Annotated in this window: 108 protein-coding genes, 6 tRNA genes, 2 other RNA genes, 1 pseudogene and 1 riboswitch (2 of these 118 running past the window's edge); of the genes and pseudogenes, 49 read left to right on the forward strand and 68 right to left on the reverse strand. The window is 38.7% G+C overall.

Going from position 1 to position 115,343, the window contains the following annotated elements; translation table 11 throughout:
* The 4 genes from ACB088_RS11730 to ACB088_RS11745 form a co-directional block, all read right to left on the reverse strand.
* Positions 1 to 360, reverse strand: the 5' portion of a protein-coding gene (locus tag ACB088_RS11730) for a sigma-70 family RNA polymerase sigma factor (protein ID WP_092707765.1). It extends 162 nt beyond the left edge of the window; the window shows 360 of its 522 coding nt (coding positions 1-360); its start codon is at positions 358 to 360; its stop codon lies off the left edge, out of view.
* Positions 361 to 585: 225 nt separating this feature from the next.
* Positions 586 to 3,618, reverse strand: coding sequence for an efflux RND transporter permease subunit (locus ACB088_RS11735; RefSeq protein ID WP_375037048.1), 3,033 nt, complete (start codon positions 3,616 to 3,618; stop codon positions 586 to 588).
* Positions 3,618 to 4,772 carry an efflux RND transporter periplasmic adaptor subunit gene (locus ACB088_RS11740; protein WP_375037049.1) on the reverse strand — a complete coding sequence of 385 codons (1,155 nt, stop codon included), beginning with the start codon at positions 4,770 to 4,772 and terminating at the stop codon, positions 3,618 to 3,620. Before ACB088_RS11740 ends, ACB088_RS11735 begins: the two co-directional genes overlap by 1 nt.
* A gap of 11 nt (positions 4,773 to 4,783) precedes the next feature.
* On the reverse strand, positions 4,784 to 6,202 hold the full coding sequence (locus ACB088_RS11745; protein WP_375037050.1) for an efflux transporter outer membrane subunit: 1,419 nt from the start codon (positions 6,200 to 6,202) through the stop codon (positions 4,784 to 4,786).
* Positions 6,203 to 6,299: 97 nt separating this feature from the next.
* Here ACB088_RS11745 and ACB088_RS11750 point away from each other — a divergent pair, with 97 nt between their 5' ends.
* Positions 6,300 to 6,902: a TetR/AcrR family transcriptional regulator gene (locus tag ACB088_RS11750; RefSeq protein ID WP_056478401.1), complete on the forward strand. Its 603-nt coding sequence runs from the start codon at positions 6,300 to 6,302 to the stop codon at positions 6,900 to 6,902.
* A gap of 132 nt (positions 6,903 to 7,034) precedes the next feature.
* Here ACB088_RS11750 and ACB088_RS11755 read toward each other — a convergent pair whose 3' ends face one another.
* A complete protein-coding gene (locus ACB088_RS11755) occupies positions 7,035 to 7,925 on the reverse strand; it encodes a LysR family transcriptional regulator (RefSeq protein ID WP_375037051.1) in 891 nt (296 codons plus the stop codon).
* A 185-nt stretch (positions 7,926 to 8,110) separates the two neighbouring features.
* Between ACB088_RS11755 and ACB088_RS11760 the strand changes: the two genes are divergently transcribed.
* The 4 genes from ACB088_RS11760 to ACB088_RS11775 all read left to right on the forward strand — a co-directional run bounded on the left by ACB088_RS11760 (position 8,111) and on the right by ACB088_RS11775 (position 12,971).
* Positions 8,111 to 9,055, forward strand: coding sequence for a dihydrodipicolinate synthase family protein (locus ACB088_RS11760; RefSeq protein WP_375037052.1), 945 nt, complete (start codon positions 8,111 to 8,113; stop codon positions 9,053 to 9,055).
* 171 nt (positions 9,056 to 9,226) lie between these two features.
* Positions 9,227 to 10,612: an MFS transporter gene (locus ACB088_RS11765; protein WP_375037053.1), complete on the forward strand. Its 1,386-nt coding sequence runs from the start codon at positions 9,227 to 9,229 to the stop codon at positions 10,610 to 10,612.
* 78 nt (positions 10,613 to 10,690) lie between these two features.
* Positions 10,691 to 12,037, forward strand: coding sequence for an OprD family outer membrane porin (locus ACB088_RS11770; RefSeq protein WP_375037054.1), 1,347 nt, complete (start codon positions 10,691 to 10,693; stop codon positions 12,035 to 12,037).
* A gap of 649 nt (positions 12,038 to 12,686) precedes the next feature.
* Positions 12,687 to 12,971: a hypothetical protein gene (locus tag ACB088_RS11775; RefSeq protein ID WP_375037055.1), complete on the forward strand. Its 285-nt coding sequence runs from the start codon at positions 12,687 to 12,689 to the stop codon at positions 12,969 to 12,971.
* A gap of 117 nt (positions 12,972 to 13,088) precedes the next feature.
* On the opposite strand, the gene ACB088_RS11780 is transcribed toward ACB088_RS11775, so the two are convergent.
* The 12 genes from ACB088_RS11780 to ACB088_RS11835 form a co-directional block, all read right to left on the reverse strand.
* Complete coding sequence (locus tag ACB088_RS11780) at positions 13,089 to 13,724, reverse strand: hypothetical protein (protein WP_375037056.1); 636 nt, start codon at positions 13,722 to 13,724, stop codon at positions 13,089 to 13,091.
* Positions 13,725 to 13,735: 11 nt separating this feature from the next.
* Positions 13,736 to 14,968, reverse strand: coding sequence for a hypothetical protein (locus ACB088_RS11785; protein WP_375037057.1), 1,233 nt, complete (start codon positions 14,966 to 14,968; stop codon positions 13,736 to 13,738).
* 35 nt (positions 14,969 to 15,003) lie between these two features.
* Positions 15,004 to 16,044: a nucleoid-associated protein gene (locus ACB088_RS11790; protein ID WP_375037058.1), complete on the reverse strand. Its 1,041-nt coding sequence runs from the start codon at positions 16,042 to 16,044 to the stop codon at positions 15,004 to 15,006.
* Positions 16,045 to 16,195: 151 nt separating this feature from the next.
* Positions 16,196 to 17,647: a hypothetical protein gene (locus ACB088_RS11795; protein WP_375037059.1), complete on the reverse strand. Its 1,452-nt coding sequence runs from the start codon at positions 17,645 to 17,647 to the stop codon at positions 16,196 to 16,198.
* Between the two features lie 473 nt (positions 17,648 to 18,120).
* Positions 18,121 to 19,476 carry a hypothetical protein gene (locus tag ACB088_RS11800; protein ID WP_375037060.1) on the reverse strand — a complete coding sequence of 452 codons (1,356 nt, stop codon included), beginning with the start codon at positions 19,474 to 19,476 and terminating at the stop codon, positions 18,121 to 18,123.
* A gap of 9 nt (positions 19,477 to 19,485) precedes the next feature.
* Positions 19,486 to 21,483, reverse strand: a complete 1,998-nt coding sequence (locus ACB088_RS11805; protein WP_375037061.1) for an ATP-binding protein — start codon at positions 21,481 to 21,483, stop codon at positions 19,486 to 19,488.
* 7 nt (positions 21,484 to 21,490) lie between these two features.
* Positions 21,491 to 22,291 (reverse strand): DNA adenine methylase, encoded by an 801-nt coding sequence (locus ACB088_RS11810; RefSeq protein WP_375037062.1) that lies wholly within the window; start codon positions 22,289 to 22,291, stop codon positions 21,491 to 21,493.
* Between the two features lie 323 nt (positions 22,292 to 22,614).
* Positions 22,615 to 22,973, reverse strand: a transfer-messenger RNA (tmRNA) gene (ssrA, locus tag ACB088_RS11815).
* 160 nt (positions 22,974 to 23,133) lie between these two features.
* Positions 23,134 to 25,119 carry a gamma-glutamyltransferase gene (gene ggt, locus ACB088_RS11820; protein ID WP_375037063.1) on the reverse strand — a complete coding sequence of 662 codons (1,986 nt, stop codon included), beginning with the start codon at positions 25,117 to 25,119 and terminating at the stop codon, positions 23,134 to 23,136.
* Positions 25,120 to 25,423: 304 nt separating this feature from the next.
* Positions 25,424 to 26,950 (reverse strand): DHA2 family efflux MFS transporter permease subunit, encoded by a 1,527-nt coding sequence (locus ACB088_RS11825; RefSeq protein WP_375037064.1) that lies wholly within the window; start codon positions 26,948 to 26,950, stop codon positions 25,424 to 25,426.
* 6 nt (positions 26,951 to 26,956) lie between these two features.
* Positions 26,957 to 28,108 (reverse strand): EmrA/EmrK family multidrug efflux transporter periplasmic adaptor subunit, encoded by a 1,152-nt coding sequence (locus ACB088_RS11830; RefSeq protein WP_375037065.1) that lies wholly within the window; start codon positions 28,106 to 28,108, stop codon positions 26,957 to 26,959.
* Between the two features lie 268 nt (positions 28,109 to 28,376).
* Entirely contained in the window at positions 28,377 to 28,874 is a 498-nt protein-coding gene (locus tag ACB088_RS11835; RefSeq protein ID WP_004641674.1) for a thioesterase family protein, read from the reverse strand.
* Positions 28,875 to 29,016: 142 nt separating this feature from the next.
* On the opposite strand from ACB088_RS11835, the gene hemB reads away from it, so the two are divergent.
* A complete protein-coding gene (gene hemB, locus ACB088_RS11840) occupies positions 29,017 to 30,030 on the forward strand; it encodes a porphobilinogen synthase (RefSeq protein ID WP_009390517.1) in 1,014 nt (337 codons plus the stop codon).
* Between the two features lie 25 nt (positions 30,031 to 30,055).
* The gene (locus ACB088_RS11845) at positions 30,056 to 31,171 is read left to right on the forward strand and encodes an NAD(P)/FAD-dependent oxidoreductase (protein WP_375037066.1); all 1,116 of its coding nucleotides are present in this window, start codon (positions 30,056 to 30,058) and stop codon (positions 31,169 to 31,171) included.
* Here the strand turns inward: ACB088_RS11845 and ACB088_RS11850 are convergent.
* Both ACB088_RS11850 and ACB088_RS11855 read right to left on the reverse strand, forming a co-directional pair.
* Positions 31,163 to 32,068 (reverse strand): TIGR01777 family oxidoreductase, encoded by a 906-nt coding sequence (locus ACB088_RS11850; RefSeq protein ID WP_375037067.1) that lies wholly within the window; start codon positions 32,066 to 32,068, stop codon positions 31,163 to 31,165. The genes ACB088_RS11845 and ACB088_RS11850 overlap by 9 nt on opposite strands.
* 87 nt (positions 32,069 to 32,155) lie before the next feature.
* Complete coding sequence (locus ACB088_RS11855; RefSeq protein WP_003653232.1) at positions 32,156 to 32,608, reverse strand: ABZJ_00895 family protein; 453 nt, start codon at positions 32,606 to 32,608, stop codon at positions 32,156 to 32,158.
* A 380-nt stretch (positions 32,609 to 32,988) separates the two neighbouring features.
* Here ACB088_RS11855 and ACB088_RS11860 point away from each other — a divergent pair, with 380 nt between their 5' ends.
* Positions 32,989 to 33,366, forward strand: coding sequence for a VOC family protein (locus tag ACB088_RS11860; RefSeq protein ID WP_375037068.1), 378 nt, complete (start codon positions 32,989 to 32,991; stop codon positions 33,364 to 33,366).
* Positions 33,367 to 33,437: 71 nt separating this feature from the next.
* Here ACB088_RS11860 and ACB088_RS11865 read toward each other — a convergent pair whose 3' ends face one another.
* Positions 33,438 to 33,914 carry an OsmC family protein gene (locus tag ACB088_RS11865; protein WP_375037069.1) on the reverse strand — a complete coding sequence of 159 codons (477 nt, stop codon included), beginning with the start codon at positions 33,912 to 33,914 and terminating at the stop codon, positions 33,438 to 33,440.
* Between the two features lie 164 nt (positions 33,915 to 34,078).
* Here ACB088_RS11865 and ACB088_RS11870 point away from each other — a divergent pair, with 164 nt between their 5' ends.
* Positions 34,079 to 35,347, forward strand: a complete 1,269-nt coding sequence (locus tag ACB088_RS11870) for an exonuclease SbcCD subunit D (RefSeq protein ID WP_375037070.1) — start codon at positions 34,079 to 34,081, stop codon at positions 35,345 to 35,347.
* Between the two features lie 9 nt (positions 35,348 to 35,356).
* Positions 35,357 to 38,953 carry an SbcC/MukB-like Walker B domain-containing protein gene (locus tag ACB088_RS11875; RefSeq protein ID WP_375037071.1) on the forward strand — a complete coding sequence of 1,199 codons (3,597 nt, stop codon included), beginning with the start codon at positions 35,357 to 35,359 and terminating at the stop codon, positions 38,951 to 38,953.
* A gap of 200 nt (positions 38,954 to 39,153) precedes the next feature.
* On the opposite strand, the gene ACB088_RS11880 is transcribed toward ACB088_RS11875, so the two are convergent.
* Entirely contained in the window at positions 39,154 to 39,846 is a 693-nt protein-coding gene (locus tag ACB088_RS11880; RefSeq protein ID WP_375037072.1) for a YggS family pyridoxal phosphate-dependent enzyme, read from the reverse strand.
* Positions 39,847 to 39,972: 126 nt separating this feature from the next.
* On the opposite strand from ACB088_RS11880, the gene ACB088_RS11885 reads away from it, so the two are divergent.
* Together ACB088_RS11885 and ACB088_RS11890 are read left to right on the forward strand one after the other, a co-directional pair.
* Complete coding sequence (locus ACB088_RS11885) at positions 39,973 to 41,010, forward strand: type IV pilus twitching motility protein PilT (RefSeq protein WP_003653239.1); 1,038 nt, start codon at positions 39,973 to 39,975, stop codon at positions 41,008 to 41,010.
* A 19-nt stretch (positions 41,011 to 41,029) separates the two neighbouring features.
* On the forward strand, positions 41,030 to 42,148 hold the full coding sequence (locus ACB088_RS11890) for a PilT/PilU family type 4a pilus ATPase (RefSeq protein ID WP_375037073.1): 1,119 nt from the start codon (positions 41,030 to 41,032) through the stop codon (positions 42,146 to 42,148).
* A 69-nt stretch (positions 42,149 to 42,217) separates the two neighbouring features.
* Here the strand turns inward: ACB088_RS11890 and fur are convergent, their stop codons facing one another.
* A complete protein-coding gene (gene fur / locus ACB088_RS11895; protein WP_003653242.1) occupies positions 42,218 to 42,655 on the reverse strand; it encodes a ferric iron uptake transcriptional regulator in 438 nt (145 codons plus the stop codon).
* A gap of 111 nt (positions 42,656 to 42,766) precedes the next feature.
* Here fur and ACB088_RS11900 point away from each other — a divergent pair, with 111 nt between their 5' ends.
* Positions 42,767 to 43,165, forward strand: a complete 399-nt coding sequence (locus ACB088_RS11900) for an outer membrane protein assembly factor BamE (RefSeq protein WP_003653245.1) — start codon at positions 42,767 to 42,769, stop codon at positions 43,163 to 43,165.
* 67 nt (positions 43,166 to 43,232) lie between these two features.
* Here ACB088_RS11900 and ACB088_RS11905 read toward each other — a convergent pair whose 3' ends face one another.
* From ACB088_RS11905 to ACB088_RS11950, 10 genes are all read right to left on the reverse strand, one after another.
* The gene (locus ACB088_RS11905; RefSeq protein ID WP_375037074.1) at positions 43,233 to 43,544 is read right to left on the reverse strand and encodes an RnfH family protein; all 312 of its coding nucleotides are present in this window, start codon (positions 43,542 to 43,544) and stop codon (positions 43,233 to 43,235) included.
* On the reverse strand, positions 43,544 to 44,611 hold the full coding sequence (locus tag ACB088_RS11910) for a hypothetical protein (protein ID WP_375037075.1): 1,068 nt from the start codon (positions 44,609 to 44,611) through the stop codon (positions 43,544 to 43,546). Before ACB088_RS11910 ends, ACB088_RS11905 begins: the two co-directional genes overlap by 1 nt.
* A gap of 152 nt (positions 44,612 to 44,763) precedes the next feature.
* Entirely contained in the window at positions 44,764 to 45,219 is a 456-nt protein-coding gene (locus ACB088_RS11915) for a bacteriohemerythrin (RefSeq protein WP_375037076.1), read from the reverse strand.
* A gap of 251 nt (positions 45,220 to 45,470) precedes the next feature.
* Entirely contained in the window at positions 45,471 to 46,319 is an 849-nt protein-coding gene (locus ACB088_RS11920; protein WP_199990298.1) for a class II glutamine amidotransferase, read from the reverse strand.
* Between the two features lie 108 nt (positions 46,320 to 46,427).
* Positions 46,428 to 47,210, reverse strand: coding sequence for a GNAT family N-acetyltransferase (locus ACB088_RS11925; RefSeq protein ID WP_202743887.1), 783 nt, complete (start codon positions 47,208 to 47,210; stop codon positions 46,428 to 46,430).
* A gap of 122 nt (positions 47,211 to 47,332) precedes the next feature.
* Positions 47,333 to 48,238, reverse strand: a complete 906-nt coding sequence (gene argB / locus ACB088_RS11930; protein WP_003653251.1) for an acetylglutamate kinase — start codon at positions 48,236 to 48,238, stop codon at positions 47,333 to 47,335.
* Positions 48,239 to 48,253: 15 nt separating this feature from the next.
* On the reverse strand, positions 48,254 to 49,672 hold the full coding sequence (locus ACB088_RS11935) for a phosphomannomutase/phosphoglucomutase (protein WP_375037077.1): 1,419 nt from the start codon (positions 49,670 to 49,672) through the stop codon (positions 48,254 to 48,256).
* Between the two features lie 199 nt (positions 49,673 to 49,871).
* Positions 49,872 to 50,324: a dUTP diphosphatase gene (gene dut, locus ACB088_RS11940; RefSeq protein WP_003653255.1), complete on the reverse strand. Its 453-nt coding sequence runs from the start codon at positions 50,322 to 50,324 to the stop codon at positions 49,872 to 49,874.
* 23 nt (positions 50,325 to 50,347) lie between these two features.
* On the reverse strand, positions 50,348 to 52,387 hold the full coding sequence (locus ACB088_RS11945; RefSeq protein WP_005042641.1) for a UvrD-helicase domain-containing protein: 2,040 nt from the start codon (positions 52,385 to 52,387) through the stop codon (positions 50,348 to 50,350).
* Positions 52,388 to 52,579: 192 nt separating this feature from the next.
* Positions 52,580 to 53,233 carry an OmpA family protein gene (locus tag ACB088_RS11950; protein WP_045434762.1) on the reverse strand — a complete coding sequence of 218 codons (654 nt, stop codon included), beginning with the start codon at positions 53,231 to 53,233 and terminating at the stop codon, positions 52,580 to 52,582.
* A 246-nt stretch (positions 53,234 to 53,479) separates the two neighbouring features.
* Between ACB088_RS11950 and ACB088_RS11955 the strand changes: the two genes are divergently transcribed.
* The 6 genes from ACB088_RS11955 (at position 53,480) to ACB088_RS11980 (ending at position 57,843) form a co-directional block, all read left to right on the forward strand.
* Positions 53,480 to 54,406 carry an acyltransferase gene (locus tag ACB088_RS11955; protein WP_375037078.1) on the forward strand — a complete coding sequence of 309 codons (927 nt, stop codon included), beginning with the start codon at positions 53,480 to 53,482 and terminating at the stop codon, positions 54,404 to 54,406.
* Positions 54,407 to 54,421: 15 nt separating this feature from the next.
* The gene (locus ACB088_RS11960) at positions 54,422 to 55,468 is read left to right on the forward strand and encodes a preprotein translocase subunit SecA (protein ID WP_375037079.1); all 1,047 of its coding nucleotides are present in this window, start codon (positions 54,422 to 54,424) and stop codon (positions 55,466 to 55,468) included.
* A 120-nt stretch (positions 55,469 to 55,588) separates the two neighbouring features.
* Positions 55,589 to 56,317 (forward strand): septum site-determining protein MinC, encoded by a 729-nt coding sequence (gene minC, locus ACB088_RS11965; protein WP_375037080.1) that lies wholly within the window; start codon positions 55,589 to 55,591, stop codon positions 56,315 to 56,317.
* Between the two features lie 66 nt (positions 56,318 to 56,383).
* Positions 56,384 to 57,196, forward strand: a complete 813-nt coding sequence (minD, locus tag ACB088_RS11970; protein ID WP_004641647.1) for a septum site-determining protein MinD — start codon at positions 56,384 to 56,386, stop codon at positions 57,194 to 57,196.
* Positions 57,197 to 57,198: 2 nt separating this feature from the next.
* Positions 57,199 to 57,471, forward strand: coding sequence for a cell division topological specificity factor MinE (gene minE, locus ACB088_RS11975; protein ID WP_003653273.1), 273 nt, complete (start codon positions 57,199 to 57,201; stop codon positions 57,469 to 57,471).
* An 84-nt stretch (positions 57,472 to 57,555) separates the two neighbouring features.
* The gene (locus tag ACB088_RS11980; protein ID WP_375037081.1) at positions 57,556 to 57,843 is read left to right on the forward strand and encodes a PA4642 family protein; all 288 of its coding nucleotides are present in this window, start codon (positions 57,556 to 57,558) and stop codon (positions 57,841 to 57,843) included.
* A 40-nt stretch (positions 57,844 to 57,883) separates the two neighbouring features.
* Here the strand turns inward: ACB088_RS11980 and rhtC are convergent, their stop codons facing one another.
* The gene (rhtC, locus tag ACB088_RS11985; RefSeq protein ID WP_004794146.1) at positions 57,884 to 58,504 is read right to left on the reverse strand and encodes a threonine export protein RhtC; all 621 of its coding nucleotides are present in this window, start codon (positions 58,502 to 58,504) and stop codon (positions 57,884 to 57,886) included.
* Positions 58,505 to 58,659: 155 nt separating this feature from the next.
* Positions 58,660 to 61,701 carry a DNA translocase FtsK gene (locus ACB088_RS11990; RefSeq protein ID WP_375037082.1) on the reverse strand — a complete coding sequence of 1,014 codons (3,042 nt, stop codon included), beginning with the start codon at positions 61,699 to 61,701 and terminating at the stop codon, positions 58,660 to 58,662.
* 268 nt (positions 61,702 to 61,969) lie between these two features.
* On the opposite strand from ACB088_RS11990, the gene trxB reads away from it, so the two are divergent.
* Entirely contained in the window at positions 61,970 to 62,920 is a 951-nt protein-coding gene (trxB, locus tag ACB088_RS11995; protein ID WP_056478355.1) for a thioredoxin-disulfide reductase, read from the forward strand.
* Positions 62,921 to 62,976: 56 nt separating this feature from the next.
* Here trxB and ACB088_RS12000 read toward each other — a convergent pair whose 3' ends face one another.
* Complete coding sequence (locus ACB088_RS12000) at positions 62,977 to 63,276, reverse strand: putative quinol monooxygenase (RefSeq protein ID WP_375037083.1); 300 nt, start codon at positions 63,274 to 63,276, stop codon at positions 62,977 to 62,979.
* Between the two features lie 108 nt (positions 63,277 to 63,384).
* Between ACB088_RS12000 and aat the strand changes: the two genes are divergently transcribed.
* Both aat and ACB088_RS12010 read left to right on the forward strand, forming a co-directional pair.
* On the forward strand, positions 63,385 to 64,116 hold the full coding sequence (gene aat / locus ACB088_RS12005) for a leucyl/phenylalanyl-tRNA--protein transferase (RefSeq protein WP_375037084.1): 732 nt from the start codon (positions 63,385 to 63,387) through the stop codon (positions 64,114 to 64,116).
* A gap of 18 nt (positions 64,117 to 64,134) precedes the next feature.
* Positions 64,135 to 64,950 carry an arginyltransferase gene (locus ACB088_RS12010; RefSeq protein WP_003653280.1) on the forward strand — a complete coding sequence of 272 codons (816 nt, stop codon included), beginning with the start codon at positions 64,135 to 64,137 and terminating at the stop codon, positions 64,948 to 64,950.
* A 44-nt stretch (positions 64,951 to 64,994) separates the two neighbouring features.
* Here ACB088_RS12010 and rimI read toward each other — a convergent pair whose 3' ends face one another.
* The 8 genes from rimI to ACB088_RS12050 all read right to left on the reverse strand — a co-directional run bounded on the left by rimI (position 64,995) and on the right by ACB088_RS12050 (position 73,879).
* Positions 64,995 to 65,450 (reverse strand): ribosomal protein S18-alanine N-acetyltransferase, encoded by a 456-nt coding sequence (gene rimI / locus ACB088_RS12015; RefSeq protein WP_199990304.1) that lies wholly within the window; start codon positions 65,448 to 65,450, stop codon positions 64,995 to 64,997.
* 108 nt (positions 65,451 to 65,558) lie between these two features.
* Positions 65,559 to 66,434, reverse strand: a complete 876-nt coding sequence (locus ACB088_RS12020; RefSeq protein ID WP_092707728.1) for a metal-dependent hydrolase — start codon at positions 66,432 to 66,434, stop codon at positions 65,559 to 65,561.
* 234 nt (positions 66,435 to 66,668) lie between these two features.
* Entirely contained in the window at positions 66,669 to 67,550 is an 882-nt protein-coding gene (locus ACB088_RS12025) for a metal-dependent hydrolase (protein ID WP_375037085.1), read from the reverse strand.
* A gap of 204 nt (positions 67,551 to 67,754) precedes the next feature.
* Positions 67,755 to 68,945 carry an elongation factor Tu gene (tuf, locus tag ACB088_RS12030; protein ID WP_004640736.1) on the reverse strand — a complete coding sequence of 397 codons (1,191 nt, stop codon included), beginning with the start codon at positions 68,943 to 68,945 and terminating at the stop codon, positions 67,755 to 67,757.
* 93 nt (positions 68,946 to 69,038) lie between these two features.
* Positions 69,039 to 71,177: an elongation factor G gene (gene fusA / locus ACB088_RS12035; RefSeq protein WP_004641624.1), complete on the reverse strand. Its 2,139-nt coding sequence runs from the start codon at positions 71,175 to 71,177 to the stop codon at positions 69,039 to 69,041.
* 177 nt (positions 71,178 to 71,354) lie between these two features.
* Positions 71,355 to 71,825, reverse strand: a complete 471-nt coding sequence (gene rpsG / locus ACB088_RS12040) for a 30S ribosomal protein S7 (protein ID WP_004638185.1) — start codon at positions 71,823 to 71,825, stop codon at positions 71,355 to 71,357.
* Positions 71,826 to 71,985: 160 nt separating this feature from the next.
* The gene (rpsL, locus tag ACB088_RS12045; protein ID WP_002050319.1) at positions 71,986 to 72,360 is read right to left on the reverse strand and encodes a 30S ribosomal protein S12; all 375 of its coding nucleotides are present in this window, start codon (positions 72,358 to 72,360) and stop codon (positions 71,986 to 71,988) included.
* A gap of 199 nt (positions 72,361 to 72,559) precedes the next feature.
* Positions 72,560 to 73,879, reverse strand: coding sequence for an EcsC family protein (locus ACB088_RS12050; protein WP_213074659.1), 1,320 nt, complete (start codon positions 73,877 to 73,879; stop codon positions 72,560 to 72,562).
* A gap of 299 nt (positions 73,880 to 74,178) precedes the next feature.
* Between ACB088_RS12050 and ACB088_RS12055 the strand changes: the two genes are divergently transcribed.
* From ACB088_RS12055 to ACB088_RS12075, 5 genes are all read left to right on the forward strand, one after another.
* Positions 74,179 to 75,408, forward strand: a complete 1,230-nt coding sequence (locus ACB088_RS12055) for a beta-ketoacyl synthase N-terminal-like domain-containing protein (RefSeq protein ID WP_003653298.1) — start codon at positions 74,179 to 74,181, stop codon at positions 75,406 to 75,408.
* A gap of 18 nt (positions 75,409 to 75,426) precedes the next feature.
* Positions 75,427 to 75,879 (forward strand): protoporphyrinogen oxidase HemJ, encoded by a 453-nt coding sequence (gene hemJ, locus ACB088_RS12060; protein ID WP_003653300.1) that lies wholly within the window; start codon positions 75,427 to 75,429, stop codon positions 75,877 to 75,879.
* Positions 75,880 to 76,062: 183 nt separating this feature from the next.
* Complete coding sequence (locus ACB088_RS12065; protein WP_375037086.1) at positions 76,063 to 76,623, forward strand: hypothetical protein; 561 nt, start codon at positions 76,063 to 76,065, stop codon at positions 76,621 to 76,623.
* Between the two features lie 385 nt (positions 76,624 to 77,008).
* Entirely contained in the window at positions 77,009 to 78,634 is a 1,626-nt protein-coding gene (locus ACB088_RS12070) for an NAD+ synthase (RefSeq protein WP_375037087.1), read from the forward strand.
* Positions 78,627 to 79,655 carry a hypothetical protein gene (locus ACB088_RS12075; RefSeq protein ID WP_045436695.1) on the forward strand — a complete coding sequence of 343 codons (1,029 nt, stop codon included), beginning with the start codon at positions 78,627 to 78,629 and terminating at the stop codon, positions 79,653 to 79,655. The genes ACB088_RS12070 and ACB088_RS12075 overlap by 8 nt, the downstream gene beginning before the upstream one ends.
* A 43-nt stretch (positions 79,656 to 79,698) precedes the next feature.
* On the opposite strand, the gene ACB088_RS12080 is transcribed toward ACB088_RS12075, so the two are convergent.
* From ACB088_RS12080 to coaD, 6 genes and pseudogenes are all read right to left on the reverse strand, one after another.
* A tRNA-Met gene (locus tag ACB088_RS12080) sits at positions 79,699 to 79,775 on the reverse strand.
* Between the two features lie 121 nt (positions 79,776 to 79,896).
* Positions 79,897 to 80,554, reverse strand: a pseudogene (locus tag ACB088_RS12085) (oxidoreductase); the annotation flags it as partial.
* A gap of 158 nt (positions 80,555 to 80,712) precedes the next feature.
* Positions 80,713 to 80,789, reverse strand: a tRNA-Met gene (locus ACB088_RS12090).
* Between the two features lie 63 nt (positions 80,790 to 80,852).
* Positions 80,853 to 81,208: RNase P RNA component class A (gene rnpB / locus ACB088_RS12095), an RNA gene on the reverse strand.
* 27 nt (positions 81,209 to 81,235) lie between these two features.
* A complete protein-coding gene (locus tag ACB088_RS12100) occupies positions 81,236 to 81,499 on the reverse strand; it encodes a YfhL family 4Fe-4S dicluster ferredoxin (protein ID WP_003653306.1) in 264 nt (87 codons plus the stop codon).
* Position 81,500: 1 nt separating this feature from the next.
* Positions 81,501 to 81,992: a pantetheine-phosphate adenylyltransferase gene (gene coaD, locus ACB088_RS12105; protein WP_004641605.1), complete on the reverse strand. Its 492-nt coding sequence runs from the start codon at positions 81,990 to 81,992 to the stop codon at positions 81,501 to 81,503.
* 134 nt (positions 81,993 to 82,126) lie between these two features.
* Between coaD and smpB the strand changes: the two genes are divergently transcribed.
* On the forward strand, positions 82,127 to 82,603 hold the full coding sequence (gene smpB, locus ACB088_RS12110) for an SsrA-binding protein SmpB (RefSeq protein WP_004641603.1): 477 nt from the start codon (positions 82,127 to 82,129) through the stop codon (positions 82,601 to 82,603).
* Between the two features lie 51 nt (positions 82,604 to 82,654).
* Here smpB and ACB088_RS12115 read toward each other — a convergent pair whose 3' ends face one another.
* The 4 genes from ACB088_RS12115 to rluD all read right to left on the reverse strand — a co-directional run bounded on the left by ACB088_RS12115 (position 82,655) and on the right by rluD (position 86,624).
* Positions 82,655 to 83,926: a hypothetical protein gene (locus ACB088_RS12115; protein ID WP_198497036.1), complete on the reverse strand. Its 1,272-nt coding sequence runs from the start codon at positions 83,924 to 83,926 to the stop codon at positions 82,655 to 82,657.
* 153 nt (positions 83,927 to 84,079) lie between these two features.
* A complete protein-coding gene (locus tag ACB088_RS12120; RefSeq protein WP_017392275.1) occupies positions 84,080 to 84,631 on the reverse strand; it encodes a flavodoxin family protein in 552 nt (183 codons plus the stop codon).
* Between the two features lie 192 nt (positions 84,632 to 84,823).
* Positions 84,824 to 85,561 (reverse strand): peptidoglycan editing factor PgeF, encoded by a 738-nt coding sequence (gene pgeF, locus ACB088_RS12125; RefSeq protein ID WP_375037088.1) that lies wholly within the window; start codon positions 85,559 to 85,561, stop codon positions 84,824 to 84,826.
* A 10-nt stretch (positions 85,562 to 85,571) separates the two neighbouring features.
* On the reverse strand, positions 85,572 to 86,624 hold the full coding sequence (gene rluD / locus ACB088_RS12130; protein WP_005042691.1) for a 23S rRNA pseudouridine(1911/1915/1917) synthase RluD: 1,053 nt from the start codon (positions 86,622 to 86,624) through the stop codon (positions 85,572 to 85,574).
* Between the two features lie 71 nt (positions 86,625 to 86,695).
* Here rluD and ACB088_RS12135 point away from each other — a divergent pair, with 71 nt between their 5' ends.
* Positions 86,696 to 87,859 (forward strand): outer membrane protein assembly factor BamD, encoded by a 1,164-nt coding sequence (locus ACB088_RS12135; protein ID WP_375037089.1) that lies wholly within the window; start codon positions 86,696 to 86,698, stop codon positions 87,857 to 87,859.
* A 157-nt stretch (positions 87,860 to 88,016) separates the two neighbouring features.
* The gene (locus tag ACB088_RS12140) at positions 88,017 to 89,885 is read left to right on the forward strand and encodes a DNA primase (RefSeq protein ID WP_375037090.1); all 1,869 of its coding nucleotides are present in this window, start codon (positions 88,017 to 88,019) and stop codon (positions 89,883 to 89,885) included.
* On the opposite strand, the gene hemA is transcribed toward ACB088_RS12140, so the two are convergent.
* On the reverse strand, positions 89,882 to 91,165 hold the full coding sequence (gene hemA, locus ACB088_RS12145) for a glutamyl-tRNA reductase (RefSeq protein WP_375037091.1): 1,284 nt from the start codon (positions 91,163 to 91,165) through the stop codon (positions 89,882 to 89,884). The genes ACB088_RS12140 and hemA overlap by 4 nt on opposite strands.
* Positions 91,166 to 91,253: 88 nt before the next feature.
* On the opposite strand from hemA, the gene ACB088_RS12150 reads away from it, so the two are divergent.
* The 11 genes from ACB088_RS12150 (at position 91,254) to panD (ending at position 97,326) form a co-directional block, all read left to right on the forward strand.
* A complete protein-coding gene (locus tag ACB088_RS12150; protein ID WP_375038803.1) occupies positions 91,254 to 92,963 on the forward strand; it encodes a tetratricopeptide repeat protein in 1,710 nt (569 codons plus the stop codon).
* Positions 92,964 to 92,967: 4 nt separating this feature from the next.
* On the forward strand, positions 92,968 to 93,546 hold the full coding sequence (lolB, locus tag ACB088_RS12155; RefSeq protein ID WP_003653326.1) for a lipoprotein insertase outer membrane protein LolB: 579 nt from the start codon (positions 92,968 to 92,970) through the stop codon (positions 93,544 to 93,546).
* Between the two features lie 18 nt (positions 93,547 to 93,564).
* Positions 93,565 to 94,398, forward strand: a complete 834-nt coding sequence (gene ispE, locus ACB088_RS12160; RefSeq protein ID WP_375037092.1) for a 4-(cytidine 5'-diphospho)-2-C-methyl-D-erythritol kinase — start codon at positions 93,565 to 93,567, stop codon at positions 94,396 to 94,398.
* Positions 94,397 to 94,471, forward strand: a tRNA-Gln gene (locus ACB088_RS12165). The genes ispE and ACB088_RS12165 overlap by 2 nt, the downstream gene beginning before the upstream one ends.
* A gap of 26 nt (positions 94,472 to 94,497) precedes the next feature.
* Positions 94,498 to 94,572: transfer RNA gene (locus tag ACB088_RS12170), tRNA-Gln, on the forward strand.
* Between the two features lie 20 nt (positions 94,573 to 94,592).
* Positions 94,593 to 94,667 (forward strand) — tRNA-Gln (locus tag ACB088_RS12175).
* A 91-nt stretch (positions 94,668 to 94,758) separates the two neighbouring features.
* Positions 94,759 to 94,833 (forward strand) — tRNA-Gln (locus tag ACB088_RS12180).
* A gap of 36 nt (positions 94,834 to 94,869) precedes the next feature.
* Positions 94,870 to 95,820 carry a ribose-phosphate pyrophosphokinase gene (locus ACB088_RS12185; protein ID WP_003653329.1) on the forward strand — a complete coding sequence of 317 codons (951 nt, stop codon included), beginning with the start codon at positions 94,870 to 94,872 and terminating at the stop codon, positions 95,818 to 95,820.
* 95 nt (positions 95,821 to 95,915) lie between these two features.
* The gene (rplY, locus tag ACB088_RS12190; RefSeq protein ID WP_004641581.1) at positions 95,916 to 96,212 is read left to right on the forward strand and encodes a 50S ribosomal protein L25; all 297 of its coding nucleotides are present in this window, start codon (positions 95,916 to 95,918) and stop codon (positions 96,210 to 96,212) included.
* Between the two features lie 20 nt (positions 96,213 to 96,232).
* Positions 96,233 to 96,814, forward strand: coding sequence for an aminoacyl-tRNA hydrolase (pth, locus tag ACB088_RS12195; protein WP_003653332.1), 582 nt, complete (start codon positions 96,233 to 96,235; stop codon positions 96,812 to 96,814).
* A gap of 131 nt (positions 96,815 to 96,945) precedes the next feature.
* On the forward strand, positions 96,946 to 97,326 hold the full coding sequence (gene panD, locus ACB088_RS12200; RefSeq protein WP_002120296.1) for an aspartate 1-decarboxylase: 381 nt from the start codon (positions 96,946 to 96,948) through the stop codon (positions 97,324 to 97,326).
* A gap of 46 nt (positions 97,327 to 97,372) precedes the next feature.
* On the opposite strand, the gene ACB088_RS12205 is transcribed toward panD, so the two are convergent.
* Positions 97,373 to 97,933 carry a GDYXXLXY domain-containing protein gene (locus ACB088_RS12205; protein WP_375037093.1) on the reverse strand — a complete coding sequence of 187 codons (561 nt, stop codon included), beginning with the start codon at positions 97,931 to 97,933 and terminating at the stop codon, positions 97,373 to 97,375.
* Positions 97,933 to 99,714: a DUF2157 domain-containing protein gene (locus tag ACB088_RS12210; RefSeq protein ID WP_375037094.1), complete on the reverse strand. Its 1,782-nt coding sequence runs from the start codon at positions 99,712 to 99,714 to the stop codon at positions 97,933 to 97,935. Before ACB088_RS12210 ends, ACB088_RS12205 begins: the two co-directional genes overlap by 1 nt.
* A 176-nt stretch (positions 99,715 to 99,890) precedes the next feature.
* Positions 99,891 to 100,041, forward strand: a riboswitch (FMN riboswitch).
* A gap of 90 nt (positions 100,042 to 100,131) precedes the next feature.
* On the opposite strand from ACB088_RS12210, the gene ribB reads away from it, so the two are divergent.
* Entirely contained in the window at positions 100,132 to 100,791 is a 660-nt protein-coding gene (gene ribB, locus ACB088_RS12215; protein WP_092709235.1) for a 3,4-dihydroxy-2-butanone-4-phosphate synthase, read from the forward strand.
* 58 nt (positions 100,792 to 100,849) lie between these two features.
* Here the strand turns inward: ribB and ACB088_RS12220 are convergent, their stop codons facing one another.
* Complete coding sequence (locus tag ACB088_RS12220; RefSeq protein ID WP_375037095.1) at positions 100,850 to 101,524, reverse strand: HAD-IA family hydrolase; 675 nt, start codon at positions 101,522 to 101,524, stop codon at positions 100,850 to 100,852.
* A 97-nt stretch (positions 101,525 to 101,621) separates the two neighbouring features.
* On the opposite strand from ACB088_RS12220, the gene ACB088_RS12225 reads away from it, so the two are divergent.
* Positions 101,622 to 102,389, forward strand: coding sequence for a hydroxymethylpyrimidine/phosphomethylpyrimidine kinase (locus ACB088_RS12225; RefSeq protein WP_375037096.1), 768 nt, complete (start codon positions 101,622 to 101,624; stop codon positions 102,387 to 102,389).
* A 43-nt stretch (positions 102,390 to 102,432) separates the two neighbouring features.
* Here ACB088_RS12225 and lysM read toward each other — a convergent pair whose 3' ends face one another.
* The 6 genes from lysM to ACB088_RS12255 form a co-directional block, all read right to left on the reverse strand.
* Positions 102,433 to 102,906 carry a peptidoglycan-binding protein LysM gene (lysM, locus tag ACB088_RS12230; RefSeq protein WP_004641572.1) on the reverse strand — a complete coding sequence of 158 codons (474 nt, stop codon included), beginning with the start codon at positions 102,904 to 102,906 and terminating at the stop codon, positions 102,433 to 102,435.
* Between the two features lie 185 nt (positions 102,907 to 103,091).
* Positions 103,092 to 103,328, reverse strand: a complete 237-nt coding sequence (acpP, locus tag ACB088_RS12235) for an acyl carrier protein (protein WP_004641570.1) — start codon at positions 103,326 to 103,328, stop codon at positions 103,092 to 103,094.
* Positions 103,329 to 103,411: 83 nt separating this feature from the next.
* The gene (gene fabG / locus ACB088_RS12240; protein WP_003653349.1) at positions 103,412 to 104,146 is read right to left on the reverse strand and encodes a 3-oxoacyl-ACP reductase FabG; all 735 of its coding nucleotides are present in this window, start codon (positions 104,144 to 104,146) and stop codon (positions 103,412 to 103,414) included.
* Positions 104,143 to 105,129, reverse strand: coding sequence for an ACP S-malonyltransferase (gene fabD / locus ACB088_RS12245; protein WP_005042715.1), 987 nt, complete (start codon positions 105,127 to 105,129; stop codon positions 104,143 to 104,145). The genes fabG and fabD overlap by 4 nt, the downstream gene beginning before the upstream one ends.
* A 151-nt stretch (positions 105,130 to 105,280) precedes the next feature.
* The gene (gene rpmF / locus ACB088_RS12250; protein WP_000290730.1) at positions 105,281 to 105,466 is read right to left on the reverse strand and encodes a 50S ribosomal protein L32; all 186 of its coding nucleotides are present in this window, start codon (positions 105,464 to 105,466) and stop codon (positions 105,281 to 105,283) included.
* A gap of 74 nt (positions 105,467 to 105,540) precedes the next feature.
* Entirely contained in the window at positions 105,541 to 106,101 is a 561-nt protein-coding gene (locus ACB088_RS12255; protein ID WP_004641565.1) for a DUF177 domain-containing protein, read from the reverse strand.
* Between the two features lie 96 nt (positions 106,102 to 106,197).
* Here ACB088_RS12255 and ACB088_RS12260 point away from each other — a divergent pair, with 96 nt between their 5' ends.
* The 5 genes from ACB088_RS12260 to rluB all read left to right on the forward strand — a co-directional run bounded on the left by ACB088_RS12260 (position 106,198) and on the right by rluB (position 110,139).
* Positions 106,198 to 106,860, forward strand: coding sequence for an elongation factor P hydroxylase (locus ACB088_RS12260; protein WP_375037097.1), 663 nt, complete (start codon positions 106,198 to 106,200; stop codon positions 106,858 to 106,860).
* A 90-nt stretch (positions 106,861 to 106,950) separates the two neighbouring features.
* Positions 106,951 to 107,568 carry an L-threonylcarbamoyladenylate synthase gene (locus tag ACB088_RS12265; protein WP_003653356.1) on the forward strand — a complete coding sequence of 206 codons (618 nt, stop codon included), beginning with the start codon at positions 106,951 to 106,953 and terminating at the stop codon, positions 107,566 to 107,568.
* 224 nt (positions 107,569 to 107,792) lie between these two features.
* The gene (locus ACB088_RS12270) at positions 107,793 to 108,584 is read left to right on the forward strand and encodes a ScpA family protein (RefSeq protein WP_016802315.1); all 792 of its coding nucleotides are present in this window, start codon (positions 107,793 to 107,795) and stop codon (positions 108,582 to 108,584) included.
* Entirely contained in the window at positions 108,581 to 109,174 is a 594-nt protein-coding gene (scpB, locus tag ACB088_RS12275; RefSeq protein ID WP_004641560.1) for an SMC-Scp complex subunit ScpB, read from the forward strand. The genes ACB088_RS12270 and scpB overlap by 4 nt, the downstream gene beginning before the upstream one ends.
* 41 nt (positions 109,175 to 109,215) lie before the next feature.
* Positions 109,216 to 110,139: a 23S rRNA pseudouridine(2605) synthase RluB gene (gene rluB / locus ACB088_RS12280; protein WP_003653361.1), complete on the forward strand. Its 924-nt coding sequence runs from the start codon at positions 109,216 to 109,218 to the stop codon at positions 110,137 to 110,139.
* A gap of 63 nt (positions 110,140 to 110,202) precedes the next feature.
* Here rluB and bioD read toward each other — a convergent pair whose 3' ends face one another.
* The 5 genes from bioD to ACB088_RS12305 form a co-directional block, all read right to left on the reverse strand.
* The gene (gene bioD / locus ACB088_RS12285; RefSeq protein WP_375037098.1) at positions 110,203 to 110,847 is read right to left on the reverse strand and encodes a dethiobiotin synthase; all 645 of its coding nucleotides are present in this window, start codon (positions 110,845 to 110,847) and stop codon (positions 110,203 to 110,205) included.
* A complete protein-coding gene (bioC, locus tag ACB088_RS12290; RefSeq protein ID WP_375037099.1) occupies positions 110,848 to 111,597 on the reverse strand; it encodes a malonyl-ACP O-methyltransferase BioC in 750 nt (249 codons plus the stop codon).
* Complete coding sequence (locus ACB088_RS12295) at positions 111,594 to 112,751, reverse strand: 8-amino-7-oxononanoate synthase (RefSeq protein ID WP_375037100.1); 1,158 nt, start codon at positions 112,749 to 112,751, stop codon at positions 111,594 to 111,596. Before ACB088_RS12295 ends, bioC begins: the two co-directional genes overlap by 4 nt.
* A gap of 1 nt (position 112,752) precedes the next feature.
* Entirely contained in the window at positions 112,753 to 114,033 is a 1,281-nt protein-coding gene (bioA, locus tag ACB088_RS12300) for an adenosylmethionine--8-amino-7-oxononanoate transaminase (RefSeq protein ID WP_375037101.1), read from the reverse strand.
* 93 nt (positions 114,034 to 114,126) lie between these two features.
* Positions 114,127 to 114,858 (reverse strand): hydrolase, encoded by a 732-nt coding sequence (locus ACB088_RS12305; RefSeq protein WP_375037102.1) that lies wholly within the window; start codon positions 114,856 to 114,858, stop codon positions 114,127 to 114,129.
* Between the two features lie 355 nt (positions 114,859 to 115,213).
* Between ACB088_RS12305 and otsB the strand changes: the two genes are divergently transcribed.
* Positions 115,214 to 115,343 carry the beginning of a trehalose-phosphatase gene (otsB, locus tag ACB088_RS12310; protein WP_375037103.1) on the forward strand. Its footprint extends 722 nt past the window's final position, so 130 of the gene's 852 nt are visible here — the first part of the coding sequence; it begins with the start codon at positions 115,214 to 115,216; its stop codon lies beyond the right edge, outside the window.

Here is a 115,343-nt window from a genome sequence, read left to right on the forward strand (position 1 = left end):
GGAAACCCCTTCGAGTGCTTTGCAAAGCTGGTTAATCGCTTGAATAATTTGCATTTGGTCTTCGGGTGAAGCCACCGCTTCAAGCATATATTCCATTTGACTCAAGCCATCTAAATAGGCCTGTTCAATGCGTTTACGGCGCACTTGGTCAATCAGTAGATTTTTAGCAATCGAGGTTAAATAAGCACGCGGTTCCTTAATGCCAAATAGCTCGTCTCGGGTTTGTAGCAGTTTAATAAATGTGTCCTGAACCAGATCTGCGGCCTGATCAGTATTACCTAATTTTTGTCTCAACCATTGGTGAAGCCAGCTTTGGTGACTTCTATATAACTGATCTACAAGCAAAGAAGTTTTGTTCACAGCAATTGGACTCAAAACAAGGAACCCACAAATGATAATAATTATCATTTAAACAAGTCAAGCAATAATTCAAGTAAAACTTAAATCACTGTTTAATAAATTGAATTAATTGCCCATATAGTCCTAAAGTAACCTCTTTTTCATATATAGCTTGTAATGATTCATTCTCTACTAAACCGTTAACAAAAGTTTGAAAAAGATTTAATAGAGATTAAGCATTAATAGTTAATTTTTTAAGGCTGCAATTTTTCTTCTAAACCACATCAATAAATCATCAATGTAGGTAAAGACCACAGGCACAACCAATAGACTTAATACAGTCGATGTTAACAAGCCACCAATCACCACAATAGCCGTTGGTTGTCTAAAACTTGGTTCAGCACCTAACCCTAAAGCATTAGGCATCATTCCCATCCCCATGGCTAAAGTTGTCATAATGATTGGACGAGCACGTTTAGAACAAGCATCCATGACTGCTTCAAAACGAGAACAATTCTTTTCCCGTCGGGCAATAATCGCGTAATCCACTAACAAAATTGAGTTTTTGGTCACAATCCCCATTAGCATTAAAATACCAATGACAACAGGCATAGAATAAGGCAAACCAAAAATGTAGAGTGAAACAAATGCACCACCTAACGCTAAAGGCAATGCTGAAAGAATCGTAACGGGTTGCATGAAGTCATGAAATAACAACACCAAAACAGCATAAACACAAACAATTCCGATAAAGAAAGCAAGACCAAAACCTTGCAGCATTTCACTCATACGTTGCGTTTCACCTTGCTCAACCAATTTTACCCCTTGCGGTAAAGTCTTAAGTGAAGACAGTTTCATTGCCTCATTTTGCACTTCACCTGTCGCTAGACCATTAAGCTCTACAGATAAAGTAATATTACGCAAGCGATCAATACGGTTAATCTGTGAAGGACCACTGGCAATATCAATTTTTGCAACGCTACCTAATGCCACAGTTCCATTTGTTCCTTTGACTCGTAAGTTCGCAATGCTATCAAGATCATGACGTAGCTCCGGATTCATACGTACTCGCATGGCGACCTGACGCTGGGACAAATTCAGTTTAGGTAAACCTGATGAATATCCTCCATAGGTTGCATAGCGTATGGTATCTGCCAAGGCTTCTGAGGTTACGCCAAATGAAGCGGCTAAGGCTTTATCAGGATGGATCTGAATTTCAGGCTGCTCAATTGCAGCATCCGAACTGACGTTGCCAATTCCCTTTAATGTTCTTAACTGATTTTCTACATTGTGAGCAGTCTGTGTTAATAAATCAGGGTTATCACTGGCTAATGTTAATTCGAGTTTTTCACCACTATTACCGCCCCCTACAGTCACTCGTACACCTGAAAGTGCTTTTAACTTTTCTCGAATTTTCTGTTCTACAGCCACCTGCTTAAGCTCTCGCTCATCACGTGCGACCAAATCTACTGTTAAAGTTGCACTGGTGACATCATCACCGCCGACTGACATAAATACATCTTGGACTTCCGGCAACTTTCGAATAATCACATCGGCCTGTTGTGCGGCAGCATTGGTTTCATTCAAGGTTGAACCAGGCTGTAATTCCAATTTGACACTAGATTGCGATTTGTCTTGGGCAGGCAGAAAAGAAACAGAATTTTGTAAACCCACAACTACAGTCAATAGAAAGAAGCCTGTCGCCAGTAACATGGTTGTCTTACGGTGCCCTAAGGTCCAATGAACGAGTGATTTATAGGTGGACATCATTCGCCCATCTTTTTCTTCGTCTTGATTCTGTTCACGAGGAGGCTTTAAAAGATAAGCTGCCATCATTGGGGTAAGTAAACGAGCAACTAATAGCGAAGCTAAAATGGCGACCGATGCAGTAATACCAAATTGTTTAAAAAACAAACCTGATATCCCGCCCATAAATGCTGTAGGTAAGAAAATTGCCACTAAGGTCAAAGTTGTAGCAATAACCGCTAACCCAATTTCATCTGTTGCTTCCATTGCTGCGTCATAGGGAGTTTTACCTTGCCGCAAATGCCTTTCAACATTTTCAACCTCAACAATCGCATCATCTACTAAAATGCCGACCACAAGAGATAATGCCAATAAGGTAATCATGTTTAAGGAATAATCTAGTAAATACATGGCTCCAAAGGCAGGAATAATCGATAAAGGTAAAGCAACCGCAGAAATTAACGTTGTTCGCCAGTTTTTTAAAAATAGCCAAACCACCACAATTGCAAGAAATGCGCCTTCATAAAGCATGTCCATTGAACCCTGATAATTATCTTTAATCGGGTCAACTGTATTACTTGCTTCTTTAATCTTTACTTCAGGGTGTTCTTTTTGAAATTTGCTAATAGCAGCTCTTGCCCCATCAACAACACTCACATCAGAAAAACCTTTAGATCGTTTAATCTGGAAGCCAACCGTAGCTTTACCATTTTGATAAGCTCTTGAGGTCAGATCTGAATAACTGTCTTTAATCGTCGCAATTTCATCGAGTCTGACATAACTTCCATTGGACAATGGGATGCTAATTGCCCCCACATCTGCAACATGGTTAACCGTTGCCAAAGTTCTAACCGACTGGCGCTCTCCACCAATACGTCCCTGACCACCAGATGCATCTTGTTGCATTGCTTTGAGTTGAGTCGATACATCAGAAGGCATGACTCCCATTCCTGCCATCAGGCTAGGGTCAAGTTCAATCTGCACTTCACGGTCAAGTCCCCCAACACGGCTAATGGTATTTACACCTTTAACAGCCATGAGTGCTTTGGTCACATCATTATCAACAAACCAAGATAAATCTTTAGCATCGTAACTATCAGATTCAATGGTATAGGTGAGTAAGGCTGAATTTGAGATATTTACTTTGGAAATTGTGGGATCATTCATGCTGCTAGGTAATTCTGCGCGTACACTATCTACAGCATTACGAACTTCCGAAAGCGCCTCTTCACCATCTTTTTCCAGCTCAAAACTCACCGAAATCGTTGCCTGACCATCCGAAATCATGGTCGTGATGTGATCCAGTTTGGTTAAAGATGTTAATTTATCTTCAATTTTTCTGGCCACTTCAGTTTCCAGTTGTTCTGGCGCCGCGCCCTCTAAGCTGGCTGAAATCTGAATAGTGGGTAAATCCATATCTGGCGTATCTTGTACCCCCAGATGATAGAAGCCGAATAGACCCAATACCGTTAAAAAGAAAAAGAGTAAAATAGCGGGAACTGGATTTTTAATTGACCAAGCAGAAACGTTCATTATGGCGCTCCTACTTGTGGTTGTGACCCATGTTCAACAGACTTTTCAGAAGACAAAATCTTAACTTTGACTCCTTCTGATAAAAATGCGCCGCCCTTCTCTACGATGTGTGCATTGCTTGCCAGCGCTGATAAAATTTCAACATCCTGCCCCACACGTCGTCCTGTTTCTACGACTACACTTTTAACCCGTTGGTCCTGACCAACCAGATAAATATATGAACGTCCATCTCGCATTACGAGTGCAGATTGAGGAATAGTATTTGCCTCACTTTTTCCTACACTAATTTTGCCATTGGCAAACATACCAACATGCGCATTTCCAGAATTTAGACTGACATAGAGACTAGAACGTCCAGTGCTGTTCGATAAAGCAGGACCTATGCTTCGAACCACACCATTTAATTGCTGACCATTGGATAAAGAAAGATTCACTTTCTGACCAATTTGAATTGAATCAATTTGCTTGGCATCCACTTCAGGGTGCCACTCCAAACGTCCCTGACGAATCATACGGTACAGCTCAGTTCCCGAACTGACGACATTCCCCAATACGGCGGACTTTGAAGAAACCACACCATTATCTATGGCGTAAATCTGGGTTTGCGATCGTTTTAATTGAGTACTGTCTACGTCTGCTTGTGCAGAAGCGACACTCGCTTGAGCTGACTCTACATTAATACGATATTCTTCTAATTGTTGATCAGATAACGCACCTCCCGCTCCAATAATTTTAGCGCGCTTCAAATTCGATACTGCTTGTTGCAGGCTGACCTGATTTTGACGAAGATTGGCTTGTTGCTTACGCAAATCGGCATTCAAACTGTCATCTGCCAGTTTAAGCAAAAGCTGACCCTTCTTTACATGATCACCCACATCAACATAGAGCTGTGCAATTTTATATCCACTAATCTCGGGGCTAACGATCATTTCCTGCCAAGCCGCAATGGGGCCAGTCGCATTAATGGTGTTTTCCCAAATTTGAGTTTTTGGAGAAACTACCTGTACGGATAAAACACTTTGCTCACTCTGGACAGAATCATTATTTTTATTTTGTGTTGGTTTTTTAATGAATAGCAAAAATATTGCGACTGCAATCAACATAATCACAATGACGATTATCGTCCATTTTTTCAGTCGTATCGCTTTGTTCATGATGCTAATCCTTAAAAATTAATGTCTTTCAAACTTGTCTCGGGTTGAGTGACGACGGCATTTTTTTGCCAGCCGCCACCCATTGCCTTGTACAAAGCAATCCATTGCTGTACGCGGCTGGTTTGCAATTCAATTTGACTCATTTGTGCTGAAAGTGAGGAACGTCTTGCCGACTCCAAATCCAGTAAATTGGTATTGCCCGCTTTCCAACTTAATTGCAGCGCATTAAAGTAATTTTCATACTCTCGAACAGAGTTTTCTGATGCCTGTTCTTGGGCCGCAATCGAATTTAGCTGTACTAAGGCTTGCTCAACTTCACTCACTGCCGATCTCACCCCAGATTGATAATCTGCAATTGCAGACACATAGGTGGCTTTGGCACTTTCTACCGCAGCTTTTTTCTGACCTGCATCAAAAATGGGTAAAGATAGAGCTGGTCCAAATGACCATGAAGCTGCCGATGTTCCGCCCGTTAAAACTGTGCTGATTACACCTGTTAATGAAAGGCTCGGATAACGATCAGCTTGAGCAGAGCCAATCTCTGCATAAGTGGCATAAACCTCACGTTCTAATGCGGCAATATCAGGGCGATGTTGCAACATCTGTGCAGGAACATCTGAAACATTAAATAAAGCTGGCTTTGGTAAGCTTTTCGACTTTCCACTATTGAGTAACGGACGTAATGCGGTTTCTTGCATGCCCGTGACCTGTACCAGAGTTTTTACCAATAAATCACATTGCTTCTGTTGGTTAAGAAGATTCATCTGGGTACTCGCAAGATTGGCACGCGATAAAGCGCCATCCATGGGTGCAGTAAACCCTGCTTTGACCATTTGAGAATTTGCTTGTTCAGTTTTTTGCATCGATTGCAGTTCATTCTGATAAACCGCAACCAATAATTCACAGGACCGATATTGCACGTAGTCATCTGCCACTTCTGCTGCAAGCGAAATGCGGGCATCATGCCAATCATCTTGTCGGGCTTCGATACGAGACTGAGCGGCTTCATTCTGTTTTCGGATCTTGCCAAATAAATCAATTTCCCATGAAGCATCTAAACTGCCCGTTCCCTGATTAGAGACTTGGCCATCTTTCGCTCTTTTGGCGGAGGCACTGCCAGTCAAAGAAGGAAATAAACTGGCCTTTGATGTGGTTAATGTTGCCCTTGCCTGTTCAATTTTGGCCCATGCTTTAAGCAAGTTAGGACTATTGTCTTGTGCTGTTTCAATCAATTGCCCTAAAACCGGATCATTAAACTGCGACCACCACTGTGTCAGGTCATCAACTTTATGATTTGAGTTAGGGGTATTTTGTGACCAGACACTTGTAATCTGAGATTTGGGAGACTGATAAGACGAATAGTGCATACAGCCAGCAAATATGAAAGGAATGGATGAATACAACAGCAATGAATAAATTTGGCGGTTCATGCGAAAAGATAACTAAACTAGACGGTTTAGTTTAGTTTGACGAAATTTGATTGTCAAACTTACAATAGCCCCCTTGGCTTTATAGGAAAAAAACTTAATGGCAAAAGTAAAGAGTGAAGCAACCCGTAACATCATCCTTGATGCCGCTAGTCAAGTTTTCCAATTAAATGGGTATGAAAGCTCCACCATGGATGCCATACGAGATGTAGCTCAGGTTTCTAAAGCAACGCTATATAGTCACTTTGCGTCAAAAGCAGAATTATTTATTGAAACACTTCTACGTGAAGCAGAAGCCAATTTTAATGATGAAATGCTAAAACTTGAGCAAAATCCCGATAATTTAAAAAATCATCTCACTATTTTGGCTTCTAACATGATTCGTTCAGCCTATTCTACAAATGGCTTAGCCATTAGAAGGTTACTGATCGCAGACGGTAGACAGAATAACTTAGGAAAAAAATTCTATGAACGAGGACCTCAAGGAGCCAAGGCTTTTATGGCCTCTATTTTGCAAAAAGCGATGGATGATGGCTATTTAAAACAAGCAGATGCAGAAATAGCAGAATGTCACTTTAGAGCTTTAGTAGAAGCTGAATTTGTCGATATTTTATATTTTGGTTTAGACATTCCTTTAACAGAAGAATGGATTAAGGCAGCAAGTGAACGGGCAATAGAAACTTTCTTCAAAATTTATAAATAACACATTACTTTAGAAATGATTTAGTAGAACTTCTTACACTCCAAGAAGTTCGCTATAACACTTTTTCAATGACTTAAAAAATTGTAGATTTATCAATATACTTTAATTTTTCAAACCTAAATCATCACCCGCTTAAAGCAAATGAGCCAAATTTTTAATTTCTTCCATTACCGCCTTACAAGCAGGCGTTAAATAACCATGTTTAGAAATAGACAAAGAAATATAACGCTTCAGTTCGGGCTTAATAATTTTTGCTGCTTGAATTGAAGTGTATTGGCTGGCCTTTTTTAAAGCTTGCGGCCCAAGCATAGTATAAATGCCAGATTCGGCAACCAAATGAGTCTGTAAACTAATCGAGTCAGCTTCAAACACAATATTCAGCTCTACCCCATTTTCATAAGCCATGTGGTCTAAAAAGTTTCGCCAGTTACTTGGCCTGCAAAACGTGACCAGCGGTAACTGATTTATTGCTTTAAAGTCGACTTCATTTGCCTGAGTGAGCGCATCTCCTTCACAACCGATCAAGTAAGTATCGGCTTCGGTAAGATAGACATCACCCTGTTTAGGTGTCGGGTTAAACCGATAGAGTATGGCTAAGTCGACGCTGCCATCTTCAAGCCATTTTTCTAAATGCACCCCTTGCCCTTCACGCACCGACAGTTTAATTAAGGGATATTTTTGTTGAAGCACTTTGTACAAAGTCGATAACAACGGATGTGCAGTAGACGGCAAACTGGCAATACGAACCGTACCAATGGGTGTATCGGTCGAGTGCAAAATTTCATTATTGAGTTGGTCGGTCACGTTCAGCCATGAACGAATTTTAGGAAGTAAATGCTGACCTAAATCGGTAAGCTCAACACCGCGTCCAGTTCGGTTAAACAAACGGCCACCACATTGGGCTTCAAGCTCATTCATTTGCCGACTTATTTGCGGCTGGTTGGTGTTATGCAGCATCGCGACTTTGCTTAAGCTACCGAGTTCCACCGCGTCTAAAAATATTTTCCATAAATCATAATTCATCGATTCTTCCTAAATCGTAAACTAGCACTTTTGAGCTATACATTTTCAGTATAACTGAAATTCAAGAATTGGTAATTCCTACATAGCTCGCCTATTTCTATACTCCAATCATGTTCTCTACAACACGATTTAAATCAGATTAAGAACCAGAGAATATTTAATTACACTGTATAGGAAGTACGATTATGAGTTTAGATTTACGTGGATTAACCCCAGCACCTGTGACTCCTTTTACCCGTGACGGACAAGTAGACCATGATGCAATTCAACGTTTAGGTTCATGGTTAGGCAGTATTGATGGTGTGAAAGGCTTGGTTGTTCTTGGGCATGCAGGTGAAGGAACATTCTTGTCGCAAAAAGAACAAATGCAAGTCATCGAAAGCTTTGTTAAATCGGTAGATGACAAAATTCCGGTAATTGCAGGGATTACACTCGAAGGTACTTCGGTTGCAGCAGAAGAAGCAAAACGTGCAGTCAGTGCTGGTGCTTCGGCAGGTTTAATTTACCCTTCACATGGCTGGTTGCGTTTTGGCTATCAAAAAGGCGCACCACAAGACCGCTATAAAGCAATTTATGAAGAAAGTGGTTTGCCATCTATTTTATTCCAATATCCCGATGCAACGAAGGCCACTTACGACCTAGAAACTCTACTCGACATTTCTGCACAGCCAGGCGTGTTTGCCATGAAAAACGGTGTGCGTAACATGCGCCGCTGGGATGTAGAAATTCCTATTATTCGCCGTGAACGTCCAGACTTACAGATTTTAACGTGCCACGATGAATATTTGCTTCACACCATGTTTGATGTAGACGGCGCTTTGGTTGGCTATGGCAACATTGCCCCTGAACTTTTAATTGAAATGATTAAAGCAGGTAAAGCCAAAGATTACGCCAAAGCGCGTGCACTTCACGACCAACTTTTACCAGTGACTCGCAATGTCTATCACCGCGGTTCACACATGGAAGGTACGGTCGCGCTTAAACATGCACTGGTTGCTCGCGGAATTTTGGACCATGCCACTGTGCGTTCGCCATTGCTTCCACTAGCAGAAGGTGCTGAGCAAGAAATTCATGATGCGATGCGTCAAGCCGGAATTGGCAAGGTCGATTTAACCCAAGCCGTTGCTTAAATTCTATTCGGGCTAGCATGTACGCTAGCCTTTTTTTCCTGTACGCTGCCTGAGGCCAAACATCGGGCATGTCATTTAAAAATAATAATAAAAAGCATGCAAACTGTGGTGAACAGGTAGTGCGAAATAGAACAACAAAACTACGAGGAATGTAGTGATAAGGAGATAGAGATGACAAATCTAGCGGATGTAGAACCAATTAGTCATCATCAAAAAAATGCGGAAATTATTGCAAGACTCGAACGGCTTCCTGTAACCGGACGTTTGCAATTTATGCGAATTACCATTGGTATAGCGACCTTTTTTGACGCTTATACTGTTCTTGCGATTGCCTTTGCTTTACCCCAACTCATTACCGAATGGCATCTTACCCCTGCCTACGTCGGTGCGATTATTGCCGCGGGCTATGTCGGTCAACTGGTCGGTGCCATCTTTTTTGGTTCACTTGCCGAAAAAGTCGGTCGTTTAAAAGTACTGTCTTTTACCATTTTACTGTTTGTGGCAATGGACATTTCTTGCCTGTTTGCGTGGAGCGGAATGTCACTATTAATTTTCCGTTTCTTACAAGGCATAGGAACAGGTGGCGAAGTACCTGTTGCGAGTGCCTATATTAATGAGTTTATTGGTGCAGAAAAGCGCGGGAAGTTTTTCTTGCTCTATGAAGTTTTGTTCCCACTCGGTCTTATGTTTGCAGGCATGGCAGCATTTTTCCTGATGCCAATTTATGGCTGGAAAGTCATGTTTATTGTGGGTCTAGTTCCATCTTTACTGGTGATTCCTTTACGGTTTTTCTTGCCTGAGTCACCACGTTGGCTTGCTTCAAAAGGCCGTTTTAAAGAAGCTGATAAAGTTGTCAAAAGCTTTGAAGACGGTGCCATTAAAAGCGGTAAAACTTTGCCTGAACCAGTGGTTAAAGACATTAACCCACAAGGCATGGCAAAAACTGACTGGCGTGAGCTGTTCCAAGGCATTTACCGCAAACGCACCTTTACCCTGTGGGGCATGTGGTTCTGCGTCTATATGGTGAACAATGCCATGGTGACTTGGCTGCCATCTCTCTACAAACAACATTTTGGTCTATCGCTTCAAACCAGTTTAGGTTATGGCTGGATTACCTCGGGCGTGGGTGTGATTGCCTCTATTATCTGTGCGTTAATGATTGATAAAGTCGGCCGCCGGCCTTGGTACAGTGCAGCATTTTTCTTGGCAATCATTCCACTCATGAGCCTCTCAATTTTAGGTGCAAAATCGGCGATGGAAGTTGTGATTTTAGCAACGCTGAGCTATGCCATTTTGCAGACCATTTCATTCTCTTTATACCTTTACGCTGCCGAACTTTACCCAACTCGCCTACGTGCGATGGGCATTGGTTTTAGTACAGCTTGGCTACGTGCTGGCTCTGCAATTGGACCTGTGATGGTCGGTCTGGTGGTTGGTGGTTACGGCATTCAATATGTGTTTAGTGTACTGGCAGTTGTAGCGCTCATTGGTGGCCTTGTGACCTTCTTCTTTGCCATTGAAACCAAAGGCCAAGTGCTCGAAAAACTCTCTCCTTAATTCATCCATTTCATAAAAAGCTTGCCTAACTTCAACGTTAGGCAAAGGGCTTATTCATGCTTAAAAAAGGAATTTAAAATGAATAAATATTTGCTATGGGGCTGTATTGGTTTAGGCAGTGTGAGCAACGCTTATGCAGAGCTTCCTCAAGAATTTGGCAAGTTAGAATTAAAACTTAACACCCGTTACTGGAACGATGAAGGTACTGCCCACCCTACGCTTGCCAACCCTTCGCCTTCGTCGAGTGAATACGAACAAAGTGCATTAGGGCTTGAGTTAAATTATCAGTCACCTTACATGTGGGACTGGCTTGGAGTGGATGGCTCACTCTATGCAGTCACCAAGTTATTTGACTCTGGCAAACCTAGCGCTCAGCTTTTAGAGGTCGAAAATAATGGCAAGCTTGATCAAAACTTTGCAACTTTAGGGCAGCTCTACATTAAGGCAAAACTCGGCGATAAAGGTGAAATTAAATTAGGCCGCCAGTTGCAAGACTCGCTGTTACTTAAAAGCACCAATAACCGCGCGGTGCCCGACACTTTTTCGGGTGCGAGTGGTCAGTTTCAACTGAATGATCAGCTACAGACTTACATTGCTTACTATGATCGCTGGAAACCGCGCAGCATGGATTCGTTTGAAAAACTGGTGACTGAAAATGACGAGCGCATTGATTATATCGGTTTGCTCGGTGCCAAATATCAGTACAAAAACTGGAGCGTGAATGCCGAATATTTAAATAGCAAAGATTATTTAAAAAAGTACGGAGCGATTGCTCAATATAAATTGCCCTTGCATGGTCTTGTGTGGACATTTAACACAAGCGCTTTTTTCTCGCGTGACGATGGCAAGCTGTTTAAATGTGGTGCCGAAAGCGAGCTGGACTGTGTCAAAGGTCAAGACATTAACAACCGTGGGAATGGTTATTTTGTCGATGTAAATGTAGCCAAAAATAACCTCGAAGGTGGCATTGCCATTTCAAAGTTTGATGGTTTTTGGATTGAAGATAACTTTGCCGTACACTCCGCCCGCAACTCAGTTTTGACGCAAGACCACGGCACCAATCCGTTTCCAACCTCTGCAACCATTGGCCCCGACTTTACCAATAACGATGAAACCGCCGTTGCCCTTCGGCTGAAATATAACTGGAAAGACTATGTGAAAGGTTTAAAAACCGAGGCGAAGTATATTTATGGCTTTGGCGCTCACCAAAGTAACATCAGCAGTGATATTGAAGGTAAAGAGCGTTACTTTGATTTTACGGTGAGTTATGCCTTGCCGTGGGTGAAAAACTTAGATGTGCGTTATTCATTTTTGCATTATGAGTCAAAGTTTGAAAATGCAAACCTAGGTGAAAAAATAAATGGTATGACGCGTAAAGATTGGGACCAGCATCGTGTATTTATTAATTATCGTTATACATTTTAAGAACAGTCTAAACGTTTAGTTTAACTTTATTATATTTATTAATTCACCGATTTAAATAGATTAACTTTTGAGTTTAATTAAAATATAAATTTATATTTAAATTTTTTATAATATTTTATTTAAATTGAATTGACCTGTTAAAAACTTATGATTATTATGGTCTCGCTGGCCTACATTGCCAGTCGGTTTTGACAGACCGAGTATACAGCGTATCAGGTATAAATACTCCCTGAGTATGAGACTTGTGCGCAACTTGCACCTCCCCCTTACCGTTGCGGTAGGACGGGAGGGGGACGCGCTTGCGCGTGCTGGTTTGTATACCCAGTCTGTCAACCCTCTTCCGTTCTACCACCATAATCAATTGACGGTGAGCTTTGGTGGTAGAGCTCCATAAATTCTAGGAGTTGACCATGACATTTTTTATATTAATCCCCTATCCTCTCTTGTAATTTTATTTATTTAAAATTTAGGCTTTCTCTCACCTAAAATATTTTAAATTTATAAATACTTTTAATTTAAAAAGTTTAATCATTTTATTTTCCTGTTTTTATGGATGGGTTAACTATTACCTAAAAAATGATTTTAAGACTTTTAATATAAGCGGCTTATTTTTTATTAATAACTTAGTGAAAATTATCACGAGAATAATATGAAACTTTATAAACCTATTTTGGCTTTAAGCCTTTTGATAGGCGATTACGGTGTTTCTGGTTGTGACATTCAGAATCAGCAGGATTTTGAAGAAATTTGCCTGTCGGGTGGGCACACTCAAGCCAGTTGCGACTGTATTTACCAACGGCTTGAACAAGTGTATTCGCATAAACTCATGCAACGTCTAGAACATGTCAGTTTGCAAAGTCCTGCTCTCCCACAGGACTTTGCCCCTACTTTTTTTAGTGTGATGCGGCGGTGCGATAAAGAAGACATGGGCTAAGCGTTTGGCTTAGCTCCTTTATCTCTGTGTCGCAATGGTGGATGACTTTAGATCAGCGCAAAAAATTAAAGTTCTGTTGTGGCACGGGGGCCTGTAATATGAGAAAATAACTCTTCACTAGGAGCTAGTTTTAGAAATATACTTAACATTAAGTTTTTCATAAATTTTTAATGCAGAATCTGCACTCCAAAAGAAAAACCATATAACACTTATACAAATAATAAACAGTGCTAATAAAAATAAAAATCCTATAGAATAAACAGTCGCATCGACTTGGATAGGATTAACGTATGGAAGCCAAGTCAGTATATAAACAAATACATCATTTATATAAAGTATACCTAAGCTTAAGAAATACATAATTGCCAGAATAACATTAATTTTTATCAATTGTTTTTTAGTGAAATTTGTTACTAAATTAGGGGTATCTTCGATTAATTCTACCCTTATGAACTTTCGAGCAGTTATAACTTCCTCAATTACTGTAAAGAAACGCTGAGGATAATGCTCAATAATATAATCTACTTCATAATGTCCTACTTTATCTGAACCAACTAATAGTTGTGCAGCACAATCTTTTTCAATTTCAGATAATTCTTTTTGATAATATTTATTGACATAATTTTTAATTTCTTCAACTCTTTTTGAAAAAAATTTGCGTCTATGAGTAAAACGTTTAGATTTATCTAACCAGACAAAAAGAGGAGCTATAGCCAAAAAAAATGGCAATAATTTTAGAATAGAGTCAATCATATTTCCCACTTTTATTTTAAATTTAAGAAGCCTATAAAATCAAAATTATAATTACTTTGTAAAAGCAAAATTAGTGTAACCAAAAATAATATCAAAGCTGCTAATATTGAAAAATACATTTTTATTTTAACAAAAAAAGCACTTCTATCTAGCTCATCTTTAATAATAGTTATCTGCATAGACTCACATTCAAATTTTATAGATAAATTACTAAAGATACTTTCATAATCTCTCATCAAAGCTATCAATATATTTCTTTGCCCCCAAATATTCATAATTAAAATAATTACAAGAATAAAAACTGTTATCAAAACAATATAGTTTTTCAAAAAATCCACCATAGGGTTCTGAGAACTTAAAGCTTTTATTTGAGCAATAGCAAACCACATAGCTGCAGGTATAGCTAGCATTTTAGTTGCAACAGAATCAAAAGATTCATTCATTTTCTTAATATATTCGGTTCTTTTTTCCAGATATTCTTTTCGAACTTTATCAAAACTATAATTTTCAGTATAGCTTTGATAGCTTAAAAGTATATTTGAAAGTAATGCATTAAAATTTCGAATTAAATAACCTGCTCTTTGTTTCTCTTCTATATCTTTAACAAATAATACGACTTCTTTGCACATTAAGTTTATAATAGCTTCTTGATGCAGGTCTCTTTTTCTTAAATTTTCAAGTGTAGTAACATCAATTTTATAATCTAAATCTGCTTCATTAAATAAGAATATAAACTTTATAGGGCGCTGGTAAAAAATTGTATTTGGCCAGCTATTAGTGCTTTCTGATAAAAAACTGATAAGTTCATAAATTTTATGTAAATTTAAATAGTTTTTAAATCTTACATTAGACGTATTTTCATCAAAATATTCCTGATTTATAATAAAAAATAGACTTTTTATTGGCTTCCTAATAGCATATTCTGATTTTAGTAATTCACACCAATTATTACATATTGCATAATCAAAATTGTTAGATAAATCACTTGTATGTAAAGTAATTTCACATCGAATGTTACTTTTAAAATATTTTTCCTCAATATCATCTAAAGCAACCCCTCCTATGCTCTCCTCATCTATTACACATTCTACACTACTATCAGCAAGCCCTTCATTGGCTAGCTGCTTAATTTTATTTAGACTATCCTGATCTAAAGATAACCAACCTGTAATTTGGTCATGACTAATCTCTCTATCATTTAAAGATAGAAAAATTTCACTAAAAATTTTAGCATAGTCAATCATTTATATAGTCTTTATCTCTACAGGAAATTTAGTTATTAAATATCCTTCGTTGTTTGATTTAATTTCTCCTCCTCCAATTCTTGACGTAATTTTTCAGGTAAATCACTTATTGATAATACACCATTTTCATATTTAAATTGATTTCCCAATAATTCACGTTCAAAGCTTAAGGAAAACTTATTATTTTTAAATGAAATCTTCTTGAAAGTTCGCAATGTTGTCTTATCAATTTGAATATATTCAGAAATCTTACGCTCATTACTAGCATAAGTAAGGAACTCTTCATCATGATCTGGAAAAATATGCTTTGCTATACTACTTAATAAAATTGTTTCATCAAGTTTTTGTTTTTCAGTAATAAAGCTATGTACTTCTCTTAAATTCTTATCAATAGAGTCTTGATCTAAATTTAACGTATTTTTTGAAAATTCCTGAATTGCTTTTCTTAACTCTCTAGTTTCTGTTTGTGCAGCTTTTTTATCTAATTGGCAACCAAGGAAAGCCTCAAAATAATCACGAATTTCAGCAGCGCGTCCAGCTTTGAACTTTACATATCGATGAGATAAATCTGATTTCCAATCTGATATATTTATACTCGCCCCTAAATGTAACATGGATAAATTTAACAAATGACTGGCAACAAATTCTAAATCATTAGTCACGTCAGCACCTTTTGTTTTATTAACAATTGCTACGGCTAGACAAGTTTTATTCTTTATTTTATAAATATAGAATACTAAAAATCCACCTTTAACACTATTAAGCTTATTTTCCGCAATGATTGCTGCATAAATTTTTGATAACTCAATTGTCATCTCAACAAAATTAGAACAATTGGTATTTTCATCAAAATAATTTCTTAATGTCTGCTCAAATGCTGGTTCTAACTCAGGATTACCTTCTAAAGCAAATTCGCCATAGTTTAAGTTTGAGTTAATAAAAAGTTCTAGAAGATTATTTTTCAATTCATCTTCAAGAGAAGATAAGTCATTTTCCTGTTGTTTATAATTTATAAGTAATGGGCTTCCATCCTTAATACGACGAACCTCATGAATAATAATATTTTGAATTTCCATACTTTCCTCAAAAATTTTTGAAATTATTATAATTTATATAACTTCGTTACAACATTGTAACTAATTTAGTTAAACTGTAAAGATTAATTACACTACCAGATCCTAAAAATCAAAAGCCTAATCTATTATTAGGCTCATAGAATTTAATTTTTTACTCTTTTTTAACACTTCCTTCACTTGAAGGAATCTCACCCTTTTTATACTTAGGTATATCTAAAACTACAGATGTTTGTTCAACAACTTTCCCCAAAAGTTGGGTGATATTATTAGGCAAATCTTTCATCTTCTGATTGAAATTTTGTTCTTGTTCATCTTTACCAAAGTAAACATCTACTAATTTTTCATGTATTTCTTCTTTTTTAGTATCAGACATATCAGCTATGAATGATTTAAGAGCAGTTAAACGAAGGAAAATACCTTCATTCTTTTTCCAATACACATAACTCTTTGAAGCTAATCTGGATGTAAATGTTATAGTTGAAAAAATAAGAATAGAGAAAAGTAACCTTATTCCCAAATAAGTTAAATCTAATGAGGTATAATTACCATTATGTTTTACTGCAAAATCACTCAAACTTGAATATGAAAAATATAAAGCAAAACTGATAATAGCCAGACTCATAAAATTAAAAAAATAATAAGCTCTCATTTCCCATAAAGCCTTAGCTTTATAATCATTAGTTAATTTAATAGATGCCTCATCACTAATGAAATCTTTAAAGCTCTGTGATGTATTTTGAATTGAATTAAGTTCAGTTTTAATCAATAAATCTGTTTCACTTAACTCTTTTGTAAAACTCTCAACTACACCAACCATATCACTACGTATTTTTTCCTCAACTTTATATGCCCTTAATAGTAGTTCAGCTTCAAACTCACCGACTCTTTTATTAAACTCATTATTTAAATTAAAAATATTCGTATTTATTTCAGTAAGCCGGCTATATATACCATTTACCTCTTCACTCACTTTTAAATATGATTTATTTAAATCATCCAAATCATCATTAGCAATATTATACTTAGATAAAACAGACTTTATTTTATTTTCATATGAAACAAAATTTATATCAATTTCTTTCTTTTTATCATTTATATAACTATAAAAATTTTTCTCTAACGTAACCATCTGCTCAGAGATCGGTTTATTTTTATTCTTAATTTCTCTATAAAATTTCAAAAAATCTAATCTTAATTTATTTAAATCCTCCCAAGACTCCATAATAACTTTATAAAATTGAACATTATCTTCAAAGAATTTGTTTTTTATATAATTAAACTGTAACGTTCCCAATCTTTCATTAAGATTGTAATTATATTTTTTTATTAAATTATAATTTTCTTCATTTACATAACTATCAATTAAAACTTTATTTTCTTCATTACTATCCCAAGCTTGTGATTCTCTTATAGCTCCATTAAAGTTACCTCGATTAATATTTTTTACATTTGCCTTAAAAAGAACAAATTCTTTTTTTAATTTCATTGCCGCTTCAATATATATTCCATTAACATCATTATCTCGCAGCATAGAAACATATTCGTCCACTATATTTTCATATCTTTCTAATTTTTCTATTGAAATATTCAATTCTTCAAACATTTAATCCCCCTTATTTTCCTAAATAATTATTTTTATTTTACAATAATTATTTTTATTTTTAAATCTTCAATATTACTACTTAACTAATATTTTATATCTTATTGATATTTTTTATTTATGCTATTAAGAATAAAGCTATAAATTATCGCTTATTAAGCTCACTAATTTGTCCTTTAAAAGAAAAAACCCTGAAACTTACGTTTCAGAGCTTCAAAATTTTGTTGAAGATGGCGGGAGTTGAACCCGCGTCCGCCAGCACTACGCTCGAGAATACTACATGCTTAGATATCGTCTATTGTTTTAACACCAAGTGACCGGACGAACAGGGTACAAGTAGTAATAAAAATGACGAAGCTAAGTGTTTGCCTTAATCCTTTATCTCTATATTACAAGGGCGAATTACTTTAAATCAGCGCAGAAAAATAAAGTTCTGTTGCAGCATTGGGGCTTGAACCTAACTACTAATATAAAAGTTATTTCATACCTACTTTAAGACGATCAAAGGCAAATAGTTTAAGAACATTGGCACTCGGATAGCTAGATAAACTAGCAATACCGTTAGCTAATACAATAGGTAATAAAGCATTTTTATATTTAACAGTTACTAAAGAATGTAACCCCTCTATAATCTTTTCTAACCCTATCAAATCCGATGATCTAGGGAAGTTGATATAATCTTCATCTTCACTAGTTTTATACTCATAAGGCGGTATATTCAAAACGACCGCTGTTTTACTATCAATTTTTACTAGCACCTTCTCTCCAAAATTAGTTTTTAAACCATATTCATTTTCACGGAATGGGGCACATTGTACTGATTCACGAATATATTTATGAGTTAGTGGCTTATAAGATGAAAACTTTTGGGATGGCTCTTTTGGTTCTAAATTTCTTTCAATACTTTGAAAGAAATCATCAAATGCTCCTGTTTTTTCTTGTCCCATCATATAAATTGGTGAGTTTGCATCCACAGCAAATTTCAAAAATTCTCTAATATTAGGAACTAATTTTGAATATTGGCTTCTCAAACTTAAAGGGCCATCTTTAATAAAGAGTATATGAGACAATTGATCTCTATCATGTTCCCAGAAGAATCGAATTGCACTGAATAATGTAATAGTTTCATGAATTAACATATAACTTGTAGCTAAACTGTCAGGAGCTGAAAATTCATTCATTTCCATATGAAAGCCTATTACATCAGTAGAGAATACTTCACCCTGACAATGAGGACAATTCATTTTATCTTGATTATATGGGATACCTGTTATTTGTCCCAGACAGTTCAAATAAGGACATTGAAATGAAGGAGAATAACTTTGCTGACGAGAATCCCATTTCTTATATATTAACCACTTATACGTTTCATATATATGTCCATGTTGAGATGGATCATTAAATGATTCAAAAACTATTCTTCTAACAGAGTCATATAAACTAATATCTTTTAAACGAATATTTTTTAATGGGAAAACAGTTGAATGAAGATGAGCAGAGTTTTGCATTAACTTTTTCATCTGCAATGGGTGCGGATATTTTTTATCTATATGTTCGAGACTTGATTCATCTAAAGCAAAAAGAGCAGTTTTAACAAAAGCTAATTCTTTTTTAACTGCACCCACTCCTACTACAGAAGCAATTGACCCATCTACACAATAGATAAGCTTGAAAGGTGAGGGTTTATGTTCTAAATTTTTCCACCCCAAGTTGTCCTCAGAATAGATCTCTTCTGCTTTTATTGCCTCAAATTCTTCTATAAGTTTTTTTACATGTTCACTTTTCAATACATCTAAATGACCTAATTTAGAAGCTGTTTCTGTCTGATACATAATCTAACCTCAACTTCCAAAATGCTTAACCTGAACGGGTACAACAAATCTATGAGATTGAGTTAACATTCTCATATAGCCAGGTGTTTTAGATGAAAGTATATCTTCTTGTACTCCATCATAATAAACATTTACTTTGCCCAAGGATTTTGCTTCATCCTGTGAAGATAAATGACCTACAAAAAAATTTTCAGTTTGAGCCAATAACTCTTGACTAATAGTACTAGGACTTTGCGTTGAATAAATCATCCCAATATGGAATTTAGCCCCTTCTTTTGCAAATCGGCTATAAACATCCGTATTATCCTTTACAGTTCTAGGAAAAAGGTTATGCGCTTCTTCAAAAAATAAATTCACAAAGTGAGATTTAAGACTATTACTTGTAAATTTACGTTCTTGCTCTTGAAATACTGCTGTCGAAATCATATTAGAAAAGTACTTTCTAACCTTATCATCAGCACTTCCTAAATCCAAAATTACTGTTTTGGATCCATTTAAGTCATCAATAATTTGTTTAATCAAATTTTGAGCATCTGGTGAGTGGTATTTCTTATAATCTGTAATCCATTGAGTTCCTCGTCCTGTATTAGGATTCAGAAAGGTCAACATAACAACGTCATCACCATCAAATAACTCATTTTTTTGACCTGAAGTAGAAAGCAAAGGATCTTTAGAGTTAAGAACATATTTCGCTATTGAAGCATATTCTCGCTTCATTTGACTCAGTGTTTTAGGTCTTGCTGGAACTCCATCACTTGTCCCAGATTCAGCATCAATAAAACTATAAACTTTAAAACGGACATCATCAGTAAAGCCTGGGTCAAATCCATTTGGTCCATTTGCTACAAATGGAATTAATGCTTTTAATTCTCCTTCATTAGCTTGAAATGCTGATTGATTCAGAATAGACCAAAACAATTGTATTTTACGATATGCTCTAATTTTTTCTCCAAAACCCATATTATTACAGAGTTCGAAAGTAGGTAGTTCCAAATTGGCAAATGATTTAACATAGCCACTCAAGTTACCTTCAGCTTGTAATAAACTACCTAAGACCCTCATTCCTTCAGATGGGTCTGTATAAAAATTTAAACGTAATGGTTTTGATGGAGTTTCATCCTTCTGAATTAAAGCATAGACTTGGCAATGCTCACTATGCATTTCTCGAAGGGAAATATTTTGATGATTTGTATTAGCATATTCACCGTTTATATCAAAAATTAATTGTCCACATTTGTATTTTGATTGACTTGCTAAAGCCTCAATAGTTGCATTAGCAATAATCTTAACTACGTTTGATTTACCTAAACGTGTTTTACCAAACATAGCAGTCCTAGCTCCAAGAAAATCTTTTAAAGAAATTTGGACTGATACATCTTCAAGATTTGACTTAGCATTATTAAAAGGTAAACGGCACTCAGTAAGTCTAAGTTTACCAATTGATTGGTTAAGCTCAGACTTAACCATTCCATTGATAATAATATTTAATATCCTTTCATCAGGAGCAAAAACACGATAACGATGTGCAGAAACTACAGCGTTAATATCACCTGAAAATTCAATTTTTTTTGCATCATCAGGATTTGGATAAAACATACCTAATAAATCACAATCAATGCTTCCCCATTGCAATTCACTTACTGTCCATCTATCTAATTCAGGCATACTCTTTTTATGTAATTCAAAGTAGGTCTGTTGAACACTATTGGTTAATGGTGTTGGGGCTACACCCGAAACTCTGAGTAATGAAAAATGAGGAGCAATACCTTCTAAATCCTCAGGAACCATAATCAAAAAAGATCCCCTTGGCATTCCACCAATTGCTTTTTTATATGGATCACTTGTAATAATTCTTACTGTATTAAATCCTATATCAATAACATAACCAGCAAACTTCCAATTATCTGTACTACTAACCAATTCTTTAGTCTTTTCTTCATCTAAAAACTGATTTAAAATTGATAGTGGGTTTCCCGAAAAACGTGTTTTTGTTAGAAAGTCATGCATAGTAACCTCATATATTACATGTAATTATTAACTCTTCATATTTATTACGATTAGTACCATTTGCGGCAATACTACTATATCTAGATATTTCTTTAATATTGAAAGAAGAACTATATAATTCTCTTATAGATTCATGATTAGCATTTGTAATTATAATTTTTGCACCCTTTTTTTGAGCGTTTTCTGCAGCCTTTGCTAATCTTTCTTGATCTGCCCATGAGAATAGAACTTCATTGTATTTTATAAAGCCATTATTATTGTGTCTAACAGTATAAGGAGGGTCCAAAAAAAGTAGATCATTTTTTTTGGCTTTATTAATGAGATTTTCAAAATCCCCACATACTAACTCAGCATTTTTTAGGCTTTTAGACCATTCTTCCCATCTATCTTGATCTTGTATTACATTCGTTTTAGTACCAATAGGTACATTAAATTTTCCCTTTAAATTTACTCTATAAATACTGTTAAAACAGGTTCTATTTAAATAAATAAATTGAGCTGCAATTTCTACTTCATTATCAAAAATTTGATCTCGTATTAAATAATAATATTCTTTACAATGTTTCTTATGATGATTTTTTAATAAGTTTACTACTTCTAAATGATGATCTCTTACAGCTCTGTAAGTAATAATTAGATCTTTATTAGTGTCTCCTAATATACTTTTCTTTGGCTGTAAAGCATAAAAAAAACTAGCACCACCTAAAAATGGTTCAATATATTTCCCACTAAAATCAATGTTAAAAAGTTCTGGAGCAACTTTTCCTAACCACCGCTTTCCACCAGTCCAAGCTAAAAAAGGATTCATACAATTTTAATTAATTATCTCTATTACCTAGGAGTGCCTTGGATACTCATAATTAGTTTTTAAATAGTATTTTTTCCAAGAGTTAATTTTTGTAAGTATACCTAAAAGATGTATAAGCTTCTATTGATTTAATTTGCTTAGAAATAAATATTTCAATTTAAACTCTTTAGATCATAGAATTTCTAAATAAATACTAGCTAACTTTTAACTCTTAGGGCAATAATCTTTCAATATTCATTAATTATTAGAAAACTAATTATAGTAATAATTCTATAAGACATAAAAAACCCCGAAACTTACGTTTCAGGGTTTTTCACGAATTTTGGTGGAGATGGCGGGAGTTGAACCCGCGTCCGCCAGCATTACGCTCGAGAATACTACATGCTTAGATATCGTCTATTGTTTTAACACCAAGTGACCCGACGAACAGGGTACAAGTTGCGATCCTCTAAGTTTGGTATAAAGCCCCGAGGCTTGACTCTATACGGACTTGTGTGCGTGCGCTACGGTCGGGTTCCTAAACCACAAGTATTCTAGGAAGCGGACAAACTGCCCTTAGGCAGCTAGAGCGTAAGTTTCGTCGTTTGCGACTAAAATATGCAAATTTGATTTACGAGAGAAAATGCGCTCTCGGCATGCATCTATGAGTTTCATCACCAGCGTCGAAGCCAATAACATCCCCATGAATGTCTGAGCATCATAGCATAACTAAAATAAAATACTGTGCATTTTATCAACAGTCCGCTACTGATGAACATATTTACATAATGGAGAGCCTTTTGTTTTTTTCAAGGGTCACATAAAAAAGCTGCCAAAAATGACAGCTTTTTTTAAAGTTGGGTCTATAAAGCACCATTGCCTAACACAATACCCTCACGACGTGGGTCTACCCCTCCTGCATATTTACTCTGATTATTAATATTTACTTTCATAATCGTTGAAATACCGCTGGTTTGCGCAGTGTTAGCAACACCATGCCCTTTTGCCTTTAAGCCTTCAATCAAGTCAACTAAAGAAAGCTGCACATTTGAGCTATCTACATTGGTGTTTTTGCTATTGGTTGCTCCAAAGTTAACAAGCGAAGTGGCCTGCTGTGCATTTAAGTTCCAGTCCAGCGCACCCACCAAAGTTTTAACCACATATTGAATGATGGTACCGCCACCTGGTGAACCCGTTGCCATATAAAACTCATCTGGCGTAGTGCCTTTAAACACTAAGGTTGGCGCCATGGTACTACGTGGGCGTTTGCCACCTTCCACACGGTTAGCAACCAGTGCTCCAGTGCTATCAAGCGGGTTCGCGCTAAAATCAGTTAACTGGTTCGACAGCAAGAAACCATCCACCATGTGGAATGAACCCATGCTCGATTCAACAGTCGATGTCATTGAAACTACATTGCCATAGGCATCTACAATCGTGAACTGAGTTGTTCCGTGTTCAACAGTGGTATCGACACCCGAAGCTGGGTTGAAATTACCCGCTGGTGCAACGCCCATACTTTGGTTCGGGTTAATCAGTGATGCCCGTTGTTTTAAGTAATTTTTATCAATAAAGCTTGCAATGCCCTGTGCTGGTAAAGCGACAAAATCTGTGTCTGCTACATATTTATCGCGGTCAGCATAGGCCAAACGTTCTGCTTCAGACACTAAATGCACACCCATCACATCTGGCACACCACCTTCATTTTCAGGGTTTTTAGGTGGATAAAGCGACATATCAAAGTTTTCTAAAATACCCAGAGTTTGCGCAACCGCAATCCCTCCCGAAGATGGAGGCGGCATGGTACACACATAGTAACGGTCACGATACGTCGTACAAATCGGGTCGCGTTTTTTAACCTGATAGTTCGACAAATCCTGCAAGGTCATTAAACTTGGCGTAATTGGAGTTTTTGCTAGGTCATCACCTACTGTTTGGCTTGCTTTTGTCACAATCGCTTGTGCAATTGGACCCGTGTGCAGTGCATTTGCACCTTGTGAAGCAAGTGCTTCAAGGGTTTTTGCATAAGCTTTATTGGTCATGGTCTCACCCACTTTACGTGGTGAACCATCTGGGTAGAAATAGGTCGCCATTGCATTTGCATCGAGCGCTAAGCTGTTTGCATTGCTTGCAATTGCATCTGCCAAACGGCCCGGAATACGGAAACCATTGTCAGCTAAACCAATCGCTTCACCAAAAAGCTGGTTCCACTTAAGCTTGCCATGTTCTTTTTGCGCTTGTTCGAGCAAACGCATCACACCAGGCACACCAATTGAACGACCACTACGGCGGGCACTTGGTACAGGCGCTGGTGAATTTGGGTCATATATATCTTGGCGAATTAAATAATATTCGTTGGCTGCGGCTGGTGCTGTTTCACGGCCATCATAAGCAGTGATTTTTTTGGTTTTGGCGTCGTAATACATCATAAAACCACTACCAGCAATCGTACTCGACTGTGGCTCGACCAAACCAAGTACTGCTTGTACCGCAACGGCTGCATCGACTGCACTACCGCCTGCTTTTAAAACGTCACAACCTGCTTTTACCGCAAGTGGCGTGTTTGCCACCACCATATATTTATCTGCGTATTTAACCGTGTTACCGAGTCTATAACCCGATGCACCTTCAGGCGCTGCTGGGTCACCATTTTGGTTTGAACCGACCACCACGCTTGAACCGTCTTGTGCCAGTTTGCTACAACTGGTGGGGTCATTATCTACAATTAAATTGGGCGGGGTTGTATTTGAATCATCCTTGGGCTGATCTGACGAGGAGTCATCTCCACATCCTTGTAATAAACCGACTGCTAATAAACTACTGAACAAAAATGAATATCTTTTATTCACGTGATAACTCCAATATATACGCCTGCCTATCCATGCAATTGCCATGCAAGCTTCTTTGTTTTCAGGTATTAAGTTTTTTTAATCTTTGATAAAAATAAGGTTTTATAATATTGAATGTTTAAGGGCGATTTATCCTGTGCCCTGTCTGATGCCTCCTTGCTTGATATCACACTCTTTTATAACTGATTTGCCCGATTCTGGCATGCTTTATTTCGCTAAATACAGGCAAAATCTGTCATTTATAGACTCGCTCTATTTTTTAGTGGACCTAAAAAAAGCACCTCCGGAGAGATGCTTTTGATGTTTAGTGAGAAGGCATTCCGCTGACATCTCCTTTGGGTTTCGGACACAGCCAAATGACCAGCCCCGCAAAAACAAACACCATCGCAAACAGTAAAAACACATGGTTTGCCGACATGGTAATGGCTTCTTTATCAACGAGGTTTGAAATGATTCCTAAGGTCGAATCAGCCGAAAAACCATTTTGCGCAAGGTTATTTTGAACTTCGGCAGTATTTAGGTTTGAGACCATTTCACTACGTGCAACTTTGGCGTGATCGTCCCACACAGTCACTGCAATTGAAGCACCAATCGCCCCTGCCATGGTTCTTAAGAAGTTCATGAGGCCCGCAGCAGATGCAATTTCTTGCTGAAGCACAGAACCCAGCGCAATGTTTGACAGTGGAATAAAGAAGAACGGTACGGCAAAACCTTGTAGGATTTGTGGCCAAGCCAGTGCCATAAAGTCGGCATCTGTGGTCCAGAATGCCCGCATTAAGGTTACAGCACCCAGCAAAATCAAACCAAAACTCGCAAGCGCACGTGGGTCATGTTTGGTCGAAAGCTTTGCCACAATCGGTGACATGGTCAAACTACCAAACCCCATGGTTGCGGTTAAATAACCGGCCCATGTGGCGGTGTAGGAAAGGTTCATTTGCAGCCACTGCGGAATCAGTACAATACTGCCAAAGAAGGCTCCAAAACCGAGTGACAGAGCTAACACTGAAATAGCAAAGCCCCTATGCCTGAACACCTTCACATCCACCACGGGGTGCTTATCGGTCAGCTCCCATATGAGGAACACCACAAAGCCAATGGCGGCGGTTAAAGCAAGTACCACAATGCTGGTGCTGTTAAACCAGTCGCGTTCGTGCCCCAAATCGAGCATGAGCTGTAGCGCACCAATCCACAGTATTAACAGACCTAAACCAACAGTGTCGATTCTTAAAGAAATCGTTTCTGTTTCGGCTGGTTTGAGCAAACGGATTGCCGCTAAAACACAAATAATGCCGACTGGAATGTTAATAAAGAAAATCCAGTGCCAAGACAGGTTGTCACTAATCAGACCACCCAAAATTGGTCCTAAAATTGGTCCAACCACTGTGGTCATTGCCCACAAGCCCATCGCCTGTGCATGCTTTTCTTTAGGGAAAATACGCATCAGCAAGGTTTGGCTGAGTGGCATAAGTGGGCCACCGCATAGACCTTGTCCAATACGGAAAAACACCAGCATGCCTAACGAGTTTGCTAGGCCGCACAAGAAAGAAAAAATGGTAAAACCAATCAGGCCAAAAATAAAGACTCGGACGGTTCCAAAGCGGCCCGCAAGCCAACCCGTTAAAGGTACACAAATCGCTTCTGCAACTGCATACGAGGTAACGACCCATGTCCCTTGTGTACTGGAAACAGCAAGGTTACCGGTAATGTGTGGTACAGATACGTTGGCAATGGTCGTATCGAGTACGACCATAAAGTTCGACAAGGCAATAACAAACGCTGCCAGTAATAAACGGCCACCGCTCAGCTCGGCAAAAGGTGTTTGCGTTTTCATAAGCGTTTACTTCGCAGATAGGTCGACTTTTGCTTCCATCGACAAGCCAACACGCAGTGGGTGTTCAGCAAGTTCTTTCGGGTCAAGTGCAATACGAACTGGTAAGCGTTGAACCACTTTAATCCAGTTACCTGTTGCATTTTGAGCCGGAATTAAGGCAAAGGCAGAGCCTGTACCACCAGAGAAGCCCATCACTTTGCCGTGATATTCGACATCATCACCATATAAATCTGAAGTAAGTGTGACGATTTGACCCGAACGGACTTTTTTCAACTGACTTTCTTTAAAGTTCGCATCTACATATAAATCGTTGAGCGGCACAATCATCATCATGCTGGTGCCCGGTGCAACGCGTTGGCCCACTTGAATATTACGACGCGTCACCACACCATCAACTGGCGCACGGATTACGGTACGTTCCAAATCAAGCTGAGCTTGTTCAACATGTGCTTGTGCAACTTGTACATCAGGTGTTGAAACTTCATTTACACCCTGAATTAAAGCCTCGTTCGCAGCTAAAGTACTTTCAGCAGCTTTACGGCTTGAAGATGCTTGCGCTAAACCTGCTTTAGCAAGCTCTAGCCCTGCTTTAGCGGTTTCTACAGTACTTTGTGCTTTAGTGAGTTCTTCTTTAGACACTGCACCAGAAGCGGCAAGTTGCGCACGGCGATTCAGCTCTAAAGCAGCTCTGTCATAGTCAGCCTGTGCTTGAGCAACTTGCGCTTTAGCACTGTTAATTTCATCGGCACGCACCACAACTTGAGAGTTTAAAGAACTACTGTTTGCTGCAGTTTGTTTATATTGGCGTTTTGCTTTGGCAAGCTCTGCCTCAGCTTGCGCCAATGCAATTTTGGCATCACGGTCATCAATACGAACCAGCACATCACCACGATGTACTGTTTGGGTATCTTTTACCACAACCTGAGCGACCTGCCCGCTTACCATTGAGGTGATTTGAGCCGTTTCTGCACCGACATAAGCATTATCCGTACTCACGGAATGATTTAAAAATAATGCCCAGATTGCATATAAAATAGCGGCGATCAATAAAATCAGCGCAAAAAAACCAAGAAATTTTTTGCGCTTGTTTTGATTGTTATCATCCGAGGCAGATGTTGTTGGCACTGTTTCTTGTACATTGCTTTGTGCATCAGTCATGGTATGTTCCTAAAGATGGGTTGGCTTTGCCATCAATCTCGCACTACACCTTGTTATAGAGTTTTTATTTTTCTATAAACAAGACATACCGCATTGTCAAAGGAGCTAATTTTAACGCTAAAACCTCATGATATGAGAATAAAAAATGATAACTAATGCGTTCGTTCTAATTAAATTAATGTTTATCTCAAAGTTTTTGTGAAAATTTCTGCTTTTCAAATACTAAAAAAAGCGCACTTGGCGCTTTTTAACGACTTAAATCGGTAACTTAATAGGCGTATGAAGCAATACCCGCAGCAATTGCTTTACCTTCATCATTGACCATGGTCATGCGCATGGTGCAACCCTTACGACCTAAACGCAGAACTTCGGCACGTGCAATAAAGTATTTACCACGCCCCGGCGCCAAATAATCTACACGCATGTCGACAGTTGCCAAACGCGACACTTGCTTAATGGTCTCGGTTAAAGTTTCCGGCGTTGAACGACGATATAAGTGTTCCATTGCCACAATACCGCCAATGCTATCGAGCAAGGTTGCAGCAACTCCACCATGCAAAATCTGAAATGCCAGATTACCAATCAGGTCGGGTTGCATCTCGATATAGCCTTCAATCTGCCCATCCACCACACGCATAATCATTCCACTATGCTTAAAAAAAGGAGAGCTATTAAACGCCTTACATAATTGCTTAAGAACTACATTCAGGTCAGTTTTTGCACCTAAATGAATGCTCCCAGTCCAATTTTTCTTTTCATCACTCATACGTTGCCTAAATTTAAAAGCATGATAAACACCCATAATTTTGTACAAATCCAGCATTATGGGGCTACAATACAGCAGTCGGTTGACAGTAATGGAATATCCGCCAACCTCTCCTAGTGTAATACCGAACATCGAGATTGTTATGACTTATACGTTCAATCGTCCTGCATTTCCAGCCACTCGCATGCGCCGTATTCGTAAAAATGACCAGTTGCGTGCGATGGTCAGCGAAACACAGCTCACTACCAATCACTTGATTTATCCAGTATTTGTATTACCGGGACAAAATCAGACCCAAGATATTCCAAGTATGCCAAACATTCAGCGTTTGTCGGCAGATTTATTACTGAAAAAAGCTGAAAGACTTCTGGAATTGGGCGTATCAAAACTGGCTCTTTTTCCAGTCACCCCTCAAGAAGATAAAAGCCTGACCGCAGAAGCTGCATGGCATGAAGATGGTTTAGTTCAAACCACCTGCCGTTTGCTTAAAAAAGAATTACCAGAAATGGTGTTAATCACCGATGGTGCACTCGACCCATACACTACACATGGTCAAGACGGCATTATTGATGACACTGGTTATGTGCTGAATGACGAGACTGTAGAATGCTTGATTAAACAAGCATTAAGTCACGCTGAAGCAGGTGCTGAAGTGATTGCACCAAGTGACATGATGGATGGCCGTATTGGTGCTATTCGTCAAGCTTTAGAAGCCAATGGTCACATCTATACCAACATCATGGCCTACTCTGCGAAATATGCGTCGAGCTTCTATGGCCCGTTCCGTGATGCTGTTGGTTCTGCATCCAACCTAAAAGGTGGTAATAAATATAACTACCAGATGGACTTTGCCAACCGTGCCGAAGCGTTACATGAAATCGCGCTTGATATTCAAGAAGGCGCCGACATGGTGATTGTAAAACCGGGCATGCCATATCTGGATGTGGTACGTGAAGTGAAAGATACCTTTGGTATTCCAACATTCATTTATCAAGTAAGTGGCGAATACGCAATGTTAGCGGGCGCAATTCAAAATGGCTGGTTATCAGACTCAGTGATTTTAGAATCACTCATGTGCTGCCGCCGCGCTGGTGCAGACGGGATCTGGACTTACTTTGCAGAAACCGCTGCTGAAAAACTCAAGGAAATGAACTAAGTTCGCAGAGAAAGGATAACACTGCATGCATATTGCAATCATTGGTGCGGGCATTAGTGGATTAATGTCTGCGCTAGAGTTGGTTGAACAAGGCTGTACCGTCAGCATTTTTGATCAACAACAAGCGGGACAAGCAGCCTCTTGGGCTGGCGGAGGTATTCTTTCTCCGATGTACCCGTGGCGCTATGTGCATGCAGTGAACCAACTCGCTCAATTTGGCAAGGCCTCTTATCAAGCATGGAACCAAAAGCTCTACCCTATTACAGGGATTGATTTTGAAATTCATGACACAGGCATGCTCATTTTTGATGAAAAAGATTTTGACGTTGGACTTTCCTACGCCAAGCAACATCAAGAGCCGATGCAGCGCTGTGAATATTTACAGCGAGATGCGCTAGAACAAGTTAATCCACATATTTCCGATCAGTTTCAAGAAGCGATTTATTTCCCTGAACTGTCTAATATTCGCAATCCACGCGTATTACAGTCGCTGATTAGTTATTTAAAACAACATCCAAATGTTGAGCTTTTTGAGCACGTTGCTGTTAAAAAACTGATTCAACATGGCGATGTGATACAAGCGCTACAAACCGAAGATGGTCGTAAACATACAGCAGATCATTTTGTAATAACTTCGGGTGCTTGGAGCCATTACTGGAACTCACAATTACAACTCGAAATTCCAGTCGAACCTGTTCAAGGTCAAATGTTGTTATTTAAAACCCCTGCTCACTGGCTACCGACCATGTGCATGAATCGAGTCATGTATTTGATTCCACGTATGGACGGTCATATTGTGTGTGGGTCTAGCATGGCACATCGTGGTTTTGACACCACTACTGACGAAACCACCCAGCACAATATTTTAGAAGCGTGTTTAGAAATGGTGCCTGAACTGGCAGATTTTCCGATTGTACAGCGCTGGGCAGGACTCAGACCAAGTTCACCAAATGGCGTTCCCTATATTGGCAAAATGCCTGAAATGGACAACCTCTGGGCAAACTTTGGTCATTTTAGAAATGGTTTATGCATGGGCGCAGGCTCTGCTCAATTGCTCCGTCAGCTTATGCTGGGTCAACCAACGTTAGTTGATGCAAAAGCATATTCACCAGAGCGCCTACAAAATAAAATCTTAGCCTGACGCGAGTACATTCTCTAAAGCAATTTTTAACTGAGGATAAGCAAACTCAAATCCTTCAGCTTGTAAGGCAGCAGGTTTAACGTATTGCCCATTTAAGATCAATTGCGATTGCTCCCCTAACAAACAGCGGAAAACCGTACTGGGTGCTGACAACAGTGGTTTCTTATTGAGTACCGCAGCAGCTTGTTCAACAAATACCTTCTGGGTCACATTTTCTGGCGCTACTACATTATGGATCTGAGCTGATTGAGGATGCTTAAATATAAACTCGATTGCGTTTAACACATCTTCAATGTGTACCCAAACTACTGGCTGACGACCTTGACCAATTTGACCGACTAAATTGAGTCGAATAGGAAGCAACATTTTAGGCAAGATGCCACCGCCCTGCCCAAACACCACACCTAAGCGAATAATTTTGGTATTTTGCTGAGTATCTGCTAAAGCTGCGCGCTCCCATTCTTGGCAAAGCTCAGACATAAAAATAGGCTGTGGTGAACTTTGTTCGGTGCACAATTCTGCCCATTTTTCTTGATCATCTATACCGTAATAACCAATCGCTGAGCCAGAGACAATCACTTCTGGAAAAATTTCAGATTGCTTTAGCCATGCATATAACTTTCGTGTCGTGTTCACTCGGCTTTCAATGAGTTGTTTTTTGCGTGATTCGGTCCAGCGTTTTTCGCCAATATTTGCACCCGCCAAATTCACGACATAATCAATTTGACGTGTCGAAATATCTTCAAACTTTTGCACCCACTGTAAGGCAGGATGGTCAGATTTCTTCCCAACCTGCCGCGTAACAGCAATCACGTTATAATTTTTTTGCAGCAGGAACTTAATTAAATGCGTTCCGATAAAACCACTAGCACCCGTAATTAATACATTCTTATTCATATTTCTTTCCTCCAAAACCGAGGACACAAGCTTTATTAGATTCTATAAGAATAATTCATGTCTAATCGTATTCATTTTTGTAGTGATCTATTGCACATTAAACATTTTGCTTGCCATTCGCTGTGCCTGTTTCCCATAAAACCAATAGGTAATTAAATAAAGCGGGATCGCTAACATTAAAAGCATAATGAGCATAATGCTTAAAAACTGAGGCTGTTTGAGGTAAAGCATAAAGTTCTGCAAAATCTCTGGGTCTTTTCTTGCAAATAAAAATAGGCCGAATAAAACACCACACAAGTTATAGCCCCAAAAAATCAGGGTAAAGCCTAAAGTAAATTTCTTTTTTTCTTGTACAGTCGGTGCACGGCGTTCTTTCTTTAAAAATTTAAACAGGACAAAAATCATTGCGCCTAAATATGGAACGGCTGTTAAAATACCACCTACACTCGCTGGTAATAGTGCTGCAACCACACCTACAATTAAGGTGAGTCCTATGCATAAAGCAAAAAACCAGAGAAAGTAAGAGCGTAATTTGGTCATCTTTTTGCCTAATTTATGGGTTCAAAAAATAATTATAAATTTTTTTCGATTTTTTTTCATTTTTCTGTCAACCAATCCTGATCTCTTGACGTTATATAGGGTAGTAAGGTCGCAGCAACCGAATACTTCCTTTGCACGGCATCCGCAGAATTGTATCGGTGACCTTTCATTACGACTCTTTTCTTCCTTCAGATTAGGTTTTGTTAGCAGCCGAAACCCTTGATGAAGTTTTTGACCGACGATTCTCTCATCACTCGAATCGTCGGTTTTTATTTTCTAGCGATTTCATTTCTTTTACGCTCTACATACACAATAGTTCTTTCGTGGTCATGAAGGCTATGCGTATACTTTTTACACCATAAAAATATGTTTTTAATAATATGAACAACATTGCCTATTTTGAAATCCAGTCTTCAAATCCTGCCCGAGATGCGCAGTTTTATCATGCTGTGTTTGGCTGGCAATTTAAATTAGATGAAAGTTTATCAATTGAATATTACCGTATAGAAACACCCTCAATCATGGGTGGCCTTTTAAAACGCCCCGCTCAAACGCCTCCAATGGAATATGGCACCAATGCTTTCACCTGTTCAGTTCAGGTCGAAAACTTCGATGAAGTTGCTGGAAAAATTTTAGCGCAAGGTGGCATTGTGGCCATGGATAAATTCGCCATTCCTGGTCGTGCTTGGCATGGTTACTTTGTCGATTTAGACCATAACGTTTTTGGTATTTTTCAAGTTGATGAAAATGCTGCTTAAAGATTTTATTTAACGACTCTTTGATTTTTTAATTTATAGCCACCGCCTTTTTATCGGTGGCTATTTCATATTTATTCTTCGGCAAAACTAAAAGTGGCTTCACATGTAATTGGGAAATTAACTGAGTTGGCAATCATACATTCGTGATGCGCTTCTTCATGTAATTTTGCCGCAAGCTCTTGGTCGGCACCTTTTTCTAAAATAACCGCAGGCTTTAAAATAATTTGAGTAAAGTGACCACGTTTAACTGGATCCGCATCCTCCATAAATCCAAGTGCATGGTCAACATAGCTCAGCACATGAATATGATTGGCTGCGCATAGGTGTAAATACCACAGCTTATGGCAAGCTGAAGCTGATGCAACCAATAAATCTTCTGGATTCCATCTGGTCACATCGCCTAAATAGGCAGGGTCTGATGAACCTTGAATAGTGGCTTTTTGTGGATGTTGAATACTAAAATCGCGTTTATATGAACGATAAGATGAAGTGCCTGTACCTGTATTGCCTTCCCACTGTATTTTCACTTCGTATTTATGAATGGTCATTTTGTTCTCAAAGTTCATTGTTTGAATTGATAGTAACAAAGCAAAGTTTAAAGTGACAAAACTAATTCAGATTTTATAGTGGGCTTAAATAACGAGCACTTTAAAATGTCTTTATAAAATCTCCTGCCAATTTATGCTAACGTATCTGTGTTTATTTTGGCTTGATGTCTGTTTCTATGTCCGTACATTTTCTACATACTTCTGACTGGCATTTGGGGCAGTTTTTTTATAATCATTCACGTCACTACGAACACCAAAAATTTTTAAGCTGGTTACTCACTCAAATTCAAGAAAAACAACCGCATGCCCTGCTCATTGCTGGCGATATTTTTGATGTGATTAATCCGGGTTCACAAGCACAAAAACAACTCTACCAATTTTTAGCAGATGCACACCGCATTGCACCGCACATGCAAACGCTCATGATTGCAGGTAATCATGACTCAGGCTACCGCATTGAACAGGTCGAACCACTTTTAGAAAAATACAATGCAAAAACCGTGGGCGTGGTTCGTTGGAACGAAGATAAAACTCTAGATCTCGATCGTCTGCTTTTACCTATTTATAATCAAAATCAAGAAATTGTGGCGTGGTGCCTTGCCCTACCTTTTTTGCGCTCAGCGGAAATTACAGGCTTTAATGAACATACCACTAATAGCAAAAATGCAATTGCCTATTTGCATGAACAACTGATTGCCGAAGCAAAACGTCGTAAGACACCAGACCAAGCGCTTATTTTGATGTCGCATGCTCATATGCAAGGTGGAGAAACATCCGACTCTGAGCGCCCAATTATTATTGGTAATGAAGAGGCACTTTCAACGACTTTGTTTGAAGATGCAATTGATTATGTGGCTTTAGGGCATCTACATAAACCACAAAAAGTAGGTCAACCGCACATTCGTTATAGCGGCTCACCCATTCCGCTTTCTTTTAGTGAAATTAACTATAAGCACCAAGTGGTTGAAGTCAAAATTGACCCTGTTCAAGAGACAGATCACCGTTTGCAGTTTGAAGCTGTGGAAATTCCGCGTTGTATCCAATTACACCGTATTCGTGGTGAATTAAACGATGTTCTGCAAAAACTCAAAGCTTTGCCTCACGGCGTGATTGAAAATATTGACCATCGTGAATATGTCGATATTGAATATTATAGTTTAACGCCACCACAGCCTAATTTACGCCAACAGTTTGAAGCCGCATTGCCACCTGACCGCTATCGTTTAGTGCGTATTTCACGTCAATATGTGAGCCAAGATGCTTCGGACACCGATACCTCTCAGCAAATTGCACTTGAACCACCAACACCAGAAAAACTCTTTCAAAATATTTGGGAAAAACAAGGTTACAGTGCCGATGATGCGGTGTTAAAAGATTTTCTGAGTCTGGTACAAGAAGCACAAAAAAATCTTGAAAATGATGCAACCCCTTAAGGACATGTCATGAAAATTTTATCTATTCGTATAAAAAATCTGGCATCTCTTTCTGACGAGCACTTTATTGATTTTGAAAGCGCGCCTCTAGCTCACGCAGGCTTAATTGCCATTGTGGGAAAAACTGGTGCAGGTAAGTCGACTATTTTAGATGCCATGTGCCTCGCCCTGTTTAATCGCGTTCCTCGCCTTAAAGACAGCGATGGTAAATTAAAAGATGTTGATGGTTCAGAGCTACTGACCAATTCGCCTTTAACTGTTTTACGCCGCGGTACAGGACATGGTTTTGCTGAACTTTGTTTTATTGCACAAGATCAAAAACGCTATTTAGCACGCTGGGAAATTAAACGTGCGCGTGAAAATCCGAATGGTAAATTACAAAGTGTGCAACGCCACTTAAAATGCCTGACCGATGGTGTGGTGCTTGCCGATAAAGCCAAAGCAGTTGATGAAAAAGTTAAACAAATTACCCAGCTTTCATTTGAACAATTTACCCGTGCTGTTTTACTTGCCCAGTCAGAAGTCACGGCGTTTTTAAAAGCACGAGATAGTGAACGCGGTGAACTACTTGAGTACCTGACAAACTCGAGTATTTTCGCCAAAATTGGTGAGCTGGCTTTTCGTAAAACAGCAGATATTGCAAAACAGCGTAAACAGCTTGAAGAGTTCTTAGGCCATATTGAGATTTTGTCTGATGAAGAAATCGCAGCATTTACCGAACAATATCAGCAAGCTCAAGAGAACTATCAAAAATTAGAACAACAAAAAAATGTGTTGGATAAACAACAGCAATGGTTTGAACGCAAAGCAAAACTTGAGCTTGAAGTTCAAACTAAACAGCAACAGTTTCAAAACCAGCAAAACCAGCATCAGCAACTTGCAGAGGAACGTGAGCAATTAAAACGACTCGAAGTTTTCTCTGAAATACGCCCACAGGTCTTTCAGCAGACTCAAAATTTACAAACCCTACAACAACTTGAGCCGCAAATTCAGCAAGCTCAAATTAAGTTTAATGATTTGGTTCAAATTTTTGAAACTGGACAAAAACAATATCAATCAGCAGAGCAAGAGCTCAAACAAACGCTCGATTTTGAGCAACAGCATCAATCTGCTTTAAATCAGATTCGACAGTCCATTCAAGAGCGAACATTTATTGCAGATGAATATAAAAAGTGCAAAGAAAAAAGAAATGTTCTAGAGCAGAAACTCAGCCCGTTGCAACAACAGCAAAACACGGTTCAACAACAGATTGAGCAGCTTCAACAAAATCAGGCACATCTGCAACAACAGCTTACTCAGACTGGGCAATATGCTGTATTAGATAAAGGCTTTTCAGCCCATTTACATCAACTCGGGCAATTTATTCAAAACTACGAAGCGATTGAACAACAGCTTGGAAACCCTAGTCTTGCTCGTCAAAAGCTATCGGAAGCTAAAAGTGAACTTGAACAGCTGACGGCTTCGGTGGGTACGACTGAACAGATTGAGGTAAAACTTGAGCAACAGCGTAAAGATAAAGAACAAAAGCTTGCTCAAATTACTCAGCTAGACCTCATTCAACAAAAAATTAAAATTTATCATGAGCTATATGCTGAGCTTCAGCAATTCACCGAAAAACATACTCAAACCTCCGCTCAAGAACAGCAGCTTAAAACCGTTTACCAGTTAGCTGAGCAAGACTACCAAACAGCAAAAACAGAGCGTGAAAAATTACAGCACATCTTGCAACAGCAACGTTTATTACATACAGAGAATATTGAACAGTTACGTGCCAATCTTAAAGAAGGCGAAGCTTGTTTAGTCTGTGGCAGCACGCATCACCCGTACCGCATCGATGACAGCACAGTTTCCAAGGCCTTATTCGACTTGCAGCAACAGCAAGAACAACAGGCAGTAGCGCTAGAGCAAACTAAATTTAACGCGTGGCAAAGCGAACAGCAGACACTTACCCTGTGTCGTGCCGAGCTCGAACAAGTTCAAAAATATTTATCTCAAGTTAAAGCAAAACAGACGAGCTTACAGCAAGATCTTGTTCAGCAATTAAGTCTCAACCAATTGCAAATTGATCTTGCTCAACCTCCAGAACAAACCTTACAAACTCTTAGCGAGCTTAGACAAGCAACTCAAACTGTAATAAGTTCATTTGACTCAGAAAACTTGCATTTAACCCAAGCGATTAAGCAGCAGAACCAGTTGGTTCAACACGTTCAGCGTAGTGAAAGCTTGCTCAATACAGCACAGCAATGGCAACAGCAAGTTCAACATATTGTTCAGTGCTTATCTGAGTCCGAGCAGCGCGCGTGGCAGCAGTCGAGTAGCCAAACGGCTAAGCAGACTTGGTCTATGCTTGATGCACGTGCTAAGCAACTTGAACAACAAGAACAGCTTGCTCAGCGTTTTGAACAGCAGCAACAAGAACTAAAAATGCTGACAGCTAACCTTGAGCAAATGACCAAACAAATTAATGAGATCGACCAAAATCTCAAAGAAATTACACTCAAGGGTCAACAAAATAATGAAAAAGCGGTATTACTTATTCAACAAATGACAGGCCTTTCTGACATTAAGCCTCATGATTGGTTAATTGAGCATGATGCCAAACGTCAGCATCAACAAACGGCTTATCATGCGTCTAAACAACGTTTTGAACAGACCAGACAGCACTTCGAGCAACAAAAACAGGCGCTAGATCAGCTCAAGCATCAACATCAACACACCGAGCAACATCAACAACAGATTAATGCGCAAATTCAAAACTGGTTAAACGGGCATTCTGATTTTCAGGCGCAGGACTTTACGGCGCTCATACAGATTAATTCAGCACAAGAACAAGATATCCGTAACCGCCTTAATCAGGCAGAACGTCTACTCAGTGAAGCTTCATCTGCCCTTAAGACTATGCAAGAACAATTGACTGATCACTTACAAACTCAGCCAGATATTGAATATGAAAAGCTTCTGAACTTAATTCAAGACAATATTGCAGAGCTTAAAGCCCAACTGGAAATTCGTGATCAGCTCAAACTGAAGTTAGAGATGCACCAGCAAAACCTTGCGAAACAGCAACAATATGCTGAGCAAATTCAAAACATTCAGCAAGAAGAACATCGCTGGAGCAAAATTTCAGGTCTGATTGGCGATGCCAAAGGCAAAGAGTTCCGCGACTATGCCCAGCAATATCATCTGGATATTTTAGTGGAACATGCGAATCAGCAACTGGCTATGCTTTCTCAGCGCTATACATTAAAACGACTTGACCAATCTTTAAGTCTTGCCATTATCGACCACGATATGGACGGAGAAATGCGTTCGGTTTCGTCTTTATCTGGCGGTGAATCCTTCTTAACAGCCCTCGCCTTATCTTTAGCTATTGCCAATATGGCTTCAGGTTCAATGAAAATTGAATCTCTGTTTATTGATGAAGGTTTTGGAACCTTAGATGCATCTTCTTTGCATATGGTGATGAATGCTTTAGATCAATTACAAAATCAGGGTCGTCAGGTTGTTCTCATCTCGCACATTCAAGAAATGCATGAGCGTATTCCTGTACAAATTCAAGTGAAACCACTTGGTGCTGGCGCAAGTACCATCGAGGTCATTGGTTAAAACTAAAAAGCCCCGACATCCTGTCGGGGCTTTTTTAGAATCTGCGTTGGTATAACTCCTGTCGTACCTGTATGAATCCATTCATCACTGTTTATTGTTATTCTTAGAAACATCCTGTCTCCTGATGAATTCATAATAAGTGAAAACCACTTCCCGCCATAGCCGCAAAAGGACGCAATGAACGTACGAAATAGCGTACATCAACCCTTTTGCGAATAGTCTCTAGCGCCAAATAAAGCAGTTCCCACACGGACCATGGTTGAACCTGCGGCTATTGCAGCCTCTAAATCACTCGACATTCCCATGCTTAAAGTATCCCAGTCTTCAGGGTGAGCATGTTTTTCTCTCACCTCATCAAATAAATGCTTAGCATCTGCAAAAGCGGCGGTATTGTCTGGCGCTGGAATCACCATCAAACCGCGTAGTCTAATTTTGGGTAATTGGCTAATTTGAGCAACTAACTCGGCAACCTCATCTGGTGCACAACCATCTTTACTATCTTGCCCGTCAATATTCACTTGCAAACAAATATTTAAGTCAGATTGATCTTGAAGCCTTTGATTAGATAATCGTTCAGCAATAATTAAACGATCTACACCGTGTACCCAATCAAACTTTTCAGCCAAATTTTTAGTCTTGTTTCGCTGAACATGACCAATAAAATGCCATTCAATTTCTAAATCTTGTAAAGCTTCAATTTTTTCCAAAGCTTCCTGTAAATAGTTTTCGCCAAATGCTCTTTGCCCTGCTGCATACATTTCACGCAAACTTTCACTTGGATGTGTTTTTGATACGGCTAAAAGTTGCACAGTTTCAGGCGCACGCTGAGCATGTTCACAAGCACGTCGGATTTGCTGTAATACGTGCTGTCGCGCATCTTGCAGGTAATTCATTGACAAGGTTCTCATTTTCAAAAAACTTTTTTGCTTTTCACCTAAAGCGAGGTGTTGGTATGCCTCGGTGAAAGCCGTATATTATTCTACAAAATAATGACATATTTTGATTTACTTGGGGAAATTATGGATATTACAGAGCTACTCGCTTTCTCTGTGAAAAATGGCGCGTCCGATTTACACTTGTCTGCTGGCATGCCACCAATGATTCGCGTTGATGGTGAAGTCCGTCGCATTAACTTACCAGCTCTAGACCACAAAGATGTTCACCGTCTGGTCTATGACATCATGAATGATAAACAACGCCGTGACTATGAAGAAAAGCTCGAAACAGACTTTTCTTTTGAAGTTCCAAATGTTGCGCGTTTTCGTGTCAATGCATTTAACCAAAACCGCGGTGCCGGTGCAGTGTTTCGTACCATTCCATCAAAAGTACTCACCATGGAAGATTTAGGCTTAGGACAAATCTTTAAAGATATTTGTGATTACCCACGTGGCATTGTGTTAGTTACAGGACCAACAGGTTCAGGTAAATCAACCACGCTCGCAGCGATGATGGACTATATCAACGAAAATCGTTATGACCACATTTTAACAGTTGAAGACCCAATCGAATTTGTACACCAGTCGAAGAAATGTTTGATTAACCAACGTGAAGTGCATCGTGATACGCATGGCTTTAATGAAGCATTACGCTCAGCACTGCGTGAAGACCCAGATATTATTTTAGTCGGTGAGATGCGTGACCTTGAAACCATTCGTTTAGCACTTACCGCTGCTGAAACTGGTCACTTGGTGTTTGGTACGCTCCATACGACTTCTGCTGCAAAAACCATTGACCGTGTGATTGACGTATTCCCTGCCGAAGAAAAAGACATGGTTCGTGCCATGTTGTCAGAATCTTTACAGGCTGTTATTTCGCAAACCCTCCTTAAAAAGAATGGTGGCGGACGTGTCGCAGCACATGAAATTATGATTGGTATTCCTGCCATTCGTAACTTAATTCGTGAAAATAAAGTCGCACAAATGTATTCATCAATTCAGACTGGTGCAAATCATGGTATGACGACACTCGACCAAAGCTTAAAAGGTCTAGTTTCTCGTGGTGTGATTAGTCCACAAACTGCACGTACAGCTGCAAAACAGCCTGAATCATTCCTATAAAAATAATTAGAGAATAAATATGGATTTTAATGACCTACTCAACCTTATGGTTGAAAAAAAATCATCCGATCTTTTTATTACAGATGGTGTTGCACCATCTATGAAAATTAACGGGCAAATTATTCCAATTTCAAAAAATAGTCTTTCTGGGGACGTTATTGGTCAGCTTTTACATTCCATCATGAGTGAAAAACAGCGCAAAGAATTTGCAGACACTCGTGAATGTAACTTTGCCATTATGAACCGTGATAAAACGGCCCGCTTTCGTGTGAGCGCTTTTCAGCAGCGTGACATGCCAGGTATGGTCTTACGTCGAATTGAAACTAAAATTCCTTCAATTGATGACTTGCAGTTACCACCAGTTCTTAAAGATTTATCGATGACCAAACGCGGTATCATTATTTTTGTTGGTGCAACAGGTACAGGTAAATCGACGTCTTTGGCTTCAATGATTAGCTATCGTAACCACAACACTAAAGGTCATATCATTACCATTGAAGACCCAATCGAGTTTATTCATGAACATGCAGGCTGCATCATTACCCAACGTGAAGTCGGGATCGATACAGACTCATTTGAAATTGCCTTAAAGAATACTTTGCGACAAGCACCAGATGTGATCTTGATTGGTGAGATTCGCTCTCGTGAAGTCATGGACTACGCAATTGGCTTCGCTGAAACGGGCCATCTTGTATTAGCCACGATGCACGCTAACAACGCCAACCAAGCGCTCGATCGTATTATTCACTTCTTTGAAAGTGATCGCCACAGTCAGCTTTACATGGACTTATCGCTTAACTTAAAGGCCATGATTGCGCAGCAACTTATTCCAACACCAGATGGCAATTCACGTCGTGCAGCCATTGAGATTTTGATTAATTCGCCATTAATTTCAGATTACATTCGTAAAGGCGAAATTCATGAAATTAAAGATTTAATGAAGCGTTCGCGTGAACTCGGTATGCAAACCTTTGACCAAGCGTTGTTTGATCTCTATAAAGCAGGCCAAATTACCTATAAAGATGCATTAAAACATGCCGACTCACCAAACGATTTGCGTTTGACCATTAAGCTTGCCGAAGAAGGACCTGATCAAATTGCAGGCACAAATCAGCATTTAACCTTCGACCGACAGTAATTTCTTCATAAAAAAAGGAAGGTTAAACGTAACCTTCCTTTTTTATTTGTTTTCTTTATGTGAAAACGATTATTTCTTGCGCAACACTTCCTGACACTCAGGTTCGTTACAGTAACCGTAGAGGTTTAATGAGTGACCTGTTAAGGTAAACCCATGTTGTTCTGCTACAGCATGCTGTTCCTTCTCGATAACATCATTAGTAAATTCAATAACTTTGTTGCAATTATAGCAAACCAAATGATCATGATGATCTTCTTGCATAATTTCGAAAACAGAATGATTATTTTCGAAATGATGGCGCTGAATGATACCCGCAGCTTCAAATTGTGTTAACACACGGTAAACTGTCGCAAGACCGACATCTTCCCCTTGTTCTAACAAAGTCTTGTAAATATCTTCAGCACTAAGATGATGTTGCTTTGAATTTTCTAATAATTCCAAAATCTTAATTCGTGGAAGGGTAACTTTAAGTCCAGCTTTGCGCAAATCTTGATTGGAAATAGGCATGAAAAAAGGTCTCTCAACAAATCTCAAGTTGGAATAGGCAATAGAATTTAGATGAAGTATGATCTATCCTTTGATCAAATGCATCATAATTTATTGGGATAGTGTAGCAAAATGCAAAAACTCGTGCTGACGTTATTAGTCACTTCACTCCTTGCTGGTTGTTCAATCTTTGGTGTATATAAGGTTGATATTCCTCAAGGGACTCCTTTGACCAAAGCTCAGGCCTCTCAAGTACAAGTCGGCATGAATTTCCAGCAAGTGCGTTTTTTGCTTGGTAGTCCAACTGTGACTGATCCCCTCAATCCTCAACGTTGGGACTACATTTACAACTATATCCCGGGAACTTATGCTAAAAAGGCAAAAATTCCTGCAGCACATGGTCAGCATTTAAAAATTTACTTTGATGGCACTGGCACAGTAACTAAAATTGAAGGTTTAGAAACTATTCCAGAATCGCAACCAGGTTTACCTGCTTCTAAAGAAGCGATTTTAACTGCCCCACCACTATAATCGTTTTTTCTAATAAAAATAAACCCCTCAAGTGAAATACTTCGAGGGGTTTTATTTATGGGACTTATTACTTTAAGCGATTACTTTTAATATATCGTCCCACAGGATTTTTCTCGGCGCGGTTACGGCGTATATCTTTAGGGTTAATAGTTAAAGGTCGATAGACCTCTACCCGATCACCTGCTTGCAAAATCGCATGTGCCTCAACTTTTGCACCAAAGATGCCAAGTTGTAATGGCTCAGGCAAATTCACCCGTGTCTGCAACCCGCTTGCCTCAACCGCTTGTAATGCAGTCATACCAGCTTCAAATGGAATAGCAACTAAAAACTGTTGCTCTGGGGCTGCAAAAGCAACCCACACTTGCTGAGCTTTTTCCATCAGATCATTTGTCCAATGACCGCAATCATGGCAATGACAATTGAAAGCGGTAATACAATACGCACTGCAATACGCCACAAGTTATAGAACAACTCATTGCTAAAATTCATCGATTTACGCAAGTGGCTAATTTTCATAATCCAACCAGCAAAAATTGCATAGATGAGGCAAATGAGTAATCCCCAAAGCATCAAAATCAGCGTAAAGATGCCATAAAGTTCAGGCACAGCCCAAACCGCAATTGCCAAAATAATGACAACCCATTGTAAAACGTACATCAGTTGACGTTGAGCAAGCTGTTCTTTGGCAAGTTGAATAAACAGAGCTGTTGTCATTACCGCAGTAAAAATCCAGGTAAAAACAGGAAGCTGTGCTTGAAGAGAAAAGAAACCAAACGCGACGACAGCAATTAACTGAGCCAACCAGATTGGAAGTGCAGTTTTTGTGGCACCTTCTTGAGAGTGAATGACAGACAAGCTATTTTGCCAGTAAAGTCCTAAGCCTAAACCACTCGCAACAAGTGCAAGTACGGTCACATTACCCCATTCTTTAAACTCAACATTTGTCCAATGCCAAGGCTGTAAAGTCGTTCCCATTGTATTAGCTAAAACAAGAGAAGCGATTACGCCGACTGTCATTAGTACAATTAAAATCTGACGCGGAATAAAAGATAAAATTAAAGCCGCAACAGCAAGACCAGCAAAAACAATTTGCCCAGAAACACTATTATTGAGCTGTGCTGTCAGTAAGTTGCCAGCTGTACTCAGTACACTCCCTGCTAAAAATGGAATAAAAATAACTGCAAGCCAACCAGCCAAACGCCATTTTGGTGAACTATCTGCTTCACGAGTTAAACTTGATAAAGCATTTAAAGCAGTAGTCTTCGACCGTTTTGCTAAGGCAATTTCCAAATAACAAACTGGCAGAGCCAATAACAGCATTGTGCCTAACCACAATAACCAGAAATCGATTTGACGATCAATCTGGATTCCCATAGCGGGTGCCAATGTCGCCATAATGATGAAAGATAAGCAAAACGCCATCAGGGGCGATAACCATCGTGACATAGGTATGTCCTGCATTATGCATTCCTTGAAAAAGACTATAGATATTTTGCCCGTCTCATGCCTGAAAATCAAAGTTTGCTCAATAAAAAAAGCAAACTACCGAAAAGATAGTTTGCTGCGCTAACTAGAATTATAAGTTTTGTTATTTCAAGTTATGCGAAAAACCGAGCAAACCAGTTTTTCCCTTTCTTCTTTTCTTTTTCCCTAATAATTCCCATCATGTTTTCTTTTACTGCTCCAACATAATCAGCATCATCATGTTGAATATGGTTAATTAACCATTTTGCTAAAATCTCTTGCAGCTCTTTTTCAATGGTATGTCCCATTTCAAAACGTTCACGATATAATTCTATTTTTTTAATAAATAAGTCATGAACACGTTTATGTGGAATTCGATATTTATAATCTGCCTCTTCTTGTAAACTTTCTTCAAAAGTAAAATGAGACTGTGTATAGTCAATAATATTGTCTAAAACATCTTTAATACGACGTCTATCTTCATCATCTCTTACTTCATCAATCTCATTAATATAATCAAGTATTCGTTTATGTTGCTCATCAATAACCTCGATACCCGTATTATATTCTGAAGCCCATTTCATTTTCATACATCTCCCCAATGATGTTCAATGACTGTTGCATAAACCTCATGATATATTTAAAGGATATAAATAAAAACAAAGCTATTTTGTCGGCTTTAAGATATGAAAAATATATTTAATTCAAGTGACTGTTTTTATTTATTTTTATAAAAATTAACCAACCAAAACAATAAAGTATTTTTCAAACAAAATACTTTATTGCTAAATGTTTAATATATACAAATATTTCTATTCATACATTTTAAATATACTTTATATTAATACTGATCTGCACGAGTAATACGTTTAAGCTCTGGATTTTCATGCTCACGTTTTAATCTTTCCACATGAGTAATTGCTTTTTTAATCGGCTTACCATGTTGAAATAAAATCATTTCCCCTGGTTGATAAGCAGTCCAGTTTTCATTATGTGTTAAAGGTTCTGTCGTTATAACTGCCACACGATCTTCAGGTGTAGTGACTTGACTAAAATCGACCTCAACATCTAAATCAATTAAATGAGCCTGATTAAATGGATATTCACGAACCAACCAATGTAATTTAGTGATCGCATAACTAAATAATGCCTTCCCATTCGACAAACAATAATTAAATGTGCCGTATTCAGCAATTTGTGGAGAAATTTTTTCTAATACTTCAAATATCTCATCAAGACTCGGTTCTTCATAACCGAAAGCTTCAACCAGTTGATCAAGCAAATAACAAAATGCACGTTCACTGTCTGTATTACCCACAGGTGTAAAACGCCCACTTAGCGGTGGGTTAAAATCATGTAAATCACCATTATGGGCAAAAATCCAATGACGGCCCCACAACTCTCTAATAAAGGGGTGAGAGTTCTCTAAAGTGATTTTACCTTGAGTTGCTTTGCGGATATGCGCGATCACGTTACGCGATTTAATAGGATAATTACGAATAAGGTCGGCAATTGGAGATTCAACTGCCGATTGATTATCTACAAATAGTCGGCAGGCTTTATCTTCGAAAAATGCTATGCCAAATCCATCACTATGATCTGAGGTAATTCCCGCACGTTGTGAAAAACCACGGAAAGAAAAAGTAATATCCGTTGGTGTTGCACAATTCATTCCTAATAGCTGGCACATATCGCTTTTTAAACTACTTCTAATTACCTCATATACTCTATTGTGCATGAGAGTAAAATTGCTTGCAAATCTCAATATGTGCTGGCTATTAGAAAATAGGACATATGGTTAACGCTGCCCCATTTTATTCATAACAAATGAAGTCGCCACTTTATTCACTTCCAGAAATACAAAATAATCTAGACAGTTAAATTCTTCATCAAAAAATGCCTGTTTCGATAATTTTGACTGCATGCTCAAATACATTTGGAACAATTTTGGCATACGCTCATCTTGTGGAAAACTGAACTCAGGATATTCAGGCTCATAGATTTTTTTCGAACGAATATCAATTGTTTTGCTTTCAGATAATTGCTGAATCTGGCGATGCGTGTAGTACGCTCTAGCCAAATTATCTTGCAGATGAATACTGACACAGCCCATCAAATATTTAGCGCGCATTGACCATAGCACTTTCGGTGCAAGGTTCAGCCACAGCATCGATAATGCTTTTCCATTACGAAAGCGAGGATGGACACAGGTACGCCCTATTTCTAAAACATTAGGAAGGTGCGATAACTGAGGAACAATATCAAACTCATGTGCGCTGTAGCTTTGTGCTATCTCATGACCTTGAAATAATTTTAGGCGGGTATACGCTACAATTTCTCCAGTCCACTTTTCACGTAAGACTGCATGCTCACAACCAAAATCATAAATGTCTTGATCTAAGTTATCTTCAAAATGAATTCCAAATTGTTGGCTAAATTGTTGTGCACGAAACCGCTGTACATCTTGTAATTCTTTTAAATTATCAACCCATTCAAAACGAAATTGTGTCTGATTTATAGCTTTTTGACGATTTAAAGGTAAAGTCCAGGTTTGGCGATATTGATTAAATTTTTCCAGCATAATGAACGCTCCTAGTGACACCCCTTACACTAGTCAAAGCTCATGACAAAAAAATGACCAAATTAAAATGGTATAAAAAAAGACCACCTAGGGTGATCTTTTTATTGAGAATAACAGATTTATTAAGCGGTTTTTGCGCGATTAGAAATGAGTGTTCCAACCCCATGATCAGTAAAGATTTCAAGCAATGTTGCATGTGGTACGCGACCATCAACAATATGCGCACTAACAACGCCGCCTTTAACAGCATCAAGTGCACAACCTACTTTAGGAATCATACCGCCATAGATCACGCCTGTTTCAATGAGACGATCAACTTCTTGAGTAGTTAGGCCAGTTAACAGATTTTTGTTTTCATCCAGCACGCCACTAATGTTTGTAAGCAAGATTAATTTTTCAGCACCTAATGCTTCTGCAACCTTACCAGCAACCAAATCAGCATTAATATTATAGGTATTGCCTTCTTCATCTACACCTAATGGTGCAATAACTGGAATAAAGTCACTTTGGGTAAACATTTCCAGCACATCTGTTTTAACGCCAGTTACTTCACCAACCATACCTAAATCAATATGTTTGATAGAACCGTCTTCTTCTTGCTTTTCCATAAGTAATTTACGGGCACGAAGTAAATTACCATCTTTACCTGTTAAACCAATAGCACGGCCGCCATGTTTATTAATCAGGTTAACAATCGATTTATTTACACTACCACCCAATACCATTTCAACCACTTCCATGGTTGCAGCATCAGTTACACGCATACCGTCAATACGATCAGATTCACGGCCTAACTGCTTTAAAAATGAGTCTACTTGTGGCCCACCACCGTGAACAACAATCGGATTTAACCCTACAGTTTTAAGTAAAACGATGTCTCGGGCAAATGAACTTTCTAGCTCCGGATCAGTCATCGCGTTGCCACCATATTTCACCACCAGCGTCTTACCAGTAAAACGTTGAATATACGGCAAAGCTTCAATCAAGATTTTTGCTTTGTCGACACCGATATGCTGATGTTGGGGCATTACGCCTCTCCTTACTTAGGCCTCTGAAAGTTCTTGTGCAATTTGCGGATAGTGTTCTTGCAACATATCTACAAATTTTTGCTGGATTTCCTTTAATCGTAAAGGATTATCTGCGTCAAATCTTACTGTAAAATATTCACCAGTATTTGATGCTCGAATAATGCCAAAACCATCATCAAAATCAAGACGTACGCCATCGATTTTACTGATACGAGCACCTAAACGATGACTTAAAATTTCAATATCTTGTAATACATACTTTGGATCGGACTGATAAGTACCAATATAGGTATCTTCTGTACAACATCTTTCTGGATAAGGTGCAAACAATTCGGAAATTGTTGTAGCATCAGATTGTGTAAAATATTCCATTACACGTAATGCAGCATATAAACCATCGTCGTAGCCAAAACCACGTCCATCATTAAAAACGTAGTGGCCTGCATATTCTCCACCAAAAATGGCGCGTCCATTCGACTGAGATAAATAAGCCCTTAAAAAACTACTTCCCGTGCGGATCATTTTTGCTTTTCCGCCGAGTTGTTCGACCGTTTTTTGAACCATGCGTGAACATTTCACATCGAAAACAATTTCTTGCTCTGGGTGCTGCTCTAGGCACATTTGCGCAAAAAGTGACAACAATCGGTCTGCAGTCAATATCTGGGCTTTTTCATCTACTAAAACAACACGGTCACCATCACCATCCAAAGCAATGCCTATATCTGCTTGTTGCTCAACAATTGCTTTTCGCAAATCACTTAAATGTGCTGCATGTGAAGGATCAGGTGCATGGTCTGGAAACTCTCCATTTGGATTGGTTCGCAAGGCAATCACTTCGCAGCCCATTTTTTCTAATATTATTTTTGAGCAGTGTCCAGCAGAGCCATGTAAACCATCTAAAACAACTTTTAAAGGACGTTTTAACTGAATATCTTTAAAAATGGCTTGCTGGTATTTCTGGCAAAACTCAGCTTTAAATTGAGCTGCCGTTAACTCAAGAACAGAAATTGAATGGGCTGGTACATAAGTTTGAGCTTCATCACCAACCTGCTGAATCATTTCAGGAGACGGCGGTTCACCTTTTAAAATCCACTTAATACCATTATCCGATTTTGGGTTGTGGCTTGCTGTCACCATAATGCCATTGCCACCAAAATCTCTCGCAATGTAATACATCATTGGTGATGAGCAGCAGCCGATATTGGTAACATTTAAACCTTGTTCTATTAAAATTTCTTCGATTAAGTGTGCATAAGCTGGACTTGTGAGACGGGCATCATAGCCAATCACTAATTGAGTTTGTTCTGCTTGTTTGTATTGTTGTGCCAATCCGTAGGCAATCGAACGGACAACGTCCGTGGTTAAGTAAGAAAGTTTGCCTCTAATATCGTAAGCACGAAAAATACTTTTTGGAAATGAGTGTCTTACATTCATAGCGTATCTTCTATTTAAAGATCAATTCGATCTATCGCAAAAACATAGATTATTCAAAATTTTTGAAGGGTTTGTTTGCTAAAAAAGTTAAAAGAATATGAGTAAAGCGTGTTGTAATATAATCCATTGTAACATTCAAGATGTAAAAAGAAACGCCTGTTCAACAGGCGTTTGATTTTCGTTAATATTTTCAAAAAGCTTATTGTTTGCCTGTGTGACCAAAGCCACCAGCGCCACGTAAAGTTTCTTCAAATTCTTCTACTTGCTCAAATTCAGCTTGAACAACTGGAACTAAAACGTACTGTGCTAGGCGCTCACCTGGTTCTAGACGGAATGTGGTTTGACCACGGTTCCAAACTGAAACCATCAATTCACCTTGATAATCCGAATCAATCAAACCAACTAAATTGCCAAGCACGATACCGTGTTTATGACCTAAACCTGAACGCGGTAAAATTAAACCAGCAAAATTTACATCATGAATATAAATTGCCATACCTGTTTTCACTAAAACAGTTTGTCCTGGTTCAATATCAATTGCTTCATCGACGCAGGCACGTAAATCTAAACCCGCTGAACCTGCTGTTGCATATGAAGGTAAAGGCCATTCTTTACCTAAACGCGGATCGAGCAATTTCACTTGAACTTTCATGGGATTTCCTAAAAATTAAAAAATTAACGCTTTAATAAAGCTTTTAAATTTGCCAGATATTGTTGAGCCTGCTCTTTAGGATCAACATTAGCCGCAATTTTCTTTTTACGCCCTAACCACTCCAACTCATCTTGAGGGAGTTCATCAAGGAAACGGCTTGGGGTCATCTGTCTCATCTGCCCGCCATTTTTACGCTGCTCTGCCAAAGTTAAGGTTAAACCTTGACGTGCACGGGTAATTCCCACGTACATAAGGCGACGTTCTTCTTCAATGGTCTCGGCTGCAATGGAGTTTTTATGCGGTAAAAGTTCTTCCTCTAATCCCATAATATAAACATATGGGAACTCTAAACCTTTTGCTGCATGCAACGTAAGTAAGTTGACTTTGTCTGTATCTTCTTCTTCCTGCTGCTGTTCTAACAGGTCAAGCAGAACCAGTTTGCGAATGACACTTTCAATGTTCTTTTCATCAACATCTTCTGCACGATTAATCAGGTTTTGAATACTGTTAAATAAATTCTCGATATTATCGAGCTTACTTTTCTCTTGTGCAGGTGTTGCAGACTGTTCACGAACGTAATCCATATAGCCAGCTTCATTCATCATTTGACGAACTTTAGGCACAGGCTCATCGTCTTCTAACAATTCACGGGTAAACGTCGCAATAAAGTCGGCAAACTCATGAAGTTGAGTTTCTGCTTTTTTAGGAAGTACCATGCTTAAACGTTGGTCAGCAGAAGCACCAAGTAAAGACAAATTATTTTCTTGTGAGAATAAACCTAACTTCTCAAGAGTAACCGGCCCAATGGCGCGTTTAGGCGTATTAATAATACGTAAGAACGCGCTGTCATCTTCAGGGTTAATAATAAGACGCAAATAACTCATTACATCTTTAATTTCTGCACGAGCAAAGAAAGATGTACCGCCAGATAATTTATATGGGATTTGCATTTGACGAAGCTGTGTTTCTAATACACGCGCCTGAAAGTTACCGCGGTATAAAACTGCATAATCTTTCCAGTTTTTACCATTCATCAGCTTGTGAGTAAGTAAATCTTTAACCACGCGCTCTGCTTCATCATCATCATTACGACATGTAATAATTCTAATGACTTCACCATGCCCTTTATCACTCCATAACTTTTTATCAAAAATATGTGGGTTATTTTGGATAACACAGTTTGCAGCTTTTAAAATACGGCTGGTTGAACGGTAGTTCTGTTCAAGTTTAATAATATGCAGGTTTGGGAAATCTTGTTTAAGCAAAGCCATATTCTCAGGCTTAGCTCCACGCCACGCGTAGATCGACTGGTCATCGTCACCTACCGCTGTAAACTGCCCCATTACCCCAACTAAAAGTTTGACTAAAATATACTGGGCTGTGTTGGTATCTTGATATTCATCGACCAATAAATAGCGAACACGGTTTTGCCATTTATCACGTACTTCTGCATTTTCTTGCAATAAGCGTGTTGGCATAACAATCAAGTCATCAAAATCAACGGCGTTATAAGCACGTAAATTACGTTCATACAGTTGGTAAAGATGCGCAAACTGTACATCTTCAGGTGTTTCACATGTTGAATGTGCTTGCTCTGGCACGATCAGATCGTTTTTCCAATCTGAAATTTTCTTCATTGCCTTGGCAATTAATTCTTTACTTTCTGCACCCGACAAATTGTCGCGATGCATCAGATCCATCAAAATACGTTTACAGTCATCTGCATCTAAAATCGAAAAATTAGCTTTTAAAGGTAAATTTTTAAGTTCTAAACGTAAAAGGTTTAAACCAAAAGTATGGAAAGTGGAGACAGATAGACCTTTTGATTCTTCACGTGACAAGAGCTTGGTCACACGCTCTTTCATTTCACGTGCAGCTTTGTTTGTGAAGGTCATCGCGGTTATACGATGCGCTGGAATACGGCAATGCTGCACCAAATAGGCAATTTTACGAGTAATTACCGATGTTTTACCTGAACCAGCGCCAGCAAGCACCAATAAAGGGCCCTGAGTATATTTCATGGCTTCTTCTTGCTTGTTGTTCAATTGACTGGCAGATGACATCGTGTATTACCTCTTAATTTTTCGAGCATGATTATAGTCATCTCTGTTTTAGAAACCCAATAGTAAATCTACGGATATGTATAAATGATGTCTAATAATGCAATTTCTACGCCGCAGTTTGTCGTGGTTATTTATTATTCACAGTCATAAAAAAACCACCCGAAGGTGGTTTTTAATACAATAATTTAAATCTTATTGTTTTGCATAGATGCTGATTTCTACACGACGGTTTTGTTCACGACCAGACGCAGTTGAGTTGTCTGCGATTGGGTTAGAAGAACCATAACCTTGTGCATCGATACGGCTAGATGAAAGGCCTTTACCAGCTAAATAGTTTTTAACTGATTGTGCACGTGATTGAGATAACGGAATGTTGATAGAGTCATTACCAGTGTTATCTGTATAACCAGTGACTAAAATCGCGCTCTTGTTATCTTCAGCCAATGTTTGAGCTACTTTGTCTAAAGTTGCATAGAAGTTTGGCTTGATGTTTGATTTGTTTGTATCAAAAGTAATGCTACCAGGCATAATCAATTGAACAGAACCATCTGGATTACGGCCAACGTCTACGCCAGTACCTGCCATTTGTTGACGTAATTTTTTCTCTTTCTGGTCAAGATATACACCACCAGCGGCACCAAGAACTGCACCGATTGCTGCAGCACGGTTATTTTGACGGCTAGAGTTTGCACTTGATTTAGAAATACCGTAACCAGCAGCTGCGCCAATTAAAGTACCTAATGCGGCTTTATCGTATTCAACGCCACCAAGATTATTACCAGTTGTTTGACAACCAGATAGTACTACTGCTGCCCCTACCACTGTTGAAATAACTAATGCACGCATTGCATGCCTCCTCACTTTGTGTGTTTTGTTGTCTGGATGAATAATGAAACAAAAACGAAGTATAAAACATTGATATTTTGTTAATAATAAACACTTTAGTTACTTTTTTGTAATATTTTGATGCACTTTCAGATGCTAGCTCATCACAATTTCTTCATTGTTGTCTAAGATGTCGTTGTATTTCATATTACGATAGTTATAGTTAAACAACTTTTCTATGGATTTTAGACATTCGGGGTCATTCATATGTCAACTGCACCCAATAAGCAATCTGCGCTAAAAAAAATTACACGTGGACTCACTGTAGGTACAGTCATTACAGGAAGTACGTTTTTTCATGGTCCACCTGTTTTGGCATTAGGTCTGACCAAGCTATTAAAAAAATCATCAAAAATAGATGAAACCAATATCCAAATTACAAATAGCTGGTTAGGTGTTAATAATTGGTTGATTGATCATGTCTTACCAAATCTAAAATGGGACATTACGATTGATGAGGGACTTGATCTGAATATGCAAGGTCGTTATCTCATGACTTGTAATCACCAAAGTTGGGTAGATACAACGGTAAACCAATATTTTGGTTTAACGCGTATGCCACTCACCCGCTTTTTTACTAAATGGGAACTTATTTTTATTCCATTTGTTGGGCAAGCATTTAAAATTTTAGGCTTCCCGATGATGAAACGTCACACCAAAGAACAGGTTGCAAAGAATCCTGAACTCAAAGACCGTGACATGATGGAAGCACGTAAAGCCTGTGAGCAGCTTTTAAGTCAACCATTTACATTATTGAATTATTTAGAAGGTACTCGTTTTACTCAAGAAAAACATGACCAGCAAAAATCACCATATAAGCATTTGCTTAAACCTAAAGCGGGTGGTTTAGCACTTGCATTAAATATCTTGGGTGACAAAATTGATGCCTTGGTTGATATGACGATTGTCTACCCTAATGGCGTACCTGGATATAGTGATTTCTGGCTAGGTGAAGTTTCAAAAATTGCGGTAAATTTGCGTAAAATTGAAATTCCAGATTGGGTTCTTGGTGGAAACTATGAAGATGACGCGGCTTACCGTGAACGTTTCCAACAATGGGTACATGAAATTTGGACCGAAAAAGATCAACTTATTGAGCAAATGAAATCTCAATATCTCACTACAAACCTTTAAAAAGCACCCGTTATTATGCAAAACAGTTCTGGGAAAAAAACGAAATATCACCATGTAGATCCAAATAGTCTTTCATTTAGACTGTTTTTAATCTATGACATTTTTATGGTGTTCATTATCATTTTTAACCTGTTCTGTTTGGCTGCAAATTTCTTTTTAATGAGCAGTATTGGGGCATGGTTCTTCGAACACATTCATTTGCTCCAAGTACTAAGCTTTTACCGTAATTCCCTACACCCGTGGGTAATCACATCAGAAGCATGGTTTATTGGTTTTTTAATTGTTGAGTTACTTGTCCGCTGGGGCATTGCTATTATTTATAATCATCATAAACGTTGGTTCTTTTTCCCTTTTATTCACTGGTATGAAATTTTAGCCATTATTCCGCAGCTTCGTTTTTTACGTTTGTTTCGGGCTGGGATTATTGCTTATCGCTTACATGAACTGGGCTATCCGGTTGTTCCACCAAGCTGGCGAAAGACAGGTTTATTTTACTATCGTGTCGTCATGGAAGAGCTGTCCGATCGTGTTGTTATTACCGTAATTGATGGTATTAGATATGAACTTGAAACCAGTTCTAGCCATAAACAAATTATTCACGACTTGGTAAATCATCATCGTGAGCAATTTACTGTCACCTTAACAGCATTATTACAAGAGTCTTTAGCAACTGCTTTAAAAGAACAAAAGCCAGCAATTACAAAAGGCGTTGGGAAAATTGTAGATCAGGCCATAGTAGATACCCCTGAACTAACCCAATTATTACGCTTAATTCCTTTAGTCGGCGGTCGCATTGAACAGCAAATTCAAAGCATTGGTCAAAGATTAGGTGAGAATATTAGTGCCGGTTTAATTGAACCTTTAATTGAAGGTTCATCGGTGCACCCAAATCCGACTTATCAATTAATTTCTGAAAAAGTGAGTGAAATAAATATTAATAATCGTCAGCTTGAGCAATTGGTTGAATCTGTCGTGTTCGAGACACTCGAGTCTGTACGAAAACAAGTCAAGGTCAAACAATGGCAACAAACGCTTGCGGAGTATGATCGAATCAAAGAATAAGCATTTACTTAATTTTTTATGAATCTCGCTAGAGAATTGGCACAAATTGTTCTAGCATTTGCCCTATTTACAATAAACTTAACGCTATTACAGCTCGTTTAACGCCTTGAAGGAAGACTTATGGCTGATATACGGATTACCGGCAGAATGGTTAACTTTAGCAGGATAACCTTCGATACCAATGATCATGATGTGATCCGCCAGCAATTATCAAATATATTAAATGAAGGTTCCTATCATGGAACTTTAGTAATTATTGACAGTACAGTTGAGCAAGAATTAATTGCATTAATTCAACTTCTGGCGAGCTTAGGTTTGCAACCTATGGCGGTAATCGATGGTATTTTAGGAGATGAAGCTCGCGCTATTCAATTCCCTGTTTTGCCGGCAGATCAACCATTACAGCGTATTAAAGCCACAACCGAACAAGTGGCGATTGTAGAAAAACCGACTACCGCTCCTGCCTCGTCTTCAGCAGAAACAAAAAAACCACTAAACAAGATAGCGGTTGCCCATATTACCTCTTATCATGATGAAATTTTACGTACAGGCCAATCCCTCGTACAAGATAACGGCGATATTATTTTGAAAGCTGGCATGAATAGTGGTTCTGAAGTTATTGCATCAGGAAATATACATATTTATGGCACAGTTCGTGGTAGAGTCATTGCTGGTGCGGGCGGGCACGCAGCTGCACGCATTTTTTGCCAATCTTTAGAGGCTGAGCTCGTTTCCATTGCCGGAACGTATTGTGTCGCAGATGATATCCCTAAACATGTGGTAAAAAAGCCAGTACATATATATTTAAATGAAAAGCAAGAGCTTGAATTTGAAGCGATTGAACTTTAGTTTATTAAGTAAATCACCAAAAAACAGCCCTTTTAAGGGTGTATGACCATAATAGGAGTGGATTCGGTGGCCAAAATTGTTGTCGTAACATCAGGCAAAGGTGGTGTAGGTAAAACTACAACGAGCGCATCTTTTGCAACAGGTTTAGCCCTTCGTGGTCATAAAACTGTTGTGATTGATTTTGATGTAGGCTTACGTAACCTTGATTTGATTATGGGTTGTGAGCGTCGTGTTGTTTATGATTTTGTCAATGTTATTAACAACGAAGCACGTCTACAGCAAGCCCTTATTCGTGATAAAGATATCGAAAACCTTTATATTTTACCGGCTTCACAAACACGTGATAAAGATGCGTTGAGCGACGAAGGTGTTGCTCGTGTTATTGATGAGCTATCTCAAGAATTTGATTACGTTATTTGTGACTCACCTGCGGGTATTGAGCGTGGTGCGATTTTAGCTATGTATCATGCAGATGAAGCAATCATTGTAACGAACCCTGAAATCTCTTCAGTACGTGACTCTGACCGCATTATTGGTATGTTAGATAGCAAAACCAAAAAAGTTGAACAAAACGAAGGACGTATACGTAAACATTTATGTATTACTCGTTTTAACCCTGAACGTGCTGACCGTCAGGAAATGCTAACAATTGATGATATTTCTAAAGATATTCTACGCGTACCGACATTAGGTGTTATTCCAGAATGTCCAAGTGTATTACAAGCATCAAACGAGGGTAAGCCAGTAATTCTATATTCAGAAACTAAAGCTGGTCAGGGTTATGATGATTTGGTTGCACGCTTTCTTGGCGAAGACCGTCCTTATCGACACATCACAGCTCAACCTAAAGGCTGGTTAGCACGACTATTTGGAGCGTAGTTATGGCAGGATTCTGGAGTAAATTATTTAGCAGTGACGAAAAGCCATCAAGTGCTCAAACTGCAAAAGATCGTTTGAAAGTTATTGTTGCTTCTGAACAAGGTTTAGGCCGCCGTTTAAGCCAAGACAAGATTGATCAGATGAAGAAAGAAATCATGCAAGTGGTCAGTCGTTATGTAAGTGGTGTAGGTGAACAGCATATCCAAATGCAGGTTCGCTCTGAAGCAAATATCGAAATGTTAGAAATGAATATCAATTTACCTGAAGAACGATAATTCTATTTCTGACTGTTCAATAAAACAGAATCAAGGCAAAATAACGCAAGTTATTTTGCCTTTTTTAAAACTGAGGAGATTGTCATGGCATTATCACAGCCAGCAACTTTCAATGAAGAATGGTCCGATGAGCGTGTTTTTGCCTACCTCAACCAACTTCCGCCAACGGGTGTGAACGCAGATTTTCATGTGCTCTACCATGCATTCAAACATATGCGCCCAACAGACTATGAACGTCTTTTGACTCAATTTATTGCGAACGGACGCGATATTAATGCCAAAGACCCTGAAGGCCAACGCATCCATGATGTGATTGCCAAATTTCCACGTCAATCGGCACCCTTTTTAGAAGTTCTAGCAAAGTTTGCTTAAAAATAAAAAGCCTCTTAAAGAGGCTTTTTTTTACCTAAATTTATCGATTGCCAATCAGGAAAATACCAAACACCGTAAAAATACCGCCTGAAATACCATCAATCCATTTTGAAAAATTACGATAAGCTGATCTAAAACTCGGTAACGAAAAAATAAAAGTCACAAAGCAGAACCATAAAATCGTTTCAACCGTGACAATAATAAAGAGTAACCAATGAACCTGATCAAGTTGAGGATTGGCTAAAAATAAAGAGAAAACACTACCAAAATAAATAACAGCTTTAGGATTTGATAGATTCGTTATAAGACCTTTAATAAAAAATAAGTAAGGTGCTTTGGGTAGCTCGACAGCAACATTGTCCTCTTGCTGATTTTTTGAAAATGCTGAACGTAACATCTGATAACCCAGCCAACACAGATATAATCCACCAGCAATGAGTAAACCTTGCTTTAACCAAGCCATTTTCTCAAAAATAAGATTTAATCCCATCAGTGCCAAACAAGCCCAAAACATAACACCTGCTGTTATGCCAGCAACTACTAACATAGCGTCTTTACGTGATCGACTAATCGCTGTTTGAGATACAAGGAAAAAATCAGGCCCTGGAGTAATAAGTGCACAAAAATGGATAAAAGCTAAAGTAATCAGAGCGAGTAACATGTTTTCCTCCAGATTTAATTCATTGTTATTTATTTAAGAAAAATACATTAGCATTTTTTACTACACGTTAAAATCTTTAAGTCATTTTATGGAAGTGTTTATTTTTATTTAAATCATAAAAAAAGCCCCCGAAGAGGCTTTTTAGCTATTTCATATTAAACCAATATATCTCGCTTACCATTAGGGCCCATTGCGCTCACAATGCCGTTCTCTTCCATTTGGTCAATGATACGGGCAGCACGGTTATAGCCAAGGCTAAATTTACGCTGTAGCGATGAAGTAGAAGCTTTACGTGTTTCCAAAACAAATGATACACATTGGTCATAAAGTGCATCACGGTCAGAACCACCCTCGCCCTCTTCAAAACCACGTGAAGTTTGTTCTTCGTCAAATGGAGTCAAGATTTCGTCGACATAATCCGGTTCACCACGTTCACGCCAAGCATCACAAATGCGGTTTACTTCATCATCACTAATGAATGCACCATGCACACGCTCAGGCTCGATTTTACCAGGCCCCAAGAAAAGCATATCACCATGGCCTAATAGATCTTCTGCACCGCCTGCATCCAAAATCGTACGTGAATCAATTTTACTGTTTACACGTAATGCTACACGCGTTGGAATATTGGCTTTAATCAACCCCGTGATCACATCAACAGACGGACGTTGAGTTGCAAGCAATAGGTGAATACCAGCAGCACGAGATTTTTGCGCCAACCGTGTAATCATTTCTTCTGCTTTTTTACCGACCTGCATAATCATGTCAGCAAACTCATCCGCCACAATCACAATAGATGGTAACGGTGTTAAACGAGGTGCACGTTCTTGTGTCGCAGAGTCACTTGGTTTCCAAGTTGGATCAATTAAATCTTCCCCATTCGCAATTGCTTCTTCAACTTTACGGTTGTAATCACTTAATTTACGAATTTTAAGAAATGACATCAGCTTATAACGACGTTCCATCTCATTCACACACCAGTTCAACGCACTTACTGCATCTTTCATGTCAGTAACGACTGGAGTTAATAAGTGCGGAATATCATTGTAGTTTGCAAGTTCTAACTGTTTTGGATCGATTAAAATCAAACGCAATTGATCAGGTGTATATTTAAGCAACATCGATAAAATCATCGAGTTTACCGCAACCGATTTACCCGAACCTGTTGTACCAGCAACTAACATGTGCGGTGCTTTCGCTAAATCGGTTAATACTGGATTACCTGAAATATCTTTACCCATCGCCATACTAATTAATGCGCTTGGATCTCGATAGGTTGGTGTTTCCAATAGCTCAATCAAACGTACCATTTCACGAGCGCTGTTTGGTACTTCAATACCAATATAGGGTTTACCAGGAATAACCTCTACCACACGCACAGAAGCCATCGACATTGAACGGGCTAAGTCACGTGAGATATTCGTTACCTTAGATGCTTTAACCCCCGGTGCCAAATCTAACTCAAAACGGGTTACTACTGGCCCCGGCTGAGCCTCAACTACTTGAGCCTTAACATTAAATTCTTGTAACTTAATTTCAAGTAATTCAGATAAACGCGAAAGCTGCTCTTCAGTAAAATTAACTTTCTTATTCGGATCAACCTTATCAAGCAACTCAAGGCCAGGTAAAGTTGGTAAATCTAAACGCTTCTTGGCAACTTGCATTGCACGAGACATTGGTCGGCCTGATAGATCTGTTAATGGCGCATCTAGATCGAAATCGTCTTCATCAATATCAGGATTTTCCTGAGGTTTACCTGCCGTTTCCTGCCAAGCTTCAATAAACTCTTCTTTTGAAAGTTTATCGGCCTGAATTGTTGTTTGAATAGGAGCTTTTACGAATGCTGAAGATTGAGCATAACTACTTGCTCTTACAGGTTCTGCTGGCGAAATATCTTCATCTATCAATAAATCATCAAAGTCTTCAAAAACTTGTTCGTTTGCTAAATTTTTAGGTGACTGATTTACATTCGACGGCGGTGAAGAAGTTTCTTTCGCAATATTCACCGATTGCGAAGTAGGTTCTGCATCTACATGTTGATCTTGAACAAATGGTGTATGCACATCTGTTGCTGTTTTGCTGTTTGGAACCGCAGCAAGTAATTCATCAAAAATCTCATCATCATTCCAATCAAGACTATGTAAGTCTTGTTTAGGTGTAGGTTGAGTTTGATGAACTTGAGAAATTGTTTGCTGGAATTGCTCATGAGCAGGAGCTTGTTCTGTTGAATCATCAGCTGCTCTTAAAAGCGCATCAATTTCTTGCTTATGGCTCGCATCATCACGTTGTAAAGCCCGCCATACCTCACCAGTAGCGACTAAACGTTGGCTGTCTTTTTCAAGCTTATGGGCTTGCTCAAGCGTATGCTCAAAGTTTTGAGTATTTGCAACTGGCGTATCAACTACAGGTTCGGGTCGACTCTGCTCTTTTGCTAACACATCTGCAAAGAGGCGTTCAGCAACCGCATCATGTCGTGTTGCCGCAGATTGTGGTTGAGTACTTTCAGATTGGACTGATGCTACTTTCTCATTTGAAGCATTTGTCTCTGCATTTTCTGCAACTTTAACTGCGGCTGCTTTATTAGCAGGCTGAGTTGTTAAATCATAATCCGATTCATTCGGTGATACGTTTTTATAAAATAAATCTTGTAAATAACTTGGTGTAGCTTTAAGCGTAATCCATGTTTTGCTCCATTGCACCCCAAATGCAAGAGTAAACAAGACCACTCCGAAAACCAGTAAAAATAAGGTCGCACCATAAATTGTTAGCAATTGAGATAAGCTCTGACCTAACTCGTAACCAATAATTCCCCCAGCTGCATTATCTAAAGTATCAGCAGGCACATTCCAGTGTAAATAAAGTAGGCTAGACACAACCAGAATTAAAAAGAATTGTGCAGCATAACGAAATGGGCGGTTTAAAAAACTACGCGGCCACCACACCTGAATTGCTTCAATGAAAAGGAAAATTGGAATAAGCAAACTTGCCCATCCTAAAAAACCAAACAGCAAATCTGCAATCCATGCACCAGCAATACCACTTGCATTGGATACTTGCTGAGTATCACTGGAAATATGCATCCAGCCCGGGTCAAATGGTGTATATGTTACTGTTGCCAGAAACATATAAATGCCAAAAGAAACCAAGAATAATGTCATCAATAAGCGCTGTGCATAAACACTCGACACCGCAGTCATATACTGTCCTGTAACCCATTTAATTATTGGTTTAGAGATGTGAAGAACTACACTTAGATCTTCAACGAATGAACTTGATATTATGCACCTGTTCTTACAAAAAAGGTGCATGATTCTTTACAGTTGTTGTTAACATGAGCCACTTCTATATTGTTATATAACTTAATTCGATTGACCTGATCAATATTATCCACATTGATTTAGCGCTATTGATCGACAAATTCACGTATAATTTTCAAAATTCTCGAAATAAATAAGGATACCCTCAATGAGTGCTCGTCATTCTCGGTTAATTATTCTCGGTTCTGGTCCTGCTGGTTATAGTGCAGCTGTCTATGCGGCTCGTGCCAACCTTAAACCTACTTTAATTGCAGGTTTACAACTAGGTGGCCAACTTACAACAACAACCGAAGTTGACAACTGGCCGGGCGATCCTGAAGGTTTAACAGGTCCTGCCTTAATGGATCGTATGCAAGCACATGCTGAACGCTTTGGTACAGAACTCGTCTATGACCATATTAACGAAGTGGACTTAAATGTACGTCCTTTTGTTCTTAAAGGTGACATGGAAGAGTACACATGTGATGCATTGATTATTGCAACTGGCGCTACAGCTCAATATCTTGGCTTAGAGTCTGAACAGAAATTTATGGGCCAAGGCGTAAGTGCCTGTGCAACATGTGATGGTTTCTTCTACAAAAATCAAAAAGTGATGGTTGTAGGTGGTGGTAACACTGCAGTTGAAGAAGCGCTTTATTTATCAAATATTGCTGCACATGTAACGCTAGTACACCGCCGTGATAGCTTACGTTCTGAAAAGATTTTGCAAGATCATTTATTTGCCAAAGAAAAAGAAGGCAAAATCAGCATTATCTGGAATCATGAAGTTGAAGAAGTATTGGGTGACAATACTGGCGTAACAAGTGTTCGCCTTAAATCAACTCAAGATGACTCTAAGCAAGACGTAGAGGTTCATGGTCTATTCGTTGCAATCGGTCATAAACCGAACACTGCAATGTTTGATGGTCAATTAAACTTACGTGATGGCTATATTCAAGTGCAAAGCGGCACTTCAGGTAATGCAACAGCAACTTCTGTAGCTGGTGTTTTTGCTGCTGGTGACGTAGCTGACAGTATTTATCGTCAAGCCATTACTTCTGCTGGATCAGGTTGTATGGCGGCACTTGATGCTGAAAAATATTTAGATAATCTCGGTTAATTCAATTAACACAAAAGACATTCAATGCTCTATTGAATGTCTTTTTTAATAGTGTTTTATTTCGTCATATTTTCAAAATGGTCCAAATGCGTAAAACGTCCCGACCTCGTCTGATATTGGTCAATCTGAGGAACTAAGCGTTGAAAGTGCTCAGACTGGACATGTCGATCTAATGCAGCACGATCTACCCATTCTTCAATAAAAACAAAATGTCCTAAATTTTTTATATCATGATATAAATCGTACGCAATACACCCTTCTTCACATCTCGTTTTTTCAACGAGTTCTTGATAAAGCGGCAAAACAAAATCAATTTTTTTAATATCAATAAAATCTTCTGCAATAAGTTTTAGCATTAGGCAAACCTTTCCTTTTCATTCCTTCATGCTAAAGATGAACAATAAAAATTGTCAATGAAGCTCAGTTACGTTAATTTTGAATCATTCTATTTCATTTTATCTTTTATGCAGAACCTTCCACTTTCTCAATTCATTTTCCCTGATCCCATTGAATCTGATCCGGATGGTCATGGTTTAATTTGTATTGGTGCTGATCTCTCCCCTTCTACTCTCTATGAAGCGTACACCCATGGATTATTTCCGTGGTTCAATGAAGATGAGCCAATTTGTTGGTGGAGTCCCGAACCTCGTTGTGTCATCTATCCTCAAAATTATAAGCCAAGCAAGTCACTCCTTAGAAACATGAAAAAATATGACTATGCAATTACGGTTAATCACGCCTTCGAAGAAGTTATTCGCTCATGTTCTCTACCAAGAACTTATGCAGACGAAACATGGATTAGCGAAGATATTATTCAGGGCTACTGTGAGATGTTTAAAGCTGGCTATGGATATAGTGTGGAGGTTTGGGAACAAGATAAACTTGTTGGAGGTTTGTACGGCATTACGATTGGCAAAGGATGCTTCGGTGAGTCAATGTTTAGTAATGAAACTGATGTTTCAAAAATGGCTTTTTATACATTAATGCTGATTGGGCAAGAAAATCAACTACCTTGGGTAGACTGCCAACTTGTAAATAGTCACTTAATTAGCTTGGGAGCTTGTACACTTTCTCGTCAAGAGTACCTTAAATCGTTACAAGATGTAATTATTCACCCCTCTATCAATTGGAAAAAGTATCAAGAACGTGTATTTTCAAGTAAAACAATAGCATTAGATGCAAAATTAATGGAATGATAACAGGAGGGACCAATCATGAAATCATATCACCCGAAGTCCCTTTTAAATGATCTGCAGTATTATATTACTCCACCTCATGATTGCAGCTACCTAGAAAATAAATCGGCGCGCATGGTGTTTTTAGACCCTATTCATCGGATTGATGTGGTCACTCTTTCAGAACTTTCTCGTTTAGGATTTCGTCGTAGCGGTGACTTCGTTTATCGCCCTGAATGCCATTTATGCAGACAATGTTTGTCTTGTCGTGTTCCAGTTGCCGACTTCCAAATGAATGGAATGCAAAAAAAAGCGTGGAAACGAAATCAAGATCTGACTATGACTGTTTTGCCTACTCAGCAAGCAGCACAAATTCATTACGATTTATATGAACGCTATATTAATGAACGCCATGCTGATGGAGATATGTTTCCACCTAGCTTAGATCAGTTTGAAAAGTTTTTAGTACATAGTTGTACAGATAGCTTTTTTCTTGAGCTTTGGAAAGATAACCGTTTAATCAGTGTGTCTACCTGCGATCTAATGGATGATGGACTGTCTGCAGTCTATACTTTCTTTGACCCAGATGAGCACCGAAGATCACTTGGTGTGTACTCTATTCTTAACCAAATCGAATATGTTAAATCGCTTGGTTTAGAATATCTTTATTTAGGCTATTGGGTGCCCCACTCAGCCAAAATGAATTATAAATCGCAATATACCCCTTTAGAACTTCTATTAGATGGACAATGGCGCCGTTTAAACAGATCCTTATCACCAGAAGAAATTCAACAGTTAGGTACCTCTCTGATGACCACATTACCTTCTGAATGGAATAATTTAATTATTAAATGATTTTAATCCTGTCTGTTTGTTAGGTCAGCAACTAGACAGGAGTTTTAAAACAACGATGCAAAATCATCGGTACAGGTTTTTACCATAATTACAGCATGTTCACGCCCACCTTCTTGGCTAGGATAATAATTGCGACGTAGATCTATTTGGTGAAAACCTATTTTCTCATACAGACCTATAGCTGCTTTATTACTTTCACGAACTTCTAAAAATATTTGTACTGGCTGATTTTTTAACTGATCAATTGATGCATTTAATAACTCATACCCGAGACCTTGTCCTTGCATTTTAGGATCAACTGCCATGAGTAATAGATTCGCTTCATCTAGCACTGGCTGCAAAATACAAAACCCAACTACTCTATTTTGTGACTCAATGACTGTACACTGGTAGGAATTCAAAGATTCTACAAATTGCTGTCTTGACCATGGATGTGTTTGCACTGATTTTTCGATTTGTACAACAATTTCAATATCAGTGTTTTGCATAGTACGAATCATGAGTTCCAACACAATCAGAGTTTTAAAGGAATGCGTATTATAAAAACTTCACAAGAAAAAACGAACAAAAAAAAGGACAATTAAATTGTCCTTTTTTTATCGTTCTTTTTAGAGACCTAACTTTTCACGCCAAGTTGCCAGCAATGCTGTAGTGTCAGAATCATTTGGATGAAATTTTGGTCTTAAGAAATCAAGTAACTCTGGAATCTGGCGGGTCATAAAACCTTTACGTCCATACATGAACTTAAGCATGTATTTAGTATCTTTCAATGTTAATTTTCCATCAGTTTTTAATAACTTGGCAGTAAAATGTGTCTGCGTTGCAAAAATTAATGCCATTGCAATGATTAAAGCCGTTGAACGCATAAAATAAGCTTTTGGTCCTTGTCCATACATACTTGTATACACATCAAATGCCACAGCTTTATGCTCATTTTCTTCTACGGCATGCCACATCCACAAATGATACATCGTGTCATCTTGGAACATCGCTTGAATTTCGGGATTTTGTAAAAGTTCAGCTGCAATGGTAGATGTGAAATGCTCTAAAGCACACGTTCCGGTCAGATCAATCATTTCTTTGGTATAACCAAAAGGTTTCATTAATTTGGTCATAACAGCTGTACCCATCTTAATGACAGTACCTGTCTGCTTTTCCATATGACGAACATCATATCCGTAAGCTTGCGCTGAAGCATTAAAAGCAAGATGTTCTTTTGAATGCATTGCTTCTTGACCAATAAAGGCGCTAATTTCTTTTTGAAGAGCAGGATCGGCAAGTTTTGGGTCATTTCGAACAGCACGCGTGCTATTTACAAAGAACTGTTCACCTTCGGGAAAAAGGGCCGATAATGCTGTCATAAAATGGGTTAATCCTGCATCATAATTTGCCCAATAACGAGGGACCTGAGCAAATTCAAAGTCCATACGACGAACAGGGAAACTAGCACCAGCACGATTTGAAATATTTACTTTAGCATTCATCTCAGACTCCTTTTAAGTGAATAGCTAATTCACATATAACTTTATTTATTTTCTTAATATTTATAATCATACGTCTTTCAATGTGCCAATTAAGTGCAGATGAGGACAGAGAAATATCAGATGAGGTCATTAAGCACCCCCATAAAGGTGCATAGATCTGCTAATCATTATTGTTAGTACTTAAAAAAAGAAAAAGGGCTACCAATGAGCCCTTTCAAATCAACATAGATTAAATTACAAACCTAATTTTGCTTTCCATGTTTTCAATAGACCTACTGTATCCAAATCATTTGGATGAAAACCAGGCTTAAAGTAAGCCAGCATTTCTTTAGCCATGCCAGTAATGATACCTTTCGATGGGCTATATGCATATTTATAAATCACAGATAGCTCATCCAAATTTAACTTTTTATCTTGCTTTAATAGACGAAGTACAAAAGAAGACTGAATCAAGAAAATCAAAGTCATCGCAAACACTAGAGAACTCGTACGTAAAGCATAAGCTTTTACGCCTTTACCAAATACACCTTCGTACACATCAAAAGCTACGGCTTTATGCTCATTTTCTTCGATAGCATGCCAATACCACATCGTTGACATGGTTTCATCTGTCATCAACTCTTGAATATGCTTATTGACTAATAATTGTGAAGCAATCGTAGCGGTAAAATGTTCAAGTGCGGTTGTAGCAGTCAGATCAACCATGTCTTTGGTCATACCGAAAGGTTTGACAATTTTTACAAAAGTTTTAATTGCTGTTTGAATTGCCGTGTCAGTAAACTTCTCTAACGTTTCAATGTCATGACCAAACTTTTGAGCAGAGGCATTAAAATTCACATGCTCTTGAGTATGCATTGCTTCTTGCCCAATGAAAGCGCTAATCTCTTTCTGAAGCGCTTCATCATCTTTAATAGATGGGTGATAACGTACTGCACGTACACTATCTATAAAGAATTTCTCACCAGCTGGAAACAAAGCTGACAATGCTGTCATAAAGTGTGTTAGTCCAGCAGAACCATTCATCCAATATTCTGGTACATCATTAAAGTCAAAGTTCATACGACGTACAGGAAAGCTCGCCCCTGCACGATTAGTAATATTCACTTTAGCATTCATACCCAAAGCTCCTTAATAAGTAACCCAAGTTACTCAAACTTTATTGTTCGTTTTCTTGATTCTTATCATACAAATTTAATAAAAAGGATTAAGTGTAAATAAGGACATTGAAATATCAGTTAAGGCCAGCTTTTATAATGATTGTTAGACAATTAAATATAAAAAAAGCGCTCTAAAAAGAGCGCTTTTTTTCACTGAAAGTGATTATGCAGTTACTTTCGCAACAACACCAGCACCTACAGTACGACCACCTTCACGGATCGCAAAACGTAGACCTGGGTCCATTGCGATTGGGTGGATTAATTCTACTGACATTTCAACGTTGTCGCCTGGCATAACCATTTCAACGCCGTCTTGTAATTGGATTGCGCCAGTTACGTCAGTTGTACGGAAGTAGAACTGTGGACGGTAGCCGTTAAGGAATGGAGTATGACGACCACCTTCTTCTTTAGAAAGTACGTATACTTCTGCATCGAATTTAGTGTGCGGCTTGATTGTACCTGGTTTAGCAAGTACTTGACCACGTTGTACGTCTTCACGCTTAGTACCACGAAGTAATACACCACAGTTCTCGCCTGCACGACCTTCGTCAAGCAATTTACGGAACATTTCAACGCCAGTAACTGTAGTTGTTTGAGTATCACGGATACCAACGATTTCAACTGATTCGCCTACTTTCACGATACCAGCTTCTACACGACCAGTTACTACTGTACCACGGCCAGAGATAGAGAATACGTCTTCGATTGGCATTAAGAATGCTTTGTCGATAGCACGTTCTGGTTCTGGAATGTAAGAGTCAAGCGCCTCAACAAGAGCAAGAACTGAAGGCTCACCATATTGACCAGCATCACCTTCCAACGCTTTAAGCGCAGAACCACGGATAACTGGAGTGTCATCACCTGGGAAGTCATAAGTAGAAAGAAGTTCACGAACTTCCATTTCTACTAATTCAAGTAATTCTTCATCATCAACAAGGTCACACTTGTTCAAGAATACGATGATGTAAGGTACACCAACCTGACGAGAAAGAAGGATGTGTTCACGAGTTTGTGGCATTGGACCATCAGTCGCAGCACATACAAGGATCGCGCCGTCCATCTGAGCAGCACCAGTAATCATGTTTTTAACATAATCGGCGTGGCCCGGGCAGTCTACGTGAGCGTAGTGACGGATTGGAGAATCGTATTCTACGTGTGAAGTATTAATTGTAATACCACGTGCTTTTTCTTCAGGTGCTGAGTCGATTTGTGAGTAATCTTTCGCTTCACCGCCGTAAGTTTTTGCACAAATAGTTGCAATCGCAGCAGTTAAAGTTGTTTTACCATGGTCAACGTGACCGATTGTGCCCACGTTTACGTGTGGCTTATTACGTTCAAACTTGGCTTTAGCCATGATGATCTTCCTTTATAAACTGCTCATGCAGGGTCACTGCACGAGCGCTTGGTTTTAACTAAGAATTAGTTTGGGCTTATAGTAATCGAAAGATTACTCGTCGTCACCTTTTTTACCGCCAGTCTGGAACTTAGCGATGATGCCTTCAGCCACGTTACGTGGAGTTTCAGCGTATTTAGCGAATTCCATAGAATAAGTCGCACGACCTTGAGACATAGAACGCATTTGAGTCGCGTAACCAAACATCTCAGCCAATGGAACTTCTGCTTTAATTGCTTTTGTTCCACCAGGAAGATCATCCATACCTTGAACCATACCACGACGACGGTTTAAGTCACCCATGATATCGCCCATGTAGTCTTCTGGAGTTTCTACTTCAACTTTCATGATTGGTTCAAGAAGGATAGGATCAGCTTTCATGAAACCGTCACGGAAAGCGTACGAACCAGCCATTTTGAACGACAATTCATCAGAGTCGACATCATGGTAAGAACCATCGAATAATGTCGCTTTGATACCCACAACAGGGTAACCAGCTAATACACCATTCTTCATACGTTCTTGAATACCTTTGTCAACCGCACCAAAGAATTCTTTAGGTACAGTACCGCCGACAACTTCTTCAGCGAATTGGTATTCTTTACCAGCTTCTTCAACATCCATAGGCTCTAAACGAACATATACATGACCGAATTTACCTTTACCACCTGTTTGACGAACGAACTTACCTTCTTGCTCAACAGTCTTTTTGATTGTTTCGCGATAAGCAACCATTGGTTTACCAATGTTCGCTTCAACACCGAATTCACGCTTCATACGGTCAACGATGATGTCAAGGTGAAGCTCACCCATACCAGCAATAATTGTTTGACCAGATTCTTCGTCTGTACGAACGCGGAACGATGGATCTTCTTTAGCCAAACGACCTAAAGCAATTGACATTTTTTCTTGGTCAGCTTTAGTTTTTGGTTCAACAGCCAATGAAATTACTGGCTCTGGGAATTCCATACGCTCAAGTGTAATGATGTTTTTCTCATCACATAATGTATCACCAGTAGTAACGTCTTTAAGACCTACACACGCTGCGATATCACCTGCACGGATTTCATCAAGATCTTGACGTTCGTTCGCATGCATTTGCACGATACGACCGATACGTTCACGCTTAGATTTAACTGGGTTATAAACCGGATCACCTTGTTTAAGAACACCAGAATAAACACGTACGAATGTTAAGTTACCTACGAACTTGTCGTTCATGATTTTGAACGCTAACGCAGAGAACGGAGCTTCGTCAGATGCTTCACGAGACGCTTTAGTTTCGTCTTTGTCGTCAAGGATACCTTCGATCGCTTTAACTTCTGTAGGTGATGGTAAGAATTCAATTACAGCATCCAACATACGTTGAACACCTTTGTTTTTGAACGCAGAACCACAAAGCATTACTTGAATTTCAGAAGCTAATGTACGAGCACGTAAACCTGCAATGATCTCTTCTTTAGAAAGATCACCTTCTTCAAGGTACTTGTCCATTAATTCTTCAGAAGCTTCAGCCGCAGCTTCAACCATTTTGGTACGCCATTCGTTAGACGTATCAACTAGGTCAGCTGGAATTTCAGCATATTCAAACTTCATACCTTGAGATGCTTCATCCCAGATAATCGCTTTCATTTCGATAAGGTCAACAACACCTGCAAACGTATCTTCTGCACCAATTGGCACAACGATAGGTACAGGATTACCACCTAAACGAGTTTTAACTTGCTCAACAGCACGGAAGAAGTTTGCACCAGTACGGTCCATCTTGTTCACGAATGCTAAACGAGGCACTTTATATTTGTTTGCTTGACGCCATACAGTTTCAGACTGAGGTTGTACGCCACCAACTGCACAGTAAACCATGCACGCACCGTCAAGAACACGCATAGAACGTTCAACTTCGATTGTGAAGTCTACGTGTCCCGGGGTGTCAATTACGTTGATACGGTGTTGTTCGAATTGGTTACCCATACCAGACCAGAAACAAGTTGTCGCAGCCGAGGTAATTGTAATACCGCGCTCTTGCTCTTGTTCCATCCAGTCCATTGTTGCTGCACCATCGTGTACTTCACCAATTTTGTGAGATACACCTGTGTAGAACAAAATACGTTCTGTTGTAGTTGTTTTACCTGCGTCAATGTGCGCAGAAATACCGATGTTACGGTAATTACTAATTGGGGTTTGGCGAGCCATGATGTCTACATTCCTAAATGTTATATTTAAAACAGGACGCATCAATTAAATTGATGCGTACAAATATCCAAGCAGGCAACTTAAATACCCGCAAAGCTCCCACTTTGATAAAGAGCAATGTTGAATCGAGCTGCTGTACGCATGAATATTCTCCTGATTAGGGACTGTTTTATCCGCTTAGAAACGGTAGTGAGAGAAGGCTTTGTTGGCTTCAGCCATACGATGCACGTCTTCACGTTTTTTGATTGCTGCACCTTTACCTTCAGCTGCATCAAGCAACTCACCAGCAAGACGTAAAGCCATCGTTTTTTCAGAACGCTTAGCAGCAGCATCTACTAACCAACGCATTGCTAAGGCAGTACGACGGGATGGGCGTACTTCCATAGGTACTTGATAAGTAGCACCACCAACACGGCGTGCTTTTACTTCAACCATAGGACGAACTTTTTCAAGAGTAGTCTCGAAAAATTCAACTGGGTCTACTTTGTTTTTTTCTTGAACACGTTCTAAAGCACCGTAAACGATACCTTCAGCAACAGATTTTTTACCATCTTGCATTACGTGGTTCATGAATTTAGCGATTGTTTGGCTGCTAAATTTTGGATCTGGAAGGATCTCACGAGCAGCGACTACGCGACGTCTTGGCATTTTAATACACCTAATAATATGACACTTCAGGATAATCCAGCAGTTTGTACAAGTGTCATGTACACGACGCTGGCCTTACTATACGTCGCTTGAATTACAAATCTATGAAGAATTCAAACAAGCGAAACGCTAAAGGGCTTATTGGACTAGTTTCCTAGAATTACTTCTTAGGACGCTTAGTACCGTATTTAGAACGTGATTGATTACGATCTTTAACACCAGCACAGTCTAATGAACCACGAACGGTATGGTAACGTACACCTGGTAAGTCTTTAACACGACCACCACGGATAAGAACAACACTGTGCTCTTGTAGGTTATGACCTTCACCACCGATGTAGCTAGATACTTCAAAACCTGAAGTTAAGCGAACACGGCAAACCTTACGCATAGCTGAGTTAGGTTTTTTAGGTGTAGTTGTATAAACACGTGTACAAACACCACGACGTTGTGGACAAGCCTTCAACGCAGGAACTTTGGATTTTTCAACCAAAGTCGTACGACCCTTACGGATCAACTGATTCGTTGTTGCCATATGGCAATTCTCCCGTTATTAAAAAACCTTAAAAAGAAATACCTCTTTTTAAGGGCACATAATTGTAAGCTAAGATGCAAAAATGGTCAACACGGCAATACTTACCAAATGTTGACCATATCAATCTTTGACAGGATAACTTACAAATTTAAATAGAGTTCAAATTTTATTTTTAAACCTCTTATTTGTAAGCGTATTGTTAAGAGTATTTTTTATCATTCAACTCCTCTTCATCTTCCTCTGGAGCTAAAGCTGGTTTTTGCTCAGTATGCTCATGTTCCTCTACATGTTTATCGGCAAGTTGCTCAATACCCTGATGAACATTTTCCTGAATTTTCTCTTCGCTCTTTTTACTTTCTGTCGGCTTTAAGACAATAGATACTTTTGAAATTACATCATGATTTTCTACTTTATGATGATGCTCAGCGTGAATATTGCCATCTTCACCAACATTTAAAAGACGTGGACTGGCTTTCTGAATGAGTGTAACCGCAGCATAATAAGCCTGTAGCGGAGATAAATGCTCACTTGGATGTTCATTTAAATAATGTCTTGCGGCTCCAAAGATAGCTTGTGCTTTATGACCAACATCTTCTTGTAGTTTCCAGCTATATACTGCGCTTAAAACAGCACCAGCAACTGGGGTAACTTTACCAAAGGCAGAGAGTTTAGGAATACGATTTAACCAACCCCATTTAAACTCTCCATCCTCATCGACTAACCAGTTCTTTAAAGTATCAAAATCAGTAGTTGAACCTAACACTTGCTGAAATTGATGAATATCTTGCGTTTCCAACATATTTCTTAATGTTTTTAAAGCTAACAATAAAGTTTGCTTTTCAGCAATCAGACTAATATCAACTTCTTTAAAGATAAACTCGACAACATCTTGGTCAGTAACTTCTTGAAGGTCAAAACCATGTGATCTTCCTGTCTGATAAATCGTTCTCAAGACCAACACGAGTGAAACAGGAACATCTACAGCAGCGCCAACCACACCGGACACGCCTGTGATTGCCCCTTGTATTGTCGCAATTAATTTATTTTGTTCAATGAGCGCCTGACTTAAGCGTTGAGAACGACCCGTATCCTTAGTTAGTTCAAACAAATCTTTAGCACCCGCTTCTTCCAAGATTTTTTCAGTTAAGGTGCTTTTTGAACTAAAGTCATTCAACCAATCAAATAAATAGCCTGAGACTTTTTGATCCCAATCGGGGGAAAGAAATGTAGCCACACCATTTACTTTTGTAAAATGCCGCCCAAAGACCTGACGAGTGACTTTCGGTAATTGCTCTCGAAGCATTTGTTGAGGACTTTCATATTGCTCAACTTCAAATGGGCTTTTTGTTCTCGATTTACCTTCAACCGTTTTACCAGTTGGGATTGGTTCAATTACCTTACTTACATCACCTGATTGGTTCTGTTGCAAGATACTCAATCCTGTAGAACTGAGCTTTTTAGCCACTCCGAAGACCTGAGAAAACAAATTGTCAGATTGATTATTATTGAATTTTGTCATCAAGTACCTCGATTTTTTAATTTATCTAATTAGACACAAATACTAGGTGGAATGTGGATTTATCTCAACTTGTATGTGTGTATTTTAGTTAACCCTAAATGCAACATACCATGTATTTAGTTATTTTTTTAAATGTAAAATTGTCATAAAGATTTGCCATAAGAAATAAAAATCCTTTCTGCTATCATGTTAACAACGAAAAAACATGAGTCTTGTTTTCTTATAGCTATATTCTCCTATTCATTTTCATAGCTGTTGATCACGATAGACTCTTAATATCACCATAAAGGGACCTGTAGATGAAACGTGTTGTAATCACTGGTATGGGTATTAACTCATGTATCGGTAACTCTTTAGAAGCAGTTACTCATTCACTTCAAAACGGAATCTCCGGGACACGTTTTAACCCAACTTATGCTGAACTCAATTTTAAAAGTCATGTGAGCGCTGCTGCGGAACAAGATTTTGATCATATTGACCGTAAGTTAAAACGCTTTATGGGCGTATGTGCAATGTACGCTTACAATGCTGCTGTAGCTGCTGTTGAACATGCAGGACTTACTGCTGAGCAAATCGGTGGTAATCCACGTTACGGTATCGCAGGCGGTTCAGGTGGTGGTTCAACTGCATCTGTTGTTGAAATGACTGAGCTTTTAGAGACTAAAGGTGCACGTAAAGTAGGACCTTTCTTCGTACCACGCAACATGTCAAACACGATTACTGCAAACGTAGGTGTTGCATTCAAACTACAAGGTATTGCTCATACTATTACGAGTGCTTGTGCAACTTCTGCTGACGCAATTGGTTATGCGTACAACCTTATTCAACTTGGCAAACAAGATCTTATGCTTGCTGGTGGTGGTGAAGAAGATCATTGGTCTCAAAGTTTATTATTTGATGCAATGGGTGCGCTTTGCTCGAAATATAATGAAACTCCAGAAACAGCATCTCGTCCATATTCAGCAGACCGCGACGGTTTCGTTATTGCTGGCGGTGGTGGTTTTGTCGTACTTGAATCACTTGAACACGCTCAAGCACGTGGTGCCAACATTTTAGCTGAAGTGGTTGGTTATGCTGCAAACAGCGATGGCGCAGACATGGTTGCTCCGAGTGGTGAAGGCGCTACACGTTGTGTATTAATGGCACTTGAAGAAGCTAAACAACATGGCGTAGAAAAAATTGACTATGTAAATACACATGGTACATCTACTCCAGCTGGCGACATTACAGAACTTAAAGCAATGGAACGTGCATTTGGCGAAGGCAATGTACCTCCTCTTAGCTCAACCAAATCTATGACAGGTCATAGCTTAGGTGCAGCTGGTGTACAAGAAGCCATTTACTCAGTTCTAATGATGCAAAATGACTTTATTGCACCAAATATTAATGTGACTGAACTAGATGAAGGCGCAAAACCTTTTGATATCGTACTTGAAAAACGTGATGCAAAATTGAATACTGTAATGAGTAACAGTTTTGGCTTTGGCGGTGTTAACGCTTGCCTTATTTTCAAAAAGTGGGATGCATAATCCCACCTAGGATTATCGATGGATGCACCTTCTGATGCTTTTTTGTGGGTAAAAGCATTACATATTATTGCTGTGGTTTGTTGGTTCGCTGCTTTGTTCTACTTACCACGTTTATATGTTTACCATGCCATGAGTGAAGATGCTGCTAGTCATCAACGCTTTGAAATAATGGAACGTAAGTTGTATCGCGGAATTATGTGGCCTTCTATGATTGCCACATTAATTACCGCCCATTTTCTTGTGGAATGGGGCGATGCAACTCGACATTACCATCAGGCAACATGGTTTTATCTTAAAGTTGCTTTAGTCGCTTTATTAGTCATCTACCATTTGGTATGTGGCTACTATCGTAAAAAACTTATCGGAAATGCACACTATAAATCACATAGGTTCTGGCGTTTCTTTAATGAAATGCCAACTTTAATCTTATTTGCTGTAGTGATTTTAGTTGTCGTAAAGCCTCAGTTTTAACTGGGGTTTTTGCTTTTCCGAGCAATTTCTTTAATTTAGACAATAAAAACTCGCAGAGTTATCCTTATATTTAACTTTTTTCAATCAAAAGCATAAAATCAACACTCTCTTAAAGTTATACCCAATGAGTAACTCCGACCCTTTATTTACTAATAAGTAATCTATACTATCCTAAAGAAATAGATGAACTTATTTAATGGCAAAGCTATGCTAACTTTTAATGCCCTTAAACGCTCAACCCAACAACAATTTATACTTCTTACACTTTTTATTTTTCGTCACTTAAAAAACTATCCCATCAGATATCTGACTGCTCAAGAAAAAGTATTAGCACAACTCGTTTTCGGTGACATGCTCAATTGCGAACAACCTAAAATTATTGCTACTCGTTATTTACCTTGGCAATCTCGCGGTATTTTTATGGCGCCAAACGGAAATATTTATGTCAATCCTTCCGATTACAGTGAAAATTACGCACTAGAATCTAAATTTATGCAGGGTATTTTTATTCACGAACTCACTCATGTCATGCAATATCAAAAAGGTATTCATGTACTACTTAAAGGTGCATTGTTGCAATCGGCCTATTATCTTAGCTTTAAAAATTACAATCCCTATAAATACACCTACTCTCCCCACAAGGCGTTTAGCTCTTATAACATTGAGCAACAAGGTGAAATTGCCCGTGACATTTGCTCTGGGAAAATCCCAAATATTATCTGTTCACCTCAGCTTCATTTGTAACTAAATAATCAGTCTTTCTTTGAACGTAACATTTTTTGCTTAATGTAAATGAGAATTCTTATAAATCAGAAATACTTATCTAAACAAGAAAATCACGCTTACTTAATTCAAATTATTGAAAAAAATATAACGCGCTTATTCCAAATTGGCTTGTGATAAGGCAGTATACAAACAATAAAAATAATGAAGCCTGTTTCTATTCTATACAGAAAATCTCGTTATTTTTACGCAGAAAATATGTGATTGGTATATATTATTGATCTTGACATTTTTGTTTACTATTTTAATTGTTTACTATCGTATCATACACATCGTTGAAAAATTATATCTATAAAAATCAACACTGTGTGTATCTATATTCGTTATGATCTAGGATTAGGTTTGAATGAAAAGTTTTAAAGTTGCCCTTGCTCAGTTTTCTCCGCATATTGGCAATATTGACTCAAACACCAAAAAGATGATTGAGCAAGTGAATCAGGCGAAAAAACAAGACGCTGACCTGATTATTTTTCCCGAGCTTTCTGTTATTGGTTATCCAGCTGAAGACTTACTGTTACGTCCAAATTTAAACAAACGTATGCAAAAGGCTTTTGCTCAACTTGCCGAAGTTAAAGATATTGTCATGGTTTTCGGATTTGTGAACCAGACAGAAGATGGTCAACGTTATAATTCTGCTGCTGTCATGAAAGACGGTCAAGTTTTGGGTGTTTTTAACAAACACAATTTACCAAACTATGGCGTCTTTGATGAAAAACGTTATTTCCAAGAAGGTCATCAACATTTGGTGTTTGAATATCTTGGACATAAGTTTGGCGTATTGATCTGTGAAGATATCTGGTCAATTAATACCGTAAAACAGTTAAGCCAATTGAATGTTGATACTGTTCTTGTACTTAATGCATCACCATATGAAGTCGGTAAACCACAACACCGTACACAAACCTTAAGTGAACTTGCAAAACAACTTCACCTGAACATTGTTTATGTTAACCAAGTGGGTGGACAAGACGATTTAATTTTTGATGGCACAAGTTTTGTCAGTAACAAAAATGGTGAAATTGCTTTACAAGCACCGAGCTTTAAAGAAGACCTTTATATTGCTGAATTTGACCATAAAAATAAATCATTTAAAGCCACTGAATCTGCTCCTGCATTAGAAACTTTTGCAGAGATCTATCAAGGCTTAGTCATGGCTACACGTGATTACGTCGAGCGTTCTGGTTTTCCCGGTGTAATTTTAGGTTTATCTGGCGGTATCGACTCCGCCCTTACATTAGCTATTGCTGTTGATGCAATCGGTGCAGAAAAAGTACAAGCCGTAATGATGCCTTATACCTACACTTCTCAAATTAGTGTAGAAGATGCAGCAGAACAAGCTCGTCGTATGGGTGTGACTTTCGGTATTGCGGAAATACATTCAGTTGTAAATAGCTTTATGCAAACCTTGTATCCTTTCTTTGGCAACTCACCAGCAGATGCAACCGAAGAGAATTTACAAGCGCGCGCGCGCGGTACATTACTCATGGGTTTATCAAATAAATTTGGTAATTTAGTACTCGCTACTGGCAATAAGTCTGAGCTTTCAGTTGGCTACTGTACACTTTATGGTGATATGGTTGGTGGTTTTGCTGTTCTAAAAGATGTTTATAAAACGATCGTATTTGAATTGGCAAAATACCGTAATAGCTTAAGTGAAACTCCGGTTATTCCTGAGCGTGTAATTACTCGCCCACCTTCAGCAGAACTTCGCCCAGACCAAAAAGACCAAGATTCTTTACCCCCATATGATGTATTGGATGCCATCCTTTACGCATATATTGAAGAAGATTTAGGTCAGGCAGATATTATTGCCAAAGGTTTTGATAAAGAAGTTGTTGAAAAAGTCATCCGTTTAGTTGATCGTAATGAATACAAACGTCGTCAAGGTGCTATCGGTCCGAGAATTACCTCTCGTGCATTTAGCCGCGAACGACGTTATCCGATTATCAACGGTTGGACAGCGAATGACTGAGCAAAAAAACTCATCAAAAACCACAACACTTGCTCAAGCACTTTTGCTTGAGCAAGTGGAATTTTTCAAAAAACAATTATCTATAGAAAACTCACCTATTTACTTCCGGCAGTTCATTCAACTTTTTATGCAGCATGCCGATGAAATCAAACTTCATGAAGTGGTTGATTTAGAACAATTACAAGCTGTTGTGAAACGCTATGCTTTTGAAATGCAGCTAGGTGCTGGTTTACTTGAGTTTATTGGGGAAATTGCCCAGCGTATTTACTTAACTGCCTTGAAATCTCCAATACAGCTACAAGATCTAGTATCCGATCATCAATTTGAAATGTGGCTCTCCAAATTTTTGGAAATGGAGCATATTCCTCATTATCTCAACCAGTTTTTAAGAACTAGCCCCGCCGTTCAACAACTTTGCCAATATATTGCGACCTCGACCTTAGAACAGAAAATACCAAAATTTCTAAATGCATCTAGAGTAGATGACTATCATTTTGAATGGCAACATAAACTCAAAAAATTCTCTTTTTTACAACAACAACGTCTTGAGCATAAACTTGAAACTTGGATTGCCAGCTTTATTCACGAGCAACTCACAGAGTTAAGTCTTTTGTCGACTGAAGATTTAGAAAGTCTGATACGACATGTCTGGGAAGATCTTAGACATAAAAAAATGTATGAGTTTATGAAACAGTTAACTCCTCTTGATGTTGAAGAGTTCTTTGTTTTAATTTACGAATATTGGAAAGAATTACGCCAGTCACAATTTATGCAAGATCTTATTTTGTATGGCGTAGAAGTTTTTTATGAATTTTACAAAGACGAGAGTTTATTTGAAGTATTAAGTGAGATTGGTTTAACCGAAACCGATTTACAAACTGAAGCTTTACGTTTTTACCCTAAAGTCATGAATGTCTTTAATGAACACGGTATTTTAGAGCCGTTACTTCAAACGATTTTAGCTCCTTTTTATCAAAGCCCAAAAACACTCGATATGATTGAAAAACATTTTAATGAGTAAAAAAAAGACAAAAAGAAACCATGCATGAGCATGGTTTTTAAAATGGTGGCTATGACGAGACTTGAACTTGTGACCCCCGCATTATGAGTGCGGTGCTCTAACCAACTGAGCTACATAGCCGTAAACTGTGTGCGCATTATCTATAGTTCTACAGAACAGGTCAAGAGTCCAAAACTATTAAATTCCACCAAATGAACAAATAAGATTCAGATCACCTTTGTTTGTTCATTTTTTAGCAAATCTATGTTTTAAATAATTGATCGACCAAAGAAATGTATGAAAAATCTAATACTAGTTTTTTACCTTTTGCCCGCAATCTCCAAATCATCATACTCAGCGGTGAAGTCTTTCCTGTATCACCAAGATATTGATCAAAATGTTCTGCTTTACCTTCCAAAATAGCAGTTTCACATGTATCGCATCCCCGTTCACAACATAGGCATTCAATATCAATATTTAATATTTCGATCGCTTATAAAATTGACTAGTTACTTTGTACTTCATTTTCTGATTAGACTTGTCGAATACATCCGTAAAAGCCTTCCCTCCCACCTTCTGGAACTGTTGAAGCAAATTGTTCCCAATGAATGTATTCATCAAGGTAACAATGCTTATTACAACAATTAATCACAGCATCAATTATTGGTTTCAGTCCACATACATAGACATATATTTCTTTAGATTGTAATGAAATCAATTCGCCTAAGTTAAGCACACAACCTTCTGCGTCAACATAGCTGAACACATACTTTGTATCTTTCTGTTTTAGCTCATCTAACAAAGCTGTATGTTCAAGCGCACCGTAAGCTTAATATAACTCGTACTCTGTGCCCCACGTGCTACGAGCTCATCCATTTGAGATAAGAATGGTAATACCCAATACCACCTGCAATTAAGATGCTTATTGCCTTAAGCTAACAGGAATAATTTTTAAATATAAATAAGCTAATAAAAAAAATCAAAAACATCTCATCATTATAAAGTCAGTCTTTACAAACTGTGTTTAATCAAAAAAACAAGCATAAAAAAAGACCACGCAGGAGCGTGGTCTATAAAATGGTGGCTATGACGAGACTTGAACTTGTGACCCCCGCATTATGAGTGCGGTGCTCTAACCAACTGAGCTACATAGCCTTAAACTGTGCGCGCATTATCTTAGTTTCTTTAATGCACGTCAAGAAAAATTTTAAATAAATTAGGTGAAGTGAGCCTATAAGCCGGGTTCTGTCGAGGATGGTCATTCCTCTAGGCGTACAATCACTCATACGCTCAAGCGACCTACCCGAATCCAGTACGGGCCGTACCTCAGGATTCCTATTTGGTCTTGCTTCTGGTGGGGTTTACCATGCCGTGAACTGTTACCAGACACGCGGTGCGCTCTTACCGCACCCTTTCACCCTTACCTCACGAATGAGGCGGTCTACTCTCTGCTGCACTTTCCGTCGGCTTTCACCGCCCAGGCGTTACCTGGCACCCTGCCCTATGAAGCCCGGACTTTCCTCCCCTGCTTCAGTCACGAAGACCTCCACAGCAGCGACCATCCAGCTCACTTCAGGGGCGCATATTAACAAATTTATTTACTAATTGCTCGTGCTTTTTTGAGCAATTAATTTTTTATATTTGTCGAATAGCTGTTCTTCCGTTTCCTCATGCTCTGGATCTTTAGGAATACAATCTACAGGACAAAACAATTGGCATTGCGGTTGGTCATGATGACCAACGCATTCAGTGCACAAGTCTGGATGAATTTCATAAATCACTTCACCCATGAAAATTGCTTCATTCGGGCAAACTGGTTCACAAACATCACAGTTTATGCATTCATCGGTGATATATAACGACACGTTACCAACCTTGTTGATGTTTACGTTCAAAGGCCTCAACCACAGCTTGCGGAACAAACTTGGTTACATCCCCTTTTAAACGAGCAATTTCCCGAATCAATGTCGAAGAAATAAAAGAGTACTGCTCAGATGGTGTTAAAAACACCGCTTCAAAATGTGGGTCAAGTTGACGGTTCATATTGGCAAGTTGAAATTCATATTCAAAATCAGAAACCGCCCTTAAACCACGAAGTACTGCGGTTGCCTTTTGTTCTTTGAAAAAATTAACCAGTAAACCATCGAAGCCTACAAATTCAACATTTGATAGATGGCTTAAAGATGATTGTGCCAGTTCAACTCTTTCTTCTAGACTGAACAAGGGGTTCTTATGATGTCCAATTGCAATTGCTACTACAACCTCATCAAACATTCTTGATGCTCTAGTAACTAAATCAACGTGTCCATTCGTGATGGGGTCAAATGTTCCAGGATAAATTACACGCGTTTTAGACATCCGCTAGTACTCTAATTGTATTGTGAACCTATTTTAGCAAAAGTTATACATGAGGCGAAATATTCATGTGCAGGAAAAACTTCACCTTAGCATCAGTTTACGGCACAATAGGCATAATTGTGGAAGTTTGAATTATGGCGAAAGCAACAGTAGTGAAAAAACACAATGGCGGAACAATCGCACAAAATAAACGTGCCCGTCATGATTATTTTATCGAAGAAAAATTTGAAGCTGGTATGTCACTTCAAGGTTGGGAAGTAAAATCCTTACGTGCTGGGCGTATGACTTTGACGGAAAGTTATGTCATTTTCAAGAATGGCGAAGCATTTTTACTTGGCTCACAAATTCAGCCTTTATTATCGGCTTCGACCCATGTGGTACCTGAAGCAACACGTACCCGTAAGTTATTGCTCTCCCGCCGTCAGCTTGAACACCTGATGGGTGCAGTTAACCAAAAAGGTTACTCTTGCGTTCCTTTGGCATGTTACTGGAAAGGTCATTTAGTCAAACTAGAAATTGCGCTTGTGAAGGGTAAACAACTTCATGACAAACGTGCAACTGAAAAAGACCGTGACTGGCAACGTGATAAAGCTCGTATATTTCATAAGTAATAAAAAAACCTTTAAAGTTAACTTTAAAGGTTTTTTTATGTCACTTTGAATTTAGCAGAATTTTAAATTACCGTAACAGTTTGGTGCAAAAGATTGATTTTTAAGTTGTAAATCTTTCAATGGGAAATTCACAATCGTATTGGGTAATTTAACTTCACCAACTGCTAAGTCTTCACCAAACAAACAATTTAAAAGATTACATCTCACTGGGTTTGCGGTTAAATAACCACTAATTGGACCTACCACCTGCTTTAAAACATCATTAGTTATCTCAATTTGTTTACTTGGCGTAACATTGCCAATATCAATTTCATCATCAAAAGCCATCCACCACCCCCGTTCTGCTGCTGCATCTGCACCTGGCCAAAATATTTGTTGGCCTTGTAAAGAAAGCGAGAAAGGATTGTTTAATTCAATTTTATGAATAAATCCTAAGTTTTGATCAACTGTGAGCGCCGCTCTTAATCCGGTAATGCTACCCGTTACATTTTTTTGTAAATTTAATAGACCAAGTGCTGCATTAATAGAAGCTTTCAGATCTCCAGAGAAATTAAGCTGATCGATATTTGCTACCCCGTTCAGCATGACATTATTCATTCGTGAACCAGAAATCACTTGCCCGTTGATCACAATAGGTGCAGTGGTCTGTTGTAATTGCAAATTATAATCAGACGAGTTAAATCCTAAAGGAATACAAATCCCGATACATGCATTAACAGTCCCATCAATGGTCTTGCCTGTATCTTGATAAGACATATTACGAGCAGCGGTATAAGCTAAACCAGTGGTATCTTTAATTTTCATGTAACCACTTAAGCTATTAATTCCATTTGGTGTTTCTGAATTTTCAAGCCCCATAGTCAGCAGTCCCATAACCTTTTCAGCACTTAAACGAAAACCTTTAATTTCTCTTAAGGCTGCGCTGTCTGGATTTTTAATTGCAAATTCAATAAAGGGATTACTAAAAACAGCAGAAGAAGAAGCTCGCCCATCACTGGTATCACTTAAACCACTTAAACTTAAGTTATCAATATCAATATCACACCCACCTAAACCGTTTACGCCCCCACATCCTAATTGCAACTTATTAACATTGGCATTTAATTCAAGATTTGCCTCTAAACCCAATTTATAAAAGCCAATATTTTGCTGATTCATTGAAGCATCAGCTTGTTTTGGGTCGGTATAGGTAAATGAAAATAATGCCTGAGCTTCAACTTTAGAAAGTTCTGAATCACTGAGTGGAACAAGATTTGCAGATTCTAAATTGGCGTAGCTTAAGGTAGCCCAACTTAGACAAAGAGCTGTTAAAAAAATTTTCATGATTATTCCATTTTTTTATTTATTAAGTTTTGGACATCATTGTCCAAATAAACCATTTGGTAAAAAATAATCAAAAAAGAACAAAAAAAATACAACATTTTTGTAATTAGATTAAAAATTAAATATTTATCTATATAAAATCAAATACTTATTTTAACTTATGCGATAAAGTAATCCAGCAATATATTCACCAAACCATTTAGCTGTATCTAAGTCACCTTGTGGAGGAGTGATCTCAACAGGGGCGTTATCTGATTGTGTCATTAAGCCTAAACAACTCGATAATCGGTTTAAATCTTTTTCACTATGCCCTGTAGTCATTAAAGGCAAACCTGACCAAAGCATGCCATGTTGCATGGCAAAAATATTTAATTGTTGTAATACCGCTAGTTTATCGCCACTCAATCCGCCCGAATTTGCAAAGCCAGCCGCAAGCTTGCCTTGCCATAAGCGCTCCTTCCAACGCTTAGAAGTACTGTCCATAAACTTTTTAAAGTCGGCAGTCATACTTCCCATATAAGTAGGAGATCCGAAAATAATGCCTTGTGATGCATCAAGCGCATCCCAATCAATATGTTCAATATTCATTAGATGTACTTTCACCCCCATCACCTCTGCACCAGCAGCAATAGCGAAAGCTACCTTGGCGGTATGACCATATGGACTGTGGTAGACAATAGAGAGATGTTTTTCAGGCAAAGACATAAGATTAAAATTTTGAGCGATTTTTTCTATTTTATCATTTTATTAGCGCTTGCTAAACCTACATCTATAAATATGAAATACAAGCGTTTCAATACGGTTCACAATCGTAATATTTTCAAACTCAATAAAAACTCTCTTATTCTGTTTAATTACGACAAAATAAGAGAGTGAATTTACTTATGTTTATGAAGCTTATGTAAAAACAAAGGTAGCCATACGTCCAGTCTTCGCATCACGGCGATAAGAAAAATAATCATCGCTCTGTTGATAAGAGCATTGATCTCCACCTAAAACCTGTTTCACACCTAGACTCTGCAAAATAAAACGCGCAATTGCATATAAATCTGCATGAAATTTATTTGGAGCTGCCCCCTCAACAAAAGCTGTTTCTAACTCTGGATATTTATCACAAAAAGCAGCCTTTACTTCAGCCCCAATTTCAAAACAAGGTTGACTAATCGCAGCTCCTAACCATGCCCAAGTTGGAGAGTTCTGCATAGCGGCAACAGTATTTTCAATAATGCCGCCAGCTAAACCACGCCAACCCGCATGCAAGTTTGCGACTTCCGTACCTTCGGCATTTCCTAACACGACAGGTAAACAATCAGCGGTCATCATCATTAAAGCATGGCCTTTGGTTTGAGTGACCAAACCATCACCGATTAATGCCTTAAAAGGAATTTGTTCATTTACTGTATGGCAAATCGTACTATGTGTTTGAGTCATCCATGTCATTTTTTTAACACCGAACTGGGCAAACTCATCTAACAATATCATGCGATGTTGCTGAACACGTTGTGCCTCATCGTTGACATGTAAAGCCAGATTAAAGCCAGACAACTCAAGTTGATCCGTTGGTAATGCCAAAGGATGTTGAACACGTGTCTGGCCTACACATACGCCTTGAGGTAAACCTTGAACAAATTCCATATACGCGTCCTTAATATGCAGCGTTTTCTGAACGTAACACATTCACTAAATGTGTAAAATCTTCAGGCCACGGCGCTTCAAATAGCATTTCTTCACCAGTACGAGGATGTTTTAAGCCCAATTTAGCTGCATGCAACGCTTGGCGTTTAAAACCACGTAAAGTGTCAATGAGTAATTCAGACGCCCCTGCAGGTACACGTACACGGTTCATATAAATCTGATCGCCGATCAGTCCATAACCGATATAACTAAAATGCACACGAATCTGATGAGTTCGACCTGTTTCAAGACGAGCTTGTACACGAGTAAAATCTCTAAAGCGTTCTTTTACATTGTAATGGGTCACTGCATCGCGCCCACCCGGTAAAATCGCCATTTTCACACGGTCAACCGGATGGCGTTTGATAGGTTCATCAATAGTACCGCCAGCAATAATATTTCCATAAACAACTAAGTCGTATACACGGTAAACCGATTTATTTGCCAACTGCTTACTTAAAGAAAATTGTGCCTCAAGGCTCTTAGCAACGACTAACAAACCGCTGGTATCTTTATCAATACGATGCACTAAACCAGCGCGAGAAAGTTCCGACAATTTTGGGAAATGGTAAAGCAAGGCATTCACTAAAGTTCCAGAGCTATTGCCCGCCCCTGGATGCACTACCATGCCGACTGGTTTATTGATGACTAAAATGTCGTCATCTTCATAGACAATATTAAGTGGAATGTTTTCAGGTTGGCTCGTGGTCTGAGCTTCGAGCTCAACTTCGAGTGTAAGCAGTTCTGTCCCTTCACAACGGTGCTTTGGCTTGACAATGTTACCATTCACTAACAGATGGCCATCCTTCAACCATTGTTTAAGCTTTTCACGTGAAAACTCATTCCACACCAAGGCTGCTACCTGATCGATACGTTGTCCCAGATAGCTTTCATCTAGCTGAACTTGCAACGATAAACGTGTTGCAGTTGTATCAGAAGTATGGTTATCTGCATCCTCAGAATCTTCAAGTAAATTGAAGTCGGTTTCAGATAAGTTTGTGTTTGAAGATTGTGCTGAAGTCATTTGATCATTGAGATAAAAGTGGTTTAATAGCGCAATTGTAGCTCATTGCCCAACATAACAGAGGAGTTTTTATGTCGCTACCACGTTATAAAATTACGATGCTTGCCTTATCTTTAGGTTTAGCGTCTGCATTTGTGGGCTGTAGCAGCAATCCAAGTAAAAAAGAAGTGGTCGATAGTGGCCCACAATCTAGTGAACAAGCTTACTTCGAAAAGGCCCAAAAGTCGCTTGACCGTGGTCAATATCTTGATGCGACCAAGTCTTTAGAAGCAATCGATACTTATTATCCGACTGGACAATACGCACAACAAGCACAACTTGAACTTCTCTATTCGAAATTTAAGCAAAAAGATTATGAAGGCGCGATTGCCTTAGCGGAACGTTTTATTCGTTTAAATCCTCAGCATCCAAATGTGGATTATGCTTATTATGTTCGTGCTGTAGCGAATATGGAGCAAAACTACGATAGTTTGATGCGCTATACATCTTTGCAACAATCTCATCGTGATGTGAGCTATTTAAAAGTTGCTTATCAAAATTTTGTTGATTTAATTCGTCGTTTCCCAAGTAGCCAATATTCTGTTGATGCCGCTCAGCGCATGAAATTTATTGGACAAGAACTTGCTGAAAATGAAATGACTGCTGCACGCTTTAACGTTAAACGTAAAGCTTGGATCGCGGCTGCAGAGCGTTCTCAATGGGTAATTGAACACTATCCACAAACACCTCAAGTACCAGAAGCTTTAGCAACTTTGGCATACAGCTATGACAAATTAGGCGATAAAGCAACTTCACAACAATATATTGAAGTTTTAAAACTCAATTATCCTAACTTGGTGAAAAAAGACGGCACAGTTAACATGCGTGCTGCTCGTAAAGAAGGTAACTGGATTAACCGTGCGACCTTAGGTATTTTTGGCCGTGAATCTACTGCCGCAACACCAGAAAGCACAAGTGAATCAGAAGCTCCAAAACGTGGCTTCCTTAATCGTGTTAGCTTCGGTTTAATTGGCAATTCAGATAAAGAAGAAACTGCTGAACCAGAGAAAATACAAGTTGAAGCACCGAAATCAGAACGTAGTTGGACAAACCGTTTAAGCTTTGGTTTATTAGACAAACCTGAGCCACAAGCAGCAGAAAATACAACTGTTGCTCCTGCTGTTAGCTCTACAGATGTATCAACTGATACTCAGCCAGATGATGCAACGCAAGGTACTAGCGACGCTGCTCAATAAGTTACAAATTTTAAAAAGTACCAATAAACAGGCAAGTGATACCACTTGCCTGTTTGTTTTTATAAAATATTAAAATATTTATTGGATAGATCTTGCCTCATCATGTCAGAATATTCTGAATCACTCTCTCATCAGTTTTAATACGGTTATCTGAATTATGGCAATTCCACAACATACGATTGATCAAATTTTAGATCGCACAGATATTGTCGATCTGATTGGTCAGCGTGTGAAACTGAAAAAGACGGGACGTACATATTCCGGCTGTTGCCCTTTTCATCAAGAAAAATCTCCATCGTTCCATGTCTATCGAGACAAGCAGTATTATCACTGCTTTGGCTGTCAGGCCAACGGTAACGCCATCCGTTTTCTGATGGACATTGATAACCGAAACTTTATAGATGTAATGAAAGAGTTATCAAGTAGCGCTGGAGTCGAACTACCCAAAGATAATACCGAAAACAAAAAACTATCTTATACCCGTCAGGTTACCAAGCCACTAGTTGCTAAAGCAAATACGGCGGAGCCCGTGGTTCCTCAGCAACCAATAGATGACAGCTACAACACGCTTGAACCAGTATTTTTTGACGACCCTTTTGCCCAATTTGAACAGCCTTTCAACTTTGAGGAACCTGTTCAAGAAGGTAATTTATATGACTTACTGGAAAATATTGCCCAATTCTATGAACACCAATTACCTAACAGTCAAAAGGCAAAAAACTACTTTAAACAACGTGGCTTAACTAATCAGACTATTCAATTTTGGCGCTTAGGCTATGCACCAGAAGATTGGCAACACCTAGAAAAAGCTTTTCCTTATGACATTGATGGTTTAAAGCAGCTTGGACTTATCCGTTCAAGCGATAATGGTCGTGATTTTGACTTATTACGTGACCGTGTGATTTTCCCGATTCGAGACCCGAAAGGCCGCGTCGTTGGTTTTGGTGGGCGTGCCTTAAATGATGAGATCAAGCCCAAATACATTAACTCACCTGACTCAGAGGTCTTCCATAAAAATCAGCTACTTTACGGGCTTTATGAAGGTAGAAAACTTAAATCTAGCGACTGGTTAATGGTTGAAGGCTATATGGATGTCATTGCACTTCAGCAATATGGCATTACAGGGGCTGTAGCGACTTTAGGCACTGCAAGCAATACAGAACATCTTAATATTTTATTTAAACAAAATAGCCGTATTACCATTGCTTTTGACGGTGATGCTGCAGGTCAAAAAGCAGCACGCAGAACATTAGAAATTGCTTTACCATTACTCAATGATGGTCGCGAACTCAAATTTTTTGTTCTACCGAATGATCATGACCCCGACTCTCTGATCCGTCGTGAAGGGCTTGAAAATTTCCAAAAACTATTACAACAGTCTCCTCTTTTGTCTGATTTTGTCTTTGCTCATTTAACAGGTCAACATGACATTAGTACTCCTGAAGGCAAAAGCTTGGTCATGGGAGAACTTAGAGAACTAACTGAACTATTACCCAAACAGGGTTCTTTCCGTTATTTACTCAATCAATCTTTCCGTGAAAAACTCGGACTAGGTAAACGTTTTACACCACAAATCAGCCATGATGCCTCGCTCTCATTTAACATTCACACTAAAGATGAAGACTTTGCGATCGCAATTTTGATGCATCACCCTTTTCTTTATATTCATTTTGAAGGGTTACGTGCTTATATTCATCAAGATGAATTATTAGCAAAAGTACTGGCAATTTTAAATCGTATTTTTGATGACTTACCGGATGATCAAGAGCTGGCAACTTATTATGTTTTAGGTGCTTGTAGCAGCTATTGCCATGAAATTGCCGATATTATGCAAAGAACCAATATTCAGGCATTAACGCAGGCACCAGAAGTGGCCGACAAGTTAGCCCAAGAATATGCTTTAGGCCTAAAAGAAAGATATTTACGTCAGAAACTTAAATCGCCGATTTCTCTAATTGAATCAAGAAATTTAAGACAACAGCTTAATGAATTAACCAAACAAATTAGTTTAAGACTGTTGTCTTAATGTTTTGACTTACGCTCATGATCAAACACATCCTGTAAATGCTGTTGTAACCATTCAAAATAATCAGGATTTTCGGCCTTGGCAGCTTCGCGTAGCAAGATAGATGTCGGATGCATAAGCTTTTGCGTCAAACGATGCGCGAATTGCTGTAATACTTGCTCAGCATTCTCACCGTGATGCAAAGACTCTAATGCATGCGTCAGCTCTTGTTGGCTAACTTCTTCACTATGTTGGCGATAAGCATGAATTGTGCTGCCCGCCTCTTTAACTTTTTGATGGGTAATAAGCTGGGTAGCTAATTGATTCACCATCACTTCCGCTTCAACAGCTGCCTGACGACGTTGAGCGAGGTTTTCCTCAATCACACTTTGTAAATCATCAACACCATACAAATAGACGCCATCAAGCGCTTCAACTTTAGGATCTATATCACGGGGCACAGCTAAATCAACCATTAACATTTGTTGATAGCGACGTTTCTTTAATGCGGCCTTAACATCAGGATAAGCAATAACTTGATATAAACTACCAGTACAGCTCGACACAACATCAGCACGATACAAATTTTCAGCCAATGCTGAAAAATCAATAATTTCAACTTCAACCTGATGTGAAATCTCTTGAGCTAGTTGATCAGCACGCTCACGGCTACGATTACAAATAATAATTTTAGCGACGCCCATTTCAGCCAAATGTTTAGCAACCAAGCTATTCATTTCACCCGCAGCAACAACCATCACAGTAAGTTTTTCGGGCTTACTAAAAACCTGTAAAGCCAATTGTGCAACTGCATACCCCATCGAAACGGCATGGCTGCCCACCGCAGTTTCGGAACGTACACGTTTAGCTGCATAAAAAGCATATTCAAAAACACTGTTTAATTCAGGAGAGACCGCTTGGGCTTCTTTAGATAATGCCAAAGCGCTTTTAACCTGCCCTAAAATTTGCGGCTCACCTAGCATGAGAGAGTCTAAGCCGCTCGCTACTCGCATTAAATGTGTAATTGCCTGCGTGTTCTCGTAACGATAAACATGATGAATTAAGTGCTTTACATCAATATTATTGGCATCAGCTAACCATTTTAGAAGGCTTTCGGCATTTTCCGCCATGGCATAAACTTCTGTACGGTTACACGTCGAGACGACCACCAAATCCTTTAAGCTTTGGTGATGGCTTTGTTCGGCAAGCAAACGACTTAATCGCTCTGCATTGAAAGCGATTTGTTCGCGGAGTTCGACAGAAGCTGTTTGATGGTTGACACCCAATGCAAAGAAAGACATATCAGATCATCATTTCGCTAAATTTATGCTATTGTGCAACATCGGTGTCATAAAAAGCATTACTTTGGATCAATAAAAATTGCGTCAAATGAATAGCCGTATTAATTTTAACGGTGCTTCGATAAGACAGTATTCTACCACATTCTTATTGTTAGGTAGCATGTCCTCGCATGTCTATGCACGCCCTGTGCAAGAGACCTATGCCGTGCATTCATTTGATCAGGCATTAGAGCAAACTATGGTCGCTGAATTTGCTCTGGCTTATGATGACATTCCTAACGCTTTGCACAATTACACAGTACTCGCAATTAAAAGTAACTCTACTTCAATTAAACAGCGAGCTTTAGATGTTGCGCTTGAATATAATGATTTTCAAGCCGCTTTAAACATTGCTACACATTGGGTAGCTCAAGAACCCAAAGATGTACCTGCTTTATTCTATTTGTCCCATATTGCTTTAAAAACACATGAATACCAGCTTGCCGCTGAAACATTAGATAAAATTTTAAAAATAGATCCTACTGCCGACTTAGAACAAATTTTAGCCAGCATTGCTCCAGAGAATGCTCAAGATCGAGAAGTATTATTAACAGCTTTACGTTCTAGCTCTGAAAAAGACAACCCTTCTATTTTAGCGCTCATCGCCAATTTGGAAGCCCAAAATGGTCAATTAGAATCCGCTCTAACCAACATTAACAAAGCACTACGCCGACGTCCTAAAGTGACGAGCTTTATTTTAATGAAAGCAAACCTACTTATTGCTCTTAGCGATCAAGAAGGTGCGCTTAAATGGTATGCAAAGTCTAGCCGTAAATATAAGAAAAATTTAGATATTCGTTTAGCCGAAATCCGTTATCTTATACAACTTAATCAATCTCAACTGGCTTTAGAAAAGCTTGAAAACGTTATAGAGGCTAATCCCAAAGCTGAAGAAGCATTGTTTATAGCAGGCTTAACCAGCATTGATTTAAAGCAATATGACAAAGCAGAACAATATCTTGTTGACCTACGAAACTCTGCAAAATACCAAAATGAAGCTTATTACTACTTAGCAATTAATGCAGAACGCAAACAACATTATGAATCAGCAAAAGCTTACTATCGCTTAGTTGATGGCAGTTTATACGTTGTTTCAAGACGTAATCTGATTACGATTTATGATAAGCAGGATAATTTACACGATGCATTACGATTTCTAACCCAAGAACGTGTAAATTACCCTCAACATGCAAGTTTCTTATATCAAGCTCAAGCTGAAATTTTAAAGAAAATGGGCAATAAAAAAGCTGCCTTAAATTTATTAGATGAAGCGATAAAGAATTTACCGGATGATCCAGAACTCATTTATGCAGAAGTTTTATTACTTGATCCATATACTGACCGCGATAAACTCGATAAAACATTAAAGCAATTATTACAACTTGAGCCCAACAGCCCAACTTATCTAAATGCATATGCCTATACACTAGCCCTGCAAAACCGTAGGTTAAAAGAAGCACGTCAATATGCAGAGCAAGCCTTAGAATATGCTCCAGAACAAGCCTCAATTCTAGATACGCTTGGCTACATTGCATTTTTACAAAATGATTATGAAGGTGCAGCAGAAGCTTTAGGCAAAGCTTATGAACTCAGCCATAATGTAAATATTGGCGTTCGCTATGCTAAGGCATTGTATATGCAAGGATCATTAACTCAATTTAGCGCTGTGTTACAACAACTGAAACAAAAACATGCCAATGATCCACAATTACAACAGCTTGATGCGTTAATTTTACCTACATCTGCAAAAAAGAGTTAAACATATGAGCAAATTTGCCCAACTGTGCACAGCGATCTGTGGATCAAGTGTATTATTTCTAACCGGTTGTCAGCATTTTACTCAACCTAAACCCGCGGTTACCCAGCAAGTTCAAGATGAAAAACACTTTAATTTACAAGGTAAGATCGGGGTTCGCACGCCACAGCAAACTGGCAGTGCATTTTTCACGTGGGTTCAACAACAAGATAATTTTGATATTGAATTAAGCGGCATTTTAGGTGTAGGAAAAACCCAAATTCAGGGTAAACCCGGTGAGGTGAAGTTAAATAGTGCTAAAACAGGGTTAATTACTGCTGCCTCTCCAGAAGAACTTTTAGAGCGCGCAACTGGTTGGCAAGCACCAATTACTCATTTAACAAGTTGGATATTGGCTAAACCTGCAACTTTAAGTGCTCAAATCAGTAAAGATAATGAAAATCGTGTAAACCAACTCATTGAAGACGGCTGGACAGTTAATTTCAGTTATGATGGTGAACAAACTTTGCCAAACAAACTGGTTTTAAAGCAAGCTCTTGCTGAAGATAAAGAAAACCGTATTACAATGGTCATCCAAAACCGCTAAGTCTAATTATATAAATCTATGATTCGAGTCCCTTCTCCAGCTAAGCTCAACCTGTTTTTACATATTACAGGACGTCGTGAAAATGGTTATCATGAATTACAAACCATTTTCCAACTCATTGATTTATATGACTGGATGGTATTTACACCGACTTTGGATGAACAAATTGAAATTGATGGATTGAGTGAAGTTCGACCTGAAGAAAACCTGATTTATCGGGCTGCTCAAATATTAAGACCGCACGCAAAAAAATTCTGCGGTCTAAACATCAAAATTGAAAAAAATATTCCAATGGGTGCAGGTCTGGGCGGAGGTTCATCCAACGCTGCCACAACCCTGATTGTGTTAAATCAATTATGGAAATGTGGCCTGAATCAAGAACAACTTGCAGACTATGGCGTAAAGCTTGGTGCCGATGTTCCTATTTTTATTTATGGTAAAAATGCGTGGGCTGAAGGTATTGGTGAACATTTATCATTCATAGACTTAGATCAAAAACAGTTCATTATTTTAAAACCTGATTGTTTTATCAGCACTCAATTGCTTTTTTCACAAAAAACATTGACAAGAGACTCTAAGACCACTAAATTTTGCGCCTATCAGTTAGAACCTTCTAATTTTGGAAATAACTTTGAGCCATTGGCCCGACAGTTATACCCTGAAGTAGAAGAAGCAATGCAATATTTAGATCAATTTGGTCAAGCAAAGCTTACAGGTACAGGTGCTTGTGTTTTTATTGAAGTAACGAATGAAATGAATATTGATGAAATTCTTAAACATTCACCATGTAAATCTTACTTGGTAAATAGTTTAAAAGAATCTCCTCTTAATCATTTTAAGGTTACACGTTAGGGGCGTCGCCAAGTGGTAAGGCACCGGGTTTTGATCTCGGCATCCGTTGGTTCGAATCCAGCCGCCCCTGCCAACCTCACCTGTAATGATGATTATATTAGGGGCGTCGCCAAGTGGTAAGGCACCGGGTTTTGATCTCGGCATCCGTTGGTTCGAATCCAGCCGCCCCTGCCATCATATATATCATCGAATTTAGGGGCGTCGCCAAGTGGTAAGGCACCGGGTTTTGATCTCGGCATCCGTTGGTTCGAATCCAGCCGCCCCTGCCATTCTCTTATTTTAAAGACAGGCTTAATTGCTATGCTTTTTGTTGATTCATCTTGACATTGCATTGCAAAAATATTAAAGTTCTGCCGCATTAGGGGCGTCGCCAAGTGGTAAGGCACCGGGTTTTGATCTCGGCATCCGTTGGTTCGAATCCAGCCGCCCCTGCCATCTATTTAATTACATACCAACCGCCAAGGGTGCTTCATGCCCAATCTTGTCGTTTTTAGTGGAAATGCTCATCCACAGTTCGCTCAAAAAGTCGTAAGTCACTTACATATCCCTCTAGGTGCTGCATCAGTCGGTCACTTTTCTGATGGAGAAATTTCAGTAGAAATTACTGAAAATGTTCGTGGTAAAGACGTATTTATCGTTCAGCCTACTTGTGCCCCTACCAATGATAACCTTATGGAAATCTTGGTTATGGCAGATGCTTTGCGTCGTGCAAGTGCTGGTCGTATTACAGCCGTTATCCCGTATTTTGGTTATGCTCGCCAAGACCGTCGCCCACGTTCTGCACGTGTGCCGATTACAGCTAAAGTTGTTGCAGACATGCTTACCACTGTTGGTATTGATCGTGTCGTAATGATTGACTTACATGCTGACCAAATTCAGGGTTTCTTCGATATTCCAGTCGACAACATCTATGGTACTCCTGCTTTGCTTGCTGACTTACGTCAACAATCGCATGATAACCTTATGGTGGTTTCTCCTGACGTTGGTGGCGTAGTACGTGCTCGTGCCGTTGCCAAACAGATGGGTGACATCGATTTAGCAATTATTGATAAACGTCGTCAAAAAGCCAATGAATCGCAAGTTATGCATTTAATTGGTGACGTAAAAGATCGTGATTGCGTTATCGTAGATGACATGGTTGATACTGCCGGTACATTGTGTAAAGCAGCTGATGCGCTTAAGCAATTTGGTGCACGCCGTGTAGTTGCATACGCAACTCACCCTGTACTTTCTGGCAAGGCTATTGAAAACTTACGTAATTCAGTTATTGATGAATTAGTTGTCACTGACACTATTCCTCTTTCTGAAGAAGCATTAACCTTGGGCAAAATCCGTCAGGTTTCTGTTGCTAGCATGGTTGCTGAAACGATTCGTCGTATTAATAACGAAGAATCTATCAGTGCGATGTTCGATAGTTTATAATACCGCAGCTTTTATGAACCCTGGCCTTGGCTGGGGTTTTCTATCACTAAACTGGTCGCAAGTTTAGTCTATTTAACTTTAATGAGGATTTACTCATGTCAAACTTCGTATTAAACGCTCAAGCGCGTGCTGAAGACAAACAAGGGAAAGGTGCGAGCCGCCGCCTTCGTCACGAAGCATTAATTCCAGCTATCATTTATGGTGGCAATGCTGAGCCTGTAGCTATTACTTTAGAACTTCGTCAGCTTGTAAAAGCTTTAGAAAACAATGCTTTCTTTGAAGAAGTTATAGAAATCCAAGTTGGCGACAAAGTTGAAAACGTTAAAATCCAAGCGTTACAACGTCACCCAGCTAAAAACACTCCTATGCACGCTGACTTCAAACGCGCATAAGTGTTGAAAGGCGTAGATTAGTGTCAAATATTTCGCTAATTGTTGGTTTGGGCAATCCTGGTTCAGAATATGCCCAGACCCGCCATAATGCAGGCTTTTGGTTCATTGAACAGCTTGCTAATAAATATGGCATTACTTTAAAAAATGATCCGAAATTTCACGGAATCAGCGGACGTGGTAATATAGAAGGACACGATGTCCGTCTACTTCTACCCACTACATTTATGAACCGTTCTGGACAAAGTGTAGTTCCATTTGCAAAATTTTATCAAATTGCTCCCGAAGCAATTTTGATTGCTCATGATGAACTTGATATGAACCCTGGTGTAATTCGTCTAAAAACAGGCGGAGGACATGGTGGTCATAACGGTTTACGTGACATTGTCCCTCATATTGGTCCAAATTTTCATCGTTTACGTATTGGGATCGGACATCCTGGCTCAAAAGAGCGAGTTTCAGGTCATGTACTTGGGAAAGCGCCAAGTAGTGAACAAAGTCTGATGGATGCAGCAATTGATCATGCCCTTTCTAAAGTGAAATTACTTGTTCAAGGACAAGTTCCGCAGGCCATGAATCAAATTAATGCGTATAAACCAACTTAAATTGTTGAACAATCAAGCTTGCTATCTTGCTTTTTTAGGAGCAAAATGCGCATCAGCCACTTTGCCAACAGCAAAAGCTAAAGATTTCACCATAAGATCTTACTCTTAGGTCTACTCAGGAGACGCTAGCCATGCTATCTCGTTTATTAAAATGCAAAATTCACCGCGCAGTTGTAACCCATGCTGAACTTCACTATGAAGGTTCTTGTGCAATTGATGGCGTATTGATGGACTTAGCTGGTATTCGTGAATATGAAGAAATTCATGTTTGGAATGTAACCAATGGCAAACGCTTCACGACCTATGCGATTCGTGGCGAAGATAACTCTGGAATTATTTCAGTAAATGGTGGCGCTGCACATCAAGCAGATGTCGGTGATTTAGTGATTATTGCTACATTTGGTGATTTTACTGAAGCTGAAGCAAATATTCATAAACCACGTTTAGTCTATGCTAACCCAAATAATACAGTCAACCACACAGCGAATTGTATTCCTGTCCAAGTTGCCTAATTTATTCTTAGAATAAAAAAGCCCGCATTGACGGGCTTTTATAATTTTATAAATCCTTAATAGTTCCTTCCCACCAATTCTTTTGTTGCTTACAATTCAAAGACTGGAGTTCCTCTCCTCGTAAATCAAACAGAATCGCCTCTCCTTTTGGATTTATTTTAAATTCAGCATATTTTGCTTTCTCATAACATTGAGCTAATCCTTCGGCAAATAAGAAACTCCGAGATGCAGGATATAAAGCTTGATATCGGTTTTCAGGATTTTTTAAAATTAAGCTCTGCTCAGCAGATAAATTGTTAGGTTCTAGAATGGTACGGATTACTTTATTGTGTGAATCCAAAATAACTTTGGCGTGAATAGATGCATGATTAAAGATTCTCTGATTTAGATTTTCATTTTCGTTTTCAGCAAGAGGTTTAGGAGTTTGCAAATTTAACTCATAAGCCAGTGCCATATAGTCACCTTGTAAAATTGAACGCGGATCAACTGGCTTAAGCTCAATAAAAATACTTTTACTATGATCCAGATGCCATTCATTTTTCGCTATCAATCCCACAAAAAATAATGTGGTAGCTATAGCCAAAACAAGAGAAAAATATTTCTTCATTATTTTTCTCCTTCAATAAGATTGCGTTGATTTTCTTGGTGGAGCAACCAATATAAAGTCCATAGAACAAGACCAGAAATCAAAATCGATGCACTCTTTGCCAAAAAAGTTATTTGTAAGTTGTAATAAAGCTGCCAAAGTACTAAAACAAATACTGCTAGAGTGACACCATAAACAATATAATCTTTCTTTTTTATCGCCCATGTTAAAATGATAAATAAAATGAAAACTTCAAAATAGCCAAGTGCAATGAGCAATACACCAAAAAGTAAGAATGCGAAAAACACTACTCCATGCAACTGCTTATACAAATAAAAAATACTAAAGCAAAGCAACCAAAGACTAGGTAATAAATAGAAAATCCATATCTCCTGATCTTTCGAACTATCTAAAACTAGTCCCATAAAAGTATCAAAGAAAGAAGCTACCACAACTACCGCAAGCACACATAAATAGACACTACGCTCATATTGAACTATCGATTTAGCCTTCGATAAGAACACAAAACTAAAAACAAAATAGCTGAGCAGGGTTAAATTTAAATAAGTCTGAGTGGAGTTTACTGACCACAATGAATGATCCATTTGTAACAAGTAAATAAATGCTATTCCATAAGTAGCGAGCATTTGAATTAAAATAAAGAACCAATGGGGTTTAAAAAAATAACTTATACAGAGAATAAAAATCTGTGCGATTAGCACCCATAACATCTGATCTGTTTCAGACTCTAGATGAAACAAAAAAGCAGTCTGACCACTTATGAATAAACAATAGGCAAATTGCCGAATGAAGTAGTGTTGAGTTTTTTTCAATAAAATAGAAGCTATACAAACAAAAATAACTCCTATAATTAAAGAAACAGCTTCCCAGAACACGAGAGTGAAAGCAGCAAGGGCCAGTCCAGCAAGCCAAGCTCCAATAGCTAAAGGAATTATATAAAAGCGACTTTGACGAAAAATTTTTATTAAAAAATAACTAATCAGTGCAAACCAGATAAAAATAATGCCTGCAATGAATAAAAAAATGAACTCATTTGAATCTTTAAATAAGTCATTGATCCTATCTACAAGCCATATTGTTGCAGTCACGCCAAGAACAGCCGCCATTAAGCTGGCACATAATTGATCATTTTTTTTGAAGAAATAATAAAAACCGATTATTCCTGAAAAGAAAGCCGAGATCAGATAAGGAATATTTTCACCAGATAAATATTGGATCATTCCAATGATTGAAATGACTGCAAACCAAGCGATAAAGACGAAACGTAAAGCACGATACTTCTTTATACATACCCAAAACTCTATAAGGCTTAATAAATTTAAAGCAAACACATATAAATAAGGAAACTTTTCCAACCAGAAAGTCTGCTTAAAAAATAAAAAAAGTGTAAGTTGGCTAGTAATACAAATTAAAGCAAAAATACCAATATTTGGTCGATATAGCCAAGGTAATAACAGCAATGTCCAAATCAGGAAAAGTAAATAACTGTCTGCTCCAGTTTGATAGACCTGCCCAATTACAGCCAAACTTAAGCCTACCATCAAGCCGCAAATACCATGTAAAGTCTGCCTAACTCCTTCACTTAAATTATCTTTTATACTGATCCATGCTGTCACAAGTAATATAAGTGGTGGGATGGCTAGCTGGATGCTGTCTGGAAGCATTAACCAATTAGCAGCAATTAAATAAAGAATACTGACCGCCATAAATACATAACTAAAAATATGGAGATGCTGAATAAATAAAGTATTCCTAAGGGGATAATCGTCTCTTATCTGCATGAAACACCTATTTTATTTATAATTTTCTATAAAAAACATAGCATTCCATTTCCATATCAACAAGTAAGCTCTTGTTAAAAAGCCTATTTCCATTTGTGAAAATACTTATTCATAAAGAAACTTAGCATTCTACAAAAGCATCTAGCCAATTTTATCAAGCGCGCTATAATAAAACCCATCGCTTCAGGGCGGGGTGTAATTCCCCACCGGTGGTAAAGTTAATTTTTATTGATAGATTAGCAAGCCCACGAGCTTAAATTTTATGATTTGAGCAGATTTGGTGAGACTCCAAAGCCGACGGTATAGTCCGGATGAAAGAAGACGACGAACTGGGATAAATCCATTTTATTTCAGTAACAGCCTGTTTTTACATCAGTCCTGAAATGTTCAACCGTATTTTTACGAGAGCGTTTCATTATGTCTAGCTTAATTCAACCAGAACTTTTTTTCTCAGCCCTCTCTCCTGCTGAACAACGCATTCAACAAGCATTAGAAGATATCCGTCAAGGCAAACCCGTCTTGGTTATGGATGACTTCGATCGTGAAAATGAAGCAGATTTAATTGTCGCAGCTGAAACTCTAACTGTTGAAACCATGGCACGTATGATTCGTGATGGCTCAGGTATTGTATGTTTATGCCTGACAGAAGAGTTAGCAGATCATTTAGAACTTCCCCCAATGGTTTCTCAAAACTCAAGCCAGTTTCATACCGCTTTTACAGTGACCATTGAAGCAGCTCAAGGTGTTACGACTGGTGTTTCGGCTAAAGACCGCGTTACTACCATTCAAACTGCAATCAAAGATGGTGCTGTTCCAAGTGATCTTAACCGTCCGGGCCATGTTTTTCCTTTACGTGCACGTAGTGGTGGAGTATTGACTCGCAGAGGTCATACTGAGGGAACAATTGATCTAGCAAGACTAGCTGGGCTTAAACCTGCTGGTGTGTTATGTGAATTAACCAACCCAGATGGCACGATGGCATCAGGTATTCAAGTTTTGGCATATGCCCAAACTCATCATTTAACCGTGATTACAATTGAAGAACTTGTTCAATACCGCCAACAACACGGTATTTAAATAAAAAAGGTTTGGCTTTAGATAAAAGCCAAACCTTCAAATTAAAATTTACTAATACTTAAGATACTTTCTTTTGTGTTGCCTGATCTTCAACGTATTCCAAAAGTTCAGAAAATTTCGTAATCATTGCTTTAGGGTGTGCTTGCTTAAGTTCCTCTGGTGTTCCGTAACCATAAGTCACAGCGACCGCCTCAATACCATTGTGGCGAGCACCTAAAACATCATATTGACGGTCACCTACCATTAAGCATTCTTCTGAGTTTAATTGCTCACGCTCAAGAATATAATGAATAAGTTCAGCTTTATTGGTACGTTCCCCAGTTAACTCACTACCATAAATATTTACAAAATATTGGCTTAAGTCAAAATGATCTAAGATACGTTTTGCATAAATAGTTGGTTTAGCGGTTGCGACGAATAAACGATACCCATCTTCTTTCAATGCATTAAGTGTTTGCGCAACCGATGGATATACTTCATTTTCAAATAAACCTGTAACTGAAAAACGCTCACGATAAGCAAGTAAAGCTTGTTCAGCCAAAGCATCATCTTGAGTGGCTAATAGTTTTGCTAATGAGGCTTTTAAAGGTGGCCCAATTGTCCAGTCAATATTTAAATCGGCAGCCAATGGAAAGCCCAACTTATCCATTGCATAACGAATTGAAGTATGGATTCCAACTTTTGGGTCTGTTAGTGTTCCATCTAAATCAATCAAAATATGTTTTATAGCCATTCAATCATTAACCCAGTAAAGTATTTAATTCAATTGGTCGAGAGTTTAATCAAACTCTCTTATACTAACGTAAATTTAAATTGAAAAGGAAATAACCGTGCGTCCAACCGTACTTTGTTTCTCGGGTTTAGACCCTTCAGGTGGTGCAGGTTTACAAGCTGATATTGAAGCCATTGGACAAAGTGGTGCTCATGCAGCCATTGCATGTACAGCCCTCACCATACAAAACTCACAACAAGTATTTGGCTTCGAAGCAACCTCAAAAGAACTATTATTAGCTCAAGCAAATGCCGTTGTAGGTGATTTACCAATTAGATGCGTTAAGTCAGGCATGCTTGGCACCACAGATAACATTGCTGCTCTAGCTGAATTTCTTCGTGCCCATCCAGAATATCAATATGTACTCGATCCTGTTTTGGTGGCAAACAGCGGGGGTTCTTTAGGTGATCAAGCCACTCTTGTAAAAGCTTTCGTTGAGCTTATTCCCCTAGCCACTCTTATTACTCCAAATACAGTCGAATTAAGAGCTCTCACGGGTATCGATGACTTAGAACAAGCAACGCAAAAACTATTTGAAATGGGTGCAAAAGCTGTTTTAGTCAAAGGTGGACACGAAGATACACCAGATCATATTAAAAATAGTTTATATATTAATGGTGAACTTGCGGCGAGTAGTAGTTGCCCCCGCTTAGATGGTGAGTATCACGGCTCAGGCTGTTCTTTAGCTAGTTTTATTGCTGGTCGTTTGGCTTTAGGTGATTCTTTAAAAATTGCAGTTCAACATGCTGAAACATGGTTATTTGGTGTTTTAAAGAATGCCGAGACTCCGGTAGCAAATGGGCAAAAAATACCAAAAAGATTCTAGAAAAAGAAAAAGGCGCTAAAAGCGCCTTTTTTATTACCCCCAATTATTGAGGAATACGTAAAACCTGTCCTGGGAAGATTTCATCTGGATCTTTAAGCATTGGTTTGTTTGCTTCAAAGATTTTTTGGTATTGATTTGCATCACCGTAAAATTCTTTAGCAATTTTTGAAAGGTTATCACCAGATTTTACTGTGTAGAATTTACTTTCTGGTTCAGGAGTTGCAACGGTCATTTGATCATCTACTTGTGCAACATGATCAATATTCCCAACAATAAGAATAATTTTCTCTTTATCCGCTTGGCTTTTTACCTGTCCTTTAATGATTGCGGTATCAGTTGCACCGTTATACGTTACAGATAAACCCTCTACCCCTAGGCCTAAACTTTTAATTAATCCTAATAATTTATTTGCGATTTCTTGTGCAGAAGGTTCTGCTGGTGTTGCCGGAGCTGGTTGTGGTTCTGCTGGTGCGGTATTTTTCTTACCAATACCTTTTACAAAATCAAAAAGACCCATCTTTTAGTCCTCATATTATTGTTTATAGTAAAGTCATTAAACTGACCCTTATTGTTATACTTCAAAAAAGATAAGCCTCTGCTATCAATTGAGGTTGATCTTGTAAAAATATGTATCTCTTTTATTTTACTCAAATAAAAAAAGCCACCTTACGGTGGCCTTCTTTTTATTCAGCAATATGCGAATTAACCAAGTTTTTTAGTTACATAGTCAATTGCAGATTGAACTGTAGTGATTTCGTTTGAATCTTCATCAGGGATAGTGATGTCGAAGTCGTTTTCGAAAGACATTACAAGTTCAACTAAATCTAAAGAGTCAGCACCTAAGTCATCCATAAAAGATGCTTCGTTTTTAATCTCTTCAGCTTTAAGACCAAGTTGTTCTGCAACTGCTTGCTTAACGCGTAGTTCGATATCGCTCACAGGAATTCTCCTCATTGCTCGTGGCGTTTGATTTGCCACTAGTTTAATTGAATATAAAAATTTTTAAAAGTTATACATCAGCCCTAGGCCATGTATAAACCACCATTTACATGTAATACCGTACCGGTAATGTAACCTGCTTTATCACTTGCAAGGAAACTCACCGCATTTGCGATATCTTGTGGCTCGCCTAAGCGATTTAAAGCCACTTGATCACTCATTTTTTTGCGAATTTCTTCACTAAGTGCATCTGTCATTTCTGTTGCAATGAAGCCTGGTGCCACACTGTTCACAGTGATTTGGCGGCTACCCATCTCTTTTGCAAGACTACGGCTAAACGCTTCAATACCTGCTTTTGCAGCAGAGTAGTTCGCCTGACCTGGGTTTGCAAAATGTGCAACAACAGAACTAATATTAATAATGCGGCCAAAGCGCGCTTTTGTCATACCTTTAAGCACACGTTTAGATAAACGATATACAGCTTTAAGGTGAATGTTGAGAATGTCATCCCAATCATCTTCTGACATACGTAGCAATAAATTGTCTTTCGTGATACCCGCATTATTAACCAAAATAAGCACAGGGCCATAGTTCTGTTCAATATGAGAAACGACTGCTTCAATCTCATCGAGATTACGCACATCGAGAGCTAAACCTGCACCTTGCTCACCAAAGCTTTCACTTAACTTTTGTGCACCAGATTCAGATGTCGCAGTACCTACAACAAAATAACCGTCTTGAATAAGTTGCTGGGCAATTGCAGCGCCAATGCCCCGACTCGCGCCCGTTACTAATGCAACTTTGCGTTCTTGTGTCATGCAATTTTTCCTTCTGCCACTAAAACAGCATTTAGGGCATCTTCCATTTTACTCTTGCTATCAATAGCAAAAGCTTTTTCTATATTTGGTAAACGCTTCGCGAGATTACTCAATACTGTACCAGGCCCACACTCAACAACGTAGTGAATACCTTGGTCTTGTAAAAACTGCATCGTGTCTGTCCATTGTACAGATTGGTACAATTGAGCAGTTAACGCCTGACGCAATTGAGCAACATCGGTAGCTATTCCCGCGTTGACATTTTGTATTACAGGTATGGTAGGCAGCTCAATGGCAGTTTGTTCCAAAGCTTCTGCAAATTTTTCAGCAGCAGGTTTCATCAATGAACAATGCGAAGGAACCGACACAGGTAAAGCAATTGCCTTAGCAGACTGCTCTTTTGCCAAAGCCATCACTTGTTGTACAGATGCTGTACTTCCAGCAATCACGACTTGCCCTTGTGAATTATAGTTTGCAGCTTCTACTGAACCTTGACCTTCGGCATTCACGATTTGGCAAAGTTCAACCACTTTTTCATCAGCCAAACCAAGGATTGCAGCCATAGCCCCTTCCCCTTGAGGAACAGCACTTTGCATGAGTTTTCCACGCAAATTCACTAGTTTCACTGCATCTGCCAAGCTCATAGATTCTGCAGCAACCAAAGCACTGTATTCACCCAGAGAATGTCCTGCAAGATACTTAGGTGCCAGACCGCCTAAATCAAGCCATACACGCCATAGAGCGATACTGGCAGTTAATAATACAGGTTGGGTATTTTCTGTTTGGTTGAGGCCTTCACCACTTTGCGCAATATGCCACAGATCGAATCCAAGCGCATCTGAAGCTTCAGCAAAGGTTTGCCCAACCCCACTAAACTGTTCTGCTAGTTCAGCAAGCATACCGACTTTTTGTGAACCTTGACCTGGAAACACAAACGCAGTTTTTGTGGCTAAAGCTACTTGTTCAAGACGTTTAGCAGACATAAGAAATCCTTTTTTGGGTTTTCACTCATTTCTGGAGCGGAAATTTAACATGTTATTTATATTTTTATAATTGCGAAAAACAACAAAAAAAGGGAGCTTTCGCTCCCATTTTTTCTATACTTAAGCATCACGCTTAATGCATATCATACAATTATTCAGCATCAGCTGCTTTAGCGAATAATTGACGACCACGGTAGAAACCGTCTTTAGTCACGTGGTGACGACGATGAGTCTCACCAGTTGCTTGGTCTACTGTTAATGCATTCTCGGTTAAAGCGTCATGTGAACGGCGCATGTCACGGCGAGAGCGACTTTTACGGTTTTGCTGAACGGCCATGATGGCTCCTTACAAAGATCGAAAAAATGGATCAGAACAAATTCAGTTGTCTTATCTCACAATTATATCACAAATTATGAGTTAAGTTTACCCTTCAAACCTGCCAAAACATCAAACGGATTATCCCGTTTTTCTTCAACAACATTTTGAATGGTAGGTTGATGTTTATTTTCACAAGCATCATGCTTGGGAGATAAAGGCACCAACAATAACAGTTCATCTTCTAGTAGTGCGAGCAAGTTAATCGAGGCTGGCGTATCATAATCACCTTTCGTCGTAAACTCACTTTCACCTAAAACGATGAAATCAGCATCCTCATCCAAGCGCTCTATCAGTGACTCATCATCCATTAATGCAATATGAAAGTCTAAGACAAGAGGCATTTCAACAGGTTCCAAACAACGTTGGCACTCCATTGGAACTTTCGTGTCCATATGACCATCCATCCACACAATGCGATGATATGCATCCATTGATAGCTTACAGTCTATGTTGATCAATTGGTTATCAATTGATCCAACAGCTTCACGAGCGATACGAGCAAAGCGAGACAGGGGCAGTTGACCTGACCATGTAAAGCCTTGTTCAGCCCATTTAAACGGCTCAATCTGTGCCGGAAAGGTATTTGCTGACATAATTAAGGCGGCAATTCTACAAATTCATCGGTACTCTGTCAAAGATTAAGATACAATTTTGCACTTCTTTAGACAGAACTCGGGGTAAATTAAGCAATGCACCTGTTGCAGCCGCAACCTGAAGTTAACTCTTCATTACTCGTTTGCACCCATTCAACTCATCAGAACACTCTTGTACCTGACATAGTGCAACTCTCACCATGGTCAAGCTCAAAATCAGAGTCTGAGCAAGTCGATTGGCTTATTTTACACTTTAATCACTGGTTTTCCCACCATAATGTGACATTAGTTCGTGGAGATTTTGAACCAGAATATTTCCCGGCAACAAATCAGGGTCCGGCTAAAATCCAATTCGCCCATGGTTTTTTTAATAGCGCCCTTCACGAAATCAGTCATTGGTCGATTGCTGGTGAAAAACGCCGCCTATTACCTGATTTAGGATATTGGTATGCACCCGACGGCCGTACACAAGAACAACAAAGTCTATTTGAACAAGTAGAAATTAAGCCGCAGGCAATTGAATGGTTGTTCTCTCAGTCGTTTGGTAGAAAGTTTAGAGTTTCGCTTGATAACCTGACAGGTGATGGCGGAGATGGAAAAATATTTAAAGATAATGTTTATGCTCAAGTACAACGTTACTTTTTAGGTGAAGCTAAGTTGCCACGTGATGCAGCCGCATTTATTGGCTTTATTTGCCAATGTATACGTTCGGGTACACCATTACAATTAAATGAATTCAAACGTGAACTCCTTGATTAATTGACAAAAAAACTACGTTCACTACTTGTCTAGTTCATTTAAAAAGCCTAATAATTATTTTTAACACTGGCGTGATGGAGTCTCCAAAATATGATGCATTTACATGTACATCCTGAAAACCCACAGCAACGCCTCATTAGCCAAGCGGTTGAACGCATTCGTGCCGGAGATGTTGTGGTCTACCCTACTGATGCTGCCTACGCAATTGGCTGTCAGATCGGTAATAAAAATGCTATGGAACGTATTGCGCAGATTCGCGGTTTAGGGCCGAAGCATCAATATGCCATTATGTGTTGCGACTTATCAGATATTGCAACTTATGCAAAAGTTGATAATGCAACTTATCGTTTATTGAAAGCAAATACCCCAGCCATTACGACTTTCATTTTACCTGCAACCAGTGAAGTTCCTCGTAGGTTGATGCACCCTAAAAAGAAAACCATTGGTTTACGTATTCCAAGCAACCCAATTTGTCAGGCTCTATTAAAAGAACTTGGTGAACCCCTACTCACCAGTACATTAATTTTACCAGGACAAGAAGATCCCCTAGATGATCCATACGATATTGAAAATCAATTAGATAAACGAATTGATGTATTTATTGATGGTGGTTTCGGTACTTTAACAAGCACAAGTATTGTTGATTTATCGGGTGAACATCCTGAAATTATTCGCCGTGGTATTGGCGATGTAAGTGCTTTTGAATAAGCACTTACAATTTTTACCAATAGTTTTAAAAAAAGTATTATCACTCAAAAAAATACTCTTTATTTATTTTGGATTTTTTTTACACTTTAGTCGTTAAGTAATTTATTAAAAGGCACAATTCATTTAGAATGATTTCCACTATCTGCTGTTCTTCTATTTACAGCTCTCTTTGACTTGAATAACAAGTCTCATGCTTTTGAAAATTCGCGTGGCTTATAATCGTAATGAATCAATCACTTCATCAATCCATGGAAGACGCTCCACACATCCGTGTTTTAGATGAGTGGCATGACAAGATTCCTGAAGATCTCTATATACCTCCTGCTGCATTTGAGATTTTGCTCGAACAGTTTGAAGGTCCACTAGATTTTTTAATTTATCTGATTCAAAAAAACGGTTTTGATTTAATTCAAGTCGATATTGCTCCTATAGCAACTCAATATTTAACCTATATGGATAGTATGAAGTCGTTAAATATTGAGCTGACCGCTGATTATATGGTGATGGCAGCTTTATTGGCTGACCTGAAATCTCGTCTACTTTTGCCAAAACCTACGGTTATAAGTATTGAAAAAGATCCTAAACAGGAACTTATTGATCGACTTGAAACCTATCTACGCATTAAGCAAGCGGCTGAGCGTTTAGGTCAAATGCCAATTCTTGAGCGTGATACATTCAGTGCAAATGTAAGCTTAGGTCATATCGCTCCTGTTTATGAAGGCTATGATATTTCAGCATTACATGATGCGTTGTTCTGTGTGTTTAATCGCCCAGAACCCGTTATTCATGTCGTGGCTCAAGAGCCTGTATTACTCGAAGAACGCATTGCATATATTGAAGAGAAATTAGAGTCTGGTGACGTGTTAAGTTTTAAAGAATTACTCAATCCTTTGCAAGGTCGCATGGGAATGGTTGTGACTTTTATGGCTGTTTTAGAGTTAACCCGACAACAGCGAGTTAAAATTATTGCCTCTGGTATTGAAGCTCCTTTAGCAATTCAAGGATCTTCAATATGAGCTTTGAACAAAATAATAGTGATTTGTCATTAGCTGACATTCATCACGAAGTCTTATTACAACTTGAAGCAATTATTTTTGCCAGTGAAGCGCCAGTTTCAATTGCCCGTTTAAAAGAAGCATTTAATAATCAATATAATAAACAACAGCTTCGTCAACTTTTACAACAGCTCGCGCTATTACAACATGGCCGATCTATTGAGTTGATTGAAACAGCGCAAGGGTTTCGCTTTCAGGTAAGATCTAAATATCGTAGTATTATTGCGCAAATATGGCCAGAGCGACCAACAAAACTGTCGCCTTCATTACTAGAAACACTGGCTGTCATTGCTTATCATCAACCGGTTACCCGTGCTGATATTGAACAAATTCGTGGTGTGTCTAATAATAGTCAGATTCTTAGAACACTATTTGACTGGAACTGGATTAAAGAAGCCGGTTTTAGAGATTTACCCGGAAGACCTGCGTTGCTAATTACAACGCCTCAGTTTCTGAATGCTTTTGGTCTAGCTTCGCTAGGCCAATTGCCTCCCCTACAGAACGCCAAGGAAGCCTTTATGGCCCTCGATGCAAATGCACCGAAATCATAAAGAGGTGGACTGTTGATCATTATGTCTAAGGTTGTGCTGTCATGAGTGAAAAATTGCAAAAAGTATTAGCGCGGATCGGATTAGGTTCCCGCCGATATATGGAAGAGGTTATTGCCGCAGGACGCGTGAGTGTGAACGGCCGTGTTGCCCAAGTGGGTGAGCGCATTGAACCAGGCGATGAATTACGCATTGATGGCCGTAAAGTTCAGTTTCAAATTGAAGACGAAATTCGTCGCCGTGTATTGATTTACTATAAACCAGAAGGTGAAATCTGTTCACGTAATGATCCTGAAAAACGCCCAACCGTATTTGATCATTTACCACAAATTGCGAATGACCGCTGGGTAATGGTAGGTCGTCTAGATATTAACAGTACTGGTTTATTATTATTCACAAATGATGGTGAGCTTGCTAACCGCTTAATGCACCCATCAAATGAAATTGAACGTGAATATGCTGTTCGAGTTATGGGTGAAGTAACGCCTAAAATACGCCAAAAAATGGTAACTGGTGTAGAGCTTGAAGATGGTCCAGCTAAATTCGAATCTTTCTCGGAAATTGGTGGTGAAGGTATTAACCGCTGGTACCAAGTAGTGGTGAAAGAAGGTCGTAACCGTGAGGTTCGTCGTATTTTTGAATCACAAGAACTTAAAGTAAGCCGTTTATTGCGTACACGCTACGGTACAGTTATTTTACCACGCGAATTACGTACTGGCCGCTGGATGGAACTCGATAAAACTGATATCGATAACCTAGCAAAATCAGTTGAATTAAAACCACGTCAAGGCACAGGTTTATTTGGTATGGCAAAACGTCGTACTGACCGTATGACCGAAAAACCAATGGCAGCTCGTCGTGGTGGTTTCTTGCGTCAACAACGTCGCGATGATGAAAAAGAAGCTCCTGTGAATACTGGTAACCAACGCAAATCGACTGGTTTTAACCGTGGTTCTAAGAAATTCTAAAATATTAAATAATCCATAAAAAAACCGCTCTTATAAGAGCGGTTTTTTATAGCCTATTTTAAATTAACTCATTTTTGCCAGCTCAATCCACTCAGCTTCAGGGAAATGAATTGCTAAATAGTCTTTCAAATAATTTGAAGTATCTTGAGAAATTAATGGATCTTTTGATTCATCTTTTAAGTTATATACCAAAGCTTGCAATTTCAGCCCACGAGACTTGAGCGCTTCAAGACTAAGTAAAGTGTGGTTAATACTTCCTAGACGACCAGAAGTCACTAAAATAACAGGGAACTGATGCTGAGCCACATAATCAATGGTGAGTAGACTGGTGGTTAAGGGCACCATTAATCCACCAGCTCCTTCGAGTAAAACAATATCAAAACGCTTAGCTAATGTTTGAGTTGCATTTTCAATTTTTTGAAAGTCAATTTCTCTGTTGTCTAGGCGTGTTGCCAGATGAGGCGAAGCAGGATAACTAAAAATTTCCGGCATGGTGAGCTTGTCATGATCTTCTTGAAACCAACCCTGCCCCATAATTTCACGATGCTTTTCAATATCTTCAGAAATATCAGCATTACCCGTCTGAATGAGTTTTTGGGTAATCACTTTTTTACCCTGCTCAGTCCATAATTTTGCTAAAAAGCCTGTCGCGTAGGTCTTACCAATTTCGGTATCAATCCCACTCACAAAATAGATCTGACCACTCATTTACTTCATTCTCCGGGCAATACAATAGATCGGATGATATGTTAAGGAATATCCCTCAGCATGCTTAAACCGATCATAATCTTGATAAAACTGTTGTAAAGTTTGCTTAGTCCAACGATGCTGAGCAGTTGCAGTCACACCTGTTGCTTTTAAATGCTGCAATACAGCTTTAGGCGAATCGAAATAGAGTTGGGCTTCTGACTCAGACAAATGCAGAACTTCAAAACCAGCCTGAGTTAAGGCATTGTTCCAATTTTCAATAGACCAATAACTTAAACCTTGCCCTGTTAATTCTTTAATCTCGGTTAAGTTTCTTGGGCCAAAAGTTGAAAAACATAACCAGCCTTTTTCATTTAAAGCAGTATGACAATGTTGAAGTACGCGAGGTAAATCTTGCATCCATTGTAAAGCCGAACCTGAAACGATCATGTCGAGCTGCTGCGGAAAATCTAAAGCTTCAATATCACCAATTAACCATTTCAAATTTTCTTGATGGTTAAAGTGCTGTTGCACATCTGCATACAAGTCATTCAAAATTAACTCTTCAATCTGAAAAGATGCAGCAATAAGACGAGTTAAATTGCCAGAACCACAACCAATTTCAAAGACACGTGACATCATACTCGGGCAAAACTGCTGGAGTAAAACCGTTAAATTTTGGCAAATTTGTTTTTGAACAATTGCATGTTCTGAATAGCTTTGCCCTGCTTTGGCAAAACGCTGGGCAACCAAGTTTTTATTCAGACTCACAGAAAACTCACCAATTCTTCAAGCTCATGTTGCTGTACCATCGACGTTAAAGAAATACGCAAACGCGAACTATTTTTAGGTACGGTCGGTGGACGCACAGGCATGGCATAAAAACCACTTTGCTGAACCTGCTTTGCCTTATCGATAGCAGCCTGACTTTCTCCCACAATGACTGGAATAATATGGCTGGTCGATGGACTTACATAACCCTTTTGCACAACAGCTTGTTGAAGATATTGGCTAATATTTTTTAAATGTTCACGCTGAGATTGGGCGTGTAATACTTTTTGAAAAACAAAGTTTGCCCATGCCATAACAATCGGCGGTTGAGCAGTACTGAAAATAAGTGGGCGCATTTTATTAATGAGATAATCTTTAATAATTGGGTGACAAATAATGTATCCCCCCACTGCCGCTAGTGCTTTACCTAATGTCCCCACTAAAAAATCGATATCTTGAATGACATTGTATTGTTCAGCACACCCTAAACCCTGTTGACCACGCACACCAATTGAATGTGCTTCATCAACATACAGCATAGTTTTGGCAAAGCGTTTTTTTAGCTGCACTAAAGCGGCTAAATCAGTTTCATCACCGTCCATACTAAAAATACTTTCAGTCACCACAATAATGCGTTCAATATTGTAATCATCATGATATTTCTGAAGAAGTTGTTCTAAGTGCTGCAAATCATTATGGCGATAACGTACATATTGCGCACCCGATAAACGTATACCGTCGATCATGCTCGCATGAACCAGCTTATCAGCCAAAATTAAAGTTTTCCCATCGGCAACAGCTGGCAAAATACCGATATTCATGTGGTAGCCACTATTAAACAATAGTGCCGCCCGACCACCAAATGCTTGGCTTAGGCTATTTTCTAATTGTTCATATTCTTCAAAATTACCCGTTAATAAACGTGATGACGAAGAACTAAAATAGCTACGTTCGACTGGAAAATTTTCTAAAAACTCTTCACGAAGTTTTACATCCGCAGCTAGACCAAGATAATCGTTTGAAGCTAGGTTCAGCATCGTTTTATTTTGAATCGTAATAAAACGCTCATGCTGTACATTTTGAGTAAACTGTCTGAAATTGCCGTGTTGTTTTAGTTCATCTAATTGGATAGCAAAATGATCAAGCAACGACATTTCAATGCACTCCCTGCATGGTTTTAACAACCTCAACCATCTGCTCAAGCAAATAGCTTAATTCCTGACTGGTAATCACATAAGGTGGCATTACATACACCAATTTACCAAAAGGACGAATCCAAATTCCACGATCAACAAACTGTTGCTGCAACGTTTTCATATCAACATTAACCGTGAGTTCAACTACTCCTATTGCACCCAATACTCTTACATCAGCAACATAATCAAGCTGATTGAGTCGTGTTAAGTATTGAGTAAGTTGTTGTTCAATTCTCTCAATATTGGCTTGCCAATCTTGCTCAATTAATAATTGCGTACTTTTTAAGGCAACAGCACAAGCAAGTGGGTTAGCCATAAAGGTTGGACCATGCATAAATACTCCAGCCTCACCCCGACTAATGGTCTCGGCAACATGCTTCGTCGTTAAGGTAGCCGACAATGTCATATATCCGCCTGTTAGCCCTTTACCTATGCACATAATATCAGGCTCAACTTGTGCATGTTCCCACGCAAAGAGCTTACCAGTACGCCCAAAGCCTGTCGCAATTTCGTCAAAAATTAATAACAGATTATATTGTTCACAAAGTGCTTTGGCTTGACGCAAATATTCAGGATGATAAAAACGCATGCCACCTGCACCCTGTACAATCGGCTCGATAATTAAGGCTGCAAGATGCTCATGATTCTGCTGAATCGCTTGTTCTAATTCTGCAATATCTTGTGGATTCCATTCTTCATGAAATTTGGTTTGTGGTGCTGCAACAAAAAGACGATTTGGTAAGCTTGTACCAAAAATCTGATGCATGCCTGTAACTGGATCACACACCGACATCGCATTCCATGTATCCCCATGGTAGCCAGAACGCGTTGTAATAAAATTTGTTTTTTGCGGTTTATCTTGAGCACTCCAAAACTGCACTGCCATTTTCAAAGCAACTTCAACGGCAACAGAACCTGAATCTGCATAGAAAATTTTATCGAGACTTGGCGGGGTAATTTTTAAAAGAATTTTTCCAAGTTCAATTGCAGGGGCATGCGTTAAACCACCAAACATGATGTGAGACATGTTTTGTAATTGATCGGTCACTGCCTGATTCAATTCAGGATGGTTATAACCGTGAATCGCACACCACCAAGATGACATACCATCAATTAAAGTCCTACCATCATCTAACTCAATCGTCGCGCCATACGCACGTTTGACTTTAAATGTTGGTAAAGGTTGGGTCATTGAAGTATAAGGATGCCAAATATGTTCCAAATCAAAATTATCGGTCATCCTATTTACCCTTTTACAGCGTTCAAATCTTTCATTGAACACATGTTAAACCTGTTAAGAATGAAAGAAAATTGCGATATCAATCAAAGCTGATTAACTTTGCTGATGAATTGTTAAAAATTGGCAGATTTCTTCAATTGTTCGTTCTACTTGTAGATATGGAAAAGCATGAGTAGCTTCACTTAATACTTTGTATTTCATCTTTTCTGTCGCGATATGTGCAAAATTTTGCTCAATTTTGCAAGGAATGACACCATCTTGCTCTGCGAATAAATGAAGCTGTGGACCTGAGTAATTTTTTAAGTTATCTACCAAGTTTAGATGCTCTAACATTTCTAACCCTTGTAATAAAAACTCATAAGGGGGTGGATTTGCTATATTTTGCATGTTTAGCCAATCTTTTTTAGCTTGTGCTGATCCTTGAGTAATTAAATAATAAAAGCGCTTTAAAGTGGCTTGTTGGTTTTGCAAAAAAGAAGTTTTAAATTGACTGAACACATCAGCAGGCATTGCAGTCTGCCAATTAGTGTTAGTAACAAAACATGGATTAGAAGCAAGCGTAATCAAAGTTTTAGTTAGACCAGTGCTCTTATAAAAAGAATCAACTAAGTAAGCTGCTAACTGACCTCCTAAAGACCACCCAATTACAGTATCGACATCATTCAATAAATTAAGCTGTTTCTGGAAACTGCTAGTTAAAACATCAAATATATTAATTAGTTGTATATCAAAACCCTTTTGTTGCAAATGCAATTTTAATGATTCCAAAGGTTCAATTCCTACTCCCCACCCTGTAATCAATAAAATTTTATTTTGTAACGTCATATTCTTACCCAAAGCTCATTTAATGCAAATTATATATTAATATTTCAAGAAAATATCTTTTAAAATCAGCCTTAAAATTTAAAATATTGATTTTAAATCACGCATTAAAACCCATTAATATTCTGAAATACATTAATAAATAAGTCCTGCATTATTAATAGGAAACATACAAAAATTTAATTATCTAAACATTGAAGCCAATCAAAAAACAACATACTCCACACTTCGCCTATAAATCCATTATGCAATGTAATTAATGTTAATACTTATGTTTTTTTATTAAAAAAAATGACTCATCAATTAATTTTAATGTTAGAAGATTAATTATTGATCAAAAAATATTGGGAAGGCTAATATGAACAGTCAAAGTACAATATCTGATGGGAGAGAGAAAAACACATATTTTGTTACACCAAGTGATATTATAAATACTTTATCCTTAGATAAAAATTACTGCTTATTTTTAGATATTGATGGAACATTAG

Source organism: Acinetobacter sp. RW6 (assembly GCF_041956835.1).
Classification (GTDB): domain Bacteria; phylum Pseudomonadota; class Gammaproteobacteria; order Pseudomonadales; family Moraxellaceae; genus Acinetobacter; species Acinetobacter calcoaceticus.

Coding starts and splice junctions, on each gene's coding strand:
- minE (WP_003653273.1), top strand. CDS start 57,199: ATGGCAGGATTCTGGAGTAAATTATTTAGCAGTGACGAAAAGCCATCA.
- ACB088_RS12075 (WP_045436695.1), top strand. CDS start 78,627: ATGACTGAGCAAAAAAACTCATCAAAAACCACAACACTTGCTCAAGCA.
- ACB088_RS12220 (WP_375037095.1), bottom strand. CDS start 101,524: ATGGCTATAAAACATATTTTGATTGATTTAGATGGAACACTAACAGAC.
- hemJ (WP_003653300.1), top strand. CDS start 75,427: ATGGATGCACCTTCTGATGCTTTTTTGTGGGTAAAAGCATTACATATT.
- ACB088_RS11770 (WP_375037054.1), top strand. CDS start 10,691: ATGAATAAATATTTGCTATGGGGCTGTATTGGTTTAGGCAGTGTGAGC.
- ACB088_RS11935 (WP_375037077.1), bottom strand. CDS start 49,672: ATGAATGTAAGACACTCATTTCCAAAAAGTATTTTTCGTGCTTACGAT.
- ACB088_RS12070 (WP_375037087.1), top strand. CDS start 77,009: ATGAAAAGTTTTAAAGTTGCCCTTGCTCAGTTTTCTCCGCATATTGGC.
- ACB088_RS11745 (WP_375037050.1), bottom strand. CDS start 6,202: ATGAACCGCCAAATTTATTCATTGCTGTTGTATTCATCCATTCCTTTC.
- rpsG (WP_004638185.1), bottom strand. CDS start 71,825: ATGCCAAGACGTCGCGTAGTCGCTGCTCGTGAGATCCTTCCAGATCCA.
- ACB088_RS11945 (WP_005042641.1), bottom strand. CDS start 52,387: ATGTCATCTGCCAGTCAATTGAACAACAAGCAAGAAGAAGCCATGAAA.
- bioA (WP_375037101.1), bottom strand. CDS start 114,033: ATGACCGATAATTTTGATTTGGAACATATTTGGCATCCTTATACTTCA.
- fabG (WP_003653349.1), bottom strand. CDS start 104,146: ATGACACAAGAACGCAAAGTTGCATTAGTAACGGGCGCGAGTCGGGGC.
- ACB088_RS11780 (WP_375037056.1), bottom strand. CDS start 13,724: ATGATTGACTCTATTCTAAAATTATTGCCATTTTTTTTGGCTATAGCT.
- fur (WP_003653242.1), bottom strand. CDS start 42,655: ATGCCTATTTCCAATCAAGATTTGCGCAAAGCTGGACTTAAAGTTACC.
- ACB088_RS11785 (WP_375037057.1), bottom strand. CDS start 14,968: ATGATTGACTATGCTAAAATTTTTAGTGAAATTTTTCTATCTTTAAAT.
- smpB (WP_004641603.1), top strand. CDS start 82,127: ATGGCGAAAGCAACAGTAGTGAAAAAACACAATGGCGGAACAATCGCA.
- hemA (WP_375037091.1), bottom strand. CDS start 91,165: ATGTCTTTCTTTGCATTGGGTGTCAACCATCAAACAGCTTCTGTCGAA.
- ACB088_RS12150 (WP_375038803.1), top strand. CDS start 91,254: ATGAATAGCCGTATTAATTTTAACGGTGCTTCGATAAGACAGTATTCT.
- panD (WP_002120296.1), top strand. CDS start 96,946: ATGCTATCTCGTTTATTAAAATGCAAAATTCACCGCGCAGTTGTAACC.
- ACB088_RS12055 (WP_003653298.1), top strand. CDS start 74,179: ATGAAACGTGTTGTAATCACTGGTATGGGTATTAACTCATGTATCGGT.
- ACB088_RS11880 (WP_375037072.1), bottom strand. CDS start 39,846: ATGAATTACCTGCAAGATGCGCGACAGCACGTATTACAGCAAATCCGA.
- lysM (WP_004641572.1), bottom strand. CDS start 102,906: ATGGGTCTTTTTGATTTTGTAAAAGGTATTGGTAAGAAAAATACCGCA.
- ACB088_RS11795 (WP_375037059.1), bottom strand. CDS start 17,647: ATGTTTGAAGAATTGAATATTTCAATAGAAAAATTAGAAAGATATGAA.
- rluB (WP_003653361.1), top strand. CDS start 109,216: ATGAGTGAAAAATTGCAAAAAGTATTAGCGCGGATCGGATTAGGTTCC.
- fabD (WP_005042715.1), bottom strand. CDS start 105,129: ATGTCTGCTAAACGTCTTGAACAAGTAGCTTTAGCCACAAAAACTGCG.
- ACB088_RS11950 (WP_045434762.1), bottom strand. CDS start 53,233: ATGCGTGCATTAGTTATTTCAACAGTGGTAGGGGCAGCAGTAGTACTA.
- ACB088_RS12020 (WP_092707728.1), bottom strand. CDS start 66,434: ATGAATGCTAAAGTAAATATTTCAAATCGTGCTGGTGCTAGTTTCCCT.
- ACB088_RS12260 (WP_375037097.1), top strand. CDS start 106,198: ATGCACCTGTTGCAGCCGCAACCTGAAGTTAACTCTTCATTACTCGTT.
- ACB088_RS12025 (WP_375037085.1), bottom strand. CDS start 67,550: ATGAATGCTAAAGTGAATATTACTAATCGTGCAGGGGCGAGCTTTCCT.
- ACB088_RS11790 (WP_375037058.1), bottom strand. CDS start 16,044: ATGGAAATTCAAAATATTATTATTCATGAGGTTCGTCGTATTAAGGAT.
- ACB088_RS12010 (WP_003653280.1), top strand. CDS start 64,135: ATGAAATCATATCACCCGAAGTCCCTTTTAAATGATCTGCAGTATTAT.
- ACB088_RS11860 (WP_375037068.1), top strand. CDS start 32,989: ATGAACAACATTGCCTATTTTGAAATCCAGTCTTCAAATCCTGCCCGA.
- ribB (WP_092709235.1), top strand. CDS start 100,132: ATGTCTAGCTTAATTCAACCAGAACTTTTTTTCTCAGCCCTCTCTCCT.
- bioD (WP_375037098.1), bottom strand. CDS start 110,847: ATGAGTGGTCAGATCTATTTTGTGAGTGGGATTGATACCGAAATTGGT.
- ACB088_RS11980 (WP_375037081.1), top strand. CDS start 57,556: ATGGCATTATCACAGCCAGCAACTTTCAATGAAGAATGGTCCGATGAG.
- ACB088_RS11855 (WP_003653232.1), bottom strand. CDS start 32,608: ATGACCAAATTACGCTCTTACTTTCTCTGGTTTTTTGCTTTATGCATA.
- rluD (WP_005042691.1), bottom strand. CDS start 86,624: ATGACTTCAGCACAATCTTCAAACACAAACTTATCTGAAACCGACTTC.
- rplY (WP_004641581.1), top strand. CDS start 95,916: ATGTCAAACTTCGTATTAAACGCTCAAGCGCGTGCTGAAGACAAACAA.
- ACB088_RS12050 (WP_213074659.1), bottom strand. CDS start 73,879: ATGACAAAATTCAATAATAATCAATCTGACAATTTGTTTTCTCAGGTC.
- fusA (WP_004641624.1), bottom strand. CDS start 71,177: ATGGCTCGCCAAACCCCAATTAGTAATTACCGTAACATCGGTATTTCT.
- ACB088_RS11735 (WP_375037048.1), bottom strand. CDS start 3,618: ATGAACGTTTCTGCTTGGTCAATTAAAAATCCAGTTCCCGCTATTTTA.
- rhtC (WP_004794146.1), bottom strand. CDS start 58,504: ATGTTACTCGCTCTGATTACTTTAGCTTTTATCCATTTTTGTGCACTT.
- ACB088_RS11900 (WP_003653245.1), top strand. CDS start 42,767: ATGCAAAAACTCGTGCTGACGTTATTAGTCACTTCACTCCTTGCTGGT.
- ACB088_RS11755 (WP_375037051.1), bottom strand. CDS start 7,925: ATGAATTATGATTTATGGAAAATATTTTTAGACGCGGTGGAACTCGGT.
- ACB088_RS11760 (WP_375037052.1), top strand. CDS start 8,111: ATGAGTTTAGATTTACGTGGATTAACCCCAGCACCTGTGACTCCTTTT.
- ACB088_RS11825 (WP_375037064.1), bottom strand. CDS start 26,950: ATGAAAACGCAAACACCTTTTGCCGAGCTGAGCGGTGGCCGTTTATTA.
- rimI (WP_199990304.1), bottom strand. CDS start 65,450: ATGATTCGTACTATGCAAAACACTGATATTGAAATTGTTGTACAAATC.
- ACB088_RS11955 (WP_375037078.1), top strand. CDS start 53,480: ATGTCAACTGCACCCAATAAGCAATCTGCGCTAAAAAAAATTACACGT.
- aat (WP_375037084.1), top strand. CDS start 63,385: ATGCAGAACCTTCCACTTTCTCAATTCATTTTCCCTGATCCCATTGAA.
- rpmF (WP_000290730.1), bottom strand. CDS start 105,466: ATGGCCGTTCAGCAAAACCGTAAAAGTCGCTCTCGCCGTGACATGCGC.
- ACB088_RS12115 (WP_198497036.1), bottom strand. CDS start 83,926: ATGAAAATTTTTTTAACAGCTCTTTGTCTAAGTTGGGCTACCTTAAGC.
- ACB088_RS11885 (WP_003653239.1), top strand. CDS start 39,973: ATGGATATTACAGAGCTACTCGCTTTCTCTGTGAAAAATGGCGCGTCC.
- ispE (WP_375037092.1), top strand. CDS start 93,565: ATGATTCGAGTCCCTTCTCCAGCTAAGCTCAACCTGTTTTTACATATT.
- hemB (WP_009390517.1), top strand. CDS start 29,017: ATGACTTATACGTTCAATCGTCCTGCATTTCCAGCCACTCGCATGCGC.
- ACB088_RS11890 (WP_375037073.1), top strand. CDS start 41,030: ATGGATTTTAATGACCTACTCAACCTTATGGTTGAAAAAAAATCATCC.
- ACB088_RS11765 (WP_375037053.1), top strand. CDS start 9,227: ATGACAAATCTAGCGGATGTAGAACCAATTAGTCATCATCAAAAAAAT.
- minC (WP_375037080.1), top strand. CDS start 55,589: ATGGCTGATATACGGATTACCGGCAGAATGGTTAACTTTAGCAGGATA.
- ACB088_RS11835 (WP_004641674.1), bottom strand. CDS start 28,874: ATGAGTGATGAAAAGAAAAATTGGACTGGGAGCATTCATTTAGGTGCA.
- ACB088_RS11810 (WP_375037062.1), bottom strand. CDS start 22,291: ATGAATCCTTTTTTAGCTTGGACTGGTGGAAAGCGGTGGTTAGGAAAA.
- ACB088_RS11960 (WP_375037079.1), top strand. CDS start 54,422: ATGCAAAACAGTTCTGGGAAAAAAACGAAATATCACCATGTAGATCCA.
- ACB088_RS11875 (WP_375037071.1), top strand. CDS start 35,357: ATGAAAATTTTATCTATTCGTATAAAAAATCTGGCATCTCTTTCTGAC.
- ACB088_RS11870 (WP_375037070.1), top strand. CDS start 34,079: ATGTCTGTTTCTATGTCCGTACATTTTCTACATACTTCTGACTGGCAT.
- ACB088_RS12305 (WP_375037102.1), bottom strand. CDS start 114,858: ATGACGTTACAAAATAAAATTTTATTGATTACAGGGTGGGGAGTAGGA.
- coaD (WP_004641605.1), bottom strand. CDS start 81,992: ATGTCTAAAACGCGTGTAATTTATCCTGGAACATTTGACCCCATCACG.
- ACB088_RS11915 (WP_375037076.1), bottom strand. CDS start 45,219: ATGAAAATGAAATGGGCTTCAGAATATAATACGGGTATCGAGGTTATT.
- ACB088_RS12185 (WP_003653329.1), top strand. CDS start 94,870: ATGCCCAATCTTGTCGTTTTTAGTGGAAATGCTCATCCACAGTTCGCT.
- lolB (WP_003653326.1), top strand. CDS start 92,968: ATGAGCAAATTTGCCCAACTGTGCACAGCGATCTGTGGATCAAGTGTA.
- dut (WP_003653255.1), bottom strand. CDS start 50,324: ATGAAAGTTCAAGTGAAATTGCTCGATCCGCGTTTAGGTAAAGAATGG.
- argB (WP_003653251.1), bottom strand. CDS start 48,238: ATGCCCCAACATCAGCATATCGGTGTCGACAAAGCAAAAATCTTGATT.
- ACB088_RS11750 (WP_056478401.1), top strand. CDS start 6,300: ATGGCAAAAGTAAAGAGTGAAGCAACCCGTAACATCATCCTTGATGCC.
- ACB088_RS11920 (WP_199990298.1), bottom strand. CDS start 46,319: ATGTGCCAGCTATTAGGAATGAATTGTGCAACACCAACGGATATTACT.
- ACB088_RS12120 (WP_017392275.1), bottom strand. CDS start 84,631: ATGTCTTTGCCTGAAAAACATCTCTCTATTGTCTACCACAGTCCATAT.
- ACB088_RS12265 (WP_003653356.1), top strand. CDS start 106,951: ATGATGCATTTACATGTACATCCTGAAAACCCACAGCAACGCCTCATT.
- rpsL (WP_002050319.1), bottom strand. CDS start 72,360: ATGGCAACAACGAATCAGTTGATCCGTAAGGGTCGTACGACTTTGGTT.
- ACB088_RS11830 (WP_375037065.1), bottom strand. CDS start 28,108: ATGACTGATGCACAAAGCAATGTACAAGAAACAGTGCCAACAACATCT.
- ACB088_RS11800 (WP_375037060.1), bottom strand. CDS start 19,476: ATGTATCAGACAGAAACAGCTTCTAAATTAGGTCATTTAGATGTATTG.
- tuf (WP_004640736.1), bottom strand. CDS start 68,945: ATGGCTAAAGCCAAGTTTGAACGTAATAAGCCACACGTAAACGTGGGC.
- ACB088_RS12000 (WP_375037083.1), bottom strand. CDS start 63,276: ATGCTAAAACTTATTGCAGAAGATTTTATTGATATTAAAAAAATTGAT.
- ACB088_RS12270 (WP_016802315.1), top strand. CDS start 107,793: ATGAATCAATCACTTCATCAATCCATGGAAGACGCTCCACACATCCGT.
- ACB088_RS11740 (WP_375037049.1), bottom strand. CDS start 4,772: ATGAACAAAGCGATACGACTGAAAAAATGGACGATAATCGTCATTGTG.
- ACB088_RS12135 (WP_375037089.1), top strand. CDS start 86,696: ATGTCGCTACCACGTTATAAAATTACGATGCTTGCCTTATCTTTAGGT.
- ACB088_RS11845 (WP_375037066.1), top strand. CDS start 30,056: ATGCATATTGCAATCATTGGTGCGGGCATTAGTGGATTAATGTCTGCG.
- ACB088_RS12205 (WP_375037093.1), bottom strand. CDS start 97,933: ATGAAGAAATATTTTTCTCTTGTTTTGGCTATAGCTACCACATTATTT.
- pgeF (WP_375037088.1), bottom strand. CDS start 85,561: ATGGAATTTGTTCAAGGTTTACCTCAAGGCGTATGTGTAGGCCAGACA.
- ACB088_RS12065 (WP_375037086.1), top strand. CDS start 76,063: ATGAACTTATTTAATGGCAAAGCTATGCTAACTTTTAATGCCCTTAAA.
- ACB088_RS11865 (WP_375037069.1), bottom strand. CDS start 33,914: ATGACCATTCATAAATACGAAGTGAAAATACAGTGGGAAGGCAATACA.
- ACB088_RS12140 (WP_375037090.1), top strand. CDS start 88,017: ATGGCAATTCCACAACATACGATTGATCAAATTTTAGATCGCACAGAT.
- ACB088_RS11775 (WP_375037055.1), top strand. CDS start 12,687: ATGAAACTTTATAAACCTATTTTGGCTTTAAGCCTTTTGATAGGCGAT.
- ACB088_RS11805 (WP_375037061.1), bottom strand. CDS start 21,483: ATGCATGACTTTCTAACAAAAACACGTTTTTCGGGAAACCCACTATCA.
- trxB (WP_056478355.1), top strand. CDS start 61,970: ATGAGTGCTCGTCATTCTCGGTTAATTATTCTCGGTTCTGGTCCTGCT.
- ACB088_RS11905 (WP_375037074.1), bottom strand. CDS start 43,544: ATGGAAAAAGCTCAGCAAGTGTGGGTTGCTTTTGCAGCCCCAGAGCAA.
- ACB088_RS11925 (WP_202743887.1), bottom strand. CDS start 47,210: ATGCTGGAAAAATTTAATCAATATCGCCAAACCTGGACTTTACCTTTA.
- ACB088_RS12295 (WP_375037100.1), bottom strand. CDS start 112,751: ATGTCGTTGCTTGATCATTTTGCTATCCAATTAGATGAACTAAAACAA.
- scpB (WP_004641560.1), top strand. CDS start 108,581: ATGAGCTTTGAACAAAATAATAGTGATTTGTCATTAGCTGACATTCAT.
- ACB088_RS11990 (WP_375037082.1), bottom strand. CDS start 61,701: ATGACTGCGGTGTCGAGTGTTTATGCACAGCGCTTATTGATGACATTA.
- ACB088_RS12255 (WP_004641565.1), bottom strand. CDS start 106,101: ATGTCAGCAAATACCTTTCCGGCACAGATTGAGCCGTTTAAATGGGCT.
- ACB088_RS11910 (WP_375037075.1), bottom strand. CDS start 44,611: ATGTCACGATGGTTATCGCCCCTGATGGCGTTTTGCTTATCTTTCATC.
- ACB088_RS12210 (WP_375037094.1), bottom strand. CDS start 99,714: ATGCAGATAAGAGACGATTATCCCCTTAGGAATACTTTATTTATTCAG.
- ACB088_RS11850 (WP_375037067.1), bottom strand. CDS start 32,068: ATGAATAAGAATGTATTAATTACGGGTGCTAGTGGTTTTATCGGAACG.